Here is a 115,343-nt window from a genome sequence, read left to right as displayed (position 1 = left end):
TCTGCTTTCTCCAGCTTGGAGCCAGCTTTTTCTCCCGCAATTACCAGATCGGTTTTCTTGCTGACGCTGCTCGTTACTTTGCCACCCAATCGGGCAATCGCTTCCTCTGCTTCCTGGCGGGACATTTGGGTCAATGTTCCGGTCAGGACAATCGTTTTTCCGGAGAACGGCAAGTCGGCGCCACTCTCGACGCGAATGCCTTTGTACTCCATGTTCACTCCCGCTGCCTTCAATCTTTCGATGACAGCTTGTGCTTGCGGCTGAGCGAAATAGTTGATGAGACTCGCAGCCATTTTCGGGCCGATCTCGTTAATTTGCGTCAGTTCTTCTTCTGTCGCCTGCATGATGGCATCGATATGGCCAAAATGCTCGGCAAGCACCTTCGCCGCCTTTGCTCCGACCAGGCGGATGCCTAACCCGAACAGGACGCGTTCCAGCGAGTTTTCCTTGCTCGCTTCGATCGCTGCCAGCAAATTGTCTACCGACTTTTCGCCCATGCGCTCCATCCCCAGCAGCACATCGCGCTGCTGGTGCAAATAATACAGGTCAGCGACGCTGTGAATGATGTCGTCGCGGTACAGCTGAGCCACCACTTTTTCGCCCAGCCCGTCAATGTTCATCGCTGTGCGGGAAACAAAGTGGATCATGCCTTCACGGATCAATGCCGGACACATCGGGTTGATACAGCGCAAGGCCACTTCTTCCTCCAAGCGCACCAGCTCGCTGCCACACTCCGGACAATGCGTCGGCATGGCAAAAGGCACTTCGCTGCCCGTTCTGCGCTCCGGCAGCACCGCTATAATTTCCGGGATGATATCGCCTGCCTTTTTGACGACGACATGATCGCCAATCAGCAAGCCTTTTTCCCGGATGATGTCTTCGTTGTGCAAAGAAGCACGCTTTACTGTCGTGCCCGCCAAACTGACTGGCTTCAAAAGGGCCGTCGGTGTCACGCTTCCCGTTCTGCCTACGGACACTTCGATGCCTTCAAGCACCGTGACCGCTTCTTCCGCCGGAAACTTGTACGCGACCGCCCAGCGCGGGCTTTTTGCCGTAAAGCCCAGCTCTTCCTGCTGCGAATAGCTGTCCACTTTAATGACCATGCCGTCGATTTCATATGGCAAGGTCGGGCGTTTTTCTGTCCAGTTTTCAATGAAGGCGAGCAGCTCCTCGACGTCTTCGAATACGCGGCGCTCTTTGTTCACCTTGAAGCCTAGAGATTCGAGCAGGTCAAGCCCTTCGCTGTGGGACTCGACCGTCTCGCCCTGCAAGTCGCCAATCCCGTAAATAAAGGTGTCGAGCTGACGGGATGCAGCGATTTTCGGATCGAGCTGCCGCAGCGAGCCGGCTGCCGAGTTGCGCGGATTGGCAAACAGCGCTTCCCCGCGCTCTTCCCGCTCCCGGTTCAGCTTGTCGAAAGCAGCTTTTGGCATGTACGCCTCGCCTCGCACCTCCAAGGTCAGCGGCTTGGTCAGCTTGAGGGGAATCGAGCGGATCGTCTTCAAGTTTTGGGTGATGTCCTCGCCTGTGCTCCCGTCTCCACGAGTCGCTCCGCGCACAAACATACCGTTTTCGTAGTGCAAGGACACAGCAAGCCCATCGATTTTCAGCTCAGCCACATAGCGAACGGCCTGGCTCCCCACGGCCTGGCGGACACGGCGGTCAAAATCTCTGATGTCTGCTTCCCCAAAAGCGTTGCCAAGACTGAGCATCGGCGTCTTGTGTACGACTTTTTCAAAGAATGGCAAAGGCTCCCCCCCAACGCGCTGGGTGGGAGAATCCGGAGAAGCCAGTTCTGGAAACTGGTTTTCCAGTTCAGTAAGCTCCCGCATCAATTGATCGTATTCCTGATCGGAAATCTCAGGTCGATCCTGTTCATAGTAAAGACGGTTGTGCCGCTCAATTCGTTTCACCAATTCTTTGATTTTTGTTTCCGCCGTCAATCGATCCATCTCGTTCATCCTTTACTTTAGCGATAGTCTGCGCATTAGCATTACGCCCGCTGTATCGGCGCGAATTTCGCGAGCAGCTTCTTGATGCCAGTCGGGCTAGGGAATGCGATATCAAGCTCCATATCGTCACCCGCTCCTTTTACTTTCACGACAGTACCCATGCCCCACGTGCCGTGCTGCACCCTGTCTCCGACTTTCCAATCCACTCCTGCTCCCTGACCGTGTCCAGGCAGCTTGTCGCCAGCCTGCAACCCTGGACGAGTGAACGTTGCCGAGCCTCCTGTCGATCGTTGCGCCATTCCTGGCTTGGCGGAACCGAAGCCCCCGCCTGCTTGCGGGGAGGTCGAGCCGAACGATCTTGCCCCCATCTCGCGCTGACCAAATGCTCCGCCGCGGCCACCACCGCCAAAGCTTCGCTCTGCTGCGGCAGGGTTGCCTTCCAACAGCTCGGGCGGAATTTCCTGCAAAAATCGCGACGGCGCACTGACGTTGGTTCGTCCAAACAGCGTCCGCATCCGCGCGCACGTCATGTACAGGCGCTCTTCTGCCCGGGTAATGCCTACGTACGCCAGACGACGCTCTTCTTCCATCTCGGTGTCGTCAAAAAGGGAGCGGCTGTGCGGGAACACGCCTTCCTCCAGTCCGACGAGAAACACTACCGGAAACTCCAGCCCTTTGGCGCTATGCAGCGTCATCAGCACAACTTGCCCGTCTGCGGCTACTACCTCTTCTTCCCCATCTTCGCCAAGCGAATCAATATCAGCGACAAGCGCCAAATCGGTCAAAAAGGCGAGCAGACTCTTGTCTTCATTTTTGCGCTCGAACTCCTGCGTAACAGACAGAAACTCCTCGATGTTCTCCAGACGCGCCTGCGCTTCCAGCGTCTTGTCTTCTTTCAGCGATTCGCGGTAGCCGGATCGCTTCAATACTTCCTCTACCAGCTCGGTCACGCTCAAATAGTCCGTCATCTGCATCAAATTGGTAATCAGATCGTTAAACGACAAAATCGCATTCGTCGTGCGGGACGGCAGGCCCATGTAAGCCGTCTCCTGAATGGCCTGGTACAGCGACTGGCCGTTGGCATTGGCGTACGCTTGCAGCTTGTCGACGGTCGTGTCACCGATGTTGCGCTTCGGCACATTGATAATGCGCTGCAAGCTGATATCGTCGTCCGGGTTGGAAATCAGGCGCAAGTAGGCGAGAATGTCCTTGATCTCTTTGCGATCGTAGAACTTCGTGCCGCCGACGATGGTGTACGGAATGTTCGATTTGATGAACACATCCTCGACCACACGGGACTGGGCATTGGTCCGGTACAAAACGGCAAACTTGTCGTAGCGCTTGTACTTCGCCATCTGCTTGCGAATCGTATCGACGATAAAATACGCCTCGTCATGCTCGGAATCACCCTGGAAGCACATGATTTTTTCTCCGCCGGGATTTTCCGTCCACAGTTTCTTTTCCTTGCGCAGCTTGTTGTTGGCGATGACCTGGTTCGCTGCTTGCAGGATCGTCTTGGTCGAGCGATAGTTTTGCTCCAGCTTGATCAGCTTTGCTTCCGGGTAGTCTTTTTCAAAGTTCAGGATGATGGAGATGTCCGCTCCCCGCCACTTGTAAATACTTTGGTCGGCATCCCCCACGCAGCAGACGTTGCGGAACTTGTCGGCCAGCATGGAAATCAAAAGATACTGGGCGCGGTTCGTATCCTGATACTCGTCGACGTGTATGTAGCGGAATTTTTTCTGGTAAAATTCCAGCACTTCCGGCACTTCCTTGAACAGGCGAACCGTCGTCATGATCAAGTCGTCGAAGTCCAGCGACTGGTTGCTTTTCAGCTTTTTCTGGTACGCTTCGTACACCTTGGCAGCCACCTGGGAAAACGGATCGCCCGCCAGTCTGGCAAAAGTCGCCGGGTCTGTCAGTTCGTTCTTCGCTCCGCTGATGGCAGCCAGGATGGACCGCGGCTCATATTGCTTCGGATCGATGTTCAGTTCCTTCAGGCACTGCTTGACGACAGACAACTGGTCGCCAGCGTCGAGAATGCTGAAGCTGCGGTTGATGCCAAGCCGGTCAATATCCCTGCGCAAAATTCGCACGCACAAGGAGTGAAACGTCGAAAGCCACGTATCCTGAGCCGCTGCACCGCCAATGATCGCCGCTACGCGGTTCTGCATCTCGCGCGCAGCCTTGTTGGTGAACGTAATCGCGAGAATGCTCCATGGCGCAACTTGCTTCACGCTGATGAGATAAGCAATCCGCTGTGTCAGCACCTTGGTCTTGCCGCTGCCCGCTCCGGCCAGAATCAGGACAGGACCTTCCGTGGTAAGTACGGCTTCCCGCTGTTCCGGGTTCAAGCCTGACGTAATTCGTTCTACTGAAGACATATGTATAAATCCACCTTTCCACGTTCCTATACGAGTGCATATGTTCCTATTTTCGCACAGATTGCACCTGAGTTCCAGTTCGTATACGGGAGAGGAAAGATCATCCTTTTGGCAAAAGCGGCTCGTACATGAGATAGGCGCGATTTTCCGTCAGCCACTGCTGTTCCAGCCACTCCCCGTCCTGGGCATACACATTGCGCCACAGTTGGTTGCTCCGCTCGTATCCGCCCCAGATCGAAGGGGTGATGGCATGCTCTTTCTCAATCATTTCATACCTTCGTGTCGGCGGCATGTCAGCTCTCCATTCCCCCACCAGATGCGTGTCCGTCAGCCAGACACAAAGCTGGAAAGTTTGGTTCGTCCGGTTTTCAATCTGCAAATCGAGGTAGTTGTAAAAGCAAGTGGCGCCGCTTCCGAACGGCTGGGTTCTGTTCGCGTCGGGAAACACATCGTAGCTGTGACGATGGCGTTCGGTCACGGTCAAAGGCGTGTGCAGTGTCATCCAGTACAGCAAGTTGGATAGCTGGCACAAACCGCCGCCAATCCCGGCTGTGACGCGACCATGCGAGAGCAGCATCCCCTCTACGTAGCCTTTTCTTTTTGTCGGCTTGCCAATCAGCTTCCAGTAGGAAAAAGTTTCGCCCGGCCGAATGATCACTCCGTGCAAACAGGCGGTCGCGAGGCGCAAATTTTTCACCTTGTTGTGCTGCATCCACATTTCTACATGCTGCAATTGGCGCAACAAAATAGTCTGATGGGAAAAATGGACATAAGGAAGCGGCTGGCTGCTTTTTTCCCGCGCCAATCTCGTTCGCCCAAACAGCCACTGCGCATGCCGCCTGCCGCGATAATAGGCAACTCCTGCGGCAAGCCGCCACTTTCCCCGGAGAATCGGCTTCATTTTCGCGCCTCCTTTCCTTCCTGATTTATACAAATAGACGAGGTGAGCAATCAGATAGTTGCGCTGGGAGCGAGCCTCTTACATTTTTGTAAGCAGAGCGTAATGCAAATCTCTTTCTCCCTTCCTCGCTGTGCGTTAGGATGAAGAGACGTCTGATTGGATATAAATCTAGGTACAAAGGAAGTGATCATTTTGACAGCGCTCGCTCCTACCGGGACACAGAGGATCGACACACTGGATACTGTACGCGGCTTCGCTTTGCTCGGAATCATCCTGGTCAACATTTTGCCGCTGCTTGACGTAAAGACTCCAACCCCTGGCAGCTTGGACGCCTGGCTGTTTCAGTTTTTCAATTTTGCTGTAGAATCGCGCTTTTTCGTGATTTTTTCGTTTCTGTTCGGAGTAGGCTTCCATCTGTTTGTCAGCCGGGCGAAAGCAAAAGGGGCCAACAGTACGGTTCTGTTTGTCCGCCGTCTGCTTGCGCTTCTGGCCTTCGGTTTTGTCCACAAAATGTTCCATCCGGGCGAAGCCCTGTTTATTTACGCGATCTTCGGCTTTATGCTCATGCCTTTTTACCGCTTGAAGGCGAGAACAAACCTGATTGTCGGGCTGATCCTCGCCATGTTCGTTTGCTCCACGGGCTTCAAGCCGATGTTGGTGCTGCCGCTGTTCATTCTCGGCCTGTCTGTCGGGCAATTCGGGGTATTCCAGGACATTCCCCGCTTTCTGCCTGCGATCAAAAAGGTTCAAGGCATCGCCTTTGTCCTTATGCTGGTCGGTCTGTACGCCCAGTATCATTTCCTTCCGGCTGACCCGTTTATGACAGCCAACATGATCGTTGTGGACGACATGTCCGAGGAACAATTGCTTGCGCTCACGTACTACACGATCGCCTTGACTTCGACCGGCTTTGTCATGTCAGCTTTTTACGTGACGACGCTAATCCGGCTTTTGCAGCACAGCGGTGTCCAAAAAGCATTGGCTCCGCTCACCAGCTACGGACGGATGGCCCTCACCAACTACGTGGGGCAAACGGTGCTGATCTTGGTCGGCGGCTACCTGTTCGGCTGGTATGGTACGCTCACCTACTGGCAGTCCACGCTCTTTTGCCTCGGGATCTATGTCGGGCAAATGGCTTTCAGCATGCTGTGGCTGTCCGCCTTCCGCATGGGCCCGCTTGAGTGGATATGGCGCGTGTTCACTTATTTGCAAGTCACGCCGCTTCGCAAGGACAGCAACGGGAAACGCTCTTTAGCTTGATGTTCGATGACCGCTGCCTGCCAAAACAAAAAAGCGTAAAGAAACATCGCGTTTCTTTACACTCCTGTCAAAAGCGAATGTGTGGAGCAGGCCCCTTGCCGAAGGAGAGACGTTTGTTTACGCCTCCTGCAAGGATTTGGCCCGCTCCCGTTCGCTTTTTCTTTGTCGATAGGCGCGAAGCCACGACCAGCCTACGATGAAGAATGGAACCAACACGAGCATAATCAACAGGATGCCGTCCCAAAACTGCCACGAAGCGACGGAAGCGTGACGCATCTCATCGGCGATCTTCGCAATAAAATCAATCGCCATGCGCAACTGATACTGGACAAAAAACCAGATCGCCCAGACGGAACCGATCAAATACACCCAACTGTACCAACGGATGACCTGTTTTTCATGCAAGGAGACATACTCCCATTCCTCTTGCTCTTCCTGCGTCAACGACCGGATTTTGCTTTTCAGAAAAAGTCGCGTATTCATCAGCAGATTGGCGCAGCGAAAACGGGTGGCGAGCATGTAGTACACATCCGTTTGCATGAACACCATGAACTGAAACGCCAGCGCCATGAGCAAAATCACGTTAACCATGCGGATAAATGCCTGGATAAAAGGCAAGAGACTCACCCAGCCAGCGTCATGGGCGAAAAGCAGGATCACGCCGATCCCCCAAAATGTCGCGTCCCACGCCATTCCGGCCACAAACGCTTTGTAACGACGCCCCGGCTCCACGAGAACGATATTGGACATGTTCGTCTCCGCTACGGCAAAGACAAGCCGATGCCCCAGCCCGATGCGACTGCCGATGGAAAGCGACCGCGCCGCCAGCAAATGCGCCAGCTCATGAAAGAACAAAAACATCCAGATCGTCACAAACGAAGCCAGCACAGAAACGGTCACAGAAGTAGAGACAAAAATGTCGGAGTAGACCGGAATGTACTTGCCTGTGAAGGCGCACAGCAACACCCCTGCCAGAAATACACAGCCATACAGGCAAAAAGCTACACGGTTAAAGAAAAACTGTCCCGTCGCTTCCTTGATCCACGAAAAGTGGTCGACAACAGCAACCGGCTCGTTTACCACCTCGCCGTCTACCGTATGGACAAACTGGTAGGAAGCTGCGAGATCGTTGGCAAAGTCAAGCACGTCCACAGGCTCGCCCAGCCGTTCTTCCATGATCGTAGCGACTTCGTTTACGGTTTTGCCTTCATCAAGCAAATCGATGATTTCCACGCCAATAACCGGGAGTACAATAAAATTGCTGATATCGGTTCGCCCGATCAGCATCTCCTCTTCGTTTTCCGCCCGGCGCGCAAGCGGATGCATTTTGAGGACACTGTCGCCTGTCATCTTCACGCCAAAATCCCCTCCCTCTCTTCCGGATCAATGCCTCGCATTCACGTACACTTCGTTTGCCCTGACCTGAAAAATCGGCTCCTCGCCGTTGCCTTTTCCGCAAGTCGGACACGCTTGCTCGTTGCGCTCCCATTCGACGAACACTTTCTTTTCCAATGTGTTGAAATCAAACAACAGCAATTTTCCTGCCGATTGCACAGGCGCGATTCCCGTCAAAAACCGGACGGCATCCGAAGCCATCATGGCGGTAATCATCATCGTATTCGGCGCGATCGTAGCAGTAGGCGGCCTGAACTCGGTGTTGAGCAAGTTTTCAATCAGCCGCACGTAATCTTCCACCTGTTCGGAGCGGTGCAAATGCATGCAGTCCAGGCATCCCGTTTTCCCTGGATCGACCAAGAAAAACTGCCCTTCGATCAAATTAAAGCCCCCGGCAATATACGGGATGCCCAGATTGACGCAAGCCCGGTTCACCCATCTTGGCAAGACGAAAAATGGCTGATCGGCTGCCAGTACGACGAGATCGCTCCCGGCGATGACCTGCTCCACATCTGCACTGGACCCGATTTGCATCGTCTCGGTTTCGATTGCCACCCCTGAATGCAGTCTGGCGATGAAATCCCGCGCTGCCTCCACCTTTAGGCGTCCGACGTCTGCTTCATTGAACAACATCTGGCGGTTCAGGTTGTTCAGCTCTACCCTGTCAAAATCAACAAGTTTGATCTGCTCGATTCCCACTCCGACCAGATTGGCGAGCACAGTTGAGCCGAAAGCGCCCATGCCGAGGATGGTCACTTTTTTTCCGCTCAGTTGCTCCTGTACGTAACTCGGACTTTGTTCCAGGTTGGTAAACAGCGAGAAAAAGCGGATGTTCGCCTTGTATCGCTCTTTTTGCGCCAGCGTCAGGCCAGAAGCTTCCTCCGCCTCCTGATCCATAATAAAGCCCAGGCCTCCGAGGTCTTCTACAGCTTCCGCTATCTCCTCGCGAGTAAGCTCAGGATATTCGCCAAGCAAAGCGCTATGTATATCTTCAATCGTGCGCGTTCCGTCCATCAGCTTGACCATCTTGCGTATCGCTTTGTTCTCGTCATCCAGCTCGACGGAATACCCGGGAGCATCTCCCATGCGAATCGTCTGTTCTGTCACTTCATAGACAGGATGCACCGGTTTGAACAAAGGTCGACGTACCATATAAAAACACCTCCGGGATAAGGGCGCTTAATTAAGTAAGATGAAAAAAGGGAATAGCCCGAGTGCTATCCCCCCAATGCATTGTGATTAAGCTGCTACTGCAGTTGTGCGAACGCTCTCTACCTTTTTCGCTTGGATTTTCATAATTCAGTTCCTCCTCTCTATGTAAGAAAATACTGACAATTAGATTATATTTTGAAGAGTTAGAAAAATCTATAAGTTTTTTAAAATTTTATCCTATTTTGGTAATTTATTACTATACTTCAAAATTTCAATAGCCTGCCACTTCCATTTTATAGAAATAGACACAAAAAATGAATCCCCCAAGACGCTGCCGAACAGCATAAGCGGAGGGATTCATTTTACCAAACAAAAAAGAGAGCCTTCTGCTTCGGCTCTCTCATTTCCTATTTTTCCCCTTTTACAGCCCCAACCGTAGCCAAAGCAGCCTGCAAGTCATCGTAGATTACGTTGCCAACGACGACTGTATCGGCGATTGCCGCCATTTCAGCGGCTTGCTGCGGGGTGCGGATGCCGCCGCCGTAGAAGACGTGCGCTTCGTCGGCCCCTGCCTTGCAAGCTTTGACGATGGAAGGATCGCCGTATGTACCGCTGTACTCCAGATAGACGATGGGCAAGCGGCAGATTTTGGTCGCGACTTGCGCATACGCTTTGGCTTCTGCTGCGTCTGTGATCGGCAGGGCAGAAGTCAGCTCGGCGACGCCGGCTTGCGGATTGGCGATCAGGTAGCCTTCCGTAATAATCTCATCCCAATGAATGTAGGCTCCGTACGTTTTGAGTCCCGAAACGTGCGGGGCGAACATCCAGTTTGGATCGCCTGCATTCAGCACGAGCGGGATCAGATAGGAATCGAATCCGGGAACAACCGCGTCGAGCGACGAAATTTCCAGCACGGCCGGTACTGCGTAGCGGCGAATGCGGGACATCAGCTCAAGCGTATTGTCAAAAGTCACCCCATACGTGCCTCCAACGATAATCGCATCCGTGCCTGACTCGCAGATCAACTCTAGCGAATCGTCATCGATTGTTTTATCCGGGTCCAGTTTAAACGTATGGCGCCAACTGCGATAGTCAATCAACGTTGCCTGCCTCCTAGTTATTTTCCGATGCGCTCCAGCGCCATCTCGTATCCGTCGTTGCCGTAGTTCAGGCAACGCTTCACACGGGAAATAGTTGCTGTGCTGGCCCCTGTCTCAGCTTCAATCTGATTGTAGGTAAAGCCTTTTCTGAGCATGCGCGCCACTTCCAGGCGCTGCGCGAGCGACTGCATTTCGTTTACGGTGCACAGATCGTCAAAAAATTGATAGCATTCTTCCATGGTTTCCAGAGACAGAACCGCTTCAAACAGCTGCTCGATCCCTTTCCCCTTCAGTTTTTCCAGTTGCATTTTCGTCACCCCGTTATGGTATCCGTCTTCCGAACGGTTTCTCACTGTACAATTTTTAAGCACTAAAGCCCTACAATTAATCTTAGAAGAAACCGCCTTCATCCGCAAGCCCCAATCCCTAGTGGAACTTCAAGGATTGCGACAGACCCGGGGTATTCGGAAGAATTTCCACCCATGTATTTCCTGGCAAAAGCGGCGCTTCTTCCGTCAAAGCCGCATCCTCGTAGGCGCGAATCACGCCGTTGCTGCGCTTCCACTTGATTTTGCGCGCCTTGCCCTGCTGGAACAAATAACCGTCTCCAGGGCCGATCACATCGACCTGTCGGCGACCTTCGCTGTCCAATACACGATGCTTGGTCGAAATGACCAGCAAATTGGTCGTGGAAAGCTGCTTGTTGTCGCTCAAATCGACGTGCGGTTTGCCAGCTGTGAACCGCATGTACTTCTTCTGCTCGGCATCGTATGTAAAAGCAGCCTTGTTCAGCGCGTGAAAAGTCAGATCAATTTGCGTCGCAGGCTCGCCTTCCTTGATCTCGGCGTCATCCGCCAAGAAAGTGAAATGCGGCACTTCTGCGGTTGTCCGCATTTTTTTGTCTGCCATAGCCTGCTCGATCAGCTCTGGCTTGGTGTAAAGGTTATGCGGCATTTTGCGGAAGCTCTCCCGCCAGAAATAGCGCCCGTTCGGGATTTCATCCAGATGGCTGTAGTCGGACCGCGCCAATGTCTCCAGCGCCTCCTGACTGCCGCCAGCATGGACAAGCACAGCGTCGAAGCCGATGCCCAATTGAATGAAATAAGGGCGAATGCTGCGCACTGGCCCGACGACCTCCGGCTTTTGACTCTGGTATACCGTCAGAAAACGCGTCATCTCGCCTTCTGCCAGCACTTCGTAAATAATGTCCGCCTTGTTCAGTCCCGTCTGTGGCCGGGCTGGCGGCGCGTTGTTCACCATGACCATGACCGGGCGCTTGCTGTCCAGTCGTTCCTGGCTGCCAAGTCCCGTCAACGGCGCTTTATACGGGTACTGGATCGGTTGATTCGTCTCCGGTGGATTTTGCACGATAGGAGCGGTCGGCTGTTCTGGAGCCGGTGTCGGCTGTGTGTCAACCGGCTGCGGGCTGCACGCCGTAACGAATAGCAGCAGGGATAGTAGCATGAGTGACGTCTTCGTATGTCGTTTCACAAAATCGCTCCTTTCCATCTGTTGATGCCTTTTTTTCCCTACTTCTTTTTCGTGAGAGCGGAGGGGATTCCTGCTTCCACACGTTTTCCACGATTCTCATACGGACATGCCACACATCGCGTTTTTGGCTATGCTACAATAATGGAAAACAGATGCAAAGCGAGGGCGAAACCATGAATACCCCCTACCTTGTCTATCTGGTGGACGATGAAACCAACCTCCTGGATTTGCTGCAATCGTACTTGCAAAGCGCCGGATTGCAGGTCAAGGCGTTTTCCAGCGGTGCCGAAGTGCTGCCGTTGCTAGATGAAGAAACACAGCCGCATCTATGGATTTTGGACATCATGATGCCAGATATCGACGGCTACGAGCTGCTGCGACTCATTCGGGAAAAATCGAATGTACCGATCATTTTCATTTCCGCCCGCGACCAAGATGTCGATAAAATCATTGGACTGGAGCTGGGCAGCGACGATTATCTCGCCAAGCCGTTTTTGCCCCGCGAGTTGGTCATCCGCGCGAAAAAGCTTTTGCAGCGTACGTATGAAAAGCCTGGTGCTGCCGCAGCTTCCGCGCAAACTTTCCAGGATTGGGTAACGGTTGGCCCTTATATGATCTCAGAAAAAGGCCGGCAAGTAAAAGAAGGAGACGAATTGATCGATCTGACGACCAAAGAATTTGAGCTGATCATCTACCTTTTGCACAATCAGGGGCTGGCTCTGAACCGCGAGCAAATCCTGACCTCCATCTGGGGCGAGGACTACATCGGCTCCGACCGCGCTGTAGATGATCTCGTGAAGCGCATCCGCAAAAAGATGGCGAAATTCCCGCTGGAAACCGTCTATGGCTTCGGTTACCGGATGACGCGCATATGAGCAAATTTCGCCTGAAAAACTTGCCGCTCTCCCGGCAAATTCTCATTTTGTTCATGCTGCTGACAAGCGTGCTGGGCGTCGGCCTCGGGATCGGCTATCCTTTGGCGGTCAAGCAATACCTCGTTTCCAATACGTACGCCTTGCTGGAAGACGAGTTCAACACGCTGTCCAAGCATATTTCCTTCAATGAAGACAACGAACTGCTGCCTGTTCCGGCTGCAGCCCCTTACTTTTTGCAACTGCTCCTCTCCCGCTACGAATACTCGTTTGACATGATCGTCTACGCAGAAAACGGGCGGGAGCTGGGCAGCCGCAGCAGCAGTGGGCGGATTCCGTATGAGGAAGCGCGCGAATTGTTTATCAAGGCAGCCGCGCATCCGAACGACCAGTTGCAGCACGGCACGTTGAGTCGCGGCGACGAAAACTACCTGTTCGTCAGCAAGCGCATGGACTACCACGGCTTTCCTTACTACATGGTGCTGTTCTCCAAGGAACAGGAGCTGAATCAGATCAATGCGATTCTCACCCGCCAGTTTTTGCTCGTGTTCAGCCTGCTTCTGCTCGTTAGCTGGCTGCTCGCCGTCTGGTTCAGCGGCTACTTGAGCAAACCGCTGCGCAGCCTGGACGAGCTGTGCAACAAGATTGCCCGCCGCCAGTTTGACATTCCGCTCGTGATGGACCGCGGAGACGAGATCGGCCAGTTGGCCCGCTCTTTTGACACGATGAAAAATCAATTGAAGGAATACGACGAATCGCAACGTCATTTTGTGCAAAACATCTCCCATGAGCTGAAAACGCCGATTATGGCGATCCAGGGCTACACCCAGGGCTTGATTGAAGGGGTCTTTCAGGGGCCGCAAGCGGAAAAAGGGCTGGCGATCATCATGGAAGAGAGCAAGCGGCTGGAAAAGGTCGTCGGACAACTGCTCTATTTGACCAAGATTGAATCTGTGGCGCAAATGATGCAGGTGGGACAAGTCGATCTGTCGGAAATGATGCACCTGCTGCGGCAACGGCTTGCCGTCCTGAATCCGCAAGTCGAATGGGAAGTCAATGTACCGTCTGATTTGATTGTGGAAGGCGACGGCGAGCAATTGAGCACGGCGTTCGTCAACATCATGGAAAACCAGCTCCGCTACGCGAAAAACCGTCTGACCATTACCGGACGCCAGCTAGGGCAAAACGTAGTGATCAGCATTTCCAATGATGGTCCACCCATCGAAGAATCGCTGCTCCCTCATCTGTTCCAGCGCTTCCGCAAAGGCAAATCCGGCAAGCACGGCCTCGGACTGGCTATCGCCCGCGCCGTTTTTGAAGCGCACAAAGGGACGATTATCGCTCGCAATGATGCAGGCGGTCCTTGCTTCACCATGACTGTTCCCGTTTCGTTCAAAGGCTGACTACTTCCACGTCAACAAGAGCGGCTTGCCCGATCCTCACGATCGCGGTCGAGCCGCTCCTTTTCACTTCGTTTACCAGGCAAATTCAAATTCAATAAAGGCGTAGCGGGACACCGTCTCATAGCCCAGCTTTTCATAGACGCGAATCGCAGCGGGATTATCCGCAAACACCATCAAGTAGACGTTTGGCGACTTTTCCAGCCCCATTCGGCTAATGTCTGAGGCGATCTGTGTCCCCAAGCCTTTTTTCCGATGCTTTTCGCTGGTGCCGATGTTCCCGATCTCCACAAAAGCATCGTCGTAGACGTGAAAGCCAGCCAAAGCCATTGGCTCGTCCTGTTCGGAAAAAAGCGCGATATGCGGCATTTCTTCCACTTCCTCGGCACGAAAGCTGATCATGCCAACCTGCCCGGCCAGCGCGACAGCAAGCTGCCCCTCTGAAGGAGCAAGCAAACGGGAACTTCCCGGCGCAAGCAGCCTGTCAGGCGCGACCAGCTTCATTAGCTGCAACGTCCTTTGCGCCCGGATGCCGGGAATTTTCACCCGCTCAAAAGCCGCTTGCGGCAAGCCAAACACGCCCGTCTGTCCTTCCGGCATATCGACAGACGGCTGCTGGCGAAAATAGTTCAGCATGTCAGTCGCATCGTACTCCCCCTCTGCGGCCAAAAGCTGCAAGGAAAAAGCATGGAAGGGCATCCCCTGCAAGTAAGCGCCAACTGCCCGCACCTCACCATCCTCCACGTCCGCTGCAAACACGCTGCGCTCCGGGCGAAGATGCACATTTCCATAAAAAATATACGATTGCTCCAAGGCAATTGGCGTAAGCGAACTTATTTGTTCATATTTCAGCGGCAAAATCACTGCGAAAACACCCCTTCTTTCGATTCCCTATTGACGTTCTAACGCCTGGCGGTTACCATGATAAAAATTTCTCTTATAAAGATCATACAGGAGGAGAGAATTGTGGCTTTTTATTACACAGAACCATCTCGGACGTTTAACGAGTTTTTGCTGCTTCCGAATCTCACCACGAAAGAATGCACACCAAACAATGTGGACTTATCCACTCCGATTACCAAGTTTAAAAAAGGTGAAAAGCCAGCTATTACACTCAACATACCGTTCTCATCCGCAGTCATGCAAGCAGTTTCCGACCATCATATGGCGGTCGCATTGGCTAGATGTGGCGGTATTTCCTTTATTTTTGGCTCCCAATCGATCGAAAGCCAAGCGACCATGGTTCGCAAAGCGAAAAACCACAAGGCAGGCTTCGTTGTCAGCCGCTCCAATCTGACGCCAGAACATACATTGAAAGATATTTTGGCGCTGAAAGAACAGACAGGCCACTCCACCGTTGCGGTTACCGAAGATGGCTCCGCCAAAGGCAAGCTGCTCGGAATCGTCACCGGACGCGACTACCGTGTCAGCCGCGACTCGCAGGACAAGCTTGTGCGCGATATCATGACGCCGTTCTCCTCCCTGATCTACGGCAAATCCGGAATCACGCTGTCGGAAGCAAACGACCTGATCTGGGAGCACAAGCTCAACTGCCTCCCAATCGTGGATGAAAACCAAAACCTGGACTTCCTCGTATTCCGCAAAGACTACGATTCCCGCAAAAACAACCCGCTGTCGCTTCTCGATGCCAACAAAAGCTATATCGTAGGCGCGGGTATCAACACCAAAGACTATCAGGAGCGCGTTCCTGCGCTGGTAGAAGCGGGCGTTGACATTCTCGTCATCGACTCTTCGGACGGCTTCAGCGAATGGCAGCGCGATACTGTGCAATTTGTAAAAGAAAACTTCAACGTGCCAATCGGCGCCGGAAACGTTGTCGACAAGGAAGGCTTCCGCTACCTCGTCGAAGCAGGCGCAGACTTCGTCAAAGTAGGGATTGGCGGCGGCTCCATCTGCATCACGCGCGAGCAAAAAGGAATCGGGCGCGGCCAGGCTTCTGCTGTAATCGAAGTAGCGGCAGCCCGCGATGAATACTTCAAGGAAACAGGCATTTACGTACCGATCTGCTCGGACGGCGGCATCGTGCACGACTACCATATGACACTTGCTCTGGCAATGGGCGCAGACTTTGTCATGCTGGGCCGTTACTTCGCCCGCTTCGACGAAAGCCCGACCAAAAAAGTGAAAATCGGCAACAACTTCGTAAAAGAGTATTGGGGAGAAGGCTCCAACCGCGCACGCAACTGGCAGCGTTATGACACGGGCGGCAAAAGCGCGCTCGTGTTCGAGGAAGGCGTAGATTCGTACGTTCCTTACGCGGGAAGCCTGCGTGAAAACATGGACCGCACCCTGAGCAAAATCAAGTCGACCATGTGCAACTGCGGCTCCCTCTCCATCCCTGAGCTGCAACAAAAAGCGCGCATCACGCTCATTTCCGCTACCAGCCTGGTCGAAGGCGGAGCGCATGACGTCATTTTGAAAGAAAGCACAATGGCGGCTGAGTAACAGCATTGCAGTCAAAGCAGAAAAACGACGCGAAGATCAGTTCGCGTCGTTTTCTTATTTTTCACCCCAACCGATACACCGCAAACGGCTCCCCATAACGGTACGGCTCGCTCAACTGGTCGAGCTTTTGCATCGTTGCCTCGTCCAGCGCAAGCGTTGCGCTTTGCAAGTTGTCCGTGAGCTGTTCCACGCGAGTCGCGCCCACAATGACCGTCGAGACAGCAGGCTTGTGCATCAGCCAGGCAAGCGACAGGACGCTGGATGATACGCCCAGCTCAGCCGCAGCCTTGCCCACCTGCTGCCCGAACTCCAGGTTTTGTTCACTGAGCTTTTGGACGAAGCGCGGCTCTTTGTCAGCGCGTGAACCGGCAGGCGCCTTGTCCACGCTTGTATATTTTCCGGTCAAAATGCCCCCGGCAAGCGGGAAGTACGGGATGATGCCGACTCCCTGATCCAGACACATCGGCACCAGCTCCCGCTCCGGCGTACGATCCGCGAGCGAGTAGCTGACTTGCGTCGATACGTAGCGGTTCAAGCCTGCTTTCTCGCTGATCCCGATCGCTTTCATCAGCTCCCACGCCGCGTAGTTCGATGCCCCGATGTAGCGCACTTTTCCGGAGCGAACCATGTCATCGAGCGCCCGCAGCGTCTCTTCCAACGGCGTCTCGGGATCAAACGTGTGAATCTGGTACAAGTCGACGTAATCGGTGCGCAGCCGCTTCAAGCTGTCTTCCAGCTCCCGCATCAGATGATAGCGCGACGAGCCGCGCTGATTCGGCCCTTCGCCTTTTACCAGACCAGCCTTGGTCGCCAAAACAACCTCGTGCCGCTTCCCTTCCAGCGCCAGTCCGATAATGCGCTCCGATTCGGTTTGCGTGTAAATATTCGCCGTATCGATGAACGTAATCCCGTTCTCGATGGCGCTATGAATGATTTCTACGGATGTTCGTTCATCAGCACGCCCTCCAAATGAATTGGTTCCCAGTCCCAGGGCCGAAACGTTCAGCCCGCTTTTTCCCAAACGGTAATATTTCATGGTGGTCGACCTCGCTTTCCATAATTGAAATGGCTTGTGCAAGACTCTTTCATTATCGCGCATTTGCCGCTCGATTTCATGTTTTTCCCTCTATCGCCAAACAATAAGAGCACACTTGCACATTGCAAAACCATAACGTTTACGTTAAGGTTATAGTTGTGACGAAACGACTCGTGAAAATCATCTTGTTTCGGAAAGGGATGGACTGATGTACCGAATTGAAGAGGTTGCGAAAAAAACGAATTTGACCAAGCGAGCCTTGCGCTATTACGAAGAGCTTGGCCTGGTGTCTCCTTCCGGCAGGACGGAGAGCGGCTATCGCATGTACACGGAAGCGGACGTCGAACAAATTGTCCACGTAAAAGACATCCGCGACTTGCTCGGCGCCTCGTTGTCCGAGATTAAAGAAATGATGGAGCTGGGACGCAAATACGAGGAGCAGCGCGAGTTTTACCACCAGCACTACATGGGCCGCGAGCTGGAAGGCGAGGAGCTGCACAGGCGAATCGAGACGCTGAGAACTTTGGAAGAAACGCTCGGCAACCAACGGGACATTTTGCACGGGAAACTGACCAGAATGCAAGAGCTGCTGGAATCTTACGATGAGAAGCTTGCGCGGATCGTCACAAAACGCAATGAGCTGGAAGCAAAAGCAACAGGGAGGTAACACATTTATGTCTGCTGACGCACATTCTTTACGCACGATCTTGAAACAGCCCAAATCGGCCTACGCCGTGGCATTCGCCTGTGTCGTAGCCTTCATGGGGATCGGCCTGGTAGACCCGATTTTGCCTGCGATCGCTGCCAAGCTGCAAGCAACGCCAAGTCAGGTGTCTTTGTTGTTTACGAGTTACATGTTGATGACCGGGGTGACCATGCTCGTCACCGGATGGCTGTCCAGCCGCATCGGTCCGAAACGCACCATGCTGTTTGGTTTGCTCGCTATTATCATCTTTGCTTTTTTGGGCGGCATGGCAAATTCAATCGACGGGATCGTCTGGTTCCGCGCTGGCTGGGGACTGGGAAACGCATTCTTTATTTCGACCGCGCTTGCCGTCATCGTCAGCGTGGCAAGCGGGGGCACAGCTTCTGCGATTGTTTTGTATGAGGCAGCCATCGGACTCGGGATGTCGGTAGGCCCGCTTCTCGGCGGCTTGCTGGGAGGCATTAGCTGGCGCGGGCCGTTTTTTGGCGTTTCGGTGTTGATGGCGATCGCTTTTCTCGCTGTCTTCGTCCTCCTGAACGAAATACCGAAGCCGAAAAAACGCACTTCGCTGCTCGATCCGTTTCGCGCCCTGCGCTACCCTGGACTGTTCACCATGGCAGTAACTGCCTTGCTCTACAACTTCGGATTTTTTACCCTGCTCGCCTATTCGCCGTTTGTGCTGCATATGGATGAGCACAGCTTGGGATTGGTCTTCTTTTTCTGGGGAGTTTTGCTCGCCATTACGTCCGTGATCGTCGCTCCCAAGCTGACCGATCGTTTTGGCTCTGTCCCGACCTTGTACACCATGCTGTTGTTGCTCGCCCTGGATTTGGCTTACATGGGCTTCGCCGTCTCCTCGCAGACCGGGCTGGTCGTCGCGATCGCAGTCGCTGGGGCGATTTTGGGGATCATCAATACCGTTTTGACTACGGTTGTCATGGACGTAGCTCCGGTGGAACGCGCGGTTGCTTCGTCCGCGTACAGCTTCGTCCGCTTTGTAGGCGGCGCCATCGCCCCTTGGCTTGCCGGAAAGCTCGCCGAGTGGTACTCGTCTCAGGTGCCGTTCTACGTCGGAGCCATCGTCGTACTGATCAGCATTGTCGCTCTCTCGGCAGGACGCCGCCATTTGGCAAACGTCCACTAACCAACCAATCAGGCATAACAAAGGCACCTGTACGGCTGCAAAAGGAATGCAGCTGTCAGGTGCCTCTTTTTCTTTTTTATCTATACTTCTTCGATCAGTCGCGCCAGCAGTGTAGCGCGAGTCGATATTTCACCCAGTTCGATCCATTCCTTCGGCGAATGAGCCAATCCACCTTTTGTACCAAGTCCATCCAACGTGGGAACTCCGCAAGCCGCCGCAAAATTGCCGTCGCTGACGCCGCCGGTGCCTGATTCCTCTAGATGCATCCCTAGTTCATTGATACTGATGGATTGGGCCAGCGAAAACAACGCTCCCGTTTCCTCGGTACGCTCCATCGGCGGACGGCGAATGCCGCCTGACACGTGGATGCTCGTACCCGCAAGCATTGGCTCTCGTTCCTGCATGACTTTTTCAATCCGTTGCGCCTCGTCCATGGACACCACCCGGATATCTACCTCTGCCTCGGCGTAATCTGCGACGACATTTGCGCCGATTCCGCCTTTGACGATCCCTACATTGACCGTTGTGCCTTTTTCATAGTCGGTCAGCGAGTGCAGAAATTGCACCTGACGGGCCAGCTCTTCAATCGCCGATACGCCTTTTTGGTGGTCGACGCCAGCGTGAGCCGATTTTCCGTGGATAGCCAACGTGTAGTGCGCACTTCCCTTGCGCCATGTTTTCAGCGCTCCGCCAGGCTCTGTCGGCGGCTCCAGCACAAAGCTCGCAACCGAGCGGGAAGCTTCCTCCTCCACGAGCCAGCGGGAAGTCGGACTGCCGATTTCTTCGTCGCTGTTGAGCAGCAGCACGATTTTTTTGTCTTTTGGCAAGCGATCCAGCTTCACGAGCGCACGCAGCGCAAACATCGCCTGCAACACGCCTGCTTTCATATCGTAGACACCCGGCCCGTACGCTTTGCCATCTTGCATGGAAAACGGCCTGCGCGCTGCTTCTCCTTCCAGCCACACGGTATCGTAGTGACCGATAATGAGAATTTGCTTTTCCCCGTCGCCCAACGTGCAGCGCACCTGATCCCCGTAAGTCGCATTCGGAATCAGTTCCGCCCTGCCGCCTGTCAGCCTTTGAAATTGCAGCGCGAACCAGCCCGCCATCCGGTCGCCCAGCTGCTTGTCGCGGGAAGGCGAGTCCATGTTGACCGCTTCCTCAAGCAGTTGCAAAAAGTGATTCAAATTGTGTTGCAAATAAGTCTGGATTGACATAGTGCCTCTTCCTTAATGAGATTGTGAATTGAGTCCGAACAGGCGCTCTAGTCCGTATACTTTTTCCAGCAATACGATAAAGACCAGACTCAGCAGGATGACGACCGCGGAGATTGAAGCCACCAGCGGATCGAGCGTTTCCTGCATGTAGGTGAAGATCGCAAGCGGAAGCGTGGTCGTATCTGGCGCTACCAAGAACAAGGAAACCGTCACATTGTCAAACGACGTCAGGAACGAGAAAATCATTCCCGACACAATGGCTGGGCGCAGCAAAGGCAGCGTGATGTCCCAAAAGACGCGCAGCGGGTGTGCACCCAGCATGTACCCTGCCTTTTCCAGCGTATAGTCAAATGTACTAAGTCCTGTGAGCACCAGACGCACAACATACGGGATGGAAATCAGGATGTGCGCCAGGAGCAGCCCTGTAAACGTTCCTGCAATACCGATCCGTGTAAAAAACAGCAAAGCGGAAATCCCGATAATCAGCGAAGGCACGGTAAGCGGGGAGAGCATCAGCGCGTTGATGACGCCGCTCCCGCGGAATTTGTACTTGGACAGCGCGAATGCTGCCAAGGTGCCGAGCACGGTCGCCAGAACAGCGGTAACCGTCGCCAGTTTGAGACTCGTCCAGAGCGATTCGACAAACTCCGGCCGATCCAGAATCATCGTGTACCATTGAAAAGAGAAGCCTTCCGGCGGAAACGCCAAGTATCCAGCCGCCGTAAACGAGCTTGGAATGATGACCAGAAACGGCAGATTGACCAGCAGCAGCACGAAGAACGTGATGAGTCCGAACGTATTTATCTTTTTCATGACGCAAACACCTCTTTATACCGCTTCGTTTCGATCAACTTCGTATACAGTGTCACCAGCAAAATCGTGCTGCCCAAAAGCAGGAACGCAAGCGCAGCGCCAAGCGGCCAGTTCAAGGTCGCCATGATCTGCTCGTACGCAATGACCGGCATGACTTTTACCGAAGTTCCGCCCATCAGCGCCGGAGTGACAAACGCGCTCATCGACAAGCTGAAAACCAGAGTCGTTCCCGCGATGATCCCCGGCAAGCAGAGCGGCAAAGTCACCGTAAAGAACGTGCGAATGCGCGAAGCTCCCAAAATCGAAGCTGCCTTGGACAAGGACGGATCGATGGCGTACAGGCTGGTCGCAATCGCCAGCACCATGTAGGCAATAAACGAATCGGTCAGACCGATGACGACGCCAAGCTCGTTGTACAAAAGCCGCAACGGCTGCTCAATCAAGCCGAGCTTCATCAGCATTTCGTTAATCCAGCCCTTCTCTCCCAGCACGACTACCCAACCGAAGTTGCGGATGACCACGCTGATGAGATGCGGAGCCAAAATGAGCATCGTCACGATTCCGCGCATTTTTCCTGTAGCCTGCGCCATGTACATCGCCACCGGAAAGCCCAGCAGCAAGGTGGCGAGCACGGTCCACAGACTGACGCGAATCGTCCGCCAAAGAATTTCCACATAAAACGAATCTTGAACAAACAAGGTGTAGTTTTGCAGCGTGAAAGCCTGGTTTTCATCCTGGAAGCTGAGCATAAGCATGAGCAGCATCGGCAAAATAAACACCCCGAGCAAAACAATCATCGCAGGTGCCGTCAGCAGTGTGATCGAAAGACGCTTGTTCATCCGTCATCCCCTCTCCACGGGCATGACCAGCACGTCTTCCGCATTCCACTGACAGTAAACCGTTTTGCCTGCTTCTTGTTCAGCCGATTTGTCGCTCATCTGAACCTTGACTGACAGTGTATGCGCTCCGGTCGCCACCTCGCACTCCGTGTAGGAGCCGAGGAAAGAAGCGAGCTGGAGATGGCCTTTTACCCGATTCGGCTGTGCCGTATCCGCTGCGTCGGACAGCTTGATCTTCTCTGGCCGGACGAAAATGACCACTTTTTGCTGGAGGGCAAACGCACGCTGCTGCCCTGTCGCCTGCACAAGCAAACCGCCTGTCGTACGCAAGGTCAGCGTGTCGCCGTCGATCGCGATGACCTCGCCTTCCATCCGGTTTGTTTTGCCGATGAACGTATGCACGAACTCGGAAGCCGGCTGGTTGTAGATTTCGAGCGGAGTCCCGATCTGCTCCACAAAGCCGTGATTCAGGACAACAATACGGTCGGAGAGTGCCAGCGCCTCTTCCTGATCGTGCGTAACGAAAATGGTAGTTACGCCAATCTCCTGATGCAGACGCTTCAACTCGTCGCGCAGTTCCTCGCGCAGCTTCGCATCGAGGTTGCTCAACGGCTCGTCCAGCAGCAAAAGCGAAGGCTCAATCACCAGAGCGCGGGCAATCGCAATGCGCTGACGCTGACCGCCAGACAGCTGCTTTGGATAGCGGTCCGCCACATTCGGCAGCTTGACCAGCTCAAGCACGCGTTTCACGCGATCTTGCATCTCTTGCTTGCCTATCTTGCGCAGCTTCAAGCCGTAGGCGATGTTTTCCGCTACGGTCATATGCGGGAACAGCGAGTACGTCTGGAAAACCATCCCCAGCTCGCGTTTGTACGGCGGCACTCCGTTCATCCGCTGACCTTTGATCAGCAAGTCTCCGCCGTCCGGGTCCAAAAATCCGGCGATCATGTTCAAAGTCGTCGTTTTGCCGCAACCGGATGGACCCAAAAACGAGATAAATTCGCCTTGCTCCACCTGAAGGTTGAAATCCTGAACCACGACATTGTTTTGAAATTTTTTCATGATGCCGCGCAGTTCGACGTCAATCACCTTTGTCACTTCCATACCTACTTTCCTGTTTTAGGTGCGATTTCTTTGTTAAAGCGATCCAGCCAAGCGGATGTTTCCTTGCTGATGATGTCATAGTCAAAGTTCACGACTTTTGAACGGTCAAATTCCAGTGTCTTCGCTACATCGTCCGGCAGCTTCACGCTCGTGGCAGGATTGTAGTACAGCTTGGTCGCGTACATCGTTTGCACTTCGTCTGTCAGCAAAAAGTCGACAAATGCTTTTGCTGCTTGCGGGTGCTTCGCTCCTTTGACCAAAGTAGCGATGTTTGGCACGATATTTCCTCCCTCTTCAGGGAAAACAAATTCCAGCGGCACGCCCGCTTCTTTTTGCGTCAGGCTGCGCGCCATCGTCCAGGTGGTATAGGCTGCGCTCTTGTTTTGCAGATTTTGCTGCAATTGCGCCGCGCTCTTGGCAAAAGTAGGCATGTATCCTGCAAGCGTTGCCAATTTCTCGAAGCCCGGCTCGATGCTCTTCTCTGATCCGCCATTCGCGTAGGCCAGCATGATCATCGTGGAGCGTCCGAAGTTGCTCGCCACATCTGTCATCGTGATGTTGCCCTTCACTTCCGGCTTGGTCAGATCGTTCCACGATTTCGGCACAGGCAGCGATTTCTCTTTGACCAGTTCGCTGTTGTACGAAATCCCCATCGGCGTGAAGTTGACGACTACGCCGCTGTCATCTGTCACCTTCAAATCTTGCGGCACGTTTTTCACATTCGGAATCTCAGTGCCCGAGATCGTTTCCCACAAGCCTTCCTGGCGTCCTTTTTCCTGTTCCCCGCCTTCGATGATCGTCAAGTCAATTTGCGGAGCGTTTTTCTGTGCTTTGACTTTCGCTACAATCTCCGTGGAAACTCCGGATACATACGTCAGCTTCACATTCGGATACTTCTCGTTGAACTTTTTGAAAATCTCGTCTTTCATCAGCTTCTCTACAGTAGCTCCGTTCCCCGCTACCACCAGCGTGTCTTCCAGTTGTACTTGTGCTTGTGTACCTCCTGAATTGCCCGTGGTCGGAGCTGGTGTAGCTGTTTGCGGCGTGGAGGAGCCACATCCAGCCAACAAAGAACCAGTCAAAGCAAAAATGGACAGAACAGATAATGCCTTTTTCTTCAAGTTCGTCAACCCCCGATTTACCTTTATTGTTCACGAATAGAGAACGATGTTTGCTATTCGAGAACGATAGTGTTATCCTATCATAAAGATACTGACTATTCAAGGTAGTCATACAAAAACAACCATTATCGCAATTCGCAACCCTACCTGTGGTAAAATAGGGCTAATGCACATAAAGGAGACGTTTTTCATGGACCAAGTATTGTCTTCTGTACGAAACGGCTGCCGACTCTTGAAAATGTTCCTTGATTCTCCCAAAGAGCTTGGCGTGACAGAACTGAGCAAAAAACTGCAACTGTCAAAAGGGGCCGTACACAAGCTGCTATCCACGCTGGAGTCCGAAGGCTTCATTCGCCAAAATGAAAAAACCAAGCAATACACGCTCGGTTATACTTTGCTGGAGCTGGGCACGAAGGTGCTCACCAACCACGATATCGTCGATTTTTCCAAACCGTATTTGACCGGACTCGTCTCCCGGGTCAACGAGCTTGCCGTCCTCTGCGTCCAGGATGCAAAAGACGCCATATACGTAGCGAAGGAAGACTCGCTTCACCCGATCCGCTTTACCGTAGAGTCCTTCCGCCGCTTTCCGCTGTACTCGACATCGGCTGCCCGGGTGTTGCTCGCTTTTCAACCGGAGTCTTTCCAGGACGAAATATTGGCGGAGCATCCGTTGAAAACGTACACTATTCATTCCTACACATCGGTGGCGGACATCAAGGACAATCTGCGCACGATCCGCGAACGCGGCTACGAGATCAGCTCCAATCGCCGCAACGCGGGCGTCACGGGAATTGCTGCGCCGATTTTCGATTCAACTGGCCATGTGACAGCCTCCGTGAGTGTGATTGGCCCGTCTGATCGCGTCTTGCCGAGACAGGAAGAGATTTTGGCAGACACGCTTGCGACTGTGCGCGAGATGTCCGCCCACTTGGGCTATCGCTTGGGTTGACCAACATGACAAACACAAAAAGACCTTTTCCCCACACGATCACACTTTCCGTTGGGGAGAAGGTCTTTGTCTTTTCACATGCGCCCAGCACTCGGCTCGGCATGCCTGAAATGTCCTAAAACGCGAACACTTGCCGCCACAGCGCCACGATAACCACTCCAGCGAGCAACGCCCAAACGATCTGCTTTTTCCAAAGCCCTACCGCCAGCGCCACAGTGCCCGCCACCAAATACTCCGGGCTCCACGCCCCTTTTGGCGCGTGAAACAAGATGGGCGGAATCGTCATGGATGTGAACACACCGACTGGCACCATCGCCAAACCTCGTCCGAGCCAGGCCGGAATCTGCCACCTGGAACTGATCAACAGCATCGGAAATCGCGTCAAATACGTAATGATCGCCATTAAAACGATATACAGCAAAATTTTATCGTTCACCGCTCAACGCCCCCATCACTACGGCCGTCACTGTCCCGGTGATCACGGCAACCGTCGCTCCTCCGAGCCAAAAGCCGAGACAGGCGACAACCGCGGCACAACCAGCCACTTTGAGATGATACGATGAAACCAGATTAACGGCCAGAAACCCGAGAAACGTCGCGATAAAAGCAAAATCCAGCCCCCAGCTTTCCGTCTGGGTAAATACCGTTCCGAAAATGGCTCCCGCCAGCGTGCTGGCATTCCAGATCACGTAATCAGCCGCACTCGCTCCGGCGAAATAAGCAAGGCTCGGTTTTTCCCCGGCGGCCAAATAGGTCGCCTTGAGCGCATACGTCTCGTCGTTGAGCGTCCCGGCCATCAGCGACAGCTTCCATGGCGCTGTCTCGCCGAACTTCGGCCCCAGAGCCAGTCCGTACAACAGGTGACGAGCGTTCAAAAGCAGCGTCGAAACCAGGATCGGCCAACCGACAATCCCCTGGGAAATCAAACCGACAGCCGCAAACTGCGACGAGCCTGCATTGACCAGCAAGGAAAACAGCATCGCTTCCGTCACTCCCAGCCCTGCCTGCCTCGCCAAAATGCCAAACACCATTCCATCCACAATTCCGGCGGCTGCCACCGGAATGATTTGCTTCATTCCTTTTACAAACAACGACTGCGACACCTTGATGTGCTCTCCCTTCTGCGCTTCCCCTCTGTCTGATGCAATTGTTGCTTCAATGTCTCTGCAAATACGGCTCCCACGCCTTTTTCAACAGGCGAATGCCCTCGCCCATCTCTTCCAGGCTCAAACCGCCGAAGCCGAACTGGAAAGCAGGCAGTCCTTTTTGCGCTGGCTCCATCCACTTGTGGGAAGTCGGGTAGACGCGAATCCCTTCCGCAGCCGCGATTTGCGCAAGCTCTATGGCTGTACGTTCACTCGCTACCTCAATCGTCACGGACAGCCCGGCGTCCTGGCCTTTGAGCAAAATGTGCGCCCCAAGCTGCTCCTGCAAAAGTTGAAGCATCGCATCGTGCTTTTTGCGATAAATCGTCCGCATTTTGCGAATGTGCCGCTCCCAGTCGCCATGCTTCATGAACAAGGCCAGCGTCTCCTGATGGATGCGCGAAGCAGACTGGTCAAAATCAATCAGCTCTTTGTGATAAATCTTGAGCAGCTCGTGAGGCAGCACCATGTAGCTAATCCGAATCGATGGCAAAAGCGCCTTGGAAAAAGTCCCGACATAGATCACCCGCCCGTTGGTATCCAGCCCCTGAAGGGAAGGAATCGGTCGGCCGTGATAGCGAAACTCCCCATCGTAGTCATCCTCGATGATGTACCCGTTTGCCTGATTGGCCCAGTGCAGCAGCTTCAAGCGCTTGGCGTACGGCATGACGATTCCGGACGGGTCCTGGTGAGACGGGGTAATATAGACGTACCTGGCCCCGCTTTTGCTGAGCGCCTCCACATCGATCCCGTCGTCCTCCAGCCGAATCGGCCGAACCTCAAAGCCGAGATGGGAAAAAACAGAACGAACGCCGTTATAGCCCGGCTCCTCCATGGCGACAGCCTGTCCCTGCGCACCGAACATGAAGCCGAGCAAACTGATCATAATCTGCGTTCCCGCACCGATTACGATTTGCTCAGGCGTAGCCTGCACGCCGCGCGCTCGCCCCAGATAGCGGGCCAACTCTTCCCGCAAAAGCGGCTCTCCTTGCCTGTCCCCGTAGTAGAGCACGCTCTTGTTCTCTTTTTGCATGCACTGATTCGTGTATTTGCGCCAGCGTTCATACGGAAAATGCTCGGCGTCTACTTTTGCCTGGTGGAAATCATAGCGGACGGGAGCGGGAAGCACCTCGGTTATCCCATGTACGCGCTCCTTTTCTTTGCGAACGGCGTCAACATCTGGATATTGCTTCTTGCCGGGCATCTTCAAGATCGGTCCATCCCAGTCCACATCCACGACAAAAAACCCGCTGCGCTCCCGACTCTCGATATATCCTTCTGCCAAAAGCTGATGGTACGCGCTTTCCACCGTCGTTTTGCTGACGTGCAAAAATCCGCTCAAAGCGCGTACAGACGGCAGCTTCGTCCCGGACGGCAGTCCGCCTCTTTGAATTTCTTCGCGAAAATATCGATAAAGCTGCAAGTACAAAGCTTCTCCGTCCTCAATCAAATGGGGACTGATATCCAGCATGTTCCTCTTTCTCCTCTCCCGCCAACTGACCCGTTCCGCTTTTTTCTATCTGTACATGTTCAGACGGGTTCAATCGGTCTATGCTAATCATATACGAAATTTTGCAAAATTACTTTTTGTTCGCAAAGAAAAGAAAAACCGACGGAGATGTCTCTCCATCGGCTCCTTGCTACGCGAGGCTATGCGAGATAAGCTTCCCTGACCTGCGGATTTGCCAGCAAGGTCTGCGCATCGTCCTTCAAAATGATTTCTCCGGTCTGAATCACATAGCCGCGATGTGCCACCGAAAGGGCCTGGTTCGCGTTTTGCTCCACCAACAAAATCGTCATGCCTTCTTTGTTCAGCTCAGTGACGATGTCAAAAATCTGCTCCACGAGAATCGGCGCCAGTCCCATTGACGGCTCATCGAGCATCAAAATCTTCGGCTTCATCATCAAGCCGCGTGCAATCGCCAGCATTTGCTGCTCGCCGCCGGACATCGTGCCGCCTTTTTGATCAATCCGCTCTTTCAGGCGGGGAAAATAGGCGAAAGCTCGCTCGATGCCTTCCTCAATCACGCTTTTGTCCGCTACTCCGAAAGCGCCCATCTCCAAATTTTCGCGGACTGTCAGCTTGGGAAAAATACGACGTCCTTCCGGTACGTGAGCGATGCCCGCGCTGGCGATATCGTGAGTGCGCATCTGGGTGATATCTTTGCCATTGAAAATCACTTTGCCTTCCTTGGCGCGGGTCTGTCCGCAGATCGTCTTCAAGGTAGTTGATTTTCCCGCCCCGTTGGAGCCGATCAAAGTGACTACCTCGCCCTCGTTGACGGTAATGCTCAATCCCTTCAATGCGTGGATACCGCCGTAATAGGTATGAACGTTATTCAGCTCTAACAATGCCATTGTGTTTCCTCCTTCTACGACACTTCCGACGCGCTTTTTCCGAGATAGGCTTCAATTACATTCGGGTTGTTGCGGATTTGTTCCGGCGTTCCTTCGGCGATTTTGCGGCCGTAGTCCAGCACGTGAATGTACTCGCTCAGTCCCATGACCAGCTTCATGTCGTGCTCGATCAGGATAATCGTCAGGTCAAGCTCCCGTTTCAGCTTGCGAATAAAGTCGGTCATTTCCACCGTCTCGCGCGGGTTCATGCCCGCAGCAGGTTCATCGAGCAAAATGATTTCCGGGTTGGTCGCCATCGCTCTGGCAATTTCCAGGCGCCGTTGCAAACCGTACGGCAAGCTGCCCGCCGCTTCGTTGGCGATATGCGCGATCCCGACATATTCCAGGAGCTGGTACGCTTCCACACGCGCCTTTTCCTCTTCGACGCGCACGCGCTTCGTGTTGAACAAAATGCCGAGCAATCCGGCAGACAAGCGGCTGTGAACGCCTACCATCACGTTTTCCAGCGCCGTCATTTCCTTGAACAGACGGATGTTTTGAAAAGTCCTTGTGATGCCGCGGCTCGCAATCTGGTCGGGACGCAACCCTTTGATGCTTTTGCCGTTCAACAGGATTTCGCCTTCATCCGGCTCGTAAAATCCAGTGATCATGTTGAAGAAAGTCGTCTTTCCGGCCCCATTCGGCCCAATTACTGCTGTAATGCTGCCTTTTTCTATGGAAATCGAGACGTCCTGGTTCGCCACCAGTCCGCCAAAACGTTTGGTCAAATTTTTCGCTTCCAACAATGCCATGCCCTTTTCCCTCCTCGTCCGCTATGACTGCTTGCCAGAAGCCAATTGGGACAGCTTGCCGAGAATCCCCAGCTTTTCTTTGCCGTAATCGCTCGCTTTGATCGCATCGAGATCGTTCTTTTTCCGCTTGGCCGGAATCAGTCCATTCGGACGATACAAGGCTGCGAGAATCAGCATGATCCCGAAAATAAGGCGTTGGAACTTGGACGGGTCGAGCTGGTTCGGCAGGTTGATGATTCCCGACTGCTGCAAGCTGTGCAAGAAGTTGGAGAACTCTTTCAAGAGCTGCACTTGCAAAATGGTGACGAAAGCAGCTCCGAGCACGACGCCAGGGATGCTTCCGCTGCCGCCGAGAATGACCATCACCAAAATCCCGATCGATTCCATCAGCGTAAACGAAGTCGGATCGATGAACGTCTGCTTGGCTGCAAAAATGACGCCTACCACCCCTGCGAAGGAAGCCCCTGTCGCAAAAGCCGCCAGCTTCGTATTCAACAGCGAGATCCCCATGGACTGCGCAGCCAGTTCATCCTCGCGAACAGCGATCCAGGCGCGGCCGAGACGGGAATGCTCGAAACGAATATTCGCCAGGACAATGAAAGCGATCACGAACAACACGATAAAGTAAAAGAAAAACGGTGTCCCCATCTTGATGCCGAACAGCTCCGGCGACGGAATCGGGGTAATCCCTTGTGGTCCGTTCGTAATGTTGATCGGTTTGTCCAGGTTATTAAAAATAATCCGAATAATCTCACCAAACCCGAGCGTAACGATGGCCAAATAGTCGCCTTTTACACGGAGTACGGGTAGCCCGAGCAATACCCCGAAGACGGCGGCGACGATCAATCCGACGATGAGGAACGGCCAGAACCATTCACCCGACAGCGGAAACAGGTTGCCTGCGATAAATTCGTTTGCCTGCGAGGTCGAGAAGATCGCGTATGCGTACGCACCGGCAGCAAAGAAGGCGACGTATCCCAAGTCGAGCAATCCTGCGAAGCCTACTACGATGTTCAAGCCGAGCGCCATCGCCACGTAAATGCCCACCTGCGAGGCCACTTCCATGTAGTAGCGGTTTTCCCCTGCGACCAGCGGAATGACAATCAACAGCACAGCTGCCCCGATGACCATTTTGATCGCTTTCGACGTGTTCGTGTAATAGATGAGCACAATCGAAGAGAGAATGCCGAGAAACGCGATGACTGATTTGTCCATGAAATGCAAAGCAGCCGCGAAGCCTGCGATCCAAACCAACGTGAGCGCGAGCGGTATTCCTTTGAACGTTTTCCATGTCAGATTTGCCATTGGTTTCACCTACACTTTCTCTTTCACAGCTTCGCCAAACAGCCCTTCAGGCTTGAAGAGAAGCACGAGGATTAGAATACTGAATGCAAACACGTCTTTGTACTCGGCACCGAATGCGCCGTTGGTCAACGGTCCCATGAACGCTCCCGACAGCGACTCCAGCAGTCCGAGCAGCACTCCGCCAACCATCGCGCCGCGCAAATTGCCGATTCCGCCGAGAACGGCTGCCGTAAATGCTTTCAATCCGAGAATGAATCCGATATAAGGGTCGATCGTCCCGTAGTTTTGGGCGAACAGCACGCCTGTCGCTCCACCGAGACTGGAACCGATCAAAAACGTCAGCATGATTACTTTGTCTACATTTATGGTCATCAGCGAAGCCGTACTCTGATCCTGCGCTACGGCACGCATGGCGATTCCCCACTTTGTCTTGTTAATGAACAGCGTCAGACTTATCATCATTACGATCGCGAGCACAATTACAATCAAGCCTTTGGTAGGAATCGTGGCAATGCTGCCTAAAGAAATCGAACCAGTAAAAAGAGTTGGACTGTTCAGATAAAATTCATTGCGAGCCAGCGCTTCGGTAAAACGAACAAGGTCTTGCAGCAAAAACGATACGCCGATAGCAGAAATCAGCGGTACGAGACGCGGTGCCCCACGCAGCGGCCGATAAGCCACTCTCTCGATCCCCACTCCAAGCGCCCCCGTTAACACCATGGCGATGATCAGTGTCAAGAATAGTGCGACAAAAGGATTCATGCCTTCCAGCGCCCCCAAGGAATCAGAGATCAGCAATACCTCTGTCCCGACAAACGCCCCCACCATAAAGATTTCTCCATGAGCAAAGTTGATAAATTCCAAAATCCCGTAAACCATTGTGTAGCCCAAGGCTACGACTGCATACATGAATCCAAGTGTTAATCCGTCAACCAACACCTGAGGCAAAATGTTGAGCATCATGCTTCCCATCCCTCACTTCTCAATAAACTTGTAGAAATTTTCTGCATTCATTCACATGGCTGGACGTGAGTTTCCGTAGAAAAGGGCGAACACCAACGTGCCGCCCCTTTACCGGTATGAGGCATGAAAGAGTGTACGGTGATGTTGGCTGCGATTACTCGGCCTTGCCTACAAAAGTTGACTTGTCCTTGTCATACTTGTAAATGAATACATCTGCGTTTGTGTTGTCACCTTTTTCATCAAAGGTAACTTTTGTGAATTGCCCCTGAAAATCTTTTGTTTTGTGAACTGCTTCGAGGACTTGCTCGCGTGTTGGTTTTTTGCCACCGTTCGCTTTGATTGCTTCCATGACGCCGTTAAGGATGACGTTCATGGAATCGAAACCGTAGACGGAGTAGGTTTCTAGAGGTTTGTTCGTGGTTTTCTTGTACTCTTCAGCCCACTTCTTGCCCTCTTCGGTTTGCGTCACGTCACCTGCTACTGACGTGAACACAACGCCTTCGACAGCATCGCCGGCTATTTTAATCATATCAGAAGAGTCCAAGCCGTCGCCACCCATAAAATATCCCTTGTATCCTTTTTCCCGGGCTTGTTTGACCAGGATTCCGCCTTCCGGATAAAGCCCGCCGAAAAAGATGATGTCAGGGTTCTTTGCCGATACCTGATTCAGTACGGCGCTGTAATCTTTTTCGCCTTGCGTGATGCCTTCATACCCGAGAAGCTGCACGCCGTCCTTTTCGAACTGCAACTTCACCTGGTCGCTCAAGCCTTGGCCGTATGCGGTCTTATCATGAATAATAAAAGCTGTTTTCACGCCGAGCGTATTTTTCGCATACATGGCCGCTTTCGGTCCCTGGGCGTCATCGCGAGCACAAATCCGGTGTACGGTTTTCTTCCCTTCCTCGGTCAGCTTCACGGCTGTGTTGGCAGGGGAGACCATGACCAGCTTGCCTTCCTCGTACTTCACGGATGAAGGAATCGCCACACCGGAGTTCAGGTGTCCGACTACCCCGTACACATCAGGATTGGAGATCAGCATTTCCGCATTGGATACCCCGATTTTCGGGTCCGCCTGGTCATCCTGCGGGAAGAGCTGGATGTCGAAGCCGAGCTTTTTAAATTCTTCCTTGCGTTGATTCAGTGCGTATTCCGCACCTGTCTTGATCGCGTCTCCGAGAGAGGACTGGTTCCCGGAGAGGGGGGTTTGTGTTGCGATCTTGATGACACCACCGTCTGTTGCTGCGCCACCGCCGCTGCCAGACGTGCTTGACTGATTTTGCGCTGGCTGACCACCTCCGCCCGTGTTGCTTCCCCCTGATGAGTTGCTGGTTCCTGCGCAACCTGTGAGTGCCACACTCGTCGCCAATACCGCAGATAAAATACTGATGTGAGAGAGTTTTTTCATGCGGAATTGAATCCCCCTTTAATTATTTTTTATTTTTGTCCTCGCCAGTCGATCTACCCTAGCTACCAGGTTGCGACTATGTAAGCTTGTTTTCTGATGGAACAGAAGATAGATGTGGCTTGGCTATTATTTATTGTAAAATAAATCTGAAAATTTACAAGAGGAAAAATATATTTTCCAAGCATATACCAGATGCTTACATACTCAGCATTTCATTGCGATCAATTGAAATCAAACAGTTATATCTTTACTTTCACACAATAAAGCTTTAATGTTATCCATTACATTTGCGGATGAAAGGAAAACAAAAACTCCCTCTTTAGAGAGGGAGTGCCGGAACGACGATTTGTCCTGTTTTTACATCTGCGATCCCTTCCGCGGTGAGCCTTGCGTAGGGCAGGTGGGTAGCCGTAAAAAACAGCAGCGAGTAGATCGGATCAAGATGAACATGCCCTTTGGCGCGCAGTCTGGCCGTCAAATTCTCGGCCATGGAAATCACTTCGCTCATCGGGGCCGGAGAAAATTTCCCGCCAAGCGGCAGCGGGCATTCGCAGGCAATCTGCCCATCCTCGATCAAAACGACTCCCCCGCCGATTTCCCTGACTCGTTCAAGCGCAGCCGCCATCGCCTGCGGATCGCGGCCAATGACAAGCCAGTCGCCAGAAGCCGTATACGAGCTTGCCAGCCCGTGCAAATGCTCACCGTAACCGCGCAGCACGGCAGCCGTGCGCTTTTTGCCTGCCGGATCGATGCTGACGATCACAGCGAGCTGCGGGTCATGCGCCAGTGAAATGCAGCCTTGCTCGTCTACAGGCAAAGTTTCCAGCGTCATCCGCGTAATGACTGCGTTGACCATGTTCAGTACCGGAGCTTTTCCTTCCGCGTCAGGCCGCAGGCAAAACCAGTCCGCTCGTGCTCGCTCTGCCAACGGATCGGCTGCTTCAAACGAGTAGTCGGCCCAGCGTGGCTCGACTGTCGGGACAAGCAGCCTGCCGCTCTCTGCCGCCTGTTCGCCGTTGCAAAAGACAGCGAGCGGCGCAGGATCGTCTTTGGCGGCGAGAAGGACCATGTCCGCGATCCGTCCAGGCGCAATTCCGCCCAGTTCAGCGTCCAGACCGTAGTAGACAGCCGGATTCAACGTCGCCATGACATATGCCTCCTCGGGCGGCATGCCAGCTTCTATCGCTACGCGAAGCGTGTAGTCCATGAAGCCGTTTCGATGCATCGGAGGCGTACAGCCATCTGATGTAAGCATCATTCGCGAAGACCACGGCAGACCGAGCGCAAGCCAGCCTTTTACCAGCTCTGGCAAGTCAGGCCGAATCGAGGAGTGGCGGAGTGTCGCGTACATCCCTAAACGCAGCCGCGCGAGCAAATCTTCGGCGGTAATCCCTTCGTGGCAAGCGGTGATGCCTGCTGCGCTGGCGATGTTCAGCGTTTCCCAGGATGCTCCCGGATGATGCCCCTCCATTCTTTTGCCCAAATCGCGCGTATGCTTCAAGCCAAACAGCAAGGTGTCGTCCTCTTGGAGCACGCCGCCCCAGTTCGTCAGTTCTCCCCCTTGCACGACCAGCGGATGCTCCAGCATGCGCCGCAGGCCGTCTTTTGTGAATTGCGGATGTTCTTTGCCCGTTTGCGGATCGAGTCTGCCCCAGAAATATTGCTTCACCGGATGCGCGGCGAGCGATTCCATCAGCGCAGAAATTTGCTCCGACGGCAAATTCATCAGCATCAGCGTATCGGACACAAGTGTCGTCGTGCCCCGATCCAGGGCGAAGTCTGCCAGCGTAAACGGGTTGTACCATTGAAAAGGATGCGCGTGCGGCTCGATATAGCCGGGAACCAAATACTTTCCGCTCGCGTCGATGATCTCGGTATGTTCATCAACGAACGGCTCCTTTTCTCCTACATAAGCGATTCGCTCTCCCGCCACAACGACGTGATGCTCGTGCCATTCCTTTGTATACACGTTCAGTACGCTGGCTCCCTTGATCCACAAGCTTGCCGGAGCCTGCCTTTTGCTTACACGAATCAGATTCAGGTACGCTTCTTCCGATAAAGCGCGAACTCGCATGCCACTTCTCTCCTCTCGGTGTCCAATCATGAAAATAGACTGAATAGTCGTTCACTTCATTCTTTACTGCTTCGCCACTTGCGAATGCTTCCCCTGCTTCGCCCAGCACATCGTCCTAACAATTTCCACGGGTTGCCTGGACGGATTTATCACAGACTACCTCGTAGAAGATGCAACAGGAGGCGAAAGCAAATGCAAAAGAACGTTGGTACTACAGATGCGATCATTCGTATGACAGGCGGTCTGTTGGGCTTGGCCTACGGCATTGGAAAAATGAGTCGTCGTCCGCACAATGCCCCCTGGCTGCTGATGGCCTTTTCTGCGATGAAGGTAGCGGAAGGCGCGACCCGTTTCTGCCCGATGTACAAAGCGCTTGGCATCAATACGATCAAAGCGAACGGCATGTCCGGGATGATGGATCAAATGAAGCAAAAAGGGATACAAACCGTCATGAATCAAGTCACAGGCGCAATCAGCGGTGCTTCCTCCCACTCTTCCCAAGAGCAGAAGCATGAAAAGGCGTCCGCTTCGGCAAACTCGCAGACGCATACGGACAAGCCGCAAGCTGCCAGCACGCAATCGGCAAAAGCGGAGAGCAAAGCACAAGACGACGCGCCAAAAGGCGAGCTGACTCCCGAAGACCAATTGATGGAACAAGCAGCCCGCGAGTTCATCTCGTACCGTTCCCAGGAAAAGGACGACAGCAGCACACGTTACCCTACTTACTCGTAGAAAAGAGGAGACGCTGTCCATGATCGTCGGAACGCCACTCTATGAATGGATGTCACACAATTTCTTTGTCATGGCCATGATTCTTGGTGTCATCGGCGTTGTCGGCTATTACGCCTTTTACAGCTCCCGAAGAAAAGGGCGCTACCGCCAATAATCAAAAGTGATTTTCCACAGATGCGACCGCCTTGAGGGAAAGGCGGTTTTTCCATTTACAAAATTAGTTGCTAGGCATATAATTGTCAAAGCAAGTATTTTGGTGCAAAGGAATGACCTTGTCATGATCGATCATTGGCAAAATGAACCGCTTGGATTTTTGATCGGCAACACGTACCGCCGCATGATTCACTACGTCTCGCTGTTCTTGCGTGAATTTGATTTGACGACGGAGCAATTTGCCGTCTTGTACCGCCTGCGGGAAGAGGACGGGATCAACCAGAAAGAGCTTGCCCTGCGCTCGGCAAAAGACCAGCCCACGATGACGCGGATTCTCGACAACCTGGTGAAAAAAGGCTGGATTGAAAAAAAACTGAGCGACCAGGATCGCCGTGCCTATATCGTAACACTCACCGCAAACGGCCGGGAGTGGATTGAAAAGGCGATTCCGACAGAGGCCAAAGCCGTCGCGGACATTTTTGCAGGCTTGCCACCGGAGAAACTGGCTTTTTTGCGGGAAATTCTGCTTGAAATCAACGAGAACATAGACCGCCATACAACCGAATAGGAGTGAAACCGTTGGGAGAGAGTAGAGAGAAACTGTGGACGAAGGATTTCGTCCTTTTAACTGTGTGCAACTTGTTGTTATTTCTTACGATCCAAATGCAGACGCCTACGTTCCCTGCGTACGTCAAACAGACGTATCAGGCAAACGATTTTGTCGTCAGTCTCGTCATCAGCCTGTTTTCTTTGGCTGCCGTCGTGGCGCGCGTGTTCACAGGCGAAGCGCTCCGAACGAAAAACAGCAAAGTGATTGCCGTTATGGCCCTGTGCACTGTCGGCATCTTCAGTGCGGGATACTTCTGGGCTGGGAACATCGCCCTGTTTTTGCTGTTGCGCGTTTTCGTCGGGATCGGCTTCGGCATGGGCAGCACGACGTTTCCAACCATCGTGACCAATGTCATTCCCATCCGCAAGCTCGGGGAAGGAATGGGCTATTTCGGCCTGTCCACGAGCCTGGCAATGGCGCTCGGTCCAGTGATCGGGCTTGGCATTCTCCAATCATTCGGATTCGGCTATATGCTTTTCGCCCTTGTCGTGCTGGTGGCTGCCATCTTCCCTTTGATGCACATGATTCGCGCGTACAACCTTCGCCCGGCTGCAACAACCACATCTCCATCAGCATCAGCCGTTAACAGTGCCCCGATCAAAGGGGTTGGCCGCTTTTTCGACAAAAAGCTGCTCTTGCCTGTGAGTCTGAATTTTTGTTTGTCGATTACGTACGGAGGCATCTTGAGCTTTTTGGCGCTGTACGGAAAAGAAACCCACATCGCAAACGTCGGCTGGTTTTTCCTCGCCAACGCATTCGCCATGGTACTCATTCGTCCTTTTTCCGGCAAGCTGTACGATCGCAAAGGTCACGTCGCCGTTCTGCCGCCTGGCGCGATTTTTGTAGGCATCAGCCTGCTGATCTTGTCCGTCACGACGAGCGAAGCGCTGCTTTTGACTTCGGCCTTTTTCTACGGCTTGGGGTACGGCATGATTCAACCGTCTATTCAAGCGTGGATGGTCAGAGTCGTCACGCCAGAACAGCGCGGCATGGCAAACGGACTGTTTTTCAACTCGATCGACCTCGGCATCGCGGCAGGCTCCATGCTGCTCGGCGTGCTCGCTACCCATTCCAGCTACTCCGTCATGTACCGCTGGTCTGCCGTCTGCATGCTGTTGTTCCTCTTCGTCTATGTCGTGTCGCAAGTTATGGCAGCCAAAGCAAAAGCGAAGAATGCACCTCTGGCTGGGGAGCAGATCGGGCTGTAACCAAGCGGTGATGAGAGCAGTCGTGCAACTCTTTTAAAAAAATGTCGCGGCATTTTTTACAACAAAAAGGCAGCCTTCGTTCGTACCTCAGCGACGAACGAGACTGCCTTTTTCTTTTCCCTGTTAGTTCTTCTGTTGATATTTCATCGCTTTCGCTGCAATGTCGGTGCGATACTGTGCCCCTTCAAACGAAATCGACTGCACGGCTGCATAAGCTGCCTCACGCGCTTTTTCAAGGTTGGCTCCGGTGCCTACTACGCCAAGCACACGGCCGCCGCTTGTCACGATGCCTTCCTCGGTTTGCTTCGTTCCGGCATGAAAAACGGTTACTGCCTCTTTCGTTTGCGCAAGTCCGTCGATCCGCTTTCCTTTCGGGTATTCCCCAGGATAGCCAGGAGCCGCCATCACCACGCATACGGCGCTGCCCTCTTTCCAGGTGACATCCACCGCATCCAGCTCTCCGTTCACGGTCGCCACAAAAATATCGAGCAAATCCGTTTCCAAGAGCGGCAAGATCACTTGCGTCTCGGGATCGCCAAAACGGGCGTTGAACTCAACCACTTTTGGTCCTTGCTCGGTAATCATCAGTCCGGTGTAGAGGATGCCTTTGAACGGGATTCCGTCTTTGGCCATGCCTGCTGCCATCGGCTCGACGATAGTCTTCACAATCGTCTCGACCAGCTCTGGCGACATTTGCGGCACAGGAGCGTAAGTGCCCATGCCGCCTGTATTCGGGCCGCGATCGTCGTTGAAAATGCGTTTGTGGTCCTGCGAGGTGATCATTGGCTTCACGGTTTCGCCGTCGACAAAAGAGAGCAGAGACAGCTCTTCCCCGAACATGCACTCCTCGATGACGACACGCGCTCCCGCTTCTCCAAAGACGCTTTCCTGCATGATTTGCCGCAGCGCTTCTTCCGCTTCCTCGATAGTCTCGGCCACTACGACGCCTTTGCCTGCGGCCAGACCGTCTGCTTTTACCACGATTGGCGCGCCTTGCTGACGCACGTAGGCGCTCGCTGACTCGTAATCGAGGAACGACTCGTAAGCAGAAGTCGGGATGTTATAGCGCTTCATCAAGCTTTTGGCAAACGATTTGCTGCCTTCGATCATCGCCGCCTTACTGTTCGGCCCGAAAATAGGCAGGTTGCGTTCCTCGAAGAAATCGACGATCCCGCCCAAAAGCGGATCTTCCGGGCCTACCACAGTCAGATCGATTCCCTCGTCTTTGGCAAACTGGGCCAGAGCGGCAAAATCGTTGACGCCAATCGGGACGTTTTGCGCAATCTCAGCCGTTCCTCCGTTGCCGGGAGCGCAGTATACTTTCTGTACTTTGGAGCTTTGCAAAAGCTTCCAGATAATGGCGTGCTCGCGGCCGCCGCCGCCTACTACCAATACTTTCATATGGATATCCTCCTGTTACTGAAGGGATCTGTACAGATTAGTGCTTGAAGTGGCGCGTGCCAGTGAACACCATGGCGATTCCTGCGCGGTTGCAAGCGTCGATGGACTCCTGATCGCGAATCGAGCCGCCTGGCTGAATGATCGCCGTAATGCCTGCGGCAGCAGCTGCTTCTACAGTGTCTCCCATCGGGAAAAACGCATCGGAAGCCAAAACGGAGCCTTTTGCCAGCTCGCCCGCTTGCTCGATGGCGATTTTCGCAGCGCCGACACGGTTCATTTGACCTGCGCCGACGCCGATCGTCATGTTGTCTTTTGCCAGCAAAATAGCGTTGGACTTCACGTGCTTGACAACCTTCCAGGCGAATTGCAGCTGGGCCATTTCTTCCGCTGTCGGTTGACGGTCGGTTACAACCTGGATTTCACTTTCTTCCAGCTGTTTGTAATCGAAGTCCTGAATCAATGCGCCGCCCGCTACCGGAGCCACGCGGAACAGATTGTCCGCTTTTTTCGCAGACTCATTCAATGCCGGGATGCGCAAGAGACGCAAGTTCTTTTTCTCGGCGAGAACCGCTTTCGCTTCTTCCGTAAAATCAGGAGCAATGATAATCTCCAGGAAAATTTCTTTCATCGCCAAGGCCGTATCTTTGTCAATCGCCTGGTTCGCCGCTACGATACCGCCGAAAATGGAGACAGGATCAGCCTCGTACGCCTTTTGGTACGCTTGGCGAATATCTGCGCCGATGCCCACGCCACAAGGGTTGGAATGCTTGATCGCCACAACTGCCGGCTGGGTAAATTCACGCACAATCGCCAGCGCCGCGTCCGCATCGTTGATGTTGTTGTAGGAAAGCTCTTTGCCTTGCAGTTGCTCTGCGTAGCCGATGCTCAGCTGGCTGGACAGCGGTTCGCGGTAAAAAGCAGCGCGCTGGTGCGGATTTTCGCCGTAGCGCAAGTCTTGCGCTTTTTCGTACGTCACCGTGTAGCTCTCCGGCAGCAGCTCGCCTACTTGCTCGCTCAAATAGCGGGAGATCAGGGCATCGTAGGCAGCTGTGTGACGGAATACTTTCGCAGCCAGACGACGGCGCGTTTCCAGCGTAGTATCGCCGTTTGCCTCGATTTCCTCGGCTACCTTTTCATAATCGGCGGAATCGACCACGACGCTCACGAACGCATGGTTTTTCGCCGCAGAACGCAGCATCGTCGGCCCACCAATATCAATATTCTCAATCGCATCTTCGTATGTCACGTCCGGTTTGGCAATCGTTTCCTTGAATGGATACAAGTTTACCACAACCAGATCGATCGTTTCGATGTTCAGGTCTTTCAGTTGCTTTTGATGTGCCTCGTTGTCACGCACAGCCAAGAGGCCGCTGTGGATATTCGGATGCAGCGTTTTGACGCGTCCGTCCAAAATCTCGGGAAATCCGGTTACTTCGGAAATGCCAATGACGGGAACACCCTCTGCTTTCAAGAGAGAAGCCGTACCTCCGGTGGAAATGATCTCTACTCCGGCAGCTGCCAAACGACGGGCAAACGGAATCAATCCTGTCTTGTCAGAAACGCTGATCAACGCTTTTTTCACACTCACGGATAGAACCTCCTGACTATTAGTAAGAAAACATGGCTAAAAGCTTTTTTGCAATACTAAAACACGAACATTCCTTTCATATTAAAACATAATTGTACGTTTTTATCAAGAGTTTCCTCAGCGAAAACAAACGCAGCCGCCCATGCCTGTTCGGCACTCGCGACTGCACATTCCCGCTTTTTTCCGGCAGCAGGCTTACCGCTTCTTTTTGTTTCCACCGGACAGCTTTTTCACCCGCTCGGCAAGGGACAGATGCTTGCTCTTCCCAGCCGCTCTCGACGGCTTTTTGGGCTTGCTGCTTTTGGCCTTGACCTCTTTCGCTTTCGGGACCATGCTGCCCAGTTCTTCCATGGAAATGGACTTGCCGTTTTTCATCCTGTCCTTGACGCGTTCCTTCGTCTCCTCGGGAACGTCAAGTCCCATGTCGGACAGTTCTTCCATCAGCTCGTCGATATTGCCCCCGCCTTTGGGAAATTTTTGTGCGAGCTTCATAATATCGTTCAGCGTCCATTCCCGCCCTGTTCGCTTGCTTAGCTTGCCCAGCAAATCGGCAACAAAATCTCCGCTCAAATCGGCTCCTCCTCTTCAGCTGCTTCTTTTTACAATATGTCGGCAGGGCGGATTTGGTTTGCTTTCAGACGTACGAATCGTTTGTTGACAATGATTCTCAGTTTCATTAACATAAATGGTACTATTACATGCATCAGCCCGGAGGCTTACATGAAGTCAACTCGCCATCAGCTGCTTTTTCCACCAGTTGACGATTCTTTGGGTGCCATGCCTTCCTCAGCCTTGCATGAAACTTTGCTACAGCCCATTCTGGAGCACATGGAGGCCGGAGTGACTGTGTACGGGCTGGATGGGCGCATCCTTTTTTTCAATGAAGCGGCCAAGCGCTTCGGCATGTCCGAGCCTATAGACTTGCATGAACATACGTACGGCTCTTATTCCTTTTACCATCCTGACGGCAGCACTCCTGTAGCTTTTGCGGAGTTGCCTTCTGTCCGCGTGTTGCGCAACGAACAAGTCTACAACCAGGAGATCTGGGTACAGCCTCTCGGAAAAGCTGTTTCCATCCTGGTCGCCAACGGCAAGCTGCTGTCCTCGCCCACCGGAGAACCTGTCGGCGCCTTGATCGTCACTCACGATATTACGGAGCGAAAATGGGCGCAGCAGCGTCTGGAAGTGAGCGAGCAGCGCTACAAATCTTTGTTTGAGCATAATCCGAATATCGTCTGCTGGCTCGACTTGTCCGGAAGATTCCTGAACGTCAATCCCGCTTTTGAGTGCGTGACCGGATACACCCTGGACGATGTGCGCAATCAGTCTTACCGGGCGCTGCTGAATCAGGAAGGGATTCGCCGCGTGCTTTTGATGTCCCGGAACGCCCAGCAAGGAAGCTCGGACAACTACGATATTTCCACTTTTCATAAAGACGGGACGCAAATCGAACTGAATGTCACCGTCGTCCCGATCGTGGTGACGAATACGGTCGTAGGCTATTTCGCCATCGCCACCGATATTACGAAACGAAAGCAAACCGAAGCCATGATTCACTATCTCGCCTATCACGACACGTTGACGGGCTTGCCGAACCGCTCCCTTTTCCAAAGCAGGCTCGATGCCGCTCTCGAACAGGCCGCCTGCGAGCAAAGCCAGCTCGCTGTCCTGTTTCTCGACCTGGATCGGTTCAAATACATCAATGACACACTCGGACATTCCACGGGAGACGGCCTGCTTGCGCAAATCGCCCGGCGACTGCAAGAGACTGCACGTCCTAACGATACGGTCTGCCGCTTGGGCGGCGACGAATTTACGATCATCCTGCCCCGGATGTCCCATACGGAAGCAAAAAGGTTCGCAGAAGCCGTTTTGCAAAGGCTGAGCATGCCGATCACGGTTGGTGACCAAAGCTTTGTGGTCACAATCAGCATCGGAATCAGCCTTTTTCCACAGGACGGCACGGACGCGGAAGCTTTGGTCAAAAATGCGGACGCAGCCATGTATCAGGCGAAAGAACACGGCCGCAACAACATCCAGTTTTTCCAACCGGAGATGAACGACGCCTTCGTCAAAAAAATGACGTTGGAAGCCGGACTGCGCACTGCGCTGGAGAACGAGGAATTTCAGTTGTACTATCAGCCCCAGTACGACAGCAAGCACGAGCATATTGTCGGCCTGGAGGCGTTGATCCGCTGGCAGCATCCGGTGTATGGCATCGTCTCTCCGCTTGATTTCATTCCGCTCGCCGAAGAGACGGGACTGATCATTCCCATCGGTCGCTGGGTGTTGCAGACAGCTTGCCAGCAGTTCGTCAGGTGGCAGCAGCAAGCTTTGCCTCCTGTGCGGCTTGCCGTCAATTTGTCGATGCGCCAGTTGCAGGACAAGCATCTGGTGACGATGGTCCAAGACATTTTGCAACAAACGGGGCTACACCCAAGCTACCTGGAGCTGGAAATAACCGAAAGCATCGCCATGCACAGGCTTGACGCTGTCATTCCCCGCCTGCAAAAGCTGCAAGCCATGGGCATCCAGATATCGATTGATGACTTCGGCACCGGGTACAGCTCGCTTAGCTGCTTGCAGCTTTTGCCGATCAATTCGTTGAAAATCGATCAGTCGTTTATGCGCAACATGTCGGACTCTTCTTCTCACTTGCCGATCGTCACCGCAATCGCAGCCATGGCTCACAGCCTGAAGCTGTCTCTCGTAGCAGAAGGCGTCGAAACGAAGGAACAGCTATCGTTTTTGCGATCGCTTGGCTGCCTGACGGTGCAGGGCTATTTTTTCAGCAAGCCCGTTCCGGCGGATGAATGCGAAAAGCTGCTGGCCAAAAGCGCTGCCCGTTCGGATAAGCGGATTTTTCCCGGGACTGGTTGCACAAGCTCAGCTGAATAAACCGTATCTCGGACCGTGCGCGAGAGAAAGATTTTGACCCTCACGCTGCCAGCACGAAAAAGACCGACACGATTGAGCTGTGTCGGTCTTTTGTTGCCTGTTATGATCTCACCTGAACTTGCCGTCCTGCAACCTGCACCCGGCCTTCCGCCAGCATGCCGATGACTTCCACCAGCAGTCCGTGCTCCACGGCGTGGATGCGCGCTGCCAGCGTTTCCGCCGTATCTTGCTCCTGCACTGCTACCGGGACCTGAGCGATGATCGGCCCCGTATCGAGACCGGCATCTACCAGATGTACCGTTACCCCCGTTATCTTTACCCCGTAAGCAAGTGCCTGACCGATCGCGTCTTTGCCTGGGAAAGCTGGCAACAGCGACGGATGCAGATTGATGATGCTTCCTTCGTAGGCAGCCAAAAGCGTTTCGCCCACCAGCCGCATATAGCCTGCCAGCACGACCAGCGAAATCTCCCGCTTTTGCAGCTCTTGCACGACTTCTGCTTCAAAAGCTGCCTTGTTGGCGTAATCTTTTGGCTGAAACACGAATGCTTCAATGCCCAGACGTTCCGCGCGTTCCAGCACCTTCGCCTGCGGCTTGTCGCATACGAGCAAAGCGACTTCCACACCGGGAAGTCGGCCTGCCTGGACAGCCTGCACGATCGCTTCGAAGTTGGAGCCGCTTCCTGAGGCGAAAATGGCCAGCTTTCTCACCATTCCACCCCGTTGTATACGACTTTGCGCTCACCCTCCTGAATGTTGCCAATCAGGTACGGCTGCTCGCCAAGCTCTTGCAGTTTTTCCATGGCGCTCGCTGCGTCTGCTTCTTTCACGACCAGCATCATGCCGATGCCCATGTTGAACGTTTTGTACATGTCGGGATACGAAATGTTTCCCGCTTCCTGTACAAGTGTGAAAATCGGCAGAACAGGCCAGGAGCCTACGTTAATGACCGCTTGCGTGTTTTCCGGCAACACGCGCGGGATATTTTCCGTGAAGCCGCCGCCTGTGATGTGGGCCAAAGCTTTTACTTCAAACGATTCGAGCACAGCCAGCACTTGCTTCACGTAAATGCGAGTCGGGGTCAGCAGCTCTTCGCCGAGCTTTTTGCCCAATGCGTCTACATGGTCATGCAAGGACATGCCCTTGTCTGCCAACAACACTTTGCGCACGAGCGAGAAGCCGTTGCTGTGCACGCCGCTGGAGGCAAGCCCGATCAAAACGTCACCTGCTGCCACATTCGCACCCGTGATCATTTTGCTTTCGTCGACAACCCCTACGGTAAATCCGGCGATGTCGTATTCACCCTCTGCGTACATGCCTGGCATTTCAGCCGTCTCGCCGCCAATGAGCGAGCAGCCGGACTGGGAGCAGCCCTCGGCGATCCCGCTGACAATCGCCTCGATTTTTTCCGGAACGACTTTGTCTACCGCCAAATAGTCGAGGAAAAAGAGCGGCTCCGCGCCTTGCACCACGACGTCATTGACGCACATGGCAACGGCGTCGATCCCGATCGTATCGTGTTTGTCCATGGCAAAAGCCAGCTTCAGCTTCGTGCCCACCCCGTCGGTACCAGAGACGAGAATCGGCTTTTCGTATTTTTTCGTGTCCAGACGGAACAGTGCTCCGAAGCCGCCCAAATCGGTCAGCACTTCGGGACGGAATGTCCGCTTCACGTGTTTTTTCATGCGTTCGACTGCTTCGTTACCCGCATCGATGTCTACGCCCGCTTGTTTGTATGCTTCACTCATCGTTTCTCCCCCTTGCAAGAGGTTGCTTGTATTAGCACTTGGTCGCTGGTAGCGCCTCTTCAAATTCAATCTCGGTCGGATACTCCCCTGTAAAGCAGGCGAGGCAGTGTCCTTTGTTTGGAGCCGAATCCTGGCGGCCGATGGCATTGATCATGCCCTCGACGGACAAGAAGGACAAGGAATCGGCTTCAATGATTTGACGAATTTCCTCTACCGACTTGGTCGACGCAATCAGCTCGTCGCGCGTAGAGGTATCGATTCCGTAGAAACAAGAGTTCATGACAGGCGGAGAGCTGATGCGGACATGAACTTCCTTGGCGCCAGCTTCGCGCAGCATGCGGACAATCCGGTTGCTTGTCGTACCGCGCACGATCGAATCGTCGATCATGACGACCCGTTTGCCTTCCACGACTTTGCGAACGGCAGACAGCTTGAGATAAACAGCCCGCTCGCGCAGCTCCTGGCTCGGCTGGATAAAAGTACGGCCGACGTAGCGGTTTTTGATCAGACCGATCTCGTACGGAATACCTGTCGCTTCCGCAAAACCGATCGCCGCCGAAATACTCGAATCCGGCACCCCTGTAACCACATCAGCGTCGATAGCCGATTCCAGGGCAAGCTGCTTGCCGAGGCGCTTTCTCGCCATGTGGACGTTGATCCCGTCGATGTCGCTGTCAGGACGGGCGAAATAAATGTATTCAAACGTGCAAATCGAGCGCTGCGTTGTCTCGGTATGCTTGGTTTCGATGATGCCATCCTGATCGACCACGATCATTTCTCCCGGCTGAACATCGCGCCAGTACTGCGCCCCGATAATATCGAACGCACAGGTCTCGGAAGCCACAGTGATCGCATCCCCCAGTCGGCCGAGAGACAGCGGACGGAGTCCATTCGGATCAAGCGCGATGACCAACTGCTTCTCGTTCATGACCAACAGCGCATACGCGCCCTTGATGTGCTGGAGAGCATCTTTTACTGCTCCTGGCAAATCGCGGCTCTCGGAGCGTGCGATCAGGTGGGCAATAACCTCGGTGTCGCTTGTCGTTTGGAAAATGGAGCCTTTCGCTTCCAGCTCTTTTCTCAGGACAGCGGCATTGACGAGGTTGCCGTTATGAGCAACAGCCATGCTGCCTTGCGCGTAGCGGAAAAACAGCGGCTGGGCATTTTCGATTTTGCTGGAGCCAGCGGTCGTATAACGGGTATGACCGATGGCGATATGGCCGCGGAATTTTTCCAGGTCGCCTTTGCCGAATGCTTCGGAGACGAGTCCCATTCCCCGGTGCTTATACCACTTCTCGCCGTCGGAGGCGCAGATACCTGCGCTCTCCTGACCGCGATGCTGAAGGGCATGCAGACCCAGATAGGTCAATTGGGATGCTTCCTTGTGGTTGTAAATGCCAAAGACGCCGCATTCTTCATTCAGTTTGTCCCAGATTACCCGATCAAACATGGAATCGCATCCTTCCAGGCTGCTTTCACCTCTTGAGTGGAAGCGTTGATTGCTTCCGTACCGTTCACTGTTACTACCAGACGCTCGCCGCCAATCGTACCGATTTTTGCAGCTGGTACGCCATGCTCACCTGCCAATGCCACAATCGCTTCCGCCTGCTCTTTGCTTGCGCTGAGCAAGATGCGGGATTGGGATTCGCTGAACAGCAGCACGTCTGTGCGCAAGTCGGATGTAAGCTCGACTTGTGCGCCGATGTTTTTGCCGAAGCAAGATTCTGCCAGCGCTACACCTAGACCGCCTTCGGACAAGTCGTGCGCGGAATTGACCAAGCCTTGGCGAATCGCTGTGAGCACGAGCTTTTGCACAGCGGCTTCCTTGGTCAGGTCCAGTTGCGGCGGACGACCGGAGATTGCGCCTGTCACGAGCTTTTGATACTCGCTGCCGCCCAGCTCCGCGAACGTGTCGCCGAGCAGGATGATGACGTCGCCCTCGTTTTTAAAGTCTTGCGTCGTAATATGGTCAACATCGGTGATCAGACCGACCATGCCGACAGTTGGAGTCGGGTAGATCGCATCGCCGCTGCGTTCATTGTAAAAAGATACGTTACCGCCGATAACAGGCGAGTCGAGGGCCACGCACGCTTCACTCATGCCTTCGCACGCTTTCTCGAACTGCCAGAATACTTCCGGCTTTTCCGGGCTGCCGAAGTTGAGGCAGTCGGTGATCGCAAGCGGCTCGGCACCGGAGCACACGACGTTGCGCGCGGATTCCGCTACCGCGATGGCTCCGCCCACTTTTGGATCGAGATACACATAGCGTCCGTTGCAATCGGTTGTCATGGCAAGAGCCTTGCGCGTGCCGCGCACCATGACGACTGCTGCGTCAGAACCAGGCTTCACTGCTGTATTCGCGCGTACGATATGGTCGTATTGCTCGTACACCCATGCCTTGTTGGCAACAGTCGGCTGCGCCAAGAGACTTTTCAGCGTCTCGTTCAGATCTTTTGGCTCCTCGATGGCAGCCAGCACATCTACTTTTCCGTTTGCTTCATAGTAAGCAGGCACTGCGGAAGGACGGTGGTAAACCGGAGCGTCATCTGCCAGGCTGTTTGCTGGCACTTCTGCTACGACCTCGCCTTTGTGCAACAGGCGCAGCTTGCTGTCATCCGTTACTTTGCCCACGACAGCGGAGGCCAAGCCCCATTTGTCAAAAATCGCGATCGCTTCCGCTTCCTTGCCTTTTTCCACAACGACAAGCATGCGCTCTTGCGATTCGGACAGCATCATTTCGTAAGCAGACATGCCTGCTTCGCGCTGCGGCACGAGATCCAGGTTCATCTCGATTCCGTTGCCCGCTTTGGATGCCATCTCCGAGCTGGAGCTGGTCAAACCAGCCGCGCCCATGTCCTGAATCCCTACGACGATTCCTGTGTCGATCAGCTCCAGGCACGCTTCCAGCAGCAATTTTTCCATGAACGGGTCGCCCACTTGTACAGCCGGTCGCTTTTTCTCCGATTCCTCGGTCAGCTCTTCGGAGGCAAAAGTCGCGCCGTGAATACCGTCGCGTCCTGTGCTCGCCCCGACGTAAATGACCGGGTTGCCGATACCGGAGGCTACGCCTTTTTGAATTTTCTCGTGGTCGATCAGACCCACGCACATAGCGTTGACGAGCGGATTGCCTTCATACGTAGGATCGAAGTTCACTTCTCCGCCAACGGTAGGAATCCCGATGCAGTTACCGTAGCCGGCAATTCCCGCAACCACATGTTCAAACAAATATTTGACGCGTGGCGTGGTCAGCTCGCCAAAGCGCAGCGAGTTGAGCAATGCGATCGGGCGTGCACCCATGGAGAATACATCGCGGATGATCCCGCCCACGCCTGTAGCTGCTCCCTGATACGGCTCGATAGCAGAAGGGTGGTTGTGGCTCTCGATTTTGAATACAACAGCCTGGTTGTCGCCGATGTCCACGATCCCGGCACCTTCACCTGGTCCTTGCAGAACGCGAGGGCCTTTTGTCGGGAACTTGCGCAGGACAGGCTTGGAGTTTTTGTAGGAGCAGTGCTCAGACCACATAACGCTGTACAATCCGGTTTCTGTCCAGTTTGGCTGGCGTCCCATAATCGTTACTACACGTTGGTATTCTTCGTCAGTCAGCCCGATCTCACGGTAGAGCTTCTGATCGGCAATTTGCTGGGCGGTCGGTTCTTTATGCGTGAGTTGTGACACTGTTTTGTTCCCTCCACGTCTTCAGGATCGAGGTAAACATGCGGCGGCCGTCATCGGATGTCATCCACTTGTGGACAGCGCGCTCCGGGTGAGGCATCATGCCGAGTACGTTGCCGCGCTCGTTGCAAATGCCTGCGATATCATCAAGAGAACCATTCGGGTTCTCGCCATTGTAGCGGAAAACGATCTGTTTGTTCGCTTTAAGCTTCGCGAGCGTTTCTTCATCACAGTAGTAGTTTCCTTCGCCATGCGCGATCGGGATTTGGATTTCTTCCCCAGCCGCATAGTCGAGGGTAAATGGTGTTTCGTTGTTGTCGACGCGAAGCCCGGACAGCTTGCAGGCGAATTTGAGGGAACGGTTGCGCAAGAGAGCGCCTGGCAACAGCCCTACCTCTGTGAGGATTTGGAAGCCGTTACAGATTCCCATTACCAGCTTGCCTGCTTCTGCTGCCTTCACCACTTGCTCCATCACGGGCGAAAAGCGAGCGACCGCGCCACAGCGCAAATAGTCTCCATAAGAGAATCCGCCCGGCAAAAGGATTGCGTCATAACCGGACAAATCTGTTTCAGAATGCCATACGTAGTCAACAGGCACTCCCATGACATCTTCAACTGCGTTGTACAAATCTACATCAGCATTCGAGCCTGGAAAAACGATAACGGCTACTCGCATATCCTTAGCCCTCCACGATCTCAAAGCGATAGTCTTCAACCACCGTGTTAGCCAGGAGCTTTTCGCACATTTCACGTACACGCTCTTCTGCCTGCGCACGATCTGCCGTGTTCAGTTCCAGTTCCATGTACTTTCCGATACGCGCATTGTTTACTTCGTCAAAACCTAGAGTGTGCAAAGCCCCTTTTACTGCATGGCCTTGCGGGTCCAGAACGCTCTCGCGCAGGGTTACATAAACAACAGCTTTAAACATGTACGTCTCCTCCCAGTCTCTTCAGCATTTCTTGATACGCTTCTTCTACATTGCCCAAATCGCGACGGAAGCGGTCTTTGTCCAGCTTCTCTTTTGTGACAGAGTCCCAGAAACGGCATGTGTCCGGGGATATTTCATCGGCGAGGAGAATCTCCCCGTCCGGCGTTTTTCCAAATTCGAGTTTGAAATCGACCAGCGTAATATTGCGCTCGGCCAGATAAGGTACGAGAACCTCATTGACAGCAAGTCCCATGCGCTCAAGCGTCGTCTGGTCACTTTCGCTCGCAATTCCCAACACTTTGATATGGGAGGCGTTTACCAACGGATCGCCCAGTGCGTCATCCTTGTAGTAAAACTCAACAACTGGCTGCGGGAGAACAGTTCCCTCTTCCATGCCAAGACGTTTGGCAAGTGAACCTGCCGCGATATTGCGGACAACGACCTCCAAAGGGATGATCTCCACTTTGCGGACTACTTGCTCTGTTGCAGACAGCAGCCGGACAAAATGGTTGTCGATGCCTTTTTCCTTTAGCATGGTGAAAAAGATAGCGGTAATACGGTTGTTCAGCTCACCTTTTCCGGTGATTTGCGCCCGCTTCTCTCCGTTGAATGCTGTAGCGTCGTCTTTGTACTCTACCCAGTATTGATCAGGCACAGATGTCCGATAAATACGCTTCGCCTTACCTTCGTAGAGTTGTTCCTGTTTTTCCACTGTAGGAGCCACCTTCCCAGATAAAAAGGTTGAGTTACGATTAATTCACGAACGATTCAACTACATTAAAACACAATCATACGCATTTATCAACGAAAAATGCGTGAATACGATTCGACAAACGTTCGGAAATTGTTGCATAATCGTTGTTAAGTTTTCGTTAACATTCGTTTACACGTTATCCATACTGGCTTTACATCCGCTCTTTACAATAGTCCTTAGTCACAGGACTCCACGACTATCCATATAATCAGGGGGACATCGGATGAAGACGCACCTTATCTTTGGCAAACTACTAGCCCCATTTACGCACTGGCACAGACGCGCACGGCTCCATACGAAGCTGACCGTGCCGCTGTTCTGCCTTTTGCTCCTCTCTTTCGCAGCGATCGGCGGGACTTTTTACACGCAGGCCAAAAAAATCATGATCGCCCAAATGGAAGCCAGACTCGATTCGGAGACGGACAAGACGACGGAAAAAATTTCCCTGTTGAAGTTCGCCTTTGTCACCGACGAGGAAACTTATCTGAAAAGGCTGGAGTTCGAGCTGTTGCAGCAAAAAAATTCTTTGGCCCAGGAAGGCCTCGATGTTCAGCAATACGTCGTGCGCAGCGGCGCGTTTCAGCCGATTCCCAACGTGACGAAGCAGGGAGCGATCCCCGTTCCGCCTGAGTACGCGCATCAGTTGGAAGCCGAACGCTACGGCGTCATCCACATCCCGATTGACGGGACGATACATACTTTGGCCTTTACTCATTCACCTGAAGAAAATTTCGTCTACGTCATCGACGTGCCGCAAGAGCAATATTTAGTCCATCTGCACGAAACGACCAGACTGATCCTTTTTGCCATTGCAGGAAGTCTCGTCCTCTCTGTTTTACTATGCTTGTTTATTGTGCGAGGTATTACGAATCCGTTCCAAACATTGATCCAGGCCATCCAAAAGGTCAGCGCCGGCGATCTGACACAGCGCTCCGCTCTGGAAAAGGAAGGGCCGGAAATCCGGGCGATCTCGCATCACTTCGATTATATGGTCGAGCAGATGCACCTCATCATCTCCGAGTTCCAGTCGATGATTCAGGAGTTGAATCGCGGCGGCATCGAGATCAGGCAGACCGCTGACGAGGCAGGGGAGCGCTCGTCGATGCTTTCCATCCGCCTGGACACGGTGAATAAAGGCGTAGAGCAAACAGCCGCTTCAACCGAACAGGCAAGTGCTTCTTTTCAACGGATGCGCGCTTCCATCGACATGCTGTTTGCACGAATCGCGAGTGTGATCGAAGCAGGCGGCCAGATGGAATCGGTCACGCACAGCGGCCAAAGCAGAATTGACGAGTTGACGGTCATCTTCCAGCGCTTTTTCCAAACGTACAAGCAACTGGACACCCGTATGGCAAACATGCAAGAGCAGTCGGCGTCGATCGGGCACGCGGTTTCGTTGATCGAAAACTTGGCGAAGCAAACCAAGCTGCTCGCCCTGAATGCCAGCATTGAGGCGGCACGGGCCGGCGAGTACGGACGCGGCTTTGCCGTAGTAGCGAGCGAAGTCGCCAAGCTCGCACACGAATCGGAAAAGGCAGCGCTTGAAATCAACCGCCTGATGGCTTCGGTTCAGACTGAGACGCTTTCCATCTCACGCGAAACTTCCCAAGCTTCCACCCAGCTCCAGGAGAGCGTGCAAAAGCTGGAAGAAGCGGAAGACGCCTTCCTCCATCTGCGCCAGGCCGTCGACCGGACGACCGGGGAGCTGCGCGCAGCCACAGAAGGGCTGTCCGACATTACCCAAGGCATGCAGGATGTCGACCACACGCTGGTTACGTTCCTCGCGATCTCGCAGGAAACGAAAAGCAGCACAGAAGAGATGCTTGACGCCTCCAAGGAACAGCTTTCATCCGTAGCCAAGTCGCGCCATCTGGCCTCCGAGCTGCTCGCTTTGTCCACGCGGCTGCATGAAATCAGCGAGAGATTTCGTGTGGCTTGATCCAAATGCCAAGAGCCTTCTTCGCTTTTGCAAGAAGGCTCTTTTTTTGTCTTTATGTTACACTGTCTTTGGTACAACCTACACGTGAAAGAAGGAATATCAGATGTTTCCCTTTGAAGTATCTTTTCCTACCCATATCTACTTCGGCATGGGCGAACTTGCGCGTTTGGGCCAGGCAGCGAAAACTCTCGGTAACAAAGCGCTTCTCGTCACAGGTGGCAGCGCAGCCAAGCGCACAGGTCTGCTTAGCCGCGCCATTACGCTCCTGCAAGAAGCGCAAGTAGCCTATACTCTTTTTGACAAAATTGAACCGAATCCGCGCACAGCGACCGTCGATGCCGGAGCAGCGCTTGCCCGCGAAGAGCAATGCGACTTCGTGCTGGCCTTGGGCGGAGGCTCTGTTATGGATGCAGCCAAAGCCATTGCCGCCGCAGCCGTTTCCGGGCGGCCCATCTACGACTACATGCGCGGCAACCCGAGCGGCTCAGGCAAATGGCTGGTGCCCGTGCAGGAAGCGCTCCCGCTTCTCACCGTGCCCACTGTGGCTGCAACCGGATCGGAAGCAAACAATATCAGCGTCCTGACCCACTGGGACACACACGAGAAATCTTCCATAAACGGCCCGGCCCTCTATCCGAAAATCGCGATTCTCGATCCATCGATCACATTTACCGTTCCCGCACGCGTCACGGCAGAGTCATGCGCAGATATTTTCTCGCATCTGTTTGAAACATACTTGATCAGCGCAGACAAAACGAATGTGCAGGACGGGATCACGGAAACGCTCATTCGGCTCGTTGCGGAGCACTCCGTTACCGCCATTCGCCAACCGGATCACGAAGAGGCACGTTCCACTTTGCTCTGGGCAAGCACGCTTGGCATCAGTCCTTTTGCCAATGCAGGGCGCGGCGCCGGAATGCCTCTGCACGGAATCGAACACCCGTTGAGCGGCATTTACGACATGGCACACGGGCGTGGACTGGCGATTCTTTCGCTTCCTTATTTCGAGCAGGTCATTTTGCCGGAGCGTCCAGAGAGACTGGCGCGCATGGGCCGACACTGCTTCGGAGTTACCGAGGAAGACGAGCAAGCCGCAGCGCGCGCAACCATCGCGGCTGTTGCCCGCTGGTATGAAAGCATGGGCATCACCGAGCGGCTTTCTGACTTTGGCGTAACGCAGGACGCGCTGCCAAAAATGGCCGAAGAAGCGATTACGATTGGCGGACGCGGTGCCGGACATCTGCCGAGCGCCAGAAAACTGCATGCGGAAGATGTCGTCGCCATCTACCAGGCTTGCCTGTAAATACTGCACGAACATACTGGCAGGCACGCGCTTTCCTGTGCGATAATGAGATTAATAAAAATTTTTTTACTATATGGAGGTCGTACATATGGCAGATCCACGCATCAATGAACTGGCTAGCCGCCTCGTCCGCTACTCTCTCAATTTGCAAAAAGGGGAAAAAGTCCTGATCGAAAACACAGGGCTGCAACCTGAGCTTGTACGTGCGCTCGTTCGCGAATCGTTCGCTGTCGGCGCTCTGCCATTGGTAACGTTGAAAGACCAGGAAGTGCTGCGCGCGCTCTACCAAGGAACGAGCGAAGAGCATATGGCATTGATGGCCAAATACGAATACGAGCGCATGAAAGACATGGACGCGTACATCGCGATCCGCGCTTACGACAACATCAACGAATTTGCCGATGTTCCGGAAGACAAGATGGGCATCTACTCCCGTGTCCTGTATCAGCCAGTGCACACAAACGAACGCGTGCCAAACAAACGCTGGGTCGTTTTGCGCTACCCGAACAAATCGATGGCGCAACTGTCCAATATGAGTCTGGAAGGCTTCGAGGACTTCTACTTCTCCGTCTGCAACCTGGACTACGCGAAAATGTCCAGAGCGATGACACCGCTGAAAGAACTGATGGAGCGCACCGACCGCGTCCGCATCGTCGGGCCAAAAACCGACCTGCGCTTCTCCATCAAAGGCATCAACGCTGTCAAATGCGACGGCAAGCGCAACATCCCGGACGGCGAAGTGTACACAGCGCCTGTTCGCGATTCTGTAGAAGGCACCATTTTCTACAACGCCGCTTCCAACTACCACGGCATTTCCTTCACCGATGTGCAATTCACTTTTAAAGAAGGAAAAATCGTCGAAGCGACCAGCTCCAATACAAAAGCGCTGAATGACATTCTCGACACCGACGAAGGCGCTCGCTATATCGGGGAATTTGCCATTGGCTTCAACCCGCACATCCTGCATCCGATGCTGGACATCCTGTTCGACGAAAAAATCGCCGGAAGCTTCCACTTCACGCCTGGCAACGCCTACACAGTAGCGGACAACGGAAACCGCTCCTCTGTTCACTGGGATTTGGTGCAAATCCAGCGTCCGGAATACGGCGGAGGCGAAATCTGGTTTGACGACGTGCTGATCAGAAAAGACGGCCGCTTCGTGCTGCCAGAGCTGGAAGGCTTGAACCCGGAAAATCTGGTGTAGGGCATACCGTATAGCACGTCTAGCACTAACAATGGATAGGCTTCAGAGAACATCTGAACCCTATCCATTTTTTCATGCTGATGTTCCGTGAAAATCATCATTTTAAAATTTACAAAAAATTCTAAAAATTAATGCAAATGTTTTTTAGAACATGCTACAGTCAATACGCAACCAAATCCACGAAGAAAGGAAGTACCATCCATGAAATGCAAAGTCGAAACTATTCCCCCCTATCGCATTGCGTATATGCGGCGAGTCGGTCCATACGGTCCTGCCAATGTGGAAGTAATGGAGGAGCTAAAAAAATGGGCGAAGGAGAAACAGCTTCTGGAATCGGCTATCCTGTTTGCCATTCCACAAGATAACCCACAGACAACCGCTCCTGAAAGCTGCCGATTTGATGCTTGCATTGTGCTCTCCGCAAATTATCAGTTGGACGATGCCGATTCCATTTGCGAAGGCGAGCTTGCGGGCGGGAATTACCTCGTTTTCGAAGCCAAGCATACAGCAGAGGACATCCAGCGGGCGTATGCTGAAATTTTTCCTGCTCTCCACAGCAAAGGATACACGATGGACAGCAAGCCCATTTTGGAAAAATATACGGGCGATATCACGACCAATCCTTATTGCGAAATATGTGTGCCAGTAACAGCGTTATAGATTAGTCTTATGGCATGGCAATACTTGCAGCGATAGCGTTGACGGCGCGACACGACATGGCGCGGCGTGACGACCGTCCGGCAGAAAGTTCATTCCTGGCTTTTGTTCGCTCGACGCAAAAACTACAATGGGGATGAGAAACGTTTTTGGAAATGGGGTCTATGCATGAACAAATCAGACCGCCTGCTGGCCATTGTGCTGGAGCTTCAGCGCAAGCGCACCTTGCGCGCGGAAGATTTGGCCGCGACATTCGAGACGAGCGTGCGGACCATCTACCGGGATATGCAGGCGTTGAGCGAAGCAGGGGTCCCTGTCGTCGGCTCGCCAGGGCAAGGCTACTCGCTGATGGAAGGCTTTTTTCTGCCGCCCGTTCGCTTTACGGTGGAGGAAGCCGTCGCGCTGCTGATCGGCGCAGACCTGGTCGAGCAGGCGTTTGGCAAAAATTACGGCCACAGCGCCCGCGGTGTCCAACGCAAAGTCGAAGCGCTTCTGTCGCAGGAATTTATCCGGGAAGTAGAGGGGATTCGCTCGACCTTTCGCCTGCTCGATATCGGAGAAGCCAACCAGCGCGAGCGGGAAAAACAATATGCCGAGCTGCTCCACGAAGCCATCCTGCATCGCCGCAAAGTCCGCTTCCGCTATCGCAAAACGATCCCCGAGACAGACGGCAACCGCGAGAGCGTACGCGATGCGGCTCCCTACGGGCTTGTGCTGGCGCGGGGCGTGTGGACTTTGCTCGCCTTTTGCGATTTGCGCCAGGACATCCGCAGGTTCCGCCTGTCCCGCATGAGCGGGCTGACCATGCTCGAAGACAGCTTTGACCTCCCGGAACATTTTTCCTTTGACGATTACAAACCTCCCGACAACCGCACACTCGAAGTCCGCCTGCTCGTCCAGCCAGCGATAGCCGATCAGGTGCTGGAAGCAAAGTCCTTTTATATAGAAGAGATGGCCGATCATCCGGACGGAGTGCTGGTCACGCTGCGCGTCCGGCAACTGGAGGAAATCTCGGACTGGGTTCTGGGGCTGGGGGCAAATGCGCTCGTCCTCGAACCGCCATCCCTCCGTGAAAAAATTCGCGAGGAAGCGGAAAAATTGCTAAAACGCTACTGACATACAGTTGTCAGTAGCGTTTTTGTATGCTTGTGACAAAGAATGAAAGAGGAGCTGACCACAAGATGAATCCAACCGAAATCATGCACAGCATGCAACAAGTAACCGATCTGTACATCCAGGAACTCGAAGCATTTGACATGGACCGTCTGCTGCAAAAGCCAAGCGAAGAGGAATGGTCCATCGGCCAGATGTACCAGCATCTGATCCAATCGGCCCTCTATATGCAACTCGCCAACATCGAAGCGTGTAGAAAAGGCGCGCCCGAAGTCATCCAGCCGGACGCCCAAATGTCTGAGGACGGGCAAGCGATCTTTGCCCATGGCTCCTTACCGCCTATCCGCATCCACGTTCCTGCTTCGCCCCAATATACACCCAAGCAGCCAGAGAACAAAGAGCAGCTGCACGATGGTTTGCGCACTGTCCTGCGCCTGATGCAAGAATTTGAGCCGACCTTGCAGGATATTCCGACACACCACAAAGTCGCACATCCTCGCTTCGGACCTTTGAATGCGCAGGAGTGGTTTGCGCTTGTAGAGATGCACTATCGCCACCATCTGCACCAATTGAACAGGCTAAAAGGCTAACTTTTTTCTCCGAACAGACCAGCGAGCTTTTGGTAGGTCGGCGGAAACTCTGCCTGATAGCGCAGGAAGGACGGGATCGGGTAGCGTATCCCGCCTTTTTGCGTGGCTGCCAGCCCTTCCACCAGCTCGGCTGCATCGCGGAAATGAAAGCTGAACGCCATCTCGTGGTCCTGCGTCTGGGCAAACAGCCGATCCCCGTAACAGGGGACGATCACTTGCGGTTGTCCGGTCTGGATCGGCTTGATCGCAATATCGGCGCAGTCCGCCCGGCTGGAAAAAGTGGAAGGAATCGAGCCGCCGCGCTTGTAGAGCATTCCCGCCACCAGCCGCATCACCTGTGCCGCGTTTCCGTAAATGACAACCACGTCCGGCTCGACCTGCGCCCGCTCCAGTGGGTATGACACGTAGTAGCCGCTTTCCTCCGCCGAAAATTTCGGGACATCCGCCTCGCTTTTCGCTCCCGTTTCCAGCGAGTCTGTGTACATCCCGCAAGCGAGATGGCCCTCGGTGTAAAACGCAGGTTGTTCCTCGTAGCCGAACGCCACCTGCGCGATCGGACAGGACAGATCTGCGCCGTTCATGGCAATGCTCCAGCCATAACGTCGCGAAAAGCCGACCGCCTGGCAAATCGTGATCGGGTACCCCAAGTCTTGCTGCGGTCGCTTTGCCTTTGTCGGCAATGCCGCTTCCTCGCGAATGATCGAAATGCCCACAGGGAACGTTTCCGTCCGCACATACGTTTGAATGGCCTCATTCAACTCCAGGGCAGTAATGGTACTCGTGCTCATAGCGCTTCTCCTCCTCGATTCAACAAAATTGCTCTCGCTCACCAAAACACCCGTACACTGAATTTTTCGTCTTTTCAACCCTCATGTCCTGTCTGTCCGCCCTATTTCTTTGCAAACTTACAACATCGTAAGGTAGTGGAAAGGAAAATCGATATCTCCTGGCCCCGTTTCCTGTTAGGATAAGAAAAGATTACGCAACAGGCACGGAGGCTTGACCCATGAAAAAACTGGCAACCTTTTTACTCGCGACGACCATCCTGGCGTTGTTTATCATAGGCTGTTCCAAGCCCAATACACCTGAACAGGTGCAGGGGCTGGGAAAAGAAGAAGCGGCGCAAATCGCTGCGGGCGCTGTTCGTCAATATTATCATCTGACGGTAGATACCGCCGATCGGGAAATTACACTTGAAGACCCTGCCAAACTGATCGATGCCGCCACTGGCGAACCTATCTACAAAGGAGTGCCCGTTCACGCCCTGCTTCGCGGCGAGCCGAAAAGCGGAGATATATCCGGCTACCACGCGATCATCGAGCCAAAGACAAAGCAGCTTCTCTCGCTCTCGATTGACGTGATCGGCAAGGACGGCGAGAAAGCGACGAAAACGATCGCTGAAGCCGATCTGGAAAAAGCCGCAGCCGACTTCGTGCGCTCGCAAAACTTGCTGGCCACGGCTGACTTTCAGCTCGTTCGGACTTCCGAGGCCACAGACAACGATCTCAAGCGCTACTTTTACTATTCAGACGGCCACAACGCAATCGCCATCGGGGTCGATACTGCCTTGAAGCAGGTCGTCACCTTCACCTATGACTGATGTGGTCGACCGACCGCCTGCATGCAGCGAAACAGCGTGCCCCGGGAGCAACGCACGGCGCGATTGATCCGGGAGAAGCGCCTCAGACAGCTTTTTCGTTCAAAAAAGTCCCGTTGCCAGACACATGAACTGTTGCCCAAAAAATAGACAGGATTTGAAATAAGCCTGTGGAAAATGTCAGCAGCTATGAGATGACTCTTGAATTTATCAGGGGGCATCTTTTTTAATGTCCACTGGTAACATGGTCAAGACCCGGGACTGACCCCCGTTTGTAGGACAGGGATCAAAACACCTTAACTAATTAGGCAGCCAGTTGCTGATATTAAATCGGTGACTGGTTGTTTAGTTTCGTTTACTGCTACGTTTCAACTCATGCGCAATAACTGAGCAGTCGGGCACCGTTCCAGCGTGGACGCGCGCTTGTGCACCATAACCGGCATCGCACTTCCAGATCTGTCGCTAGCTTATCCCAGTCGATCGCGTTGGTAACCCTTAGTGACACTTCGCTTGAGATAAAATAAAAAAAGGTAATTATATGCATAAATTTGTATTTATTGTAAAATATAGGGAGTTTGAAATAAAAGGAGTGATCTATCCGATGAATGTACGAAGTGTAGCCAAAAGAGCCGCGTTGGCTGTCCCGGCGATGTTGTCATTTACAATTGGAATGAGCCTAGCCCATGCAAACGTGTGGGAGGGGCGCTGGAAAAACCCTGATAGTATACCATACGTGAACAACGTATCTGGTAATAGCGTTTTGAAAAGTTTTGTCAACGATGCAGCATTGGACAACTGGAATAATAATCAGACTACCTTGACGTTTGAGAAATCTAGGAGCACTACTGGACGTCATATTGAGGTGGAAAATGTAAATTTTAGCTCTGTTACATGGACCGCGATTGCTAACGGAGCTGATGGCAATTGGGACTCCAAAGGTTACTACAAAGGCATCGAAATTCAAATAAACGAAGCCAAGATTGAAGATTATAGTGATTTTCAACTGCTTGGTGTTATCGCACACGAGTTTGGACACGCTGTTGGACTAAAGCACCAGTCGGGGTCAAAAAAATATTTAATGTATCCATATGACGATAGAGACACAAACATCATATCAAGTAAAGAAAAGAAAATATTAGAAATCCATTATACTGATTGAGAGGAGCAGGATTGACATGACGAACACAATAAAAGTAGTTTTACTTACTTCTGTAGTGCTATCCGGGGTATTAGGGTACACTCTTTCGACGCCTAAAGAAAGCAATGTCGTCTCAGTACATGCGAGTTGGGGGAAAGAGCAACCATCCGTGAAATCATTATTAGACGAATCGGACTTGGTTGTGGTAGGAACATTGAAAGAAGAGATTAAATCGTACCAACCATTTGACGGCTATGAACATACATTTACCGACGGTACTATTGAGTTGCAGCGCGTGTTGAAGGGCCCTCCTCTTGAAGAAGTAGTTTTGTCGCAATACGGCGGAGTCCGAATGGATGGCAAAGTAGAGGTATTTGATGACCTGCCATTGCTAGAGAATTCAAAGACGTATCTCTTGTTTTTAAGCAAAATCAACGATAACACGGAACGCAATGGGAAATATCAGGTTACTGGAGGTCCGCAGGGATTATATGAGTTAGCCAGAAGTGACAGCAAACTGATGAAAACTCCTGACGCTGAATTAAGCGACTTCTCCATTTTCTCGTTTGTGGATGGGGAAATCAATCAAAAAGTCATCGACATGGGATTAGACACGATTGCTGATTTAGCCAAGGAACCTAAATAGAAATATTCACCAGGAAAAGTGTGGATGATATCATAAAATCACCCGCACTCTACTCATTTACAGGTAAGGAGGGCTCAGAATGAGAAGAGTTCCGCTCACAGTCAAGTTGATCCTTTCCGCTTTACTGCTTTCATCATGTGCTCACAACTCCCCATCAACAGATACACAAAAAACAACAAATGAAATCGCAAGCTGGCCGTACCCTTATGTGAAAGTCGATAACCATTTTTATGTAATTGAAAACGATGAAAACAAAGTCGAACTTGTAGAGAAAGAAAACATCGGAGAACAAATTGGAACTGTAGAAGAGAAATACGATTTTGAAGGGGACGAACAAACATCGCAAGCAACTATTGTATCTAATTACCTAGAGAAAGGAACCAAGCTATTTGCGATCAAGGACGTTGATCCGAGTATTCATATTGCATTTGAAAAAAGCGAGGATGTATACGTCAAAGCTACAGAGGAAAATGCAATTCCAAAAAAGGCAACTGATAACACGAACTAAAGACTATTGGGATACACGCCGGTATTGGGACCTTTTGCAAAATAAAATGGGACTTCGTGACGAATCCCATTTTATTTAGTTCGTGGGCGTAGGCGAGGGACTGTAATTTATTTTGTGTAAATGGGTTTTGAACAGGTGGATGTTCCGTCCTCGGCTTTACATGGAGGGGCGGGCATGATAGACTCCCTGCTCCTTTCTCAAATTAAAGATGACTAAAATACAAAAACCCGTTAGACGGTAACCTTTTCCAAAGTGTCCATCTGACGGGTAACAGTTCAACATTGTCGCAAGCAACGGGACTTTCCACTAGCTTCCACTGTATTTTTCCTCGATTTCCTCTTTCATTTCCTGATAAGTCTTGTTGGTAAGGTTCACCAAATAATCGGTAAGCTCTTCTTTCGCCTGCGAGGCTAACGCTTCCCTGTCCTGTCTCTGCTTCGTAAAATACGCTTTGGCCTGGCTGCCGATCTTGCCGCTTGCCGCCAAATACTCATCGCGCTTCCGATGTTCAAGCTCTCCCGCCAGCTTTTCTCGTACCAGTCCCGGTTGTAGGCGTCGATCCACTTGCGGCGGTCGATCAGCACCTCGCCTACTTCCGTCAGGGCGTCCCGCTTCCACTGCTCCCACTTTTGAGCGATTTCTTTTGCCCGCTCCAGCTCTCTTTTGAATTGCTCGCGGTTCGTCACGTTGGCATACAAGCCTTCCGATGCCTGGGCAATCGCCTTCAATTGCTTCTGCCCTTCGGCGTTCACGTCAAAGCCGATCACGTTTACGAGCGGCATGATTTGCGACTGGGACAGCTCTTTGGCTACAGCCACCGGATCGCCGCCGCAAGTCTCGATGCCGTCGCTGACGAGGTAGATGACGTTCGTGTTTTTATCCGCCGAAAACGCGGCCAAATCTTGCTGGGCAAGCTTGAGAGAATGGGCGATCGACGTCCAGCCAGTCGGCTCAAACAGTGCAAGCGCCTGGTCCAGCCGCTTCGGCTCGTACGATTGCAGCGGATAGACAAGATCGCTGCTGGAGCAGGAGAGCTGTTTGTCTCCATCGGCATTGCTCCCTTTATGTCCATAGACGCGCAGCGAAATGTTTGCTTCCTCCGGGAGTGATTCGGCAAATTCCTTGATCGCTTCCTTGGCCAGTTGCATCTTGGTTTTGTCTCCCATTTTCCCGGCCATGCTGCCGCTCGCGTCCAAAATGATTTCGACGTTAAAATTTTCCCGAAACTGAAACCGCGCATCCTCGATGCCGGGATCTCCAAACGAAGCCATTTTCCAGCGATCCACAACCATCTGCGGACTGAGGTAGTCTTCGGAGAACAAAGCGAGCAGCTGATTCCAGTACAGTTGCAAATACGCTTCGTTCATCCCATCCACCACAGTAGGCATTTTGTCGAGAATGGCAGCAATAGCCGGCCGATGCGGATGCTGGGCGAGGTAAAAATGCGTGCCCGCCAACTGTCCGGGCTGCTCCGCAATCAACTCCTGCGTATTTTGAGGCCATTTCACCTCGCCCACTCGCGGCCCTGCTCCAGATGCGCCAAGGGTGCAGCCGCACAGCAGCAGTGCCGTCATCAAGCTGTTCACCAGGCCGAGCATTCGCCTGTACTTACTGTGCATTCGGTCATAGCCTCCTTGTCGTGTGTATATGTTCTGCATCATCGGATATGACGAGATGAACCGTGCTTTCCTTTACAGCGTGATAGAACTGAGAAAAAAGCTTCCTGCCGCATGGAGAAAGCCAATCTGTCTGCTCGATCCCGTCTGGTACACTTCCTCCTCGTGCTTCGGGTCAGGCATGAAGGAAAAGTCAAACGTAGTGGAACGGAAGCGGACAGAAGTCTGTACCTGAATGCGCTCATCCGCGGTGACGACAATTTGCGAACCGGGCACTGTGGCGTGATTGGCGTCGAGGACCGTGACGACGACATCCCGCAGCTTCGGGGCTGCTTCTGCAAGACCCGCCTGCACATACAGCAGCAGCTCCACGTTTGCTGGCAGCCAGCTTCCCAGCACCTGGTCAATCGCTTCGTACCGCACCTCGCTCCTGGCCCAATCCGGATGGCTCGCGCGGATAGCGGCTTCCGCCTGATCCACGAACGGCTTGATGTATGTCTCGTCCTTCAGGCGCATGGGAGATCGATCGTAGCGAACGAGTGCCTTTTCCATCTCGTCGTAGATCGGCTTGACCGCCGCCAGCGCCGCTTGCTGCGCACTGTCTGACGCTTGCTCCTTGACGACGAAGACTGTCGAGAGGTTAAACAGCGCCATGAACAAGATGAGCATGATGAGCATAAAGATCGTAAGCGTAAAGATTGTGACATTGCCTCGTTCATTCCGCAAACACGCCAGCCAGTCTCTCATCTAGTGAACCACCCTGCTCGTGATCTCGCGCTGGAACGAAATCCTTTTGTCCGCCTCATCCATGTTCTGTGTCAAAATATCCGGCAAAAAGGCGATTTCCAGGTTCGCGCCGACCATGACTTTGAAGTACCCGTCACTTGTCGTCTCGATGTACGACTCTCCCCTGTCGAAGCCGATGCCGCCACCCGCTCCGGCTAACACTTTTTCAGCGGCGTTCAGTGCACTGGCCTCGCTCCCGGTGATGGCGAATACTTTTGCCGCCTCATTGGCAGCCGATTGCGCGGCGATCACCCCGTACACGCCGATCAAAAACTGCCAGCAAACGAGCATGATGAGAAAAAGCAGCGGCAAAATCCCGAGAAACTCAATCGTGACCGAGCCTTTTTCCCCGGACAGCAGACGCGACAGCTTTCCTGCGTTCCTCGCGTTCGCGCGGCCCTGTCTTGCGCCCGGCATCACCGACTGCCTGGGCGTACGGTTAAACAGACGCATGTTTCTTCCGGAGAAAAGCCAGATGATTTTTTTTCATAAACGGCAGCCCGATCGCCAAAATGACCAGCTGGATCGGAAAGTCTCCCCGGTAAATGGCGCCGATGATCGCCGCAGGCACAATCAGGGCGTAAAAATAAAGCAGCATGAACTTCCAGAAACGCTGCCAGTTTTTCTCCTGCTTGGACATGTCGTTTCCCCCTCCATGATTATTCGCTTGGCGTCGTCTCTACCGCTTCACTTCTTTGCGGCGTGCGTACTCCATGCCAGACTGTTCGATATAGGGCAGCGCAAACCAGACAAGCAGCAGCGGATACGGAATCGTCTCCCCCACTACCATGAGCAGGCAGCAGAGCGGCATGAGCACGCCGTACAAAACAATCGCGATCCCATTCCAAAACCGCTGCCTTTTCGCTTCTTTTGTCGTCAAGCCGTGTCCCTCCTCCCGGTATCCACGCTCTCCGCAGTCGCTGGCTCACTCATCCATCTGTGCGTATACATCGTCAGCATCACCGCCATCAGCGGAAAGAAAATGACATTCAGCAAAATCTGCGTAAAGAAAACCGCGCCAAAGCTGGTCGTAATGTAAGTGACGGTAAACAGCCCGATCACACTGATGCCCCACTCGATGGCGCTAATCAGCAAAATCACGCCGAGAATAGAGAAAAAATGCTTTTTCCCCAGCGCAAACGCCTTTTTCCAGCTCTGCTGCACCGGCTGCTTTTTCATGACCGTCAAATAAGGAGTCAAGTAAAACAGCACGAGGATGACAATCCCCGGCACAAAAAACAGCATCATGCCAAAAGACACGGCCAGGACGTAGACGATCCCGAAGACAAACACGGCAAAGCCTTGATCCAAAAACGTGCGCAATGCCTGGCGAATCGGCCGTTCCTCTCCCGCAAGCTCGCTTTGCACATACTGGGCAAACGGAAGCTGCACGACTGTCAAAAACACGAGCAGCAAAAACAGGTTGAAAAAGGCGGAAACCACCTGCCCGCCCGTCAAGGCAGCGATAAAGTGGATATAGTTGACGGTAAAATTGTGAATGAGCAAAAAAGGCAGAACGACGACCGCTGACAAGAGCAGCATGGACTCGATGTTGCGTGTATAAAACAGGAAGCTTTCTTTGATCGGATGCTTCACTCTGACTCATTCCCATCTAACGTTTTGGCGGCCAGTCACGACCAGTATCAGACGCTAGGCGAACCGTTTGAACAGCTTGCGTCCCCATTTCGCCAGCTTGCTGCCTACCCACAGAACGCCGCCGACTGAGACAAGCACGACAGCGGCCGTCTGCCCTCCGGGAATCATGGCGGCGATGACCCCGGCATCCATAAGCGTGCTGCCGAAGCTGCCTGTTCCGTCGATCGCATAGTCGATGCGCTCAGACTGGCTGTTGCCTGAATCAAAGGCATCCTGAAAGTTCGTGAAGGTATCGATGCTGTCAAACACCAGACTGATTCCCGCTGTCGCGACGTTCAAGCCTTTGACCAGTCCTGTCACTTGCAGGCCGCTTGCCGTGTCTTTGATGAACTTGAAATTCATCCAGGCGGAAGCAGCGTCGAAGCCGTCGACAGGCAAGCCGCTCACCCAGTCGAAGGAAGTGTCTTTCAGATGAATGTCGATCGCCTTGACGCCCAGCTCGACCAAAAACAGGCTGCGCATGCTGGCAAAGGTAGCCGGGTCTACATTCCCTTCCGCCATGTCGGCCACCATGCTGAGACTGCCGCCGAACGCACTGTTGATCGACCAGTTTACATAGTCGTAGGCTTTGGAATCGCCCTTGCCGGAAAGGCTGCCCGGTGTGACGCTCCCTGGCTGGGTACTGCCTGGGGTCAGGCTGCCGGGACGGGTATCCCCCGGATTGACGTTCCCCGGTTGGGTATCGCCGGGACTGACGCTTCCTGGCTGGATCACGCCTGGGTTCACATTGCCGGGCGTGACGCTGCCTGGCTGAACATTGCCAGGACGGGTGTTTCCTACATCCAGACTCCCCGGCTGTATCTCACCGGGCGAAATCTCTCCTGTTTCCCATTGAAAACTACCAGGCTGTATGTCATTTGGCGAAATATTTCCCGGCCTGATCTCTCCCGGCTGGACTGCGCCTGGACGCACGTCGCCAGGCGCCACAGACTCTGCATGCACAAAAGCTGCAAAGGGGAAAAGATTGATCACCAGTATGAACAGGGCAACGATGGCAGCCCAATTCGTCCGTCTTGCTAGACGCTTCACAGCATTCACCCCGATTTCCTTAATCCCTGGCAAACCACTGATTGGCGGCGCTAGTTTCCGCCTGCATTGATGCCGTACTGCTCAGAAATGGCTTCAATGGTTTCCTTGTATGATTTTTTGGCCAGAGAATCGAGCATGTCTTCCAGTTCGTCCGCCCGTTTATCCACGTTTCGCTTATGTTCATCCTGCAATCGGGCCAACCCTTCGGCGAGCTGCTGCGGGAACCGTTTATCCCGTTTGATCTGCCGAATCATCCAGTCGACGTTTCGCTTCTCATCGTCGGCCAAAAACTTCCACTCCAGCTTGTAGTGCGTATTGTTTACGAGCAGATTGACTTTTCGGGAGTACGCTTCACTGGATTCCTTGCGCCTCCATTTGTACCACTCGTCCGCAATTTCTTTTGCTTTGGAAAATTCGTCCTGCAACCCTTTTTTGTCGCGGATCGATACATAGCGGCCGCGCGCTGCTTCTGCGACTGCCTTTAGCTGCTTTTGTCCCTCTCCGTCCACGTCAAAGCCGATGACATTCAAGACAGGCGTGATGTTAGAATCCGCCAACTGCTTCGCTGCTGCCACCGGATCTCCGCCGCATGTCTCGATTCCGTCGCTGACGAGAAAAATCAGGTTGGTATTCTTGTCCCCGGCAAGCTGACTCAAATCTTTCTCTGCCTCCTGCAAGGAATGAGCGATCGGAGTCCAGCCCGTCGGTTGGAATTGATTCAAGCTTGCGGCGAGCTTTCCGGCGTCGTATTTTTGCAACTGGTACACCAGCTCGCTGCTGCTGCAAGAAAGCGCCTTGTCGGAGTCTTTGCCGCTCCCTTCGTTCCCGTACACGCGGAGGGCCACATTCGCCTCTTTGGGTAACGTCTCGGCAAACGCTTTGATCGCTTCCTTGGCCGCGTCCATTTTGGTTTTGCCGTCCATCCGGCCTGCCATGCTGCCGCTCGCGTCGAGAATGATTTCGACGTTGTACTGCTCCTTGAACTGAAAGCGGGGATCGTCGATTTCAGGACTTCCGAACGAAGCCATTTTGATATCTTCGATCAGCCGTTCCGGATCGGGGTAGTCTTCGGCGAATAGCCCGAGCAGCGCCATATAGTACATGCCGACAACCTCCTGATCGGGGTTTTCGATGGCGGGCAGCTCCTGCAAAAAAGTCTGCAGCTCTTGTTCATGCTCGGAATAGTTGCTTCCCGCATAGCGCCCGATAGGAAAACTGGCAATCTCGGCGGCCGTCTCCGGAATTTTTGTGGCTCCCTCAGGAAGCAATGCTTTCAGGGAAGCGATTTGCTCCTCCTTCGACGGCTTCTGCTCCTGATTGACTGGCTGTTCCACCTGCTCGTTGGACACCGCTTCCAGTGGCGTCGTCGGTTCCTGCGTGCTCGACGGCTCGTCGCTGGAGCAAGCATGCAAGATGACCATCAGCCCGAGGGCTGCAATCAGTACCTTGATAGCTTTCATCTGTATGTACCTCCGTCATTTCAGAGCTGCTTGTTGTTCCCAGGCAAAAAACAGGGAAAGTTAGTGGTGAAAATCAGCTTCCACCACTAACCGTAGGCACCGGAATTGACGCTTGGCATTAGTCACCTGTAATCTTGTCGCCAATGTGCTCAATGACATCGGACAGCGTGCCGGAAACGGCGTTGCCCACGTTTTCATCTTTGCTGAAAAAGGTCGCTACAGCGCCAAGCACCGCCAGGACGACTGCAGCCAGTGCGATCCATTCAATCGATTGCGCTCCCTTTTCGTTGCGCAGGGAAAAGCTTGCTTTTACAAACAGTTTTTGCATCAATGTTGTCACCATCGTTTTTTCCTCCAAACGGGAATGTATTTAATAGGTAAAAAATGACTCCCGGACACCTCTGCCTGCATCACCTCCCTTACAGGCATCCGATCCAGCATTTATTGGAAAATGCCCGTAAACGTCTTGGCATTTTCCAAAATGTTCAGTACCATCAGGCCGCCGATCATCAGCATGGCGGTCGGGGCGACGACGAGCGTGGTAATCAGCGTGACCTTCGGCGAGGCCTTCGCCGCTTTTTCCTTGACCAGCTCTTTGCGCATTCGCCGCATGTTGTCCGCCTGCACCTTGAACGTCACCGAGATCGGCACACCCAGGCGCATTCCTTGGATCAATGCCTTGATCAACAGTTGAAATTCCGGGTTGTCGTTGCGCCGCAGCAGTTGCTCGTACGCTTTTTCCCGCGGCACACCGAGGTCGATCTCCTGGTTGAAGCGCGAGAACTCTTCCTGAATCGGCCCGCTGAAAAAGCGGATGACTTCGCGCAGGGCGTGATCGAGACTGACTCCGGCCTGCAACGTCACGCTGACCGTATCGAGAAATTCGGGCAGATCGTAGCGGATTTGCTGCTGGCGCTCGCTCGCCTTTTTCTTCAACCAGAGGATCGGCAAAAAATAGCCAGCCAGCGGCCACAGGATCAGCCCGAACTGGGCGAACGGAAAGCCGAGGACGAACAACAACGCCCCGATGATGATGCCGAGCAGGGCGAGCACGATTTTGACGCCTTGAAAGCGGGCTACAGTCAAATCGAGCGGGCGACCCGCCTTGAGCAGCCAGTCCTCCACCTCGTGCGACTCGCTGAAAAAGTTGAAGCGCTGCCCGAGGACCGCATAGTCATCCCCGTAGCGCAACAGCCGCTTGACCAGTCGTTCCGAGGCCGTTTCCGGCTTGCGCACATCGTACGTCCGCTGCCCCGTCACCTCGTACATATGCTCGATCAGCGTGCGCTTTTGCACAGAAAACAAATACCATTCCTTCAAAAATATGGAAAAGAACAATAAAAACAGAAACAGACAGGTGATGATTAGTGCATCCATCGTTTCACACCTTTATGTTGGTCACTTTTTTCACCAGGATGTAGGACAGCAACGTTCCGATCAGGAACAGCCCGAGCAGCACCAGCCCCATCGGCGTAAACAGCGGATCGATAAAGCCTTTGTTAATCATGTTCATCATCAGCACCAGGGCGACGGGCATGATCGGCACGAGATACGAGACGTAGCGCTGCTCGGCGGTCATCGTCTTGATTTCCTGCGAGACGAGGCGGCGCTCCTCCATCGTCTCGGCCATCTCCTGCAGCACTTCGCTCAGGTTGCCCCCTGCCCTGCGCTGGATGAGCAGCGTCGCCGCGAAAATGCGGAAATCGCGCGTCGGAATCCGCTTTTCCATCTCCATCAGCGCCCGGTCAAAACTGACGCCAAGCGCCAGCTCCCGCGACATCCGCTTGAACTCTTCTCCCGCCGGAGCGTTCAGTTCTTTTGCCACAATCGCGATCCCCTGGGTCAGCGTCAGCCCTGCGCGCAACGAGTTGGCAAGCAGGCGGCACACCTCCGAGAGCTGATCGTTCAATCTCTCCAAATATTTGTGGCGCCGGGCAAAAAAGACGGCTTTCTGGATGACATACATCGCGCCTCCGCCCGCCATGAAGTTGTAGGGAGCCGGAATCGCCACTACGCTGTGCAGGAAAAACCCAAGCCCCATCGTCCCGACGAACATGCCCGCGAAAAATTCGGAAGGGGTCAGCGGAATGTTGGCTTTTTTCAGCTTTTTGCCGATCTCCTGGGCGTACGGCTTCTGGTCGAAGCGGTCGCCCCAGACGACGATGAAGCTTTTGCGCTGTGTCTTTACCTCGTACCAGTCTTCCGCTTTCTTTTTCCACTCGTTTTTCTTCGTGCGGTATCCGAGGTATTCGTACATGCCCCAAATTCCGAACAGCACCGCCAGGCTAAACAGAATAGCTAGGCTCACGTCTGCCCCCTCCTTTCGCCGTAAACATCGACTCGTCCAGCTCAATCCCGAATACTTTGAACCGCTCCAGGCTGCGCGGGATGATTCCGGTCGGGGTAAAATATCCGAGCACTTCGCCTTTGCTGCCGATTCCAGTCCGGTGAAAGCGGAAAATTTCCTGCACCTCTACCCGTTTGTCCTCCGACTTCGCCACCTCGGAGATCGAGACGATCTTGCGCGTCCCGTCCGACAGCCGCATGACCTGTACGATGATGTCGAGCGCACTGACGATGTACTCGCGGACGATGGCAGAGGGCAAATCCATCCCCGCCATGACGACCATTCCTTCCAGACGGTTGAAGGCGTCCAGTGGCGAGTTGGCGTGCACCGTGGTGAGTGAGCCTTCGTGACCTGTATTCATCGCTTGCAGCATGTCGAATGCCTCTGCGCCGCGCACTTCCCCGACGATAATCCGGTCGGGCCGCATCCGCAGCGAGTTGCGCACAAGCTGGCGGATCGTAATTTCGCCTTTTCCCTCCATGTTCGGCGGGCGCGCCTCCAGTCCGACGCAGTTCGGATGGGTCAGCTTCAGCTCCGCCGAGTCCTCGATCGTGATGATCCGTTCGTAGTGGGGGATCGCTCGCGCGGCCGCGTTGAGCAGCGTCGTTTTCCCGCTCCCGGTACCGCCGGAGATCAGCACGTTCATCTTCGCTTCCACGACTGCCTGGATGTAGCGCGACATCGCCTCGTCAAACGAGCCGAATTGTTGCAAATCGTCCATCAAATACGGCTCTTTGCGGAACTTGCGGATCGACACCAGCGTTCCGTTCAAGCTGATCGGCGGGATGACCGCATTCACCCGGCTCCCGTCTTTCAGGCGGGCGTCGACCATCGGCGAGCTTTCATCAATCCGCCTGCCGAGCGGAGCCACGATCCGGTCGACGATGTGCCGCAAATGTTCCTCGTCGCGAAACTTCAAGTCGGTCAACTCCAGCCGCCCGCGTTTTTCGATGTAGACGAAGTTGTGTCCGTTGATCGAGATTTCCGTAATCTCCGGGTCCGCAAGCAGCGGCTCCAACGGCCCCAGCCCCACCGATTCGTTGATCAGGCGAGTCAGCAGCAATTCCTTTTCGCTGCGCGGGATCACGACTTTTTCTTCCGACATGTACTGCGACACGAGACGCTCAATCGCCACCCGCATTTCCTGCGAGCCAAGGCTGGTCAACCGTTCCAGGTTGGTTTCCCGCAAAAGGCGTGTCTTGTAATGCTCTGCCAGCTCGTCAATGTACGGATTGAAGGCGGGAGCCGCAAGTGTCGCTGCCAGTGTCGTCCGTGACGACTCATCTTCTGCTGTCTTCTGCTCTTGCTTGCGCTTGAATAAAGCCATCTAGCTCCCCCCTCAAGACAGTTTGCTTTGGACCCATTTTCGGATGTCTTTTGCCGCAGGAGTCAGTTTTTTCTCATTCGCTTCTTTTTGCAACGGCCTTCCCTGATTGACAGCCGCCTGCACCCCCGCGTGATCCCGCCTGATTTCCGCGGTAATCGGGGCGTTGAACAGCCCTTTCAGGTCGGACACAGCCAGCTCGTTATCCCGGCCCACCTGGTTGACGACGACTTCCAGCCTGCCCTCGGTATCGATGCGCAGCCGTCTGAACAAGTCTTCGACGAGCCGATAAATTTGCACAGAAGGCGTATCCAGGTTCATCACGTAGTAAATCATGTCGGCTTCCGACAAAGCGGCATAGACCAGCTCGTTCATATGGCTCGGCAGGTCGATGATGACGAAATCATAGCTGCGGCGACTCGCCCGGATCAGGCGCGTGACAAACGCCTCGGACATGTTTTCCGCAATCTCGGCGTCACGCGGGCTGACCAGCACTTCCAGCTTGGAGTGAGCCTCGCGCTGCGCCACGTTGCGGATGTGAAATTCGTTCATCTCGTTCATGACCGGAATCAGGTCCCCAAGCGTGCGGTTGCTGTCAAACGACAGGAACGTCTCCACGCCCCCGTACTGCAAGTTGAGATCAATCAAAAGCACGCTGGCCGTCGATTCCAGCTTCAGCGACTGGGCAAAGCCTGTGGCAAGCTGTGTACAGCCGCTGCCTCCCTTGCCGCTGTAAAAGGAATACACCTTGCCCCGCCCGCGCACAAACGCTTTGCCGGAAGCATCCGCGCCTTTTTTGCGCTGCTGGATTTGGGACAGCTCGGATATTTTTTCGAGGCGATCGGTCAACAGGTTCAACTCGTCTGGCATGACGATGTACTCGACTGCTCCGGCGCGGACGACATCCCGCAGCAGGGCAAAATCTTGCCTTTCCGTCAAAAAAATGACGATTCCCTCTGGCAACTCGCTCTGTATGTACTGAACCAGCTCGACTCCGGCCCCCTCCTCGGGCTGGACGAGCAACACGACATCGGGTCCGATCCGGTCGATTTCTTTTTTCACTTCGCTGGAGGTCGTATAGCGTGTTTGCTCATACCCGGCCAAAAATTCCGTGAGCATTTCCTTGACCGAATCGTAATCTGCGACTACAAGAATTTTCACTTCTTTGCTCATGACTTACCCTCCGGTTTTGGGTGCTGGATTGGTTGGCGGCTGTACCGAAGTTGGCGGTTTCGCTGGCTGCTGCTGATTGGTCGGTGCTGGCTGAGTTTGCCCGGCTGGCTGAGCCGCTGGTGCCGTCACTGGCGGAGTCGCTGGTGTTGTGGCTGGCGGCGTTTGCGGCTTTGTTTCCGCAGGCTTTGGCTTTGGCGCCGTCTCCGTCTTGTTCGGCTCCGTGGTTGTAAACGGGTCGGGAATCCCCAGCTCTCCTTTGCCGACATTGGCTTTCAAAATGCGCATCAGCTCGGCGTAGTGCTGCTGATGGATGAATTTGGGCACATCCTCAAACGGCAGCTCCAGCGCCACGCCCTTGAATTTGTTGTCCGACTTCGCCACCATGGCGACAGGAACGTCCTTCATGAACACTTCGGTTACAGGCTGACCGGCCTTCGTAGTCGAGATGATAATATCCACACGGTCCAGCGCCCCCAGCTCCTGGTCGAACATGATGTTTCCCGACGCGTACACGGTAATCAGCCGATTGTTTTGATCGCGGACCATATTCGCCGGCTTCAAAATATTTTTCGTAATGATGTCGCCTTTCGACAAAGGGACGACCGTTACCTGATTTTTCAGACTCATCTTGTCGACAACGTACGAACCATCCGCGTACTTTTTCGGAATTTGTCTTGTCGTCAATTGATCGGGTTGGATCAAGGCACGAGAGGGAATATCGACATTCGCCTCGTAAATCTCCACCATCTCCCCGAGCTGCGCGTTCATGTCCTTGATTTTCTTCAAAAACAGAAACCCGGCCAGAGCCGCAAGCAAAAAGGATAACGCCAGAAAAATAATTGCCCGTCGTTTCGATTCCAACATGAAAAGGTTCCCTCTCTTTTTCTGTAGCTAGAATAATGTCAAATCATGCTGCACAACCCACTTTTCCATAATAAGTAAAAATACACACTGTTACTATCGGATTATTCCCCGAGAATCACCGCCTAGTAATAGATAACCATTACCAGCAACAGCCCGGTTCCCCCCGCGATGAATGGAGCCAGCGGGATTTCCCGATCCAAAGTCACCTTTCGCGACAGTCTTGAGGCAAGCCATACGGGAAGCATGATGACTCCGGCAAGCAGATAGGCAAGCACCATTGCGAACAATCCCGCCTGCCAGCCCAACGCTGCCCCTACCAGAGCAAGCAGCTTGATGTCGCCACCTCCCAGTTGCCCATTGCTGATGACGGCCATCCCGAGCGACAGTCCGCCAAGCACGACGACCCCCAGGAGGTGCGCCAGCCAGTCTTCCGGCCGAAGAACCGCATGCGCGATGAGAAAATAGGCGATCCCAGGCAGCGTCAACCAATCGTAAATCAGTCGGTAGCGTAGGTCTGTATACACAGCCACTGCCATTACGAAAAGAATGGGAACGATGACATACAAGGTCGGCACGCGCCCTCCTCCCCCTTTCTCTTGGAGGAAAATTTCACCATCACCGACGGTCATTTAGGGAATATTGTTGCGCATTCGGGAAAATTTTTTGGGTTATTTTAGAAAAAAATTTTGCCATTTCCGCTCGAAACAGGTCCTTTTACCTTGATCCTGCTCCCTCGCTGCCCGGCGTATTTTGCCGAATCGCGCACGGACCAAAATACTTGTATGACAAAAAGAGTGGTTCAGCAGATCCGCTTCTGCCAAACCACTCTTGCCCTGCTTTTCCCTATGCGATTTGGGCACGCGAAAGGAAACCGTCATGCCGCGATGAAGCCCGGCCCGAAGGAAAACGCGCGTGTTCATCCAGTTGAATCAGCAGCCGATATGTACCGGAGTGATGCGTGGCTGAAATCTCACCATAAGCTTTACAATTCCTTTTCGGCTGATTAAAGCAACTTTTCAGAGGCTTGTGATGTCTACAATAGAGGGAGTTTTATGCATTCAAGACAACGTAAGGAAGGAGAAGTCGATGAAAGCAATCTTGGTCGATGACGAACAACTGCCTTTGCAACATCTACAGATCATGCTTGAGCAAAAAATAGGTGGCATACAGGTGATCGGGACGTTTACCAACCCGATCCAGGCGATTGAAATGACGCATAAGCTTCGCCCGGATGTCGTCTTTCTCGATATCAACATGCCGCAAATCAACGGTCTGGAAATCGGGGAGCAGCTCCAGAATGCCGATCCTTCCCCGGAAATCGTCTTTGTGACCGGCTACGACAAATATGCAGTAGACGCTTTCGAACTGTGCGCGCTGGACTACATCATGAAGCCTGTCCAACTGAAACGACTGGAGAAAACCGTCGAGCGTCTGCGGGAAAAAATCAACATCGCGCAAACAACCGAACAGCAAGCCACGCCGCTTGTCTCCATCCAATGCTTCAACCATCTCCAGTTCCACATGTCCGGCCAGGAGCCGCAGGAGATCAAATGGCGAACAAACAAAGTACGCGAACTGTTTGCCTACTTGTTTCATCACCGCAACAAAACGGTGGACAAAGATACGCTTTTGGAGCTTTTATGGCCCGATTACGATTTATCCAAAGGAATGCCTCAGCTCTACACAGCGATCTATTTGATCCGCCAAACGTTGAAGCGATCCGGCATCAAAACGGTTACGATCAACAAAGGCAACCTCGAAACGGGCTACAAGCTGACAGTGGAGTCCTCGTTGATTGACGTAGATGAATGGGAGAAGCGCCTGGCGCAGCTGGCTCCGCCTTCTCGCGACAACATCGCCGATTACGAGCAGACGCTTGCCATGTACAGCGGCGATTACTTTGGCGAGTACGACTATTTGTGGGCCGAGTACGAGCGGGAGCGTCTGCGCCGATTATGGCTCCAGCTCGCGAAAAAAATGAACCACTTCTATCAGGAAAAAGGCATGCTTGCTGAAGCGATTCAAGTAAACGAGCGCATTCAGCTTTTGCATCCTTTGGACGAGGACTGCTATTTCTCCCTGATGCAGCTCTACGACGCCATGAATGATCCCGCATCGGTCGAAGAGCAGTATGAATTGCTCGCTACGCGCTGGGAGCAAGAGCTTGATTCCGCTGTGAATGAGGATATTTCGAACTGGTTTCAAGCGTGGAAAGCAAAGCAGTATGCGTAAGGCTACGCACAAGCGCTACTCGAAAGCCCTTCCCGGCCCATTTGTCAGGAAGGGCTTTGACATCTGCGAAAAAGACTGCATTCCACGCTCGTACTGTTAATTGTTTAAATTTTTAGTTTTTTCTCTGCATACAGCGTATTTGGAGATCAGCGTCCGCTGGTTGCTCAAATTTTGCAGCAAATATTGGATGTTAAAAGGAAGGAAATGATCGAACTTGACTTCCATAATCAGCATCGGCTGTGGAATGACGCTCACCATCGCGAGCTGGTCGTTGAACAGATCATCGAAATCAACAGTGGTCATCAGCTGCTTGTCGAAGGTCACTCGCACATTGCCTGTTTCCATCGCATACGCTTCCCGGATGTAGTCGGTTACAATCCGTGGGGCAAAAAGGGGCTGTCGGCTCTCCACATAAAAATCGCGGAGCAAACTGCTCTCCGTCTCCTTGAGAAAATCGGTTTGTCCCGTCATGATGCTCGCATATTCGTCCCGCGCAATCGCAACCGCTTCCTTGCAAATGTACCCGCCAATCTTGCTCTTTCGCTCCATTTTGATTGCAGCGTCACTGTTGTTGTAGATGCGGATTCGATACTTTCTGCCGCTGGATGCGGCGTTCTTTTTATCTTCCAGAGCCATGTCCTGAATATCGTCAAAATACAGGCTGCGAATCTGATAGCCTGTTTCGTCAATCGAGTGCGGGTCTAGATACGCAATCAGCCGCAGCTTTTTTCTGATCGTCTCGTAGTCGCTCCAGTGAAGATAATACTTCAGCTCATGACGAAATACTTTGCTGCCCGCATGCCTTCCTGTCGCCCTGGTCCCTTTCATTTCAGCCCACCCTCTTTTCCAAATCAAAAACACCATGATTATTCGTCTCATCCAAACGAAAAATGGTGTCGTCAAGCTCGTCTTCATACATGAAATCTTTAGCCCAATGCATTGCGAACAGCCCATTCCACACGGTCAAGCTGAAGCGGTTTGGCGATAAAATCGCGCGCACCAGCCTGAATCGCCTTGATGACGGTATCGCGCCGCACGACAGCTGAGCATATAATGATCTTCGCATCTTTGTCCATATCCATGATTTTGTGAGAGGCGCGAATCCCATTCATACCCGGCATGGAAATGTCCATAAAGACAAGCTCTGGCCTGTACAGCCCGTATTTATGGACGGCATCTTCGCCTGAATCAGCCTCCACCGTCACTTCCAGCCCCAGGGACTCCAGTATGTTGCGAAGCATGGCTCTCGTAAAAGCGGTATCATCCACTATCATGATGCTGCTCATTGACATGACTTCTCCCATCCCGACCTGTGTTTGATCGAAAGTTTCAGCAGGACTCAATCCCTATTGAATGCCCCGTAGAAAGACAGGCAGGATTATTTTGGCTAAAATAGGAATCAAGACCTTTTCTATACGTACTCCTCATTGTACTCTGACCATCTGAACAAATTCTGAACAAGCGCATAAGTTTTACGAAAAACTGACCCGATGCCGCCACCCGGCTGTTTGAACATGAGCCGGGAGCGGCACTTTTGTTGTGCAAATAGATTGACACTGATATTCATTATCAATAATGTGGAAATAGACGAGAGCCGGCAAACTACGATGGAAATGAGGCATGCAATGTGAAAATCGACGTTGATCAGTTAGCAAAGCATTTTGCACACATTCCTTTTCAAGTAGAAGGAGTATATCGATATGCCAGAGATCCCGGTGTGCCTCACGCTGACTATACAGATTCTTATCCTGGATTCGTGTTTCCCCTTACAGGGAAGGTGCAATTCCAGTTTAATGGTACACCTTATATTCTTTCGCCAGGAAAAGTGGTGCATGGCGGTGCAAAAATGAGTCTGGCGCAAAAAATGTTTGGCAAAACCAACTGGGAATATATTCTCGTCCAATATCGGATATGTGACGCAGAACTGGAAGCGTCCAGCTTTTCGCATCAGCATTTTGAATTAGCAACGGGACAATCCCCCCGTCTGATCGAATTAATCATGCGTCTTTGGCATGTGTACAATCAGCGTGGCGGCATTTCCATGTTTCAGACCGAGATGCTGTTTCGAGATGTACTGAATGAAGCGTTGTTATGTGTTGCGAATCGGCAAAACAGCTATGAACCACACGCATTATTCGAACGGGTAGCTCAATATATTCATGAACACTACTATCAAAGCCTTACGATAGCATCGCTTGCAGAACAACATAACGTCAATCGCAATCGGCTTTCTTACGTATTCAGAAGATATGCAGGCATGGGACCGGCAGAATATTTATTGAAGTACCGCATCAACATGGCGCAAGAAATGCTAGTAACAAGTGAATTGCCCGTACAGCAAATTGCACAAACGGTTGGCATTGCCGATCCTTTTTATTTTAGTCGAGTGTTCAAAAAACAATTAGGCATTTCCCCCACTGAATATCGCGAGCAGTTCATCAATAATCCATGCTGATTTCAACAGGCATCCATTCTCTCCGAAAAATGGCTTTACTATACTAATGGCAAGCCAAAGAAAACATCATGTCGGAGGAATCGCCCATGCCAAAAATAAAAAGCCTGTTAATTTCCACTCTATTACTAGCAGGCATACTAGCAGGCTGCAATCAAGCACCTGCCGAAAATAAAAGCTCCGCTCCGGAAAGTACATCTACATCCACAGCTAAGACAGATACACCTGCTTGGCCAAGAACATTTAAAGATTCGTTAGGCAAAGAAATTGTGATCGAGAAAAAACCGGAGAAATTGGCCGCGCTATGGTACTTTTATCCGGAAATATTAGTGGCATTAGGCGAGCCACCTGCTGGTTCTACGGAAAAAGAGTTTCTCGCTTCTTTAGCTTATTTAAAAGGAAAGCTGGATTCAGCCGAAGAGCTGGGAGATAAAGTATCCCCTAGTATCGAGAAAATTCTTTCCATTGGGCCTGATATTATTTTGGCAACAGAACAACATGAAAAAATGTATGATTCCCTGGAAAAAGTGGCGCCAGTCATTACGTTGAACACCAAGGACATCTACAATGATTGGCAATACGGGATTCGTACAGTAGCCAAGATTATCGGCAAAGACGACGAGGCGGAAAAAGTCATCGACAAGATGATGAACGACATTACAACCGGGCGCGAAGCCTTAAAGCCGATGGCAGGCGAGTCAGTGACTCTCATTTTGTCTTGGGATGGAAAAACGTTCAATGTACTAGGTGAAGGAAATCCAGTCTATAAACTCGCGTTCGATAAAGAAAAGGGATTGGGGCTTACACCAGATCATAAATTTACAGGTACGAACAATGAGTTTACTGCGTTTGAGGGAATTTCCACTGTTCAAGCCGACCATATTTTCCTGATCGGCGACATTACCAAAAAGGAAGCATTGATGAATGACTTGCAACAAAGCAAGGTATGGAACAATCTGAATGCCGTGAAGAAAGGCAACGTGCATCTAATGGATACTTCCGCTATTACTGGCGGCCCATTAGCTATCCAATACGCTTTGCAAAATATCACAGATGCCTTGCGTAAATAGCAAGGTCTAAAAAACGCGAAAAATCCGAGCGAAATCACTCTTGTGCAACATGCGAGTGACAATAGATGCTATCCCGCTCTTTGAAAGGTAAGGGTAAGTACAGTGCAGGCAAAAAAAGGAGGGATTCCTATGAATTACGAGGTTATTAATCTGAATGAGCAGCTATCTGCAATCAACGAGCTTTGGTCTCCGAAAGTCGTGGGGGAAATACATGACGTTCAATTCAAGCTGATTAAAATTGACGGAGATTTTGAATGGCATGAGCATGATGGTGTCGATAAAGTATTTATCGTGCTCGAAGGAGAGATGTTCATTGCTTTTCGCGATGGTCAGGTGAAAATTTCCAAGGGCGAGATGTTTATTGTCCCGGGGGGAGCCGCGCAAAAGCCGTTCGCCGAAAAGGAAGCCCATGTCATGTTGGTCGAGCCTAGAGGCGCAGCAAACGCTGACCATTCTGAGTCCGAATAAGCGATTTAAAGCTAGTGATTGTTAAGGTACTTTCAGCATCTTTTCAAATTCGGCTATCGGCAAGTTGTCACAAACTAACGATAGCCGAATTTGCGATGCTGCCAAGTGCCTTTTTTGCCTCTTTCATTTTGCAGGAAAAAACTTTTTATAAAAGGGAATACTGCTCCTCTTACGTTTTGAGACTGTTCCTTTTCCCCCTTCTCCCCAAAAAATCTTTAATAAGCGTTACATACCACACTAGCATTTCCATAAACGCCAGGAGGACAAACAAAGCCCATATCTCCCCTTGACCAAGGCTATGCCACAAGTTATCTATTTCCGTCCCGGAAGCACGCAGCAAGGACTGTAAAAAGAATACAATCGGTCCAATTATGGAGGACAATATGGTCAGTATGGAAAGAAGCTTGCGCTGTTTCCGAATGAGATACACAATACTGCTGACTAGCGCTATCAAAATGAATACATAATAGAAACCCCAGACCCAAGAAGGCAACGTCTCCATGGGTTCCCTCCCTCCTATCAGAAAAGCCCCAGAATTTGTTTAATCAATCTTTCTACTTGTTCAACTGATCTGCAATCGGCAACAAAACTATTTTGAAGATTGTAGCCGTCAAGCACGGCAACTATTGCGCTGGCAGCTATTTTCGAATCCAGGTTTTCCGGGAGTTGCTTCGTTTGTTTTCCCTTTTCTAAAACCAGGCATATTAGCTGGAACCATTCTTGGTAATATGCAGACATCCTCTCTCTGACGCTTTCATTTCTGACAGCAATGGAACAAAACTCAAAAAAGATTTGAATCCAATTATCTTGATTACTTAATTGATAAAAGATGTGTACACCTTGACTGACTACGCTTTCAAACGGCTCATTGGAATTTAGCAAAGGGAGAAAATGCTGTTTGTAAATGGACAACTTGTGATCCATAAACTCTAAAAAGAAGTCCTCTTTACTTTTAAAGTGTAAGTAAAAGGTTCCTTTTGTATATCCAGCCTCCTTTGCCAATAAGTCGATTGAAGCTTTGTCATAACCATGTTGAGCAAAAACTTTAACAGCTGCATTCATGATCTTTTGATAAGATTCATTGCTTTTCTGCGTGTGTTTGTTCATTTTACATATCATCCCTTTAATTGGAAAATTTTGTTTACTTATTTTTGTACCCATGCTATATTGTATAACAAATACTAACCGTTTAGTATTATTTTTTTCAAAAAAGGAGTGAACTTCAAAAATAAAAACAATTATATTAGCGTCAAATAGCTACTACCAGCTTGTTAGCTATCTGGGGGTTGAACAATTGTAACAAGTCAACGGCAGGGACATCAGACCATGGTAACAACTATCCAGTATTTTTGGATCTGTCAGTGTCCCATTGATGGAGGCTCTAAGCGATGCCTTGTCCAATAGGAATGCTCCAATCGTGGCAATATTATTTTCTGTTTGTCATGAAGCAACCTCCTATTCATGCCATTGACTTCATTTTTCATGAATTTACAAAAGTTTAAAGTCAGACTGTAATTGAAGGTTACTCTTGAGGATTGTATTAAAATCCTCCTTTGATTACCTTTGGTGATCGTAGCTATAATGTGCAAATAAAAATTAAAAACACTCATAAATTTAGGGAGAGCGATTGAAATGAAAAAAGTAGCATTATCTCTTTTAACTGCAACTCTAGTGTTTGGTACTCCTCTTGTAGGGCATGCAGCAGAACCGAAAGCCGAAGACCCTGGTGTATACTATCCCGGAACAAACACTAAAATTAAACCCGGTGATATTCTTGTTACAAACGATACTTCTAGTTGGGGTCTCACTGGTCATGCAGCTATCGTTATCGACACACAAAACCTGGTTGAGATAAGAGGCGATGGCTACAATCCAGAGAAAAATGACATTGATGACTTTATCGACGACCACACTAGCGGTTCAAGTTGGGTAAAGGTATACAGGCATGATTTATCCTCCAAAGGGAAAGGGGCAGCAAAGTGGGCCGAGTGGTATGTGAAAAATTATAGTGACGTTGAGTATGGATTTTCAGATCTCCTTGACTATGACGACACAACATATTGCTCAAAAATTGTTTGGGATGCCTACTATTTCGGTGCAGATGTTGAACTCGAGACCGATGTTGTTACCATTCCAGTAGCTGGATTACCAGATATCACACTTGAGGTCGCGAAACCTTATGATTTGGGTAATGGACCTGATGTTGATCTTGTCGAAAAAATTGATTGATCTCAACTAAAGACCTAAGTCTGTCGAGATTTTTCTGTAAACTCAATCAACCAGTTTATGAATAGGCTTCATCCCCTAATAGATGTCTTTTTCGAAGACAATAGAGTCAGCTAACCCTTGAGGCATTCGTAGAGACAAAGATAATTCCTTCAGGGATGAAGCCTATCCAGTGGTTAGCGGATGTAAGTGATTCCAATTAGGCCCAAATGGCGAGGAACTTCTTATTTCGTTAATCCATTTTGCATATCCCTCTAATTCTGTTTTTAATTGTCTGAATGTAGCCATTCATTCTCTCATATTGGATCACGTTAATCTTCCTTAAATGTGCAATGGCAGTTAGGGCAATATTAGCTGACGGTAAGCAAGGGCAAGTGTTTATTCTATCGAAGCTATCTCCTATGCCTTGCGAGAAGCAGCTAGGATTTGCTCGAGGGAGCTTTAGATCTACGTAAAAAAAGCTTAAAAAGCTCAGCCAGAGAAGCACTGCTTCAAAAGGTTGTAATTTTATGGTAATATCAGCGCTGCGGGTATGGAAAAATTAGGAGGGATCGCTGTGAGAAAAACGCTTGTCATCTGCATGCTCATATTCTTGACAGTTGCTGTTTCTTACAACTTTGAATGGATCATAGGCGGCTATCCACAAACGAAATCAGATATACAAAGCAATGTACGAGAATATTTATTGAGTGAGAAAAACTACAACATTGCTGACATTGCCAGCATTGATGTCACGTACTCCAGAAAATTCGGAGATTACAGCGCCCAGGTCATTTTTTCGGATGAAAGAGAAACGAAATACTACTATCGAATAGATGAAAAAGTAAAGCAGAGTGGTTACAGCGGTAAAACTGATAAGCACAGAGAAAGCTAAAACCTTTGAAGCATGAAAAAAACTTGCGGAACCTATCCACCCCAGTAAAAAACAAAATGCCGAAGCTAAGCTCCGGCATTATTCATTCGCAAATTTTTGTACTCCCCTACCACGCGGCAATGCTGCTGTCTGCGCGCATGTCCGTCCCGCCGCTCAGCACGCCGTTTTCATCCCGCCAAATAATTTGACCGCGTCCAAAGTAGTTGCCGAGCTGCGCCCACTTGATCGTGTGCCCTTTGCGCTCCAATGCTTGCGCCAGGTGCTCCGGGAAATGCCGCTCCAGCTCCACCGTTTTGCCCTCCATCCACTGCCAGCGCGGGGCATCCAGCGCCGCTTGCGGATTCAGGTGGAAATCGATCGTGTTCATGACTACCTGCACATGACCTTGAGGCTGCATGAAGCCACCCATTACACCGAACGGACCGACTGCTTTTCCGTCTTTGGTCAAAAAGCCCGGAATAATCGTGTGGAACGTCCGCTTGCCCGGCTCCAGGCAATTGTCGTGGCCTGGATCGAGCGAAAAGTTGTGCCCGCGATTTTGCATGGCGATCCCGGTTCCTGGCACGACGACTCCCGAGCCGAAGCCCATGTAGTTGCTCTGGATGAACGACACCATGTTGCCTTCGCCATCGGCTGTTGCCAAATAAACCGTTCCGCTCGACTTCGGCTGCCCCGGCTCTGGCGTCAACGCCTCGTCGCCGATCAGCGCGCGGCGCTCCTCTGCGTACTCCTCGGACAGCAAGTCTTTGACTGCGACCTTCATTTTGCTTTCCTCTGTGATGTATTTCAACCCATCCGCAAACGCCAGCTTCATCGCTTCGATCTGCTTGTGATACGTCTCTGTCGTGTCTTTTGCGGCAAAATCATAGCCTTTCAAAATGTTCAGCGCCATCAGCCCGATCATTCCCTGACCGTTCGGCGGAATTTCCCACACGTCGTAACCGCGGTAGTTGACGCCTACTGGCTGTACCCATTCCGGCTCGAATGCCGCCAGGTCTTCTTTGCGCAAATAGCCGCCGCACTCGCGGGAAAAGACGTCGATTTTGTCGGCAAGCGCGCCGCGATAGAAGCTCTCCCCGTTTGTCTCCGCGATCTCGCGCAAAGTAGCGGCATGCCCTGGCGATTTCCAGATGTCGCCCGCTTTTGGCACCTTGCCCTCTGGCGCAAAAGTGGAGAACCAGTGCGCAAATTCTTCGCCTTTGCACAGCTGCGAAAACTTTTTGTACGCTGCGTTCCAGTAATGAGCGAGCGTTGGCGAAAGCGGGTAGCCATTCTCCGCGTAATCGATGGCAGGCTGCAACACTTCCGTCAACGGCAGCTTGCCGAAGCGCTTGGACAGGGCTGCCCATGCTGCCGGAGCACCTGGCACAGTCACTGGCGTCCAGCCGTATGTCGGCATTTCTTCCAGACCTTTTGCCTTCAGCGCATCGATCGAAATCGCTTGCGGAGCTGGCCCGCTCGCATTCAGACCGTGCAGCTCATCCTTGATCCAGACCAGCGCGAACGCATCGCCGCCGATCCCGTTGGACGTCGGCTCCACGACAGTCAGGCATGCCGCCGTCGCAATCGCCGCATCTACCGCATTGCCGCCCTTTTTCAAAATATCAAGACCTGCCTGTGCCGCCAGCGGTTGCGAGGTTGCGACCATACCGTTTCTCGCAAAGGTGGTCACACGTTTTGAAGCGTACGGGTATTCCATTGCATCGTAGTTAACCATGGTTTATGCCTCCTTGATGTAGTTATCGTTGCTTGCTCGTTAGCCGATAAAGATGTACCCATACACCATCGCTGCTACCATGACAAAAGCAGGATGCACCTTCCACGTTTCCAGCAGCAGATAAGACGCAACGGTCAAAATGCCCGTCTGTATCCAGCCGATCCCTTCGACTGCCCCCAGCAAAAACTGATACGTCATCGTTCCCAGCAAAACAGTCACGACAGGGCGAACCGATTGCGTCATCGCTTTCACCTGCGGTGCGTTGCGGAACAAGTTAATGAATTGAAGCAGCAAAATCATCGCGATGGCAGTAGGCGCAACCGTAGCGAGCAGAGCGACAGTCGCTCCCGGCACACCTGCCACCTGATAGCCGATGTAGCCTGCCAGCTTGGTCGCGATTGGACTTGGCAGCGCATTGCCTACCGCCAGCACTTCCCCGAACTCCTTTATCGACATCCAGTGGTAATGATCGACGACCTCGTTTTGAATGAGCGGGATGCTCGGCGGCCCTCCGCCGTACCCCAATATGTTAGAGATAAAAAAAGCCCAAAACAGTTGCAGATAAATCATGCCGCTCCCTCCTTGCCGTCCTGCTTCTTGCGCTTGCGGACAGACCAGGTCGAGTATGCGAACGAGACAAGCAGCGCAATGCCCACGACAATGCCCGGATGCCAGTCAAGGAAAAGCAGCGCTACAAGCGACAGACCGAGCGAGATGCTCACGCCTGTTTTGCTCGCTGCTCCCTTCCAGCCTTTTGCGAGAAACTCCCACGTCAGCACGCCTGTCATGACGGCAATCACCGGGCCGATCGCCTGAATCATGCCGTAGACGCCAGGCGCGTCCTTCCATTGATAGATCACCTGCAAAAGTCCAATCATGACGAGCACGATCGGCATGACCACGGCGATATTTGCCACCAGTGCGCCCATCCAGCCTTTTACCCGATAGCCGATGAAAGCCGCCAGCTTAGTGGCAATCGGCCCGGGCAGTGCGTTGGCGAGCGCCAAATTGTCCGAGAAATCTTCATCCGATACCCATTTATACTTTTTCACGCACTCGGTGTAAAACAGGGGAACCATCGTCGGTCCTCCGCCGAAACCAAATATCCCGATGCGGAAAAAGGCGAGAAACAAATGCCAGTAAACCATGTTCGTACCTCCATCCCTTGCCTTAGCGGAGCACCTCTCCCGATTGCACCAGATGACAGGATACCAGTTGGCCCCCGCCGATGTCTGACAGACTGGGCGTTTGCGAGCGGCAAATATCTGTTGCATACGGGCAGCGCGGGTGAAACGTGCAGCCGCTTGGCGGATTCGCCGGGCTTGGCAAATCCCCCGTCAACAAAATCCGTTCGCGCTTTTGCCGCGGCTTCGCTACCGGAACAGCCGAGAGCAGCGCCCGTGTGTACGGGTGGCTCGGATTCTCGAACAGCGTCCGCTTGTCGGCGATTTCCACCACACGCCCCAAATACATCACCGCAATCCGGTCGCACAAATGTTTGACTACCGACAAGTCATGCGAGATGAACATCAACGTCAAATTAAATTCCTTTTTTAAATCCTTCAGCAAGTTCAGCACCTGCGACTGAATCGATACGTCCAGGGCAGAAACAGGCTCATCCGCGATAATCAGCTTTGGCTTGACCACGAGCGCGCGGGCAATCCCGATCCGTTGCCGTTGCCCCCCGGAAAAGTCGTGCGGGTGACGGTTCAGATGCTCTTTTCGCAAGCCGACGATTTGAATGATGTCTTCAATGATCTTTTCCCGTTCCGGCTTCGTCCCGATGTTGTGCACCATGAGCGATTCCAGCAAAATCTGCTTGATCGTCATGCGCGGGTTCAGCGAAGCGTACGGGTCCTGGAAGATCATTTGCAAATCTTTGCGCATCAGGCGCATTTCTTCTTTGGGCAGCTTCGCTAAATCTTTCCCGTCAAACCAGACTTCCCCTGCCGTCGGCTCCAAAAGGCGCAAGATCGTTCGACCCGTCGTCGATTTTCCGCAGCCCGACTCGCCTACAATCCCGAGCGTCTCTCCGGGGTAGACAGTCAAGTCGATGCCATCCACTGCCTTGACGTGTCCGACCGTTCGTTTCAAAAAGCCGCCCTTGATCGGAAAATGCTGCTGAAGTCCTTTTACTTCCAATAGAGGTGTCGTCATTGTTGCTCTCCCTCCTCTGCATACAGCCAGCAACGGCATTTTGTCCCGTTCAGTTGCAACAGTTCCGGCGGCTTTTCGTTGCAGATCGGCATTGCCCTGGAGCAGCGCGGCGCAAAACGGCAGCCAGTCGGCATCTGATGCGGCAAAGGAACTGCCCCTGGGATGGTTTCCAAATATTCGCGTTCCTCGTCCAGCTCCGGTATGGAGTTCATCAGGCCAATCGTATACGGATGCTTCGGACTTTCAAACAAAGTATCCACATCTGTTTCCTCGACGACCTGCCCAGCGTACATGACGATGACACGGTCGCACATCTCGGCTACTACGCCCAGATCGTGCGTGATCAGCATGATCGAGGTTCCCGTTTTTTCTTTCAGGTCACGCATCAAGTCGAGAATTTGCGCCTGAATCGTCACATCTAGCGCCGTCGTCGGTTCGTCGGCAATGATCAGCTTCGGATCGCAGGACATCGCCATCGCGATCATGACCCGCTGCCGCATTCCGCCCGAGAGCTGATGCGGAAATTCTCCGTATATCTCTTCTGCGCGAGGCATGCCGACTGCCTTGAGCATGGTGATTGCCCGCTCTTTTGCCTGCGCTTTTGTCACTTGTCGATGCAGCATGACGGCTTCCTCAATTTGTCTGCCTACCGTATGCAGCGGATTGAGCGAAGTCATCGGCTCCTGAAAAATCATTGCAATCTCGTTGCCGCGCACAGCCTGCATTTCTTTTTCCGACAGCCCCAGCACGTCTTTTCCGTGAAAGCGAATCGTTCCGCTCGTATTTCCGTTGGGTGGCAAAAGCCGCATGATCGACAGGCTGGTTACGCTCTTGCCACAGCCTGATTCGCCTACGACACCGAGTGTTTCACCAGCACGGATGGAGAAGTCGACGCCGTCAACTACACTGACGACACCGCTGTCCGTGCGAAACCGGGTTCTCAGTTGTTCGACTTCCAAGATGGTCGTCATCTGCTCCACTCCTTTTCCCTGCGTAGGGCTTTTGATTATTTACGTGAGCGCGGGTCCAGCACCTGCTGCAATCCATCTCCCAGCAAGTTGAAGCCCAGCACGACTAAAAAGATCGCGATGCCCGGATAAAACGTCGCGTACGGTGCGACAGACATCAATGTTTGCGCCTGGTTCAGCATGCTGCCCCACGACGGCGTCGGCGGCTGCACACCCAATCCCAGATAGGAAAGCGAAGCCTCGGCGATAATGCCTGATGCCATGGCGAGCGTCGCCTGAATCACAATCGGGTTGAGCGCATTGGGCAGGATATGGCGGAAAATGATGCGCGCATCTTTTACCCCGACCGAACGCGCCGCTTGAATATATTCCATGTTGCGCAAAGACAGAACCTGACCTCGGGTAATCCGGATGAAGGCAGGCGCAAAGCCGATGCCGATCGCAAGCATGGCGTTGCCAAAACCGGAACCAAGCACCGCCGAGATCGCGAGCGCCAAAATCAAAAACGGAAAAGCCTGCATCGCATCGACGCTCCGCATGACTACCCACTCATCCCAAAAGCCTCGGTAATATCCTGACAGCAAACCGATCGGCACGCCGATCAGCATGGCAATTCCAACAGATATCAGCGCAGCCTGGATGGAAATTCGCGCACCGTAGACGACGCGGGAGAAAATATCCCGACCGAGGTCGTCTGTCCCAAACAAATGCTCACCGTCCGGCTGCATCATCACTTTGTTGTAATCTTGTGCATTCGGGTCAAAAGGAGCGATCTGTGGTGCGAAGATGGCTACCAGAATGAGCACAAGAATAATGACTGCTCCGATGACGCCAAGACCATTTCGGAGGAATTTGCGTGCGGTTTTCATCACTCACCCGCTCCTTTCCCAGCTTTGATGCGCGGATCGATCACCGCGTACAACATATCGACAGCCAGGTTGACCATGACTACCAGCACCGCAGAGACGAGAATCGCTCCTTGTACCGTCACATAGTCCCGCTTGAACACGGATTCGACGATCAGACGGCCGAAGCCGGGAATGGAAAAGATCGACTCGGTAATGACCAATCCGCCCAAAAGCCCCGCGATCATCAATCCGGAAGTCGTGACCACTGGCACCATGGCGTTGCGCAGCGCATGGCCCAAAATCGTCCGTGCTTCATTCAAGCCTTTTGCTTTTGCCGTCCGAATGAAGTCCATGCTGACCACATCGAGCAAGGAAGAGCGCAGCATCCGCATCAGGACCGCAGACTCCCTCAGCCCTGTCGCCAAACAGGGAAGAATCATCGCCAGCAAATTTTGCGTCGGATTTTCCAGAAACGGAACATAGCCGGAGGCAGGCAGCCACTGGTTGTTGACCGCAAAAAAGATAATCATCATCATTGCCAGCCAAAAGCTCGGGATGCTCATTCCGCCCAGCGCGGTAAAGGTGCTCGTGTAATCAACCCACGTCCCGCGGCGCACAGCCGCCAGAATCCCGGCCGGAAACGCAATCAGGATGGCGACGAGAAACGTTCCGATCGTCAGCTCCACTGTTGCGGGCAGCCTTTGCATTATTAGTTCAGAGACCGGCACCCGGTCCGTAATCGAGATTCCCAAATCGCCCTGCAGCACTTTTCCCAGCCAGGAAAAATATTGCACTACGATCGGCTGGTCCAAACCCAGCTCTGTTCGCAGTGCCTGATAGGCTTCCGGTGTCGCTTCCTGTCCTAAAATGACCCGGGCGGGATCGCCCGGGATCATGTGGATCAAAGAAAAAGTCATAATGGACACCAGCAGGAGAATCGGGATTGTCAGCAGCAGACGCCTGACCACGAACATCATGGCAATTCCTCCTTGCTCTTGCCTTTATAGTGTTTCGCTTGCCTTATTGCTTGTCCAAAGTCGCGGTACGGATCAAGCCATCCGGTACATAGTTGAAGCCCGTTACTTTTTTGTTCATGCCAATCAATACGTATTGGTGGTACAAGTACACGTACCCCGCTTCATCCTGCAACAGTTTCGCTGCTTCATCGTACAAGGCTTTGCGCTTCGCTTCGTCCATTTCCCCGCGTGCCGCTACAACCAGCTCGTCCAGCTTCGGAATGGAAATGCGGCCGTTGTTGTTGGAAGTGCCGGTTACGACGAAGTCATGCAAGTTTTGGTCAGGGTCCTGACGACCGGACCAGCCCAGTTGCAAAGCGTCAAATTCGCCTTTGTCGCCTGTTTCAATCAGCTGTCCGTACTCCAGCTTCTCCAGTGTCATGTTGATGTTGTACTGCTTCAGCATGCTTTGCAGCACAGCTCCCAGCTGCTCGTTTTCCGGAGAAGTCGCGATATACAGTTTGAAGTCAAATCCGCCTGGCTTGCCGCCTTTTTCCAGCAAGTCCTTGATTTCATCCGCATTTGGCGCTGTTGGTGTGTTCAACTGTTCGTTGTAAGCCAGATTTCCTTTGGTAAACGCTGTACGCGCAGGCGCCGCATAGCCGTTGTACAGTACCTTCACGACCGCTTCCCGCTCAATGGCGCGGTCTACAGCCTGACGCAAAAACTTGTTGTCAAACGGCGGGCGGGAGTTGTTCAAGTAAATTCCTTGGAAGCCCATTCCCGACTCGGCGATCAGTTGCAGATTCGTATCGCCTTTCACGACAGGGATTTCTTTCACAGGCGTATCATCGATGATGTCCAGCGTGCCGGAGCGCAAGTTTTGCACCTTGGCTGTGCCGTTCGTGAACACTTTGTAGTTCACTTCGTCGACTTTTACCGCGCCGTTCCAGTAGTTCTCGTTTTTCTTCAGCGTCACGTGGTCGCCTTTTACCTGTTCAACAAAAGTGAACGGCCCGGTTCCGACTGGATGGTTGAGATATTGTTCGCCATGCTCCTTGACTGCTTTCGGCGAGACGATGATGCCGGAACGGTCAGTCAACACGGAGAGGAACGGAGCAAACGGCTCTTTCAATTGAATTTTCACCGTGCTTTTATCGACAACCGACACGGATTCAACGAATTTCAGCTCCCCTTTGCGGCGGGATTTTTCTCCGCTGATGTTGCGATCGAAGTTGAATTTGACGGCATCCGCATCAAAATCCGTACCGTCGTGGAACTTCACGCCTTGCTTGAGCTTGAGTGTATAAGTCTTGCCATCCGGCGTGACTTCGTACGATTCAGCCAGCATCGGCACAATCTTGCCTTGCGCATCGATATCGAACAGCTTGTCGTAAAGACTCGCGTATACTTGGCGATCATAAAGCGATGTGGAGATGCTCGGGTCCATCGATGGCGGATCTGCCTTCAGCCCGATATTGATTACTTTTTTGCCAGCAGCAGGTGCTGTTGCTGTTTTTCCGCTATCAGCCGTTCCTGCTCCGCTTCCTCCTCCACAGCCTGTTACCAATAAAACCGTCCCCAGCACGGCACCGAGCATCGCTTTGCTCATTTTGGTCGAAAACATAAGATGACCCCTTCTCTCTTTTTTTCTGTGATAAACATGACGACTTTTTCAAGACAATCCCAGCGGCTCATTCGTCCGATGGCATTCCCCCTTCCAAGGTTCCCGCTTTGTTTTAGCGGACGAAGTTGTACTTGGATTTCAAAATTTTCAGCTCATTGATGACGTTTGTCCGCAAAATTCCCGGGACTTTGTACAGCTTTTTCATCAAAAATTCCGACAATTCTTCGTAGCTTCTTACCAAGACCTGCGTGAACAGCTGATAGTCACCGGAGGTCAATACGATCAGACGAATTTCCACCATCTCGTTCAGCGCGGCGACGACTTCGTCGAGCTTTTCCGCTTCGACCGCTACTTGAATGATCGCCTGAACATGCAGGCCTGCCTTGACTGGATTGACGATGCCAACCAGACTCAACGTTCCTTCGTCTTGCAGCTGCTGCACGCGCATGCGAATCGTTTTTTCGGTCACCCCGAGATCTTTGGCGATTTGGGTAAAAGGCAGGCGAGCATTTTCTTGCAGAGCGCGGATGATCCCATAATCTGTATCGTCAAGCTCCGGGTACAGGGAACGCCGGAATTTCTCCTCCATATAACCACTCCTTTATTCGTCTTACTTATCCATTTTTTAACCTTATAGCGGTTGTAAATTAAAAATTACAGTCGAATTACGTAACGATTGTTGTTACTATAATACGAATTACGGCACGATGCAACCCTTTATTCAGAAAATTTCTTTTTGAAAGCATTTTCATTTTTTTATTTTCCTTTATCATATTTCGCGTATTCATAAACAAAAAAACAGCCACTCCCCGTAGGAAATGGCTGAACGACCAGCACCACCCGTTCAATATTCAATCCGCTTTTCCGATTGCTCCCAAGCCAGAAACGGACCTTGCCGATTCTCCAGCTCCATCTGGCGAAAAGGAATGCTTCTGCGCTCATGCGGCAACATGATTTGCTCATAAATGAACTGATCATCGAATCCGACACGCGCTGCGTCTTCTTTTGTGCAAGCGTAGTACACGGCCCGCGGACGCGCCCAGTAAATCGCCCCCAAACACATCGGACACGGCTCGCAGCTCGTGTACAGCTCGCAGTCGTCCAACTGGAAAGTCCCCAGTTTCTGACACGCCTCGCGAATCGCCTGGACCTCCGCATGCGCGGTAGGATCGTTCGTCGCCGTCACTTCATTGCGGCCCCGCCCGACAATTTGCCCGTCCTTCACGACTATCGCGCCAAAAGGCCCGCCACGACTGGCTGTTACATTATCCAACGCCAGATTGACGGCATGCTCCATCCATGTTTCCTGTTCCATGCCTTTCCCTCCTCGCTTTGCGCTCCTTCTATATCCTATGCCAGTTTGTGTACTTGCATTAGCCAAACTCGCTCATCGCTTTGCCGACTTATTCAGACGCGCAAAAAAGGCGCCCGCTCCCGGACACCTTTTGCACACTAGCACTAGATTCGGTTCATCGACCGCTTCAAATGGAACAAGTACCGATTGCGGATGACCCAAAAGTAAATCGCCTGAACGATGACGAAGCTGCACAACACGATGGCAGTCGGCTTGACGACGGAGGCAATGAGCATGATTTTGAGCAGGCTCTGCAACGAAACAAACGCCACGATGCTATGGATGATCGCAACCAGTATCGGTACGAAAAACAACAGCGCGATCTGCGTCGTGACAATTCTCGTCAACTCCGCATCCGTCAGCCCGATCTTGGCAATCGCTCCATAATGCCGCTTGTCATTTTCTAAGTCCGTGTACAGCCGGAAATACAAAAAGCTCGCTGCTGCTACGAAAAACAGAACCCCTACAAACAGCCCAATGAACAGCCCGGTGTTTGCCATCTGTTTCATCTGGTGATAGAGGGGAGCACGGGCGGCAAAGGAATGTATATCGTTCCGATGCTCGATTTCATCAGTCAGCTTGAGACTGATATCCTGCGTGTCTTTCCACCGCGGCACATCATAGGCAAAACGCTGTTCTTCCCGCAAATTGGTCAGTTGATCGTACACCTTGTTCGGCACGACGGCCAGACGCTCAAAATCGATGCCGCTGATCAGCGGATTCATTTTCGTATCCGTTTTGACGATCAGCTCCTGGTTGCCCACGCGCAACGTCTTTTGCTTCACAGCGTCATCAAACCACAAGAGCAGCAAAAACACTTCGTTGTCGGCCATTTTCAGCTCGCGTGAATTGGCGGCCACGGCGATGCGGTTGTAATCGGACAGTTTTACGACCCCGATTCTCTCCATATTCGGAGCCTCGGGCAGCACACGCATGGACACCTGATATTTTTCAAAAGAAAAGCCGCCTTGCTGCAAGCTGTTTTCAATCAACTGCAAATGCGCGTCCTTGTCAGGATTGCCTGCTTTGCTCTGGTATTCAAACGCAAACGGATTCGTCTTCACGACTGTCTCCTGGATCGAACCTGCCAAGGCAGCCAACGTCCCAATCGCACAAAAGGCGACCGTCGAAACGATACAGACCAGGAAAAACATTCTCGCGTTGTCTTTCATCCGGTACGCCAGATCAGATAGCGTCAGGAGATTCGTGCGCCGCCAGTAAATCGCTCGACGCTTCTTCAAATATTCAATCAGGATCACACTCAACTGTGTAAACAGCAAGTACGTTCCTACCACTGTCAAAGCGGTCACCGGCAACACAAGCGCCACCACGTAGATGCCGTCTGCTGTCAGGGCAAGCCAATAGCTCATTCCGAGCAAGGCAACCGCTACGAGCGACAGCACGATCGACGCGCTAGGCTCCCGCTTGGGACGGCGGCTCCCCTGCAACAGTTCAAGCAGGCTGCGGCTTCTGAGCAACAGCACAGTAAACAGCGAGATCGCCGCGAACAAAATAAGAAACGCCACCACTGTCAGCCCTATCGCTTTCCAGGGCAGATAAAAGCCCAATGCCTTCACATCGAGCAGAAAGCCCGCAAACTGGAAAAACAGCTTGGCCAGCACCATCCCAAGACCGATCCCAAACGCGATGGAGACGACCCCGATCAGCATGTTTTCCATGCAGATGAGCACATTGCGCTGCATCGGAGTCATGCCGTGCATGAACAAAATCCCAAATTCCTTTTCCCGCTTTTTCAAAAACGCTCCCACGCAGTAGAAGAGGAAAAAGAACGAAAACAGAAAGATGACGTATTCCGCTACGATCATCCCGGTCGCTACTGATTCATGAATCTCCTCGCCGACAATTCCCGGATGGAAAATGAACATGGCGTAGACGAAAAAGATCATGACAGAGAACACGCTGCTCATGAAAAAAGCAGCATAGGTGCGTTTATTGCGCAAAACATTATTACACGCGAATTGTCGAAAGGTCATAGGTGTTCCCTCCCAAAAACGATAGCGCGTCAATAATCTTTTGGAAAAACGCCTGACGGTTCTCTCCCCGGTACATTTCGTTATGCAACTGCCCGTCTTTGATAAAAATGACCCGATGACAGTAGCTCGCTGCCAGGGCATCGTGCGTCACCATCATCATCGTCGTATTGTCCGCTTTATTGATCGCTTCCAAAGTCTCCATGACATTTCGCGAAGACTTGGAATCGAGGTTTCCCGTAGGCTCGTCGGCCAAAAGCAGCGAAGGGGAGTGGATGATAGCGCGAGCGATGGCGGTCTTTTGACGCTGCCCGCCGGATACCTCGTATGTACGCTTATCCAAAATGTCCAAAATTCCCAGCTTCGTAGCCACATTTTGCAGCTTTTCTTCCATCGTCTGAACTTTGACGTTTTCCAGCGTAAGCGGCAAAACGATATTTTCACCAATCGTCAGGGTATCGAGCAAATTGAAATCCTGGAACACAAAGCCCAACTCGCGGCGACGGAAGAGCGCCAGCTTGTCTTTTTTCAACAAGTGCGGATTCGTTCCATTCAAGAGAACAGCCCCCGATGTAGGAGAGTCAATCGTGGAGATCATATTTAAAAGCGTCGTTTTCCCGCTGCCGGATGGACCCATGATACCGACAAATTCTCCTTTGCGAATCGAAAAATCGATATCGGTCAACGCGCGGTATGTCACTTTGCCTCCGTATATTTTACTCAGACTGTTCACCGCAAGCATTTCCATGCGTCTTTCCCCTTTCCTCTGACATCCCACTTTTCACTATACGAGGGCGCACGTTTTTCAACTATCGATTTAACTTTCATCATCCTTACGTTCTTGTAAGGTTGGCACCACCGCAGACAGGACAAGGCGGACTGTCGTGCCCTCGCCCACTTCGGAGTCCATTTCCACGCCATGGTGCAGCCGTCCGCAAATTTCCTTGACTAAGTACAGGCCCATCCCGGTCGATTCAGGATACTTGCGGCCATTTTCCCCGGTAAAATACGGCTTGAACACCCGTCTGATATCCTCGGCTGGTATGCCGATCCCGTAGTCTTGCACTTCCAGGACGACATGCTGCCCGCGTTCGTACGCTCGGATCGTCACCTTGTTGCTTTTCCCTGCCGAATAGCGAACCGCGTTGGTCAAAAGCTGGTTCAACACAAACGAAAGCCATTTGTCGTCGGATTCCACTCGCCAGTTCTCTTCTATTTTCAGCTCCGGATACACTTGATTGCGGATAAACAACCGCTTGTTTTCCGCCAGCACGTTTTGCGTCAATGTGCGAATCGCCACAGGCTCGATCAAAAAGTCCTGTTCAAAGCGGTCCAGCCGCGCTATGTACAGCACTGTTTCCAAGCCGCGCTTGATCCGGTCGATTTCTTCACGCACGCTCTCCGATTTCGGATCATCTTCATTTTGCAGCAGCAAATGGATGACGGAGATCGGCGTTTTCATCTGGTGCACCCATTGCTGGATAAACGTCGTGTAATCGCGCTGCTTGTTCTCGTACGCGTGCAGTTGCTCCTTGTACAGCCGATACTGCTCCAGGCTTTTCTCGTCCAAGGCGCGGCAAAGCGCTGCGTTTCCGTACGTCTGCGTCAGCTCCTCCAACGTTTCTACCGGCTTGCTCAAGCGCTGGTAAATCAACCGATGGGTCAAATAACGCACGACCAGAAAAGCTCCGGCAAAAAACACGGACAAAAACATCACGTAAATAACCAAGGATTCGTTCCAGTAGCCGTCCATGGCGAAAATCAAAATCAGCAAAAACAGCTGAACGAGAAAAAAGGCGGCAAAGGCCCATTGATCCCTGAGGAACAGCTTCATTGCCCATCCTCCCAGGTCGCTCGCAGACGATAGCCCGAACCGCGCACAGTCTCGACGGCTCCTTCCAGCCCGATGTCTTTCAGCTTTCCGCGCACACGCGTGATGTACACGTTCAACGTGTTTTCATCGACGAATTGCTCGTCCCACAGCTTTTCCAACAGGCGCTCCCTGCTCACGACGCGCGGGTATTGATTCATCAACGCTTCCAGCAGCAGCGCCTCTTTTTTGCTCAGCTCGATCTTCGTATCGTTCATCGAAAGCTCCATCCGCTCCAAAAACAGCTTCAGTCCCGCAACCTCTACCGTGCGTTCCCCTTCCTGCGGCGCGTATTGCCCGTATGCGCGGCGCAGCTGGCTGCGAATTTTCGCCAGCACCACATCGTAGTCGAACGGCTTGGTAATGTAGTCGTCTGCGCCATTTTCCAGCGCCATGACCTGATCCATCTTGCTCTCCCGCGCGGAAATAAACAAAATCGGGCAGTTGGACTCCTGCCGCATCTGTCTGCACCAGTAAAAGCCGTCAAACTTGGGCAAGTTCACATCCAGCAGTACCAGATCGGGCCGCCTGTCTATGAACACATCCATGACGCGGTCAAAATGCTCGACGTTGACCGTTTGAAATCCGTATTTTTCCAGCTGTTCTTGCAAAAGCTGGTTGATCTTCGGGTCGTCTTCCACAATCATGATTGTCGACATCAGCTTATACTCCTCTCATCGCGAATCTCCTAATTCTTCCTCTCTCTACTATACCACTAGAAAACTCGGCAACGCCAACTGCGCCAAGCTGTCCGAATCACGCCACGCCCGTTTTCGCCCAACAAAAAAAGGCGGTATTGTCATCCGCCTTCAAGCTTTTGCATCCATCATTTGCTGAAGTTTTTTGATCCCGCGAAAATGCAGGATTTTGACTGAAGCCTCTGTCTTGCCCAAAATCTCGGCAATCTCGTTCATGCGCAAATCAGCGAGATAGCGCAAAGAAATCACGTTGCGTTGATCTGTCGTCAAGGTGTGTACCTTTTGCCACAGCCCCTCCGTCGTTTCTTGCGTCAGCAGGCACTCCTCCGGCAGCTTGTCAGTCGCGGCCATTGTGCTGAAAGTGTCCTGATCAACCGGGCATTCCCGTTTTTTGCGCATGTGGTCAATCAGGGCATTATGCGCGATACGGAAAATCCATGCCCCAAAAGGATGGCGGCCATCGTATTGATCCAGCTTCGAGTATACTTTGATGAACACAGTCGTTGTCAGGTCTTCCACGTCCCAGATGTTCTTTACGCGGTAGCGGAAATAGCGGTATATTTTGGCGGAATAATCTTCGTAAATTTGTCTTTGGTTTGGTTTCGCATAAATGAGTGCAGTAGTCATAATCGATCTCCCATTTCGTGATCCGTATGAGTTGATCTCATTGTAAAACGGATCAGAGGCAGGAACCATCGAGTTATATTTCAAGAAGCTTACACTTTTGTAAGGTACTTATAGCTTGCTTGTAAGCTCTCGCACTTATAGGTACGAGAGCCCCACTCGTTTGGTTACAGCCTGAGCCAACTTGCAAAATAATTTTCGGTAACAGGGAAGTAAGCTTTGGCGAAACGGACGAACTCCACTCTGTCCCACACTCGCTTTTTTCCGCTCAGCGTTTTACATCAAAATATATTGAAAAATCCTCCTCATACATGATTTCCACGTAAAAAGGGATGTTCTTCCGCAAAAAAAACGCCCCCGAATCACTCGGGAGCGTTCCTTACAAGCATATTCAAACCTTACAGCAAGCCAAGACGCTGGAAAATCGTATCCACATGCTTCAAATGGTAGCGATAGTCGAAGCATTCATCCAGCTCTTCTTTGGTCAGTGTGGAGCTGACCGTTGCGTCTTCTTCCACGATGGCGCGGAAAGAGCGCTGTTCTTCCCAGGCTTGCATCGCGCGCGGCTGCACCGTATCGTACGCTTGCTCGCGGCTCATGCCTTTTTCGATCAGCTTGAGCATGACTTGCTGGGAGTAGATCAATCCGAATGTGCGATCCATGTTGCGCTTCATGTTCTCCGGGAATACCGTCAAGTTTTTCACGATGTTCATGAAACGGCGCAGCATGTAGTTCAGCGCTTGGGTCGCGTCTGGCAAAATCACGCGCTCTGCGGAAGAGTGGGAAATATCCCGCTCATGCCAGAGCGACACGTTTTCGTAAGAAGTGAGCATGTGACCGCGGATGACGCGCGCAAGACCGCAAATGTTTTCGCTGCCGATCGGGTTGCGCTTGTGCGGCATGGCGGAAGAGCCTTTTTGACCTTTGGCAAACGCTTCTTCCACTTCGCGCATTTCGCTCTTTTGCAGACCGCGGATCTCTGTTGCGAACTTCTCCAGCGAAGTTGCGATCAGAGCCAATGTCGCCATGTACTCGGCGTGACGGTCGCGCTGCAATGTTTGGGTAGAAATCGGAGCCGGAGACAGACCAAGCTTTTCGCATACGTATGCTTCCACGAACGGGTCGATGTTCGCATACGTGCCTACTGCACCGGAAATTTTGCCGTACGCCACTTCTTTTCTCGCCGCCTGGAAACGCGCCAGGTTGCGCTTCATTTCTTCATGCCACAGCGCCAGCTTCAAGCCGAAAGTGGTAGGCTCGGCGTGCACGCCATGCGTTCTGCCCATGCAAACCGTGTCTTTGTGCTCGCGAGCTTTGTCAGCCAAAATCGCAATGAAGTCTTCGATATCTTTTTCCAAAATTTCGTTCGCCTGACGCAGCAAGTAGGACAGCGCCGTGTCCACCACGTCCGTAGAGGTCAAGCCGTAGTGTACCCATTTCTTCTCTTCGCCCAATGTTTCCGAAACCGCACGGGTAAACGCCACTACGTCATGGCGTGTCTCTTCCTCGATCTCATAGATGCGGTTAATGTCAAAGCTGGCCTTGTCCCACAGCTTTTTCACGTCCTCTTCCGGGATGATTCCCAGCTTGGACCAAGCTTCACATGCGAGAATTTCTACTTCCAGCCAAGCCTTGAACTTGTTTTCTTCCGTCCAAATGGCACGCATTTCCGGGCGAGAATAACGTTCGATCATGATTATACCTCCGATGGATTCGTCCAGATTTTCAACTCATCAATGTGGGTGAGCGCTTCTTCCACAGTGGGGGCGAGCACGTTGATATGCCCCATTTTCCGCTTCGCCTTGCTCTCGGCTTTTCCGTACAGATGCAGCTTGGCCGTGCGCGGCAGCTTGTCGATTTGATCGATGACAGGCTGAAGATGCTCTCCCAAAATATTAACCATCACGACGGGAGAGAGCAACTCTGTCGAGCCTAACGGCAAGTTGCAAACAGCCCGGACGTGTTGTTCAAATTGCGAAGTCACACAAGCATCCATCGTGTAATGGCCGGAATTGTGCGGACGTGGCGCCAGTTCATTGACGTACAGTTGCCCGTCTGTGGTCAAAAACATTTCCACAGCGATCAGCCCGACTACATCAAGCTTCTCGACAATCGTGCGGGCGATTTCTTCTGCGCGTGCTTTTACTTCCGGTGCGACACGCGCCGGCACGATGCTCAGGTGCAAGATGTTTTCCTGATGAATATTTTCCGACGTCGGGAATACGGCCAACTCTCCGTCTGGATTTCGCGCTGCAATGACCGACAACTCCATCTGAAAAGGCACGAACTGTTCCACGATCAGCTCTGTTCCTGCCTTGGAGAGTGTCTCGTACGCCTCCGCAAGCTCGTCCTCGCTGCGCAAGACCCACTGGCCTTTGCCGTCATAGCCCCCGGTCGCTGTCTTCATGACCGCAGGCAACCCCAGTTCGGCTACGGCTCCCTGCAAATCTTGCAAACTGCCGACTACGCGAAAAGGTGCGACCGGAATGCCGATTTCGCGAATCGCCGTCTTTTCGGAAATTCGGTTTTGTGTGATGCGCAAAAGGCGGCTGCCCTGCGGCACGTACGCATGGCTTTCCAACACCTCTGCTACTTGTGCATCCACATTTTCAAATTCGTAGGAAATCACGTCGCTGACAGAAGCAAGCTGCATCGCCGCTTCCACGTCATCGTAGCTGGCGACAATTTGCCGATCCGCCGTTTGTCCGCACGGAGCGTCGACGGTCGGGTCCATCGTCACAAAGCGATAACCCATAGCTCGTCCAGCGAGAGCGATCATTCGGCCGAGCTGTCCGCCGCCGAGTATTCCGAGAGTCGATCCTGGTTTGATTTGCTTGCTCTGTTTGGTCGTCATTCCAGTTCGCCAGCCTCCAACACTTTATTGCGCACTTCATCACGTCTTGCCACAAAGCGCTCTTGCACCTCAGGGTATTTGATCCCCAAAATCTGCGCAGCGAGCAGCCCTGCATTGATCGCGCCCGCTTTGCCGATTGCGACTGTGGCGACTGGCACGCCGCCTGGCATTTGCACGATGGACAAAAGCGAATCCAGTCCGTTCAGATTGGAAGACTTCACAGGTACTCCGATTACTGGCAGTTCAGTCTTGGCAGCCACCATGCCTGGCAAATGGGCTGCGCCACCCGCTCCTGCGATGATAACTTCCAGCCCGCGGCTTTTTGCACTCTCGGCATACGAAAACATCAAGTCAGGCGTTCTGTGTGCAGAGACGACCTTCTTTTCGTACGGAACCTGCAATTCATCGAGAATTGCGCATGCTTCCTTCATCGTTTCCCAGTCTGACGTACTGCCCATAATGACGCCTACCAACGGCTGTAGCATGAACCATTCGCCCCCTACGTTTTGTATCATCAGAAGAAAACCCAACCGACTAACGGCTTTTTGCGCCGTACTCATCGCCTGGGCTATTCGTACTCGTTTGCTATCAACATACACAGTGTAGCAGGGAGAAAGTTTGCCTGTCAACCACGCTTCCGAACATTTTAAATTGGGTTTGATTCCATCATTCGTGTTTAACCTTTTCCAACCAGCCGTTCGCTGCTTCCGCAAGCTCCAGCTTGAGATGAAGCCAGTAATCAAAAAACGGTGTGGCATCCGCTCCGCTTGCCGCCGATACCAGTTCCTTGATCGCTGCTCCATTCGCAAGCCCGTACTGGTGCTCACTCACGTACTGGCGCAATAACTGATTCAGCCGTTCGGCTCCCCAAGCATCCCGCAAAGTCCACCACATGACGCCTGAGCGTCCGTAGACCAGCTCATTGTAGCTTTTCCAGTCCGGGAAGGCCGTCACACTCGTCTCGGCGTCAATTCCTTGCTTCGCATACGCTTCCGCCGCTCGCGACTGGCCTTGCCTCATCCGCATGTACGCCTGCGCGCGCTTGGCATCCTTTTCCTGCAAAAACGCCATCGTGGCGTAGTCGGTCAAGCTTTCATCGAGCCACGCCTCCCGCACTTCATCGTTGCCGACGATGCCGTAAAACCATTGATGGGCGGTTTCGTGCGCAACCACAGCCGCTCCCATGCTATTCGCTGTGTTGAAAAATTCCTCTTCAATAAAGACGAGACTCGGATACTCCATTCCCCCGAAAAAGCCGCCCGTCTTGACGACATCGTATTCCTTGTAGGGGTACGTGCCAAACTGTTTTCCATAGTAGTCGAGCGATTCCATCGCCGTCTGGTGCAAGCTGTTCACGACTGCCGCATCATCGCCTTGCTGCGACCAGGTCCGAACGACAGTTTCCCCCACCTTGCCGGACATCGCCTGATACGTGTCATCCATCACGACCATGGCAAAATCACGAACGTTCCAGGCATCCAGCTCGTATATACTTTGGCGCTGCGGCCTTGTTTGCGTGACGACAGCGACACTTTCCAGCCCCGTCGTAGCAAGCTGATACCCTTCCGGCAAATGAACGCGCAGATGATAGTTCGCCACCTCGCTGTAAAACGGGTCGCCGATCGCTGTGTACGGATCGAGTCGCCAGCCGCCGCTGTCCTTGACGGCGAGAATCGGCAGCCAATTGCCGAGCCACATGGCATGATCGTGGTAAGACAGCCGCCCGTTGTTATACGGCACTTGCAGGCGGAAGCTCATCTCCACAACCGTTTCGGCTTTTGCCTTGTTCGGCGGAAGCTGTGGGAGCGGCACGCGCAAAAGCGTGTTCGTTTTTCCTTCATAGCGAACATCAGCTTGGCGTCCGTTTACTTTGACAGCCGAGATCGCAATGCCGCCCGGCTCTCTTTGTTTGCCCAGCACTTGCTCCCAGTTTTCTGAGCGAAGATCCGCCTCTGTAGCGAAAGCATTCGGATACAGATGGAAAAAGGCTTTGTCATCCTGTGGTACAAAGCGGGTCGTCAACGTTCCTTTTACGACTCGCTCGTTCATATCCAGCCACACCTCTGCGCTGTACGTGACAGCTGCCGGCTTCTGCTCCGGGTTGGCGATCACCGCCACATCTGCCCCGGCTTGTCCCGCCCACGGGCTGCTCCACAAGCACACTGCCAGAGCAATCCCTACTACCATGCCGACCACCCAATGCTTGCGCCACATGGCACTCCCCTGCCTTCGCTTACTTTTGCTGCTTTTCGCGTTGTCGTTCCAGCCAGGCCGCTGCCTGTTCCTGCTGGGACATGTCCAGATTCATCCAATAGTCCAAAAATGCGCTCGCGTCCTCGCCAGCCGCTTTTGTCAAAAACGCCTTCCATTGCTCGCCGCTGACAAGCTGGTAACGGTAAGTCGCCACATACTGTCTCAAAACATCATACAGCCGCTCTTCTCCCCAAGCTCCCCGCAACAGCCACAGCATGGAGGTTGTCCTGGAGTAAACGAGATCGCTATAGTATTGATTGGCAGGAAACTCGGTGAGAGCCTGCCACGGCCGCTGATGCTCTTTTACGTAAAGTGGCACAAACGTCCCGTTGGCAAGCCGCCTGCGCACGCGCTCAGCACCGTGTAGCGGATACTGTTCCGTCAGGAAGGCGATCGTTGCATATTCAGTAAAGCCTTCGTCCAGCCACGCCTCGCGAAGCTGATCGTTGCCGACCAATCCGTAAAACCATTGGTGGGCCGTCTCATGCACCACCGTATCAATCGCGTACTCTGCATTCGCCAGAAAATGCCGCCCGTCCAGAAACACCAAAGCCGGGTACTCCATCCCGTTGATCGCCCCGCCTGTCCGAATCACATCGTACTCCGTGTACGGATATGCCCCCAAGTTTTGATGAAAATACGCCAGTGACGAAACAGCCGCCTGATGGTTTTGCTTGGCTTGCTGCACGTCATCCCCTTGGCGCCACCAAGTGCGAACTACTGTATCTCCTGCTTTGCTCTCTGTGCTCTGGTAGCTCGCATCCATGACAACAAGGGCAAAATCGCGCACATCTTTTACGCGCAGCCGTGCCGTTTTTTCTCCTTTTGACGGCGCAATCACCTCTGCTGCTTTATCGGGTGCCGTGCTCGCCCACTGATAGCCCGCTGGAAAAGTGACGTTGACCTCGTAATCTGCGACCTCGCTGTAAAAGGGATCGCCTACAGGCTCGTACGCATCGAGACGCCACCCGCCCTGATCGTACACGGCGAGAATCGGCAGCCAGTTGCCCAGCCAGATCGCGTGCTCATCGTATGACATCCTCCCGTCGTTGTGAGGAAGCTTCATCGCAAAATTCAGCTCGATTTTGTGCGGGCCTGTCTCGCTTATCGGTTTTCCTTCTGCTGCAAGCGGTATCTCCAAAATATGCCCAGTCTTTTTGCCCGCAACCGCTTTTCCGTCGACTGTGAGCTTGTTACTATCATACGTGCCAAGTCCAGGTTCCTTGCCTAAAAGTTCCTCCCATAGCATTCCATCTTGTCGTTTCGTAAATACGTCCGGATAAAGATGAAGGTAGGCATGTTTCGGGTCTTTCGGCCAAAAGGTGATGGCTATGCTTCCGCTCACTTCTTTTTTCACTGGATCAATGTGGACATTCGCCTGATACAACGGCTTTTGCAAAAGCGGCTCCTCGCTTGCCTTAGCTGGCCATCCCAAGTTCATCACCAAGCAACTGCATCCTAGCCAAAAGGCCCATTTCCGCATGCCTTCGCCCCCTTTTTTCTTTATCGTAACGAAAGTGGCAAAAAAAGGCTATCTCCTTTACAGTCTGCTGGACAACCAGCTTGAAACAGAATCGAGTGCTACTGCCTCTTCACTGCCCTGCCGCATGTCCCGCACGATCACCTGTCCGCTGTTCACTTCATTTTCGCCGTAAATCAGCGCGTAGGCTATCCCTTCCTTGTTTGCGTAGTCCAGCGCTTTCTTCAGCTTCCTGCCCGCAAGCTCCAGCTCGACCCGGAGACCGCTCGCACGCAGGCGATTCGCCAGCCCAAGGCCAAGCGTCTCGGTGCCGAGCGGGATGACCAAAACGTCAGCGGCTGCCCGCTCGCTTGCCTCCCGCATGGAGAGCGCCGCCAGAATCACATCAAGCCCAAACGAGATGCCCACTGCCGGATATGTTCGCCCATCGCCTAAAAACCGCCCAATAATCTCATCGAACCTGCCGCCACTGCCGATGCTTGAGGCAATGCTTCGATCCTGCAAAAAAATCTCGTAAACTGTGCCCGTGTAAATCCCCAAGCCGCGGGCCAAAAACGGCGAAAAGCGCACCTCGCCAGAGACGCCTGCTCCTTGCAAGTAGTCAAACAGCTCTTGCAGCTCCTGTACGCCCTGCCGGAAAGTATCAGAGGAAAACTGCTTCGCCAAAGCGTCCAAAGTCAGCGCCCCCTTTTGCAAAAAAGCTGTGATCGCTGCAACAAGCGGCTCCTCCACCTGGCGCTCCCGCAAATCGTCGCGTACCCCTTCCACGCCGATTTTCTCCAGCTTGTCGAGCGACAGCATCACATCTCCCGCCCTTTCTGCCGGTACCCCCAGCTCCTGCAACACGCCCGACAACAGCTTGCGATTGTTTACCTCGATGTACACGTCCAACCCAAGCTTGGCGAATGCCGCAAACGCCATGCTGATCAACTCTGCCTCGGCAAGCATCGAGGACGTACCGACGATATCGACGTCGCACTGGATAAACTCCCGCAGCCGTCCAGTCTTCACCGGACCGTCGCGAAACACTTTGCCGATCTCATAGCGCTTGAAGGGCAATCTCATCTCCGGGTTCATCCCGACGACTTTTGCCAAAGGAACCGTCAAATCGTAGCGCAAGGCGAGTTCCCGCTCCCCTTGGTCACTCAGCCGATAAACTTCTTTCAAAATCTCGTCCCCGCCGCCGTATTTGGATGCGAGCAGCTCATAGTATTGCAATGTCGGAGTCTCCAGCGGCTTGCAGCCGTACGCCTCGAACACCGCCTCCAGCGTGCGCCGTATCCAGTTGCGCTGCGCCTGCTCTTTTGGCAAAAAGTCTTTTGTTCCTTTCACGCTTTTCAAAACGCTGTTTTCCATGTCCCTCATCCTTTCTGTTTTCGAACCAACAAAAATAGCCATGCGAGGCAACTTCATGCCCGCATGGCTACAAAAAAATCACCACCGCAGGCACAAAGCACAAGAAGCGCTTGCACCTGCGGAAACATTTCCGAAGATACAAACGCTCTAGCCGTGGTGATGCTGTTGAAGGAACGATATTTGGCTAAACATGACAGAGGTCCCTCCACATCAAAAGATTTTTCCTATCATAGCGCAAAAAAAGCTCCCCGTCCAGTAGACGAGAAGCCATTTTCCAAAATATCCTATTCGCGCAACCAGATGAAGTAGGCCAGGAACACGAAGAACAGAACGTACATCGCCGGATGCACTTCACGCCCTTTGCCTTTCAGCAACTTCATCACTGGATAAACGATGAAGCCAGTCGCAATCCCTGTTGCGATACTGTAAGTCAGCGGCATCAACAAGATCGTCAGGAACGCCGGGAACGCTTCGTCCAGATCGTTCCAAGCCACATGGGCGATATGCGAAGCCATCAGCACACCGACGATAATCAGCGCCGGGGCGGTAACAGCCGGGGTCACAATCGCGAGCAGCGGCGAGAAGAACAGAGCCAGCAAGAACAGCACGCCTGTAACGATAGCAGTAAAACCGGAACGGCCGCCTGCTGCTACCCCTGCCGTGGACTCGACATAAGCAGTAGTCGTCGAAGTACCGAGTACCGCACCCGCCATACCGGCAATCGCATCAGAAGCGAGCGCTTTGCCAGGACGCGGCAAGTTTCCGTCTTCTTTCAACAATCCAGCTTGGCTGGCTACGCCGAGCAAAGTACCTGTTGCATCGAAGAAGTCAACGAACAAGAACGTAAGAACAACGATCAGCATGTTCACTGTAAACAAAGCAGATGGATCACCGAGGTATTGGAACGCCGCACCGAATGTCGGCGCCAGGCTCGGCGGTGCAGATACAACCTGCTCTGGCAGGCTGACCAGACCGAAGATCATCCCGACTACAGCTGTGACCACCATCCCGATGAAAATACCGGAGTTCACTTTTCGCGAAAGCAGAACGACCGTAACAATCAGACCGAAGATTGCCAGCAAGGCATTTTTCGCAGCCAATACGTCTTCTGGCTTCATTCCTTCATGGTAAAAGGTCAGATGACCCAAAGCGACAAACGTCGCATCATTTGCAACCACAATGCCTGCGTTTTTCAAACCGATAAATGCGATAAACAGCCCAATCCCCGCAGAAACCGCATATTTCAACCCTTTTGGAATCGCTTTGATGATTGCTTCCCGAACGCCAGTCAAGGACAGAATCAAAAAGATCGTACAAGAGACAAATACCCCAGCCAATGCTTGTTGCCAAGGAATGTGCATCGTCAACACGACGGTGTAAGTAAAGAACGCATTCAGTCCCATCCCTGGTGCTTGCCCGATCGGCAAACGTCCAAGAATCCCCATGAGCAGCGTTCCGATCGCTGCTGCCAGAGCTGTCGCCGTGAATACAGCGCCGAACTCAGGGTAGTTTGCTTTCAGATCCGGCGGCAAGTCTGCACCGCTGAGAATGAACGGATTGACAGCCAGAATATACGCCATGGCCAAAAAAGTAGTGATGCCCGCGATTGTTTCGCGGCGGTAATTGGTGCCCAGTTTGTCAAACTCAAAGTACTTCCGCACCGTAAGTCCCCCCATGCTTATGGTAGTGGCAATGAAAAAAGGCCCGGACGCTATTAGTATGCGCCTGGCCTCTTCACAAAACACTCCGGGAACAATTTCAAAAATAATAACAAACTCGCATCCCGTCGACATTTTGTTCGTAGCCAGGTCGTTAATGGCGACCCCGTAGAAACTCTTGAGCCATATTCTCAAGAATATACGAACCTTCCTATATTACCTGTTCACATTGAGAAGTGTATCAGGTGACATATCGAATGTCAACGAAAATACGAACGTTCATTTTTGAAATAAGGTGAACATCCGGATTTATTTTATTCCCACTCAATCGTTGCTGGTGGTTTGGAAGTGACATCGTACACGATGCGGTTTACGTTGTCGACTTCATTGACGATCCGCGTGGAGATTTTCTCCAGAACATCCCACGGAATGCGTGCCCAGTCAGCTGTCATGCCGTCGATGGAAGTAACGGCACGAATGCCTACTGTGTAGGAATAGGTGCGTACATCGCCCATTACGCCCACTGTCGTCATGTTCGGCAGAGCTGTGAAGTATTGCCAAATGTCCCGATCCAAACCTGCTTTGGCAATCTCTTCGCGAAGAATCGCGTCGGATTCACGAACGATCTCCAGTTTTTCCTCTGTCACTTCGCCCAAAACGCGAATGCCGAGTCCCGGACCTGGGAACGGTTGACGCCAAACGATTTCATCCGGCAAGCCAAGCTCTGTACCCAATTTGCGAACCTCGTCCTTGAACAATGTTTTCAAAGGCTCGATCAGTTCGAACTTCATGTCTTCCGGCAAGCCGCCCACGTTGTGGTGGGACTTGATCGTTTGCGCTGTCGCCGTTCCGCTTTCCACGATGTCCGTGTACAGTGTACCTTGCGCCAGGAAGTCCATGTCTGTCAGTTTGCCTGCTTCTTCATCGAATACGTAAATGAACTCGTTGCCGATGATTTTGCGCTTTTGCTCAGGGTCGGAAACGCCTTTCAGCTTGCTCAGGAAACGCTCGCGAGCGTCAATCTTGATCACTTTCATGGAGAATTTCTCACCGAATGTCTCCATGACGCTTTCGGCTTCCCCTTTGCGCAGAAGGCCGTGGTCTACGAACATGCAAGTCAATTGATCGCCAATCGCTCTGTGGATCAACGCTGCTACGACGGAAGAGTCAACGCCGCCGCTCAAGGCACACAGAACTTGCTTGTTGCCTACGGTTTCACGAATGCGAACCAGCTCGTCCTCGATGAAAGTCGTCATGCTCCAGGTAGGCTCGCAACCGCACACGTTAAACAGGAAGTTGCCGATGAACTCGCTTCCTTTTACGGTGTGACGAACTTCTGGGTGGAATTGCACGCCGTACAGCTTGCGCTCAGGGTTGCTGATCGCCGCTACCGGGCAGCTGTCGCTCACAGCATCTACGCTAAAACCAGTCGGAAGCTCTACTACTTTATCGGTGTGGCTCATCCAGACGATTTCATTCGCATCCCATTTTTCGTACAGGCTGTGGGCATTTTGCAAACGCAGCTCCGCTTTTCCGTACTCGCGTTTGCCAGCTCGCTCTACTTTTCCTTCCAGCATGTGGCTCATCAGCTGCATGCCGTAGCAAATACCCAGGATTGGCAAGCCCAGATCAAAAATCGCCGGATCTACTTTAGGCGCTCCCTCTTCGTACACGCTCGCAGGTCCGCCGGAGAAAATAATCCCTTTTGGTTGCATTGCCTTGATTTTTTCTACAGGCGTATTGAACGGCATCAGCTCGCTGTAGACACCGAGATCGCGAACGCGTCGCGCGATCAATTGATTGTACTGGCCTCCGAAATCGAGTACGACGACCATTTCCAATGACTTGTCCATCATATCCCCCTTCTCCTGTTACGCACAGGACGTGAGTGTCGGCTGCAATTTTGCCGACCTCCTCGCTTGATGCATGGTCAAACAGTTTCCGCTTCCCCCGGTTCTGCATCATGCCCACTCGTCTACAAGCCGAATTGTCGCATATTTGCAAAAAAACCGGGACGGTGACTCCGATCTTTCATACGGAGGCAGCGTCCCAGCTTGTGTACACATGTGTGGTTGCATGTACAGAAATCCGAAGTGCTCTCCTCGTAGTCGCCGAATTTACGGTTCAGCGGTAGAAACTTTCAGGCCGTATTCCTGATCATTATACGAGACTCATTGATCGTCATTCTAGCAGATGGGACGGCTTTGTTCAAGGCTTCAGTTGACGGATCAATCTCTCGATCAGCTGCTCTGCCACGGAACGTGCCTTTTGTTCCAATTCCTTGTAGCCGTAAACGGTTCGCTCGTACATTTCCGTCAAGTAACGCAAGTCTTGCCGCTTGTCGGCTGGAATCGTGATTCTGCCTACATACTCCCGGAGAGTCTCACCCGATTGCCGGCGTGAGTAGACACTTTCCATCACGCGAAGCAACCAGTTGAAACGATCCTGGTACTTGTTTCCTTTATGTTGATCAATCTGTCTTCGGAGCCACCATAGTTGAATGTCTTTTCTCCTCTTCCAAGCCATGAAACCCGCAACGGCTGCCACAACCACCAGCCCCGCATTGACTTGCCACGGAATCGAAAAGCTTTTCCCAGGGACGGCATCTCCCTCTTCCAGCTCATTGAAGCGCCCGTCTCCTCTGTCTGGCGAAGTCTGGTTGCCCAGATCCGGCACAGGGATCGGCAATTGCGGTTGGGAGGTTTGCAAATCGTAGTTGAATCGCACTGGCGAGATAAAGGTGCTGGTCGCTTCAAAAGGAATCCACCCGTGACCCGGGAAGTACACCTCTACCCACGAGTGGGCATCTTTGTTGCGAATTTCCATGATGTCGCGGTTTTGATCGTCGCTGCCTACTCTCTCCCCCGGAGCGAAGCCTTTTACCCAGCGCGTCGGGATGTCCAGAGAGCGCAACATAACCGCCATGGAGGTGGAGAAATGATCGCAGTACCCTCTCATGCTGTCAAAGAGAAAATGGTCGACAAAATCTTGACCCTCCGCAGCTACAGGCACATCTTTCGTTTCATACTTATATTTTCCACTCGATCGCAAGTAATTCTCGATCGCCCGGACTTTTTCGTACGGGGTCTTGGCATTTTGCGTAATCGACTTCGCCAGCTCTTTTACACGCGGCGGCAAAGTTGCCGGAAGCTGCAAGTACCGCTCTTTGATCTCTTCCGGATAGTCGGTTCCCGCTTCGGTCACTGCCTTTTCGCTGACAACCGGAACCTCTGCATTCACCTTGTACTGGTTGAGCTTGAGCAGCAATGTGTTAGGAGCGTATTCCGTTTTGCCATTTTGCGATCTGGGCTGGATCAGGTTGATTTTGCCTGCCCGCACCTCTAGCTGTTGGTTCAACTGATCGTACACGACAGTAGCATTCGGCGGAGCGTAATTGCTCACCTTGTTCAATTGCCCCGGATAAAAGACAGTGGCAAACTGCTGCGGTCCTTTAAATTCCAGCGTTGCTTCTACCTTTTTCATTTCGAACCCGTGGAACAGTTCATTTTTCCACTCGTAGTTTTGCGGGTCGAGAATCGCCGTGTAATCGCGTTCCCCTTTCTCCCAGCCTACACCTGTATACAGGTCTTTGGAGTCGCCGCGCCAATAGCTGCGCTCGTTCGTTGTCGCAATGAACACCAGCGTATTGTCTTGCAGAAAAGGTCCGCCCAACCGCTCGTCGTTGTTGTCGTAACCAACTTTTTTCATGACCGCTGTCGGCGTCTCGTTCCCGTTGCCCATCAGAAAAGCAATCGGATCAGGCCAGCTCGCTGCTTTCTTCGGAGCGGCATAGCCGATGCCTACGCTCACGAGAATGATCAGGAGAGAAGCCATCAGAGAACCGAAGAGAAGTCGGCTCCTTTTTTCTGCCACGGTAGCCATGTTGGTCATCTTCATCAAATGACTGACAGCCAGGAGCAAGAACCCGAAAATGAGCGTCCGCACAATCCCCTCGCTGGCGTCATACGGCAAGAACGTATCAAGGACAGCCAAATACAGCTCTGTCAAAAAGACGAACCATAAGCCTTGCCGCTGCTCCAGTACCAAGTACGTCAGCATCGTGATCAAAACGATCAGCATCAGGTCAAACAAGGCATTTCGCGACAAGATGGACATCGCTGCCCAATCCTGCTGAAAAGCCAACGGGAGGTCATGAACTATCTGCCCGTACAACTCCGCCAGCCAATCCGTCGCAAACAGCGGTGTGTCGAACAAAGAAGCATGCAAAAGCCACAGCAGGCCCAGCATTTTGATCGGTATTGTAATCCAGCGATACGGTATGGCTACGTCGATAATCAGCACTCCGGCCACGATCGCATAAAAAGGCCAAAGGATGCCTGTATCTGTCAGCTCCTGCAAAGGCAATAGCCACTCTCTTAGCATCAGGAACAGAAAAAGGGCCGAGACCCATTGCCATACCGTTGGACGTTTCCACACGCTCATGAGTCTAAGCACCTCCTATCCGCTTCCACTCTTGTTCATCGACGTGGATAGACGTACACGATACTTTGCTTCCGCCGAGCAGTTGCAGCATTCGTCTGCGCTCCTGGGAAATGGTGGCTTCGGCATGTACGTAGAACAATTGCACTCTTCTTCCTTTTTGCGACAACGCAATCAGTCGATTGACCAGGTCTTTGTCTACTCGCGGTGTGACGATAATCAGCGTTACACCTTGTTGCTGTTCCAGCGCTTCTCGCCCTACAACCCGTGCGAACGACTCGCTTCCTTGCGGCATGACTCGCGCCAACTGATCAAACACACGCAGGAAGTGGGCATGGGACAGCGCCGGAGCAATCGAGATGCGTTCCTTTTGCCTGTACACCAGCCCGTAGTGATACTGGTTCCGGTTGGCATACGCGATCAGGCTTGCACTTAGCTTTACCGCCGTTTCGAAAAGCTGGGCTGGCTGGCCCTCGTAGCTTTCCTTTTCTACATCAAGGAAAAAGACAGCCTGATTCATCGCCTGATGCTCAAATTCCTTTGTTTTTAAGCCAGTCCCTCTGGCAGATGCACGCCAATGAATCTGGCTCAGACGGTCACCGCGCTGATAATCGCGTACGCCCCTTACCGCAGCGACGTCGTCGGAGCGCTTGTGTGACACGTGGACATTCCCGCTGAAGCTGCCATCGCCCAAAGCCCAATGCGTCAATTCCTTATAGCGTGGATAGACGAGAAACTCCTGGGGGAATGAAAACACTTTCCGCCTTTCGCAAAATCCGAAAAAATCTCCTCCGCTGACAACACACTGATCCAGCGTGTAAAAACCGCGTGGCAGACTGGGAATGACGTAGCGAAACTCCATCTCTTTTTTAAACCAAGGAAAAATCAGCTGTCTGTGCGGCTCATACACGCCTGCGAGACGCTCCGGCAACGGCTCCACAACCATATGCCACCCGAGCGGAAACCGGATTCTCCGGCGCAGACGAACCGTCACAACGACGTCCTCGCCGTCCTGCAAACGGTTGCGATCGATGTGGCGTTCTACTTCCAGCGTAGAGAACATGAGAAAATACGCCAGAGCCTCATATACCAGAAACACCAGACTGCTGTAAAAAAGAAACCAGCTGGAAAAACCGCCCTGAAATTTGGCGAAAACATAGGTGATCACCACAAGCAGGACCGCTTTGAGCTTACCCCATCTTTGCTGTCTCATTCGCAGTCACCGCCTCAGCTCACCGGCACTCGGGTTTCGGTCAAGATCACGGTCAGTACCCGATCAACGGTTGCTCCTTCCAGACGTGCTTCCGGCTTCACGATCATCCGATGGGCGAATACTAACGGCACCAGTTCCTTGACATCATCCGGGATAACGTAATCTCTGCCGCGTACGAATGCAAGTGCCTGCACCGCTTTATACAAGGCAAGTGACCCGCGTGGACTTACACCAAGGTAAATATGGTGGTGTTCACGTGTACGGTGGCAAAGCCGCACAATGTATTCTTTTACCCCTTCCGACACCTTGATCGCAGCAACTTCTTTCTGGAGCTGCGTCAAGTCTGCTGCCGACAAGACAGGCTCAAGCTCTGTGAGCGGATTCACATCTGAGAATCTCGACAACATCCGCATTTCTTCATCTACAGTCGGATATCCCAAGCGTAATTGCATCAGAAAACGGTCCAACTGTGCTTCCGGCAGTGGAAACGTTCCTTCGTATTCCAGCGGGTTTTGCGTCGCCATCACAAAAAACGGGTTGGCCAACCGATACGTTGTGCCGTCTACAGTGACTGAGCGCTCTTCCATCGCTTCCAAAAGAGCTGACTGTGTCTTTGGCGATGTCCGGTTGATTTCATCCGCCAAAATCACGTTTGCAAACAACGGTCCTTGCCGAAATTCAAACTCCATCGTTTGCTGGTTGAAGATCGCTACCCCAGTCACGTCGGTCGGCAGCAAATCGGGCGTGAATTGGATACGCTTGAACTCGCCCCCGATCGATTTGGCCAGAGCGCGTACGAGCATCGTCTTTCCGACACCTGGCACGTCCTCCAAAAGAACATGCCCATTCGCCAAAATCGCTGCGACCATCATCTCGATTACCGAACGTTTTCCAATCAAAACTTTTTCTATATTATCGATCAGTTTAGCAATTGCAGGATGCATTTGGTCCAATTTAATTGGGTTCACGTTGATACATCTCCTGTTCCATCTTATTCTTCCATCACGCATGTAACAAACTCTCGTTGTCACCTGTTTTCCCTTGTATCACCTGTATTGTTGATGTTGAAAATACAGTGTAATTCTAAAGTAATAGATGGAATTGGGAGATACAAGGAAAACTTACTTAAAATTTGTAAGAATGCAGCCGAGGTTATGCAAAAAAGAGTAGGAATTGTTCCTACTCTACGGTTTCATATGAAATAATGGCGTGCCCTGAGAGATTCGAACTCCCGACCTTTTGATTCGTAGTCAAACGCTCTATCCAGCTGAGCTAAGGGCACTTAATTGTAAGAGTCAACCTGAAACGGTTGAATAATGATGGAGCGTACGACGGGTCTCGCTTCTACTGGCACCACTTCGTCGATTTGCTACCCGACAAGCCAGATCTGAAGTGCCCGTGACACTCTTCTTTGATGCTATTCAAGGGTAAACCCGGAACGGGTGAGAGACCCGAGAACATCTATGGAGCGGACGACGGGTCTCGAACCCGCGACCTTCGCCTTGGCAAGGCGACGCTCTACCAATTGAGCTACGTCCGCATGTACATGAACAAAGGTTTGCTCTGGCTGCAAATCCTTTTTCTTATAAGGTGCGGGTGAAGGGACTTGAACCCCCACGGTCTCCCGCCAGAACCTAAATCTGGTGCGTCTGCCATTCCGCCACACCCGCAAGATAAAACAGAAAAGCGCATCGATATTTCTATCGTGCTACTCGACTCTTGATTGTAAAAACTGGTGAGCCATGAAGGACTCGAACCTTCGACCCTCTGATTAAAAGTCAGATGCTCTACCAACTGAGCTAATGGCTCGCAAATGGCTGGGGTACTAGGATTTGAACCTAGGAATGACGGAGTCAAAGTCCGTTGCCTTACCGCTTGGCTATACCCCAATGGTGGTGCCGGCAATAGGACTTGAACCCACAACCCCCTGATTACAAGTCAGGTGCTCTACCAATTGAGCTATACCG

At 52.5% G+C, this 115,343-nt stretch carries 108 protein-coding genes, 6 tRNA genes and 2 riboswitches (2 of these 116 only partly in view); of the genes, 28 read left to right on the top strand and 86 right to left on the bottom strand.

Translation table 11 applies throughout. The features are described from left to right. From ligA to HP435_RS03790, 3 genes are all read right to left on the bottom strand, one after another. Positions 1-1,952 carry the 5' portion of an NAD-dependent DNA ligase LigA gene (gene ligA / locus HP435_RS03800; RefSeq protein WP_122965537.1) on the bottom strand. It extends 67 nt beyond the left edge of the window, so the window shows 1,952 of its 2,019 coding nt (coding positions 1-1,952); the start codon lies at positions 1,950-1,952; its stop codon lies beyond the left edge, outside the window. A gap of 41 nt (positions 1,953-1,993) precedes the next feature. Beyond that, positions 1,994-4,336: a DNA helicase PcrA gene (gene pcrA, locus HP435_RS03795; protein ID WP_173597854.1), complete on the bottom strand. Its 2,343-nt coding sequence runs from the start codon at positions 4,334-4,336 to the stop codon at positions 1,994-1,996. Between the two features lie 100 nt (positions 4,337-4,436). Further along, positions 4,437-5,237, bottom strand: a complete 801-nt coding sequence (locus HP435_RS03790) for a VanW family protein (protein WP_173597853.1) — start codon at positions 5,235-5,237, stop codon at positions 4,437-4,439. Between the two features lie 162 nt (positions 5,238-5,399). Here HP435_RS03790 and HP435_RS03785 point away from each other — a divergent pair, with 162 nt between their 5' ends. Further along, positions 5,400-6,497, top strand: coding sequence for a DUF418 domain-containing protein (locus tag HP435_RS03785; RefSeq protein WP_229049932.1), 1,098 nt, complete (start codon positions 5,400-5,402; stop codon positions 6,495-6,497). Positions 6,498-6,614: 117 nt separating this feature from the next. Here the strand turns inward: HP435_RS03785 and HP435_RS03780 are convergent, their stop codons facing one another. The 5 genes from HP435_RS03780 to HP435_RS03760 form a co-directional block, all read right to left on the bottom strand. Further along, positions 6,615-7,853: a PqqD family protein gene (locus HP435_RS03780; RefSeq protein WP_122965541.1), complete on the bottom strand. Its 1,239-nt coding sequence runs from the start codon at positions 7,851-7,853 to the stop codon at positions 6,615-6,617. Positions 7,854-7,880: 27 nt separating this feature from the next. Next, complete coding sequence (locus HP435_RS03775) at positions 7,881-9,044, bottom strand: HesA/MoeB/ThiF family protein (protein ID WP_122965542.1); 1,164 nt, start codon at positions 9,042-9,044, stop codon at positions 7,881-7,883. A 407-nt stretch (positions 9,045-9,451) separates the two neighbouring features. Beyond that, positions 9,452-10,144 carry a heptaprenylglyceryl phosphate synthase gene (locus HP435_RS03770; RefSeq protein WP_122965543.1) on the bottom strand — a complete coding sequence of 231 codons (693 nt, stop codon included), beginning with the start codon at positions 10,142-10,144 and terminating at the stop codon, positions 9,452-9,454. 17 nt (positions 10,145-10,161) lie between these two features. Continuing rightward, positions 10,162-10,452: a YerC/YecD family TrpR-related protein gene (locus tag HP435_RS03765; RefSeq protein ID WP_063229546.1), complete on the bottom strand. Its 291-nt coding sequence runs from the start codon at positions 10,450-10,452 to the stop codon at positions 10,162-10,164. Between the two features lie 118 nt (positions 10,453-10,570). Further along, a complete protein-coding gene (locus tag HP435_RS03760) occupies positions 10,571-11,635 on the bottom strand; it encodes a DUF3048 domain-containing protein (protein ID WP_122965544.1) in 1,065 nt (354 codons plus the stop codon). Positions 11,636-11,808: 173 nt separating this feature from the next. Here HP435_RS03760 and HP435_RS03755 point away from each other — a divergent pair, with 173 nt between their 5' ends. Both HP435_RS03755 and HP435_RS03750 read left to right on the top strand, forming a co-directional pair. Then, positions 11,809-12,510, top strand: a complete 702-nt coding sequence (locus HP435_RS03755; RefSeq protein ID WP_122965622.1) for a response regulator transcription factor — start codon at positions 11,809-11,811, stop codon at positions 12,508-12,510. After that, positions 12,507-13,910, top strand: coding sequence for a sensor histidine kinase (locus HP435_RS03750; protein WP_122965545.1), 1,404 nt, complete (start codon positions 12,507-12,509; stop codon positions 13,908-13,910). Before HP435_RS03755 ends, HP435_RS03750 begins: the two co-directional genes overlap by 4 nt. A gap of 72 nt (positions 13,911-13,982) precedes the next feature. Here the strand turns inward: HP435_RS03750 and HP435_RS03745 are convergent, their stop codons facing one another. Next, complete coding sequence (locus HP435_RS03745) at positions 13,983-14,771, bottom strand: GNAT family N-acetyltransferase (protein ID WP_173599463.1); 789 nt, start codon at positions 14,769-14,771, stop codon at positions 13,983-13,985. Positions 14,772-14,873: 102 nt separating this feature from the next. On the opposite strand from HP435_RS03745, the gene HP435_RS03740 reads away from it, so the two are divergent. Continuing rightward, positions 14,874-16,373: an IMP dehydrogenase gene (locus HP435_RS03740; protein WP_063229548.1), complete on the top strand. Its 1,500-nt coding sequence runs from the start codon at positions 14,874-14,876 to the stop codon at positions 16,371-16,373. 61 nt (positions 16,374-16,434) lie between these two features. Here the strand turns inward: HP435_RS03740 and HP435_RS03735 are convergent, their stop codons facing one another. Continuing rightward, positions 16,435-17,409: an aldo/keto reductase gene (locus HP435_RS03735; RefSeq protein WP_173599462.1), complete on the bottom strand. Its 975-nt coding sequence runs from the start codon at positions 17,407-17,409 to the stop codon at positions 16,435-16,437. A 208-nt stretch (positions 17,410-17,617) separates the two neighbouring features. On the opposite strand from HP435_RS03735, the gene HP435_RS03730 reads away from it, so the two are divergent. Continuing rightward, positions 17,618-18,076, top strand: coding sequence for a MerR family transcriptional regulator (locus HP435_RS03730; protein WP_173597846.1), 459 nt, complete (start codon positions 17,618-17,620; stop codon positions 18,074-18,076). 7 nt (positions 18,077-18,083) lie between these two features. Next, positions 18,084-19,259 (top strand): MFS transporter, encoded by a 1,176-nt coding sequence (locus HP435_RS03725; protein ID WP_173597845.1) that lies wholly within the window; start codon positions 18,084-18,086, stop codon positions 19,257-19,259. Between the two features lie 80 nt (positions 19,260-19,339). On the opposite strand, the gene HP435_RS03720 is transcribed toward HP435_RS03725, so the two are convergent. Genes HP435_RS03720 through HP435_RS03700 form a run of 5 tightly spaced genes read right to left on the bottom strand, consistent with a single transcriptional unit; the run spans position 19,340 to position 24,353 of the window. After that, positions 19,340-20,476 carry a M20 family metallopeptidase gene (locus HP435_RS03720; protein ID WP_173599461.1) on the bottom strand — a complete coding sequence of 379 codons (1,137 nt, stop codon included), beginning with the start codon at positions 20,474-20,476 and terminating at the stop codon, positions 19,340-19,342. Positions 20,477-20,488: 12 nt separating this feature from the next. Next, a complete protein-coding gene (locus tag HP435_RS03715) occupies positions 20,489-21,289 on the bottom strand; it encodes an ABC transporter permease (RefSeq protein ID WP_122965551.1) in 801 nt (266 codons plus the stop codon). Then, positions 21,286-22,128 (bottom strand): ABC transporter permease, encoded by an 843-nt coding sequence (locus HP435_RS03710; RefSeq protein WP_122965552.1) that lies wholly within the window; start codon positions 22,126-22,128, stop codon positions 21,286-21,288. The genes HP435_RS03715 and HP435_RS03710 overlap by 4 nt, the downstream gene beginning before the upstream one ends. Before the next feature lie 3 nt (positions 22,129-22,131). Continuing rightward, on the bottom strand, positions 22,132-23,226 hold the full coding sequence (locus HP435_RS03705; RefSeq protein ID WP_122965623.1) for an ABC transporter ATP-binding protein: 1,095 nt from the start codon (positions 23,224-23,226) through the stop codon (positions 22,132-22,134). Positions 23,227-23,234: 8 nt separating this feature from the next. Then, on the bottom strand, positions 23,235-24,353 hold the full coding sequence (locus HP435_RS03700; RefSeq protein WP_122965624.1) for an ABC transporter substrate-binding protein: 1,119 nt from the start codon (positions 24,351-24,353) through the stop codon (positions 23,235-23,237). Between the two features lie 190 nt (positions 24,354-24,543). Here HP435_RS03700 and HP435_RS03695 point away from each other — a divergent pair, with 190 nt between their 5' ends. Further along, a complete protein-coding gene (locus HP435_RS03695) occupies positions 24,544-25,305 on the top strand; it encodes an IclR family transcriptional regulator (RefSeq protein ID WP_173599460.1) in 762 nt (253 codons plus the stop codon). Between the two features lie 115 nt (positions 25,306-25,420). On the opposite strand, the gene HP435_RS03690 is transcribed toward HP435_RS03695, so the two are convergent. The 9 genes from HP435_RS03690 to HP435_RS03650 form a co-directional block, all read right to left on the bottom strand. Then, on the bottom strand, positions 25,421-25,741 hold the full coding sequence (locus HP435_RS03690) for an AzlD domain-containing protein (RefSeq protein ID WP_229049812.1): 321 nt from the start codon (positions 25,739-25,741) through the stop codon (positions 25,421-25,423). Then, entirely contained in the window at positions 25,731-26,408 is a 678-nt protein-coding gene (locus HP435_RS03685) for an AzlC family ABC transporter permease (RefSeq protein WP_229049811.1), read from the bottom strand. The genes HP435_RS03690 and HP435_RS03685 overlap by 11 nt, the downstream gene beginning before the upstream one ends. 52 nt (positions 26,409-26,460) lie before the next feature. Then, entirely contained in the window at positions 26,461-27,921 is a 1,461-nt protein-coding gene (locus tag HP435_RS03680; protein WP_173599459.1) for a MocR-like pyridoxine biosynthesis transcription factor PdxR, read from the bottom strand. Between the two features lie 179 nt (positions 27,922-28,100). Further along, a complete protein-coding gene (locus tag HP435_RS03675) occupies positions 28,101-28,808 on the bottom strand; it encodes an ABC transporter ATP-binding protein (RefSeq protein ID WP_063229556.1) in 708 nt (235 codons plus the stop codon). Between the two features lie 14 nt (positions 28,809-28,822). Beyond that, a complete protein-coding gene (locus tag HP435_RS03670; protein WP_122965555.1) occupies positions 28,823-29,599 on the bottom strand; it encodes an ABC transporter ATP-binding protein in 777 nt (258 codons plus the stop codon). A 21-nt stretch (positions 29,600-29,620) separates the two neighbouring features. Continuing rightward, the gene (locus tag HP435_RS03665) at positions 29,621-30,904 is read right to left on the bottom strand and encodes a branched-chain amino acid ABC transporter permease (RefSeq protein ID WP_063229622.1); all 1,284 of its coding nucleotides are present in this window, start codon (positions 30,902-30,904) and stop codon (positions 29,621-29,623) included. A gap of 9 nt (positions 30,905-30,913) precedes the next feature. Beyond that, entirely contained in the window at positions 30,914-31,876 is a 963-nt protein-coding gene (locus HP435_RS03660) for a branched-chain amino acid ABC transporter permease (RefSeq protein WP_167470349.1), read from the bottom strand. A 145-nt stretch (positions 31,877-32,021) separates the two neighbouring features. Beyond that, positions 32,022-33,272 carry a branched-chain amino acid ABC transporter substrate-binding protein gene (locus HP435_RS03655; protein WP_173599458.1) on the bottom strand — a complete coding sequence of 417 codons (1,251 nt, stop codon included), beginning with the start codon at positions 33,270-33,272 and terminating at the stop codon, positions 32,022-32,024. Between the two features lie 319 nt (positions 33,273-33,591). Further along, complete coding sequence (locus tag HP435_RS03650) at positions 33,592-35,346, bottom strand: adenine deaminase C-terminal domain-containing protein (protein WP_173599457.1); 1,755 nt, start codon at positions 35,344-35,346, stop codon at positions 33,592-33,594. Positions 35,347-35,538: 192 nt separating this feature from the next. Between HP435_RS03650 and HP435_RS03645 the strand changes: the two genes are divergently transcribed. From HP435_RS03645 to HP435_RS03635, 4 genes are all read left to right on the top strand, one after another. Next, complete coding sequence (locus tag HP435_RS03645; protein WP_173599456.1) at positions 35,539-36,078, top strand: YgaP family membrane protein; 540 nt, start codon at positions 35,539-35,541, stop codon at positions 36,076-36,078. 19 nt (positions 36,079-36,097) lie between these two features. Beyond that, complete coding sequence (locus tag HP435_RS29040) at positions 36,098-36,232, top strand: EYxxD motif small membrane protein (protein ID WP_255679199.1); 135 nt, start codon at positions 36,098-36,100, stop codon at positions 36,230-36,232. A gap of 123 nt (positions 36,233-36,355) precedes the next feature. Next, positions 36,356-36,799 (top strand): MarR family winged helix-turn-helix transcriptional regulator, encoded by a 444-nt coding sequence (locus HP435_RS03640; protein WP_122965560.1) that lies wholly within the window; start codon positions 36,356-36,358, stop codon positions 36,797-36,799. Positions 36,800-36,810: 11 nt separating this feature from the next. Next, positions 36,811-38,049, top strand: a complete 1,239-nt coding sequence (locus HP435_RS03635; RefSeq protein WP_173599455.1) for an MFS transporter — start codon at positions 36,811-36,813, stop codon at positions 38,047-38,049. Between the two features lie 123 nt (positions 38,050-38,172). Here the strand turns inward: HP435_RS03635 and purD are convergent, their stop codons facing one another. The 3 genes from purD to HP435_RS03620 all read right to left on the bottom strand — a co-directional run bounded on the left by purD (position 38,173) and on the right by HP435_RS03620 (position 41,608). Then, the gene (gene purD, locus HP435_RS03630; protein ID WP_173599454.1) at positions 38,173-39,450 is read right to left on the bottom strand and encodes a phosphoribosylamine--glycine ligase; all 1,278 of its coding nucleotides are present in this window, start codon (positions 39,448-39,450) and stop codon (positions 38,173-38,175) included. A 37-nt stretch (positions 39,451-39,487) separates the two neighbouring features. Next, positions 39,488-41,038, bottom strand: a complete 1,551-nt coding sequence (gene purH, locus HP435_RS03625; protein ID WP_122965563.1) for a bifunctional phosphoribosylaminoimidazolecarboxamide formyltransferase/IMP cyclohydrolase — start codon at positions 41,036-41,038, stop codon at positions 39,488-39,490. A 195-nt stretch (positions 41,039-41,233) separates the two neighbouring features. Beyond that, complete coding sequence (locus HP435_RS03620) at positions 41,234-41,608, bottom strand: hypothetical protein (RefSeq protein ID WP_063229564.1); 375 nt, start codon at positions 41,606-41,608, stop codon at positions 41,234-41,236. A 150-nt stretch (positions 41,609-41,758) separates the two neighbouring features. Here HP435_RS03620 and HP435_RS03615 point away from each other — a divergent pair, with 150 nt between their 5' ends. Further along, positions 41,759-43,936, top strand: coding sequence for an EAL domain-containing protein (locus HP435_RS03615; protein ID WP_173599453.1), 2,178 nt, complete (start codon positions 41,759-41,761; stop codon positions 43,934-43,936). Positions 43,937-44,036: 100 nt separating this feature from the next. Here the strand turns inward: HP435_RS03615 and purN are convergent, their stop codons facing one another. From purN to purC, 7 genes are read right to left on the bottom strand one after another with little or no spacing between them, the layout of a single operon-like run. Next, positions 44,037-44,648, bottom strand: a complete 612-nt coding sequence (gene purN, locus HP435_RS03610; RefSeq protein WP_122965565.1) for a phosphoribosylglycinamide formyltransferase — start codon at positions 44,646-44,648, stop codon at positions 44,037-44,039. After that, on the bottom strand, positions 44,642-45,682 hold the full coding sequence (gene purM / locus HP435_RS03605) for a phosphoribosylformylglycinamidine cyclo-ligase (protein ID WP_173599452.1): 1,041 nt from the start codon (positions 45,680-45,682) through the stop codon (positions 44,642-44,644). Before purM ends, purN begins: the two co-directional genes overlap by 7 nt. A 31-nt stretch (positions 45,683-45,713) precedes the next feature. After that, positions 45,714-47,132 carry an amidophosphoribosyltransferase gene (gene purF, locus HP435_RS03600; protein ID WP_122965567.1) on the bottom strand — a complete coding sequence of 473 codons (1,419 nt, stop codon included), beginning with the start codon at positions 47,130-47,132 and terminating at the stop codon, positions 45,714-45,716. Beyond that, positions 47,117-49,360 carry a phosphoribosylformylglycinamidine synthase subunit PurL gene (gene purL, locus HP435_RS03595; protein ID WP_122965568.1) on the bottom strand — a complete coding sequence of 748 codons (2,244 nt, stop codon included), beginning with the start codon at positions 49,358-49,360 and terminating at the stop codon, positions 47,117-47,119. Before purL ends, purF begins: the two co-directional genes overlap by 16 nt. Continuing rightward, complete coding sequence (gene purQ, locus HP435_RS03590) at positions 49,341-50,033, bottom strand: phosphoribosylformylglycinamidine synthase subunit PurQ (protein WP_122965569.1); 693 nt, start codon at positions 50,031-50,033, stop codon at positions 49,341-49,343. Before purQ ends, purL begins: the two co-directional genes overlap by 20 nt. A 4-nt stretch (positions 50,034-50,037) precedes the next feature. Further along, positions 50,038-50,286, bottom strand: a complete 249-nt coding sequence (purS, locus tag HP435_RS03585) for a phosphoribosylformylglycinamidine synthase subunit PurS (RefSeq protein ID WP_122965570.1) — start codon at positions 50,284-50,286, stop codon at positions 50,038-50,040. After that, complete coding sequence (gene purC, locus HP435_RS03580) at positions 50,279-50,998, bottom strand: phosphoribosylaminoimidazolesuccinocarboxamide synthase (RefSeq protein ID WP_122965571.1); 720 nt, start codon at positions 50,996-50,998, stop codon at positions 50,279-50,281. The genes purS and purC overlap by 8 nt, the downstream gene beginning before the upstream one ends. A gap of 265 nt (positions 50,999-51,263) precedes the next feature. Here purC and HP435_RS03575 point away from each other — a divergent pair, with 265 nt between their 5' ends. The 6 genes from HP435_RS03575 (at position 51,264) to HP435_RS03550 (ending at position 57,846) form a co-directional block, all read left to right on the top strand. Continuing rightward, complete coding sequence (locus HP435_RS03575) at positions 51,264-52,979, top strand: methyl-accepting chemotaxis protein (RefSeq protein WP_173599451.1); 1,716 nt, start codon at positions 51,264-51,266, stop codon at positions 52,977-52,979. A 103-nt stretch (positions 52,980-53,082) separates the two neighbouring features. Continuing rightward, positions 53,083-54,282, top strand: a complete 1,200-nt coding sequence (locus HP435_RS03570) for an iron-containing alcohol dehydrogenase (RefSeq protein ID WP_173599450.1) — start codon at positions 53,083-53,085, stop codon at positions 54,280-54,282. Positions 54,283-54,370: 88 nt separating this feature from the next. Further along, entirely contained in the window at positions 54,371-55,486 is a 1,116-nt protein-coding gene (locus tag HP435_RS03565) for an aminopeptidase (RefSeq protein ID WP_122965574.1), read from the top strand. Between the two features lie 201 nt (positions 55,487-55,687). Further along, positions 55,688-56,146, top strand: coding sequence for an AraC family transcriptional regulator (locus HP435_RS03560; protein WP_173599449.1), 459 nt, complete (start codon positions 55,688-55,690; stop codon positions 56,144-56,146). A gap of 165 nt (positions 56,147-56,311) precedes the next feature. Then, positions 56,312-57,259, top strand: a complete 948-nt coding sequence (locus HP435_RS03555; RefSeq protein ID WP_122965576.1) for a helix-turn-helix transcriptional regulator — start codon at positions 56,312-56,314, stop codon at positions 57,257-57,259. A 65-nt stretch (positions 57,260-57,324) separates the two neighbouring features. Continuing rightward, complete coding sequence (locus tag HP435_RS03550) at positions 57,325-57,846, top strand: DinB family protein (protein ID WP_173597830.1); 522 nt, start codon at positions 57,325-57,327, stop codon at positions 57,844-57,846. On the opposite strand, the gene HP435_RS03545 is transcribed toward HP435_RS03550, so the two are convergent. Then, the gene (locus HP435_RS03545; RefSeq protein WP_217365751.1) at positions 57,843-58,634 is read right to left on the bottom strand and encodes a DUF169 domain-containing protein; all 792 of its coding nucleotides are present in this window, start codon (positions 58,632-58,634) and stop codon (positions 57,843-57,845) included. The genes HP435_RS03550 and HP435_RS03545 overlap by 4 nt on opposite strands. 218 nt (positions 58,635-58,852) lie before the next feature. Here HP435_RS03545 and HP435_RS03540 point away from each other — a divergent pair, with 218 nt between their 5' ends. From HP435_RS03540 to HP435_RS03525, 4 genes are all read left to right on the top strand, one after another. Beyond that, complete coding sequence (locus HP435_RS03540) at positions 58,853-59,446, top strand: hypothetical protein (RefSeq protein WP_122965579.1); 594 nt, start codon at positions 58,853-58,855, stop codon at positions 59,444-59,446. A 535-nt stretch (positions 59,447-59,981) separates the two neighbouring features. Further along, positions 59,982-60,602, top strand: coding sequence for a M57 family metalloprotease (locus HP435_RS03535; RefSeq protein ID WP_217365750.1), 621 nt, complete (start codon positions 59,982-59,984; stop codon positions 60,600-60,602). Positions 60,603-60,618: 16 nt separating this feature from the next. After that, positions 60,619-61,227: a hypothetical protein gene (locus HP435_RS03530; protein ID WP_173599447.1), complete on the top strand. Its 609-nt coding sequence runs from the start codon at positions 60,619-60,621 to the stop codon at positions 61,225-61,227. A gap of 79 nt (positions 61,228-61,306) precedes the next feature. Beyond that, entirely contained in the window at positions 61,307-61,735 is a 429-nt protein-coding gene (locus tag HP435_RS03525; protein ID WP_173599446.1) for a hypothetical protein, read from the top strand. Between the two features lie 410 nt (positions 61,736-62,145). Here HP435_RS03525 and HP435_RS03520 read toward each other — a convergent pair whose 3' ends face one another. The 15 genes from HP435_RS03520 to HP435_RS03450 all read right to left on the bottom strand — a co-directional run bounded on the left by HP435_RS03520 (position 62,146) and on the right by HP435_RS03450 (position 74,565). Beyond that, entirely contained in the window at positions 62,146-63,354 is a 1,209-nt protein-coding gene (locus HP435_RS03520; protein ID WP_229049810.1) for a VWA domain-containing protein, read from the bottom strand. A gap of 72 nt (positions 63,355-63,426) precedes the next feature. After that, positions 63,427-64,098 (bottom strand): Tad domain-containing protein, encoded by a 672-nt coding sequence (locus tag HP435_RS03515; protein ID WP_173599445.1) that lies wholly within the window; start codon positions 64,096-64,098, stop codon positions 63,427-63,429. Further along, on the bottom strand, positions 64,099-64,590 hold the full coding sequence (locus tag HP435_RS03510) for a TadE/TadG family type IV pilus assembly protein (RefSeq protein ID WP_229049809.1): 492 nt from the start codon (positions 64,588-64,590) through the stop codon (positions 64,099-64,101). Continuing rightward, positions 64,577-64,777, bottom strand: coding sequence for a hypothetical protein (locus HP435_RS03505; RefSeq protein ID WP_173599444.1), 201 nt, complete (start codon positions 64,775-64,777; stop codon positions 64,577-64,579). Before HP435_RS03505 ends, HP435_RS03510 begins: the two co-directional genes overlap by 14 nt. 39 nt (positions 64,778-64,816) lie before the next feature. Beyond that, a complete protein-coding gene (locus HP435_RS03500; RefSeq protein ID WP_173597827.1) occupies positions 64,817-65,017 on the bottom strand; it encodes a hypothetical protein in 201 nt (66 codons plus the stop codon). Next, positions 65,014-65,733 (bottom strand): hypothetical protein, encoded by a 720-nt coding sequence (locus tag HP435_RS03495; RefSeq protein ID WP_122965584.1) that lies wholly within the window; start codon positions 65,731-65,733, stop codon positions 65,014-65,016. Before HP435_RS03495 ends, HP435_RS03500 begins: the two co-directional genes overlap by 4 nt. 54 nt (positions 65,734-65,787) lie before the next feature. Further along, positions 65,788-66,822, bottom strand: coding sequence for a hypothetical protein (locus HP435_RS03490; protein ID WP_229049808.1), 1,035 nt, complete (start codon positions 66,820-66,822; stop codon positions 65,788-65,790). Between the two features lie 50 nt (positions 66,823-66,872). Beyond that, on the bottom strand, positions 66,873-68,282 hold the full coding sequence (locus HP435_RS03485; RefSeq protein WP_173599442.1) for a VWA domain-containing protein: 1,410 nt from the start codon (positions 68,280-68,282) through the stop codon (positions 66,873-66,875). Positions 68,283-68,400: 118 nt separating this feature from the next. Continuing rightward, positions 68,401-68,625: a hypothetical protein gene (locus HP435_RS03480; RefSeq protein WP_122965587.1), complete on the bottom strand. Its 225-nt coding sequence runs from the start codon at positions 68,623-68,625 to the stop codon at positions 68,401-68,403. Positions 68,626-68,723: 98 nt separating this feature from the next. Continuing rightward, complete coding sequence (locus HP435_RS03475; protein WP_122965588.1) at positions 68,724-69,659, bottom strand: type II secretion system F family protein; 936 nt, start codon at positions 69,657-69,659, stop codon at positions 68,724-68,726. 4 nt (positions 69,660-69,663) lie between these two features. After that, complete coding sequence (locus tag HP435_RS03470; protein ID WP_173597823.1) at positions 69,664-70,590, bottom strand: type II secretion system F family protein; 927 nt, start codon at positions 70,588-70,590, stop codon at positions 69,664-69,666. Beyond that, a complete protein-coding gene (locus tag HP435_RS03465) occupies positions 70,568-71,956 on the bottom strand; it encodes a TadA family conjugal transfer-associated ATPase (RefSeq protein WP_173599441.1) in 1,389 nt (462 codons plus the stop codon). Before HP435_RS03465 ends, HP435_RS03470 begins: the two co-directional genes overlap by 23 nt. A gap of 12 nt (positions 71,957-71,968) precedes the next feature. Continuing rightward, entirely contained in the window at positions 71,969-73,126 is a 1,158-nt protein-coding gene (locus HP435_RS03460) for a CpaE/TadZ family protein (protein WP_173597822.1), read from the bottom strand. A gap of 3 nt (positions 73,127-73,129) precedes the next feature. Further along, positions 73,130-73,990: a CpaB family protein gene (locus HP435_RS29200; RefSeq protein ID WP_173597821.1), complete on the bottom strand. Its 861-nt coding sequence runs from the start codon at positions 73,988-73,990 to the stop codon at positions 73,130-73,132. A 122-nt stretch (positions 73,991-74,112) separates the two neighbouring features. After that, positions 74,113-74,565: a prepilin peptidase gene (locus tag HP435_RS03450; RefSeq protein ID WP_229049807.1), complete on the bottom strand. Its 453-nt coding sequence runs from the start codon at positions 74,563-74,565 to the stop codon at positions 74,113-74,115. A gap of 511 nt (positions 74,566-75,076) precedes the next feature. Between HP435_RS03450 and HP435_RS03445 the strand changes: the two genes are divergently transcribed. Then, a complete protein-coding gene (locus HP435_RS03445; protein WP_122965593.1) occupies positions 75,077-76,222 on the top strand; it encodes a response regulator in 1,146 nt (381 codons plus the stop codon). 96 nt (positions 76,223-76,318) lie between these two features. On the opposite strand, the gene HP435_RS03440 is transcribed toward HP435_RS03445, so the two are convergent. Then, positions 76,319-77,050 carry a polyphosphate polymerase domain-containing protein gene (locus HP435_RS03440; RefSeq protein WP_122965626.1) on the bottom strand — a complete coding sequence of 244 codons (732 nt, stop codon included), beginning with the start codon at positions 77,048-77,050 and terminating at the stop codon, positions 76,319-76,321. 98 nt (positions 77,051-77,148) lie between these two features. Further along, a complete protein-coding gene (locus HP435_RS03435; RefSeq protein ID WP_122965594.1) occupies positions 77,149-77,508 on the bottom strand; it encodes a response regulator in 360 nt (119 codons plus the stop codon). A 341-nt stretch (positions 77,509-77,849) separates the two neighbouring features. Here HP435_RS03435 and HP435_RS03430 point away from each other — a divergent pair, with 341 nt between their 5' ends. The 3 genes from HP435_RS03430 to HP435_RS03420 all read left to right on the top strand — a co-directional run bounded on the left by HP435_RS03430 (position 77,850) and on the right by HP435_RS03420 (position 80,212). After that, positions 77,850-78,677 (top strand): helix-turn-helix domain-containing protein, encoded by an 828-nt coding sequence (locus tag HP435_RS03430; protein WP_173599440.1) that lies wholly within the window; start codon positions 77,850-77,852, stop codon positions 78,675-78,677. 86 nt (positions 78,678-78,763) lie between these two features. Next, positions 78,764-79,744 carry an ABC transporter substrate-binding protein gene (locus HP435_RS03425; protein ID WP_173599439.1) on the top strand — a complete coding sequence of 327 codons (981 nt, stop codon included), beginning with the start codon at positions 78,764-78,766 and terminating at the stop codon, positions 79,742-79,744. 129 nt (positions 79,745-79,873) lie between these two features. Then, positions 79,874-80,212 (top strand): cupin domain-containing protein, encoded by a 339-nt coding sequence (locus HP435_RS03420; RefSeq protein ID WP_173597818.1) that lies wholly within the window; start codon positions 79,874-79,876, stop codon positions 80,210-80,212. A gap of 169 nt (positions 80,213-80,381) precedes the next feature. Here HP435_RS03420 and HP435_RS03415 read toward each other — a convergent pair whose 3' ends face one another. Further along, positions 80,382-80,714, bottom strand: a complete 333-nt coding sequence (locus HP435_RS03415; RefSeq protein ID WP_173597817.1) for a hypothetical protein — start codon at positions 80,712-80,714, stop codon at positions 80,382-80,384. 17 nt (positions 80,715-80,731) lie between these two features. Beyond that, entirely contained in the window at positions 80,732-81,319 is a 588-nt protein-coding gene (locus HP435_RS03410) for a TetR/AcrR family transcriptional regulator (protein WP_173599438.1), read from the bottom strand. Positions 81,320-81,844: 525 nt separating this feature from the next. Here HP435_RS03410 and HP435_RS03405 point away from each other — a divergent pair. Next, positions 81,845-82,441 (top strand): YiiX/YebB-like N1pC/P60 family cysteine hydrolase, encoded by a 597-nt coding sequence (locus tag HP435_RS03405; protein ID WP_173599437.1) that lies wholly within the window; start codon positions 81,845-81,847, stop codon positions 82,439-82,441. A 553-nt stretch (positions 82,442-82,994) separates the two neighbouring features. Next, complete coding sequence (locus tag HP435_RS03400) at positions 82,995-83,312, top strand: DUF3139 domain-containing protein (protein ID WP_229049806.1); 318 nt, start codon at positions 82,995-82,997, stop codon at positions 83,310-83,312. Between the two features lie 106 nt (positions 83,313-83,418). On the opposite strand, the gene ggt is transcribed toward HP435_RS03400, so the two are convergent. From ggt to HP435_RS03240, 32 genes are all read right to left on the bottom strand, one after another. Beyond that, positions 83,419-85,029, bottom strand: coding sequence for a gamma-glutamyltransferase (gene ggt, locus HP435_RS03395; protein WP_173599436.1), 1,611 nt, complete (start codon positions 85,027-85,029; stop codon positions 83,419-83,421). A gap of 39 nt (positions 85,030-85,068) precedes the next feature. Continuing rightward, entirely contained in the window at positions 85,069-85,599 is a 531-nt protein-coding gene (locus tag HP435_RS03390) for a chromate transporter (RefSeq protein WP_122965601.1), read from the bottom strand. Beyond that, positions 85,596-86,177, bottom strand: a complete 582-nt coding sequence (locus HP435_RS03385; protein WP_122965602.1) for a chromate transporter — start codon at positions 86,175-86,177, stop codon at positions 85,596-85,598. Before HP435_RS03385 ends, HP435_RS03390 begins: the two co-directional genes overlap by 4 nt. A gap of 22 nt (positions 86,178-86,199) precedes the next feature. Beyond that, positions 86,200-87,186: an ABC transporter ATP-binding protein gene (locus HP435_RS03380; RefSeq protein WP_173597815.1), complete on the bottom strand. Its 987-nt coding sequence runs from the start codon at positions 87,184-87,186 to the stop codon at positions 86,200-86,202. After that, positions 87,183-88,157 (bottom strand): ABC transporter ATP-binding protein, encoded by a 975-nt coding sequence (locus HP435_RS03375; RefSeq protein ID WP_173599435.1) that lies wholly within the window; start codon positions 88,155-88,157, stop codon positions 87,183-87,185. The genes HP435_RS03380 and HP435_RS03375 overlap by 4 nt, the downstream gene beginning before the upstream one ends. A 35-nt stretch (positions 88,158-88,192) precedes the next feature. Further along, a complete protein-coding gene (locus tag HP435_RS03370) occupies positions 88,193-89,023 on the bottom strand; it encodes an ABC transporter permease (RefSeq protein ID WP_063229593.1) in 831 nt (276 codons plus the stop codon). Then, positions 89,023-89,979 carry an ABC transporter permease gene (locus HP435_RS03365; RefSeq protein ID WP_063229594.1) on the bottom strand — a complete coding sequence of 319 codons (957 nt, stop codon included), beginning with the start codon at positions 89,977-89,979 and terminating at the stop codon, positions 89,023-89,025. Before HP435_RS03365 ends, HP435_RS03370 begins: the two co-directional genes overlap by 1 nt. A gap of 43 nt (positions 89,980-90,022) precedes the next feature. After that, entirely contained in the window at positions 90,023-91,585 is a 1,563-nt protein-coding gene (locus tag HP435_RS03360; RefSeq protein ID WP_173599434.1) for an ABC transporter substrate-binding protein, read from the bottom strand. A 112-nt stretch (positions 91,586-91,697) separates the two neighbouring features. Beyond that, positions 91,698-92,174 carry an Lrp/AsnC family transcriptional regulator gene (locus HP435_RS03355; RefSeq protein ID WP_063229596.1) on the bottom strand — a complete coding sequence of 159 codons (477 nt, stop codon included), beginning with the start codon at positions 92,172-92,174 and terminating at the stop codon, positions 91,698-91,700. A gap of 255 nt (positions 92,175-92,429) precedes the next feature. Beyond that, a complete protein-coding gene (locus HP435_RS03350; protein WP_063229597.1) occupies positions 92,430-92,900 on the bottom strand; it encodes a nucleoside deaminase in 471 nt (156 codons plus the stop codon). 143 nt (positions 92,901-93,043) lie between these two features. Then, a complete protein-coding gene (locus tag HP435_RS03345; RefSeq protein WP_122965607.1) occupies positions 93,044-94,933 on the bottom strand; it encodes an ABC transporter permease in 1,890 nt (629 codons plus the stop codon). Next, a complete protein-coding gene (locus HP435_RS03340) occupies positions 94,908-95,678 on the bottom strand; it encodes an ABC transporter ATP-binding protein (protein ID WP_122965608.1) in 771 nt (256 codons plus the stop codon). Before HP435_RS03340 ends, HP435_RS03345 begins: the two co-directional genes overlap by 26 nt. 69 nt (positions 95,679-95,747) lie before the next feature. Then, on the bottom strand, positions 95,748-96,764 hold the full coding sequence (locus HP435_RS03335) for a sensor histidine kinase (protein WP_122965609.1): 1,017 nt from the start codon (positions 96,762-96,764) through the stop codon (positions 95,748-95,750). After that, positions 96,761-97,459, bottom strand: coding sequence for a response regulator transcription factor (locus HP435_RS03330; RefSeq protein ID WP_063229601.1), 699 nt, complete (start codon positions 97,457-97,459; stop codon positions 96,761-96,763). Before HP435_RS03330 ends, HP435_RS03335 begins: the two co-directional genes overlap by 4 nt. Before the next feature lie 150 nt (positions 97,460-97,609). Beyond that, positions 97,610-98,125 carry a sigma-70 family RNA polymerase sigma factor gene (locus HP435_RS03325; RefSeq protein ID WP_122965610.1) on the bottom strand — a complete coding sequence of 172 codons (516 nt, stop codon included), beginning with the start codon at positions 98,123-98,125 and terminating at the stop codon, positions 97,610-97,612. Between the two features lie 395 nt (positions 98,126-98,520). Next, positions 98,521-99,816, bottom strand: coding sequence for an adenylosuccinate lyase (gene purB / locus HP435_RS03320; protein ID WP_063229604.1), 1,296 nt, complete (start codon positions 99,814-99,816; stop codon positions 98,521-98,523). A 2-nt stretch (positions 99,817-99,818) separates the two neighbouring features. Further along, positions 99,819-100,976: a 5-(carboxyamino)imidazole ribonucleotide synthase gene (gene purK, locus HP435_RS03315; protein WP_122965611.1), complete on the bottom strand. Its 1,158-nt coding sequence runs from the start codon at positions 100,974-100,976 to the stop codon at positions 99,819-99,821. Continuing rightward, positions 100,973-101,461: a 5-(carboxyamino)imidazole ribonucleotide mutase gene (purE, locus tag HP435_RS03310; protein ID WP_173597812.1), complete on the bottom strand. Its 489-nt coding sequence runs from the start codon at positions 101,459-101,461 to the stop codon at positions 100,973-100,975. Before purE ends, purK begins: the two co-directional genes overlap by 4 nt. Positions 101,462-101,642: 181 nt before the next feature. Next, positions 101,643-103,190 carry a M1 family metallopeptidase gene (locus HP435_RS03305; RefSeq protein WP_173599433.1) on the bottom strand — a complete coding sequence of 516 codons (1,548 nt, stop codon included), beginning with the start codon at positions 103,188-103,190 and terminating at the stop codon, positions 101,643-101,645. 19 nt (positions 103,191-103,209) lie between these two features. Next, on the bottom strand, positions 103,210-104,670 hold the full coding sequence (locus tag HP435_RS03300) for a M1 family metallopeptidase (protein WP_229049805.1): 1,461 nt from the start codon (positions 104,668-104,670) through the stop codon (positions 103,210-103,212). Positions 104,671-104,769: 99 nt separating this feature from the next. Beyond that, positions 104,770-106,065, bottom strand: a complete 1,296-nt coding sequence (locus HP435_RS03295) for a histidine--tRNA ligase (protein WP_173597809.1) — start codon at positions 106,063-106,065, stop codon at positions 104,770-104,772. Positions 106,066-106,349: 284 nt separating this feature from the next. Beyond that, complete coding sequence (locus HP435_RS03290; protein ID WP_063229610.1) at positions 106,350-107,726, bottom strand: NCS2 family permease; 1,377 nt, start codon at positions 107,724-107,726, stop codon at positions 106,350-106,352. A gap of 120 nt (positions 107,727-107,846) precedes the next feature. After that, positions 107,847-107,948, bottom strand: a riboswitch (purine riboswitch). A gap of 89 nt (positions 107,949-108,037) precedes the next feature. Then, the gene (gene guaA / locus HP435_RS03285) at positions 108,038-109,576 is read right to left on the bottom strand and encodes a glutamine-hydrolyzing GMP synthase (protein WP_122965627.1); all 1,539 of its coding nucleotides are present in this window, start codon (positions 109,574-109,576) and stop codon (positions 108,038-108,040) included. Between the two features lie 232 nt (positions 109,577-109,808). Then, a riboswitch (purine riboswitch) is annotated at positions 109,809-109,911 on the bottom strand. Between the two features lie 20 nt (positions 109,912-109,931). Beyond that, on the bottom strand, positions 109,932-112,166 hold the full coding sequence (locus HP435_RS03280; RefSeq protein WP_122965616.1) for a transglutaminase TgpA family protein: 2,235 nt from the start codon (positions 112,164-112,166) through the stop codon (positions 109,932-109,934). A gap of 4 nt (positions 112,167-112,170) precedes the next feature. Continuing rightward, the gene (locus tag HP435_RS03275; protein WP_122965617.1) at positions 112,171-113,376 is read right to left on the bottom strand and encodes a DUF58 domain-containing protein; all 1,206 of its coding nucleotides are present in this window, start codon (positions 113,374-113,376) and stop codon (positions 112,171-112,173) included. Between the two features lie 14 nt (positions 113,377-113,390). Continuing rightward, positions 113,391-114,344, bottom strand: a complete 954-nt coding sequence (locus tag HP435_RS03270; RefSeq protein WP_122965618.1) for an AAA family ATPase — start codon at positions 114,342-114,344, stop codon at positions 113,391-113,393. Positions 114,345-114,581: 237 nt separating this feature from the next. After that, positions 114,582-114,658, bottom strand: a tRNA-Arg gene (locus HP435_RS03265). A 182-nt stretch (positions 114,659-114,840) separates the two neighbouring features. Then, positions 114,841-114,916 (bottom strand) — tRNA-Gly (locus HP435_RS03260). Positions 114,917-114,967: 51 nt separating this feature from the next. Then, positions 114,968-115,046, bottom strand: a tRNA-Leu gene (locus HP435_RS03255). 63 nt (positions 115,047-115,109) lie between these two features. Beyond that, positions 115,110-115,185 (bottom strand) — tRNA-Lys (locus HP435_RS03250). Between the two features lie 5 nt (positions 115,186-115,190). Continuing rightward, positions 115,191-115,265, bottom strand: a tRNA-Gln gene (locus HP435_RS03245). 4 nt (positions 115,266-115,269) lie between these two features. After that, a tRNA-Thr gene (locus HP435_RS03240) sits at positions 115,270-115,343 on the bottom strand; it runs 2 nt beyond the window's last position.

The sequence above is a fragment of the Brevibacillus sp. HD3.3A genome (assembly GCF_013284375.2).
In the GTDB taxonomy this organism is placed as follows: domain Bacteria; phylum Bacillota; class Bacilli; order Brevibacillales; family Brevibacillaceae; genus Brevibacillus; species Brevibacillus parabrevis.
This window is presented reverse-complemented; position numbering and strand designations above follow the sequence as displayed.

Bases quoted from the DNA above. Each gene is read 5' to 3' on its own strand.
- HP435_RS03710 (WP_122965552.1), bottom strand. From the start codon at position 22,128: ATGAACAAGCGTCTTTCGATCACACTGCTGACGGCACCTGCGATGATT.
- HP435_RS03530 (WP_173599447.1), top strand. From the start codon at position 60,619: ATGACGAACACAATAAAAGTAGTTTTACTTACTTCTGTAGTGCTATCC.
- HP435_RS03370 (WP_063229593.1), bottom strand. From the start codon at position 89,023: ATGAAAACCGCACGCAAATTCCTCCGAAATGGTCTTGGCGTCATCGGA.
- HP435_RS03755 (WP_122965622.1), top strand. From the start codon at position 11,809: ATGAATACCCCCTACCTTGTCTATCTGGTGGACGATGAAACCAACCTC.
- HP435_RS03695 (WP_173599460.1), top strand. From the start codon at position 24,544: ATGGACCAAGTATTGTCTTCTGTACGAAACGGCTGCCGACTCTTGAAA.
- purE (WP_173597812.1), bottom strand. From the start codon at position 101,461: ATGCTACAGCCGTTGGTAGGCGTCATTATGGGCAGTACGTCAGACTGG.
- purD (WP_173599454.1), bottom strand. From the start codon at position 39,450: ATGAAAGTATTGGTAGTAGGCGGCGGCGGCCGCGAGCACGCCATTATC.
- purQ (WP_122965569.1), bottom strand. From the start codon at position 50,033: ATGCGAGTAGCCGTTATCGTTTTTCCAGGCTCGAATGCTGATGTAGAT.
- HP435_RS03730 (WP_173597846.1), top strand. From the start codon at position 17,618: ATGTACCGAATTGAAGAGGTTGCGAAAAAAACGAATTTGACCAAGCGA.
- HP435_RS03275 (WP_122965617.1), bottom strand. From the start codon at position 113,376: ATGAGACAGCAAAGATGGGGTAAGCTCAAAGCGGTCCTGCTTGTGGTG.
- HP435_RS03765 (WP_063229546.1), bottom strand. From the start codon at position 10,452: ATGCAACTGGAAAAACTGAAGGGGAAAGGGATCGAGCAGCTGTTTGAA.
- HP435_RS03480 (WP_122965587.1), bottom strand. From the start codon at position 68,625: ATGGTGACAACATTGATGCAAAAACTGTTTGTAAAAGCAAGCTTTTCC.
- HP435_RS03325 (WP_122965610.1), bottom strand. From the start codon at position 98,125: ATGACTACTGCACTCATTTATGCGAAACCAAACCAAAGACAAATTTAC.
- HP435_RS03390 (WP_122965601.1), bottom strand. From the start codon at position 85,599: ATGATTTATCTGCAACTGTTTTGGGCTTTTTTTATCTCTAACATATTG.
- HP435_RS03775 (WP_122965542.1), bottom strand. From the start codon at position 9,044: ATGGTACGTCGACCTTTGTTCAAACCGGTGCATCCTGTCTATGAAGTG.
- HP435_RS03335 (WP_122965609.1), bottom strand. From the start codon at position 96,764: ATGAAGCTGTTCCTCAGGGATCAATGGGCCTTTGCCGCCTTTTTTCTC.
- HP435_RS03725 (WP_173597845.1), top strand. From the start codon at position 18,084: ATGTCTGCTGACGCACATTCTTTACGCACGATCTTGAAACAGCCCAAA.
- HP435_RS03305 (WP_173599433.1), bottom strand. From the start codon at position 103,190: ATGTGGCGCAAGCATTGGGTGGTCGGCATGGTAGTAGGGATTGCTCTG.
- HP435_RS03575 (WP_173599451.1), top strand. From the start codon at position 51,264: ATGAAGACGCACCTTATCTTTGGCAAACTACTAGCCCCATTTACGCAC.
- HP435_RS03510 (WP_229049809.1), bottom strand. From the start codon at position 64,590: ATGCGTCTGTTTAACCGTACGCCCAGGCAGTCGGTGATGCCGGGCGCA.
- HP435_RS03645 (WP_173599456.1), top strand. From the start codon at position 35,539: ATGCAAAAGAACGTTGGTACTACAGATGCGATCATTCGTATGACAGGC.
- HP435_RS03555 (WP_122965576.1), top strand. From the start codon at position 56,312: ATGAACAAATCAGACCGCCTGCTGGCCATTGTGCTGGAGCTTCAGCGC.
- HP435_RS03385 (WP_122965602.1), bottom strand. From the start codon at position 86,177: ATGGTTTACTGGCATTTGTTTCTCGCCTTTTTCCGCATCGGGATATTT.
- HP435_RS03720 (WP_173599461.1), bottom strand. From the start codon at position 20,476: ATGTCAATCCAGACTTATTTGCAACACAATTTGAATCACTTTTTGCAA.
- HP435_RS03345 (WP_122965607.1), bottom strand. From the start codon at position 94,933: ATGACCTTTCGACAATTCGCGTGTAATAATGTTTTGCGCAATAAACGC.
- HP435_RS03475 (WP_122965588.1), bottom strand. From the start codon at position 69,659: ATGGATGCACTAATCATCACCTGTCTGTTTCTGTTTTTATTGTTCTTT.
- HP435_RS03540 (WP_122965579.1), top strand. From the start codon at position 58,853: ATGAAAAAACTGGCAACCTTTTTACTCGCGACGACCATCCTGGCGTTG.
- purN (WP_122965565.1), bottom strand. From the start codon at position 44,648: ATGGTGAGAAAGCTGGCCATTTTCGCCTCAGGAAGCGGCTCCAACTTC.
- purS (WP_122965570.1), bottom strand. From the start codon at position 50,286: ATGTTTAAAGCTGTTGTTTATGTAACCCTGCGCGAGAGCGTTCTGGAC.
- HP435_RS03790 (WP_173597853.1), bottom strand. From the start codon at position 5,237: ATGAAGCCGATTCTCCGGGGAAAGTGGCGGCTTGCCGCAGGAGTTGCC.
- HP435_RS03445 (WP_122965593.1), top strand. From the start codon at position 75,077: ATGAAAGCAATCTTGGTCGATGACGAACAACTGCCTTTGCAACATCTA.
- HP435_RS29040 (WP_255679199.1), top strand. From the start codon at position 36,098: ATGATCGTCGGAACGCCACTCTATGAATGGATGTCACACAATTTCTTT.
- HP435_RS03560 (WP_173599449.1), top strand. From the start codon at position 55,688: ATGAAATGCAAAGTCGAAACTATTCCCCCCTATCGCATTGCGTATATG.
- HP435_RS03440 (WP_122965626.1), bottom strand. From the start codon at position 77,050: ATGAAAGGGACCAGGGCGACAGGAAGGCATGCGGGCAGCAAAGTATTT.
- HP435_RS03350 (WP_063229597.1), bottom strand. From the start codon at position 92,900: ATGGAACAGGAAACATGGATGGAGCATGCCGTCAATCTGGCGTTGGAT.
- HP435_RS03295 (WP_173597809.1), bottom strand. From the start codon at position 106,065: ATGGAAAACAGCGTTTTGAAAAGCGTGAAAGGAACAAAAGACTTTTTG.
- HP435_RS03550 (WP_173597830.1), top strand. From the start codon at position 57,325: ATGAATCCAACCGAAATCATGCACAGCATGCAACAAGTAACCGATCTG.
- HP435_RS03640 (WP_122965560.1), top strand. From the start codon at position 36,356: ATGATCGATCATTGGCAAAATGAACCGCTTGGATTTTTGATCGGCAAC.
- ggt (WP_173599436.1), bottom strand. From the start codon at position 85,029: ATGGTTAACTACGATGCAATGGAATACCCGTACGCTTCAAAACGTGTG.
- HP435_RS03420 (WP_173597818.1), top strand. From the start codon at position 79,874: ATGAATTACGAGGTTATTAATCTGAATGAGCAGCTATCTGCAATCAAC.
- HP435_RS03660 (WP_167470349.1), bottom strand. From the start codon at position 31,876: ATGGGAAGCATGATGCTCAACATTTTGCCTCAGGTGTTGGTTGACGGA.
- HP435_RS03360 (WP_173599434.1), bottom strand. From the start codon at position 91,585: ATGTTTTCGACCAAAATGAGCAAAGCGATGCTCGGTGCCGTGCTGGGG.
- HP435_RS03465 (WP_173599441.1), bottom strand. From the start codon at position 71,956: ATGGCTTTATTCAAGCGCAAGCAAGAGCAGAAGACAGCAGAAGATGAG.
- HP435_RS03340 (WP_122965608.1), bottom strand. From the start codon at position 95,678: ATGGAAATGCTTGCGGTGAACAGTCTGAGTAAAATATACGGAGGCAAA.
- purF (WP_122965567.1), bottom strand. From the start codon at position 47,132: ATGTTTGATCGGGTAATCTGGGACAAACTGAATGAAGAATGCGGCGTC.
- HP435_RS03665 (WP_063229622.1), bottom strand. From the start codon at position 30,904: ATGGCAAATCTGACATGGAAAACGTTCAAAGGAATACCGCTCGCGCTC.
- HP435_RS03415 (WP_173597817.1), bottom strand. From the start codon at position 80,714: ATGGAGACGTTGCCTTCTTGGGTCTGGGGTTTCTATTATGTATTCATT.
- HP435_RS03410 (WP_173599438.1), bottom strand. From the start codon at position 81,319: ATGAACAAACACACGCAGAAAAGCAATGAATCTTATCAAAAGATCATG.
- purB (WP_063229604.1), bottom strand. From the start codon at position 99,816: ATGATCGAACGTTATTCTCGCCCGGAAATGCGTGCCATTTGGACGGAA.
- HP435_RS03435 (WP_122965594.1), bottom strand. From the start codon at position 77,508: ATGAGCAGCATCATGATAGTGGATGATACCGCTTTTACGAGAGCCATG.
- HP435_RS29200 (WP_173597821.1), bottom strand. From the start codon at position 73,990: ATGTTGGAATCGAAACGACGGGCAATTATTTTTCTGGCGTTATCCTTT.
- HP435_RS03460 (WP_173597822.1), bottom strand. From the start codon at position 73,126: ATGAGCAAAGAAGTGAAAATTCTTGTAGTCGCAGATTACGATTCGGTC.
- HP435_RS03670 (WP_122965555.1), bottom strand. From the start codon at position 29,599: ATGGCATTGTTGGAAGCGAAAAATTTGACCAAACGTTTTGGCGGACTG.
- HP435_RS03525 (WP_173599446.1), top strand. From the start codon at position 61,307: ATGAGAAGAGTTCCGCTCACAGTCAAGTTGATCCTTTCCGCTTTACTG.
- HP435_RS03715 (WP_122965551.1), bottom strand. From the start codon at position 21,289: ATGAAAAAGATAAATACGTTCGGACTCATCACGTTCTTCGTGCTGCTG.
- HP435_RS03675 (WP_063229556.1), bottom strand. From the start codon at position 28,808: ATGGCATTGTTAGAGCTGAATAACGTTCATACCTATTACGGCGGTATC.
- pcrA (WP_173597854.1), bottom strand. From the start codon at position 4,336: ATGTCTTCAGTAGAACGAATTACGTCAGGCTTGAACCCGGAACAGCGG.
- purK (WP_122965611.1), bottom strand. From the start codon at position 100,976: ATGACGACCAAACAGAGCAAGCAAATCAAACCAGGATCGACTCTCGGA.
- HP435_RS03750 (WP_122965545.1), top strand. From the start codon at position 12,507: ATGAGCAAATTTCGCCTGAAAAACTTGCCGCTCTCCCGGCAAATTCTC.
- HP435_RS03300 (WP_229049805.1), bottom strand. From the start codon at position 104,670: ATGAACTTGGGATGGCCAGCTAAGGCAAGCGAGGAGCCGCTTTTGCAA.
- HP435_RS03565 (WP_122965574.1), top strand. From the start codon at position 54,371: ATGGCAGATCCACGCATCAATGAACTGGCTAGCCGCCTCGTCCGCTAC.
- HP435_RS03535 (WP_217365750.1), top strand. From the start codon at position 59,982: ATGCATAAATTTGTATTTATTGTAAAATATAGGGAGTTTGAAATAAAA.
- HP435_RS03515 (WP_173599445.1), bottom strand. From the start codon at position 64,098: ATGAGAGACTGGCTGGCGTGTTTGCGGAATGAACGAGGCAATGTCACA.
- HP435_RS03405 (WP_173599437.1), top strand. From the start codon at position 81,845: ATGAAAAAAGTAGCATTATCTCTTTTAACTGCAACTCTAGTGTTTGGT.
- HP435_RS03365 (WP_063229594.1), bottom strand. From the start codon at position 89,979: ATGATGTTCGTGGTCAGGCGTCTGCTGCTGACAATCCCGATTCTCCTG.
- HP435_RS03545 (WP_217365751.1), bottom strand. From the start codon at position 58,634: ATGAGCACGAGTACCATTACTGCCCTGGAGTTGAATGAGGCCATTCAA.
- HP435_RS03505 (WP_173599444.1), bottom strand. From the start codon at position 64,777: ATGTCCAAGCAGGAGAAAAACTGGCAGCGTTTCTGGAAGTTCATGCTG.
- HP435_RS03330 (WP_063229601.1), bottom strand. From the start codon at position 97,459: ATGTCGACAATCATGATTGTGGAAGACGACCCGAAGATCAACCAGCTT.
- HP435_RS03380 (WP_173597815.1), bottom strand. From the start codon at position 87,186: ATGACGACACCTCTATTGGAAGTAAAAGGACTTCAGCAGCATTTTCCG.
- HP435_RS03655 (WP_173599458.1), bottom strand. From the start codon at position 33,272: ATGAAAAAACTCTCTCACATCAGTATTTTATCTGCGGTATTGGCGACG.
- HP435_RS03680 (WP_173599459.1), bottom strand. From the start codon at position 27,921: ATGCTGGATATCAGTCCCCATTTGATTGAGGACGGAGAAGCTTTGTAC.
- HP435_RS03650 (WP_173599457.1), bottom strand. From the start codon at position 35,346: ATGCGAGTTCGCGCTTTATCGGAAGAAGCGTACCTGAATCTGATTCGT.
- HP435_RS03280 (WP_122965616.1), bottom strand. From the start codon at position 112,166: ATGAGCGTGTGGAAACGTCCAACGGTATGGCAATGGGTCTCGGCCCTT.
- purM (WP_173599452.1), bottom strand. From the start codon at position 45,682: ATGAGTGAAGCATACAAACAAGCGGGCGTAGACATCGATGCGGGTAAC.
- HP435_RS03485 (WP_173599442.1), bottom strand. From the start codon at position 68,282: ATGAAAGCTATCAAGGTACTGATTGCAGCCCTCGGGCTGATGGTCATC.
- HP435_RS03615 (WP_173599453.1), top strand. From the start codon at position 41,759: ATGAAGTCAACTCGCCATCAGCTGCTTTTTCCACCAGTTGACGATTCT.
- HP435_RS03355 (WP_063229596.1), bottom strand. From the start codon at position 92,174: ATGGAGGAGAAATTCCGGCGTTCCCTGTACCCGGAGCTTGACGATACA.
- HP435_RS03520 (WP_229049810.1), bottom strand. From the start codon at position 63,354: ATGCACAGTAAGTACAGGCGAATGCTCGGCCTGGTGAACAGCTTGATG.
- HP435_RS03735 (WP_173599462.1), bottom strand. From the start codon at position 17,409: ATGAAATATTACCGTTTGGGAAAAAGCGGGCTGAACGTTTCGGCCCTG.
- HP435_RS03375 (WP_173599435.1), bottom strand. From the start codon at position 88,157: ATGACGACCATCTTGGAAGTCGAACAACTGAGAACCCGGTTTCGCACG.
- guaA (WP_122965627.1), bottom strand. From the start codon at position 109,576: ATGGACAAGTCATTGGAAATGGTCGTCGTACTCGATTTCGGAGGCCAG.
- HP435_RS03570 (WP_173599450.1), top strand. From the start codon at position 53,083: ATGTTTCCCTTTGAAGTATCTTTTCCTACCCATATCTACTTCGGCATG.
- HP435_RS03425 (WP_173599439.1), top strand. From the start codon at position 78,764: ATGCCAAAAATAAAAAGCCTGTTAATTTCCACTCTATTACTAGCAGGC.